We start from the raw sequence: 115343 nt of genomic DNA, 5'->3' as shown, positions 1-115343 counted from the left end.
GCCGCGAGACCGCGGCCCCGAAGTAGGGCTGGGTACGCTGGTCGCCCGCGAGCTGCGGTCGCTGGTCCAGGTCCGGGTGTTCGTCGCCCTCGCCACCACGGTGCTGTTCGAGACCGCCCTGTTCAGCGTGTACGCCTACGTCCAGCCGCTGCTCACCGAGGCCAGCGGTTTCAGCGTGCATCAGGTGCCGATCGTGCTGTTCCTGTTCGGCGTCGGGTTGTTCGTCGGCAACACCATCGGTGGCCGGCTGGCGCAGTGGAACGCCATGAAGAACGTCATCGGCAGTCTGATCGCGATGATCGTCATGATGCTGGTGCTGCGGGCCGTCGTGCAGCACGGGATCGCGGCGGCCGCCGCGGTCACCGTTCTGGGGGTGTGCGCGTTCTCGATGACCGCCGCGCTCAGCTCGCGCGTGATCGGTTTCGCGGCCGGGGCGCCGACCCTCGCCGTCGCAATCGTCATGTCCGCCTTCAATATCGGCAACGCGATCGGCCCGGCGATCGGCGGCGTCGTCATCGCGCACTCGGAGATCACCGATGTGATCTGGGTCGGCGTGATCGTCGCATCGCTCGCGCTGGTCACCGCGTTCGTGTCCGTCGCGATCGAACGCAGGCCGGAGTATGCGCCGGCGCCGTGACGACCGACGGCGCCGGTGGCCGAGGCCGCCGGCGCCGGGCCGGCTACTTCGAGGCCGCCGTCGCGCGGCGGGCGGCGACGGCGCCGCGCACCTCGTCCGCGATCAGGTCGTCGATCATCGCGACCGCCACCTCGGCGCCCATCGCGGCGGCGCCGATCAGCTGCTTGGACGGGTCCGCGACATTGCCGGCGGCCCAGATCCCCGGCACCGCGGTCCGGCCGGTGGCGTCGGTGGCGATGTAGTCGCCGATCCCGCTCGGGTGCGCGGTCGGGGTCAGGCCGAGCGAGGCGAGCAGGCCGCCGCGCGCGGAGAACCGCGGACCGCACACGAGCGCCTGCAATTCAACGGTCGCACCGGTGGCCAATTGGACGCCGGTCAACCGATCATCGGTGATCTGCAACCCGGTCACCTCCCCGGGGATGATCTCGACATCGCGCGCGGTCAGCTCTTCCACCTCGGTATCGCTCAGCGCGGGCCCGGTGTGCGGCAGGAAGCGAAGCCGTGGCGACCACTGCCGGAACAGCGTGGCCTGGTGCATGGACATCGGGGTGGTGGACAGCACGCCGATGATCTGATCGCGCACCTCCCAGCCGTGACAGAAGGGGCAGTGCAACACATCTCGCCCCCATCGTTCGGCGAGTCCGGGCAGCTCGGGCAGATCATCGGTGAGACCGGTCGCGACGAGCAGCCTGCGTCCGCGCAGGGTCGCGGAATCGGCGATCTCCACGCTGACCACCCCGTCCGCCGCCGACACCCCCGTCGCCTCGCCGGGCACGAACTCGACACCGTACTGCTCCAGCTCCGCACGCCCCGCCGCCAGCAACTCCCCCGGCGGCATCCCGTCCCGGCTCAAGAACCCGTGCATATGCGCGGCGGTGGCGTTGCGCGGCCGGCCGCTGTCCACGACGACGACCGAATATCGCGCCCGGGCGAGCATCAGAGCGGCGCTCGAGCCCGCCGCGCCCCCGCCGACGATCACTACATCGCAGTGATATCCGGATTCTCGGATGGTCACTCCAGCCTCCTGTAGTAAGATAGGTATACAAGATGATAGCATTCGCCAGCTGATCGAGTATCAGCAGCACTCCACCATCCGGTTCGAATATACGGCGGTAACGCGATGCCCAGTGCACTTAGAACAAATAAACTCCGCAGGTTTTTCGGCGCATTAGACGTCGACCAGGACGGCGTCATGGACCAGCTCGACGTCACCGCGCTGGCCCAGATGTGGTGCGACACATACGAACTCCCACCACTGTCGGCGGAGTGGAGCAGAATTCATCGCCAGGCCAACCGGATGTTCCGGGATATGCCCGGGTCGGTGGATGCCGACGGGACAAAAAAGGTAAACGTCGAGGAATGGGTGGAGTGGGGCGATCATCCGGAATTCCCGGAATTCGTCGAAACCGCCGCCATACCGTTCAGTATGGCCGTGTTCGATGCCGCCGACAAAGACCGGGACGGAAAAATTACCGCGCCGGAAATGATGGCGGCCCAGATCAAAGGCGGAATGTCCGAACAGGAAACGAACAAAGCCTTCGCCCTGTTGGACGCCGACGGCGATGGATTTGTCACCACGGACGAATACGTGCTGGCCTCCCGGGAATTCTGGCTCAGCGACGACCCGGCCGCGCGTGGAAATCACATCGCCGGCGAACTCTGACCGCTAGGCCGTCTGGACGCGCCGACGATGCACCGTCATCGGCAGCGCGTCCACCGGCATGGTGACCGCGGGTTTCGGCCGGGGCTGATGTCCCGGCACGGACACCAGTCGCCAGCGCGCGGCGATCGTCGCGAGCACGATGATCAATTCGGCCCAGGAGAACGTCTCCCCGATACAGCCGTGAACACCGGCCCCGAACGGCATGAACGCGTTGCGCTGGGTCGCGGTCAGTCGCTCGGGTAGCCAGCGGTCCGGATCGAATCGCTCCGGCTCGGGGAAGATCTCCGGATTGTGCATGAGCGCGTAGAAGCTATAGAGAACCGCCTCGTCCGCCGGTATGTGGTAGCCGCCCAGTTCGGTGTCCTGGGTTGTCTGCCTGGTCTGGAAAAATCCCTGCGTGCGCAGGCGCAGCGTTTCGGTGAGCACCCGGCGGGTGTATTCCAGTTGGCCGACCGCCTCGAATTCGGCCGCCCCGCCGGCCAGCACCCGGTCCACCTCCGCGTGCAACTGCCGCTCGACCTCCGGATGGGTGGCGATCTCGTGGAACGCCCACGCCAGGGTATTGCTGATCGTGTTGCTGCCCGCGATGAAGAAGGTGAGCACCTCGTCGTGGATCTGCTGATCGCTCATGCTCGGTTCACCGTCGTCGTCGCGCGCGAACAGCATCATCGACAACAGATCGCCGCGATCGACCCCGTCGGACCGATACTGCCGGATCGTTTCGTGGATGGTCCGGCGCAGATAGCTCTCCGACTCCCGGTAGCGCCGATTGGCCGCGGTCGGCAGCTTGGTCAGCAGGCCGGTGGTGTCGGTCATTCGCCGGAACAGCCCGCCGAGCACGGTCCCGGTGGCGTCCATGAACCGGCGCTGATCCAGCGAGGTGCCCGGCGCGAAGATCACCTGGGTCACGTTGGCCAGGGCGAGCTCGTCCATCACCCGCTCGACCCGCATGGTCTCACCGTCAGACCAGGCCTCGGCCGTCCGCACGGCCAATCCGCTGATCAGCGAGCAATAGTGGACGATCCGGTTGCGGTGGAACGCGGGCTGGAGCAGCCGGCGCTGGCGCCGGTGGAACGCGCCGTCGGAGATCCCGAGCCCGTTGCCGAACATCACCCGGAAACGTTCGGTGATCGGGCCGCCCCTGGCGAAGATCTCGGGTGTGCGCATGATCTGGCGCATCAGGTCGGCGTCGTTGACCACGTACATCGGCCGGCGGCCGAGCCGGATCACGGTCACCGGATCGCCGGACTGCAAGGAGAGCAACAGATCGCCGGGACTTCGCTTCATCTCGAGCCCGTGGCCGAGCAGCGGCTTACCGCCGGGTGTGAGCGCAGGCTGCCGGGAAATAGTGGTCATCGGTTCGCCGCCTTCTGCATCGGGCCGCGGGGGCTAGTCATCGCCGTGCGCGGTTTTGGCGGCGGCCGGCACGGTGGCGAGCGCCGTGCCGGTCTCCAGCAGTGCCTTCATATTGCGCATGAGTCCGGGCCAGCCGCCGCTGCCCTCGAGCTGGCCGCTGATCGCCCGGTACATGACGCTGCCCGGTTCGAAGCCGTCGTGGATCACCAGCAGCCGGACCTTGCCGTCGCCCTCGGGTTGGAGGTCGAAGGTGACCTTGGTTCGCGGTTCCTTGACATACTCGGCGAATTCCTCGTCGGTCCAGCCGAAGAGCATGGCGTGCGCGGGTTGCAGCAGATGCCAGCTGTAGGTGAGCAGCCGGGGCGGGTCCGCGGCCAGCACCACCTGACCCAGATCCTGGAATTCCTCCCCCGGCATGTTCTGCCATTTCACCGGTGACCCCACTCGCCAATCGGATTGCATGGCGACGCCGAACCAATATCGGCGAGTGAATTCCGGCTCGGTCAGTGCTGCCCACAGCTGTTCGGGTGTCGTCGCGATGCGGGTGGTGTAGGTGAATTGCATCTTGCTCATCCTTCTGCACTTCGATACTGCTCTATGACGAATTCATTGCGGCACCCGCATCGCGACGTCACGAACTACCCGTTCAACTCACCTACGAGTTATCGATCGGGCGGCTAGACGTTCGGCGGATGCTCGTCCTGTACCAGCCCGAGGGTGATGTCGTGTTCGAGGGCCGCCTTCAAACCGCTGATGAAGAAGGCGAATCCGGCCGTGGAATCCCGGACGGCATCGACCTGGGCTTGGAGGTCGCCGCTGTATCCATTCTCCGTTATTTGCAGGTATGTCGCGTCGTTTTCATACGGAGTCAGCGAGAATTCTACGGTGGTCGGGTGATCGGGATCGTAATTGTCCCAGGTGAATTGGATCTTGCTGTCGGCGTCGACCTTTTCCACCTTGGCCGTGCGTGACGCGCCGTACATTTCCCATTCCCAGGTGAGTTCGGCGCCCTCGACCATGCGGCCGCTGCTCTTCGTGTACCAGAACCTGGTCGTGATCGCCGGGTCGGCCAGGGCCTCGAACACGTCGTGCGGTGGGCGGCGGATCAACATGCGGACGTCCACCGAGGGCGGTTGGATCGGCTGCGACGCAACCATAGTGTCTCCTGTTCACTGATGAGATTCGGTAAAGCTTTCGATAGTAGTTCGGAGCCACAATAACGGTGGATGGGTGTCGCCGTGGGTCATTCGAGCATGTCAACGACCCTTTCCATCGAGCCACAGGTTGGTCGGATCGCCGTTGAGCACCGGGTACGGCAGCCAGTTCCGCACGGTCGTGGCATGGAACCAGTACTGGTGCGCGAAGAGAACGGGCACCACCGCGGCATCCAGCAGCACCTCGGCCTCCATCCGGCGAAACAGCTCGCCGGCCCTGGTCTCGTCCGCCGAGGTGAGCGCGGCGCCGAGCAACTCGTTGACCTTCTCGTTGCGATACCGGCCGAAGTTCGAGCCCCAGTCGCCGTCCTCGACCACACCCCGGCTGTCGAACAGCGGTTGCAGATAGGTTCTGGCGTTGTTGCCGTACCAGTCCGGTTCCCAGCCGGTGAGCGCGATGTCCCAGCTCGGTCGCGAGTCCGCGGCGGAGAAGTAGTCGGAGAAGAGTTCGTTGATCGAAACCCCTACCAGCTCAACGCGAATACCTGCCCGCGCCAGTGCAACCTCGACCGCCTCGGCGGTCTCCGGATGGATGTCGCGGTCGCGGAAGACCAGCCGCAGCGTGAGCCCATCCGGGTAGCCGGCGTCGGCGAGTAGCTGTCTGGCCAGTTCCGGATCGCCGCGGCCGCCGTCGGTGCGGTACGGGCGGAATTCCCGGTGCGCGGTGCACAGCGGAGGCAGGATCTGGTCGGCGATGTCGTTGAGCCGCGGACCACCCCAGACGGTCGAGACCGCGGCCTTGTCCACCGCGTACTGCAACGCGACCCGGACCTGCCTGCTGGCCATGACGGGACGCTCGAAGTTGATCAGGATGTAGGGACTGAACAATCCGGCGGGACAAACCTCGAGCCGTGAATCATGGGTGCGCAGCAGCGCGGGGAGCTCCTCGGTGAGCGGTTGGATGTCCCACAGCATGTCGGCCTCGCCGGTGGCGACCAATTCGTGGGCCACCCGCTCGGAGATTCCCTCACGGACGACGATGGAGTCCACATGGGCGGCGCGCAGCGGATCGGACTTCGGTTCCCAGGCGGGGTTGCGCTCGAGCACGATCCGTTCTCCGGGAACGTAATTCGTCACCCGGTAGGGGCCGTTCGAGGCAAGCGCGCGGTTGAACTCCGGACTTCCGGGGACGAAATCGAGGTACTCGATCGGTGCGGGCGTGGCGAACGGCAGGGCGAGCATGTTCAAGAAGTCCGAGGCCGGATGCCGGGTGGTGAACCGGATCTCGCGGTCTCCCACCGCCCGCACACCGCGAATCTCCGTGCGCTCGAGCCGATCCGCGACGTCGTCGCGGGCCGTGCCCGCCACCGCGTTCCGGAATTCGATCATGCCGTCGATCGTGCTCAGGTAGTAGGCCAGACCGGGACTGCTGGCGAGCGGGTGGGCCAGGCGCTTGATCCCGCGGACGATATCGGCGGCGACCAGCGGGCGGATGCCCGACGGGGTGTTCCACCGCAGCCCTTCGGCGAGGGTGAACCGGTAGTGCGTGCCGTCCGCGCTGATCCCGCCGTTCGCCACGGTCGGCACCTCGATCGCCAGGTCGGGGACGATCTTTCCGGCCTCCTCGCGATTGCGGCTCGCGACGCAGCCGACCAGCTGCCGGGTGTAGCCACGGATGATGCCGCGGGTAGCCGTGTGATACGCCAGCGCGGGGTCGAGATAGTCGACGTCGCCGGCCCCGACCAGGGTGAGCGTCCCGCCGCGCCGGGGCGCTCGATCCTCGGCAGAGCTCGCGCGAATCGTCGATTCCCACACTGCGACACCGCCTTTCCGTATCCCGCCCCAAAGTATACTTCTATTACATATAGTGATCTAGAGGATCTTTCGGGACGGTCCGAACCAGGAGGTCAGAGCAATGAGCGGTGATCAACCCCGGTACGGCGGTACCTTGCGCCTGTACGGACCCGGAAGCATGGACCACGTCGATCCGGCGAGCTCCTACTACATGCTGTCCGGGCAGATCATCAGGCTGTTCACCCGTCAGTTGTTCACCTATCGGCCGGTCGCGCACCTGCACGACTGGAACCAGGTGACGCCGGTGCCCGATATCGCGCTCGAGCTCCCCACGGTGGACAACGGCGGCCTCAGCCCCGACCACCTGACCTACACCGTGCACCTGCGCCCAGATGTCCTGTGGGACACCACTCCGCCGCGCGCGGTGACCGCGCACGACTTCGTTCGCGGGTTCAAGCGAATGTGCAACCCGGTGCTGCGGGCCGGCGCGATCCATTACTACACCAGCACCATCAAAGGGGTGGCCGAGTACTGTGACGACTACGCCGCCGCTGTGCCCCAACGGAATCCGACGGCCGCCGAGCTGGCCGAGTTCCAGAACTCCCGCGACATCCCGGGGATCACCGCGCTCGACGACCGGACCCTGGTGTTCGAGCTGACCCGGCCCGCGCTCGACTTCATCCACATCATCTCGATGATGTTCGCGTCACCGGCCCCGGCGGAATACGACACCTTCGTCCCCGACAGCCCCGAATTCCGGGTGAACGTGCGGTCGCTCGGGCCGTACCGGCTCACCCACTACAACCACGGCGTGGAACTGCGGATGGCCCGTAACCCGGTGTGGCAGCAGGAAACCGACCCGGTACGGCACCAGTACCTCGACGGTGTCGAGGTGATCATGGAGAAGGCGACTCCGGAAGAGGTCGGGCAGCGGATCCGGGCCGGTCACGCGGACCTGTCCTGGGCGTCCCCGGTCACCGAGGCCTACGCGGAGAACCCCACCGATCCGGGCAACAACCTCGGCTACGCGTTGAATCCCTATCTCGTATTCAACACGGTCAGCCCGAATGCCGGCGGCGCCATGGGCAAACCCGAAGTACGCCAGGCGATCTCCTTCGCGGTCAACAAGGCGGCGATGGTCGACATCTTCGACAAGCTGAGCGTCGGCACGGTGATGTGGCCGGCCCGCTCGGCCATTCCGCCGGGAAATTACGGCTACGAGGACTTCGATCTCTATCCGTCCCCGGGCGATCGCGGCGATCCGGAGCGGGCGCGGGCACTGCTCGCCGCCGCAGGCTATCCGGAGGGGCTTACGCTGACGATCGTGCATCGCGACGTGGACGCGAACCCCGAGGTCGCCGAGGCACTGACCACCGATCTCGCGAAGATCGGCATCACCCTCCGTTCAGTTGCGCTCGGGCACACCGACTTCTACCCCTTCCTCCGGGACCCGGCGAACGCCAGGGCCGGCGCGTGGGACATCTCGACACCCGCGTGGACGCCGGACTGGTTCGGCAACAACGGGCGCGCCTTCCTGCAACCGATGTTGCAGACCAACGAGATTCGCGGCACCGGCAACTACGGGTGCTACAGCAATCCCGCGGTCGACCGGATGATCGACGAGGCGCTCTCGGCGACCGACCCGGACCACGCGCACGCGGCGTGGCACGCGGTGGATCTGCAAGTGATGCGGGACGCGGCGATCGTGCCGATCCTGGTGCACGCGCCGACCATCCCGCATATCAAGGGCGCCCGGGTGCGCAACGCGATCGCGATGCCCACCATCGATCGCTGGTTCGACCTGTCCAACCTCTGGCTCGATACCGCCGAATGAGCGTCCCCGGCAACGACATCCCGGTCGACGAGCCGGTAGTCCGCGAGTACCTGCTGCTGGGGTTGCGCCTGGGCAAGTTGATCGACGGTTTCGTGGACTGCTGGTTCGGCGATCCGCGGCTCTCGGCGCAGGTGGACGCGGAGCCGCCCGCCGATCCGGCGGATTTGGTTCGGCACGCGGCCCGGCTGCGCGCCGAACTCGCTGACTCCGGCCTGTCCTGCGCGCGGCAGCGCTATCTGTCCGCGCAACTCACCGCGCTGGAATGTGTGGGAAAACGGCTGTCCGGCACGGACATCCCGTTCCTGGCCGAGATCCGCCAGTATTTCGGCGTCGACATCGCCCTGGGCGACCCCGAGGACTACGCGAACGTGCACGAGGCGATCGCCGAGCTCCTGCCGGGGAGCGGCGGCATGCGGGAACGGCTCGACGCGTACTACGAGCGCAACCGGATCCCACCGGACCGCTTGCAGCACGCCGTTCAGGCCGTGTCCGACGAACTGCGCGGGCTGACCCGTGACCTGTTCGGTCTGCCGGCCGGCGAGCGCATCGATTACGAAGTGGTACACGGCAAACCGTGGAACGCCTTCAATCGATACCTGGGCGGCTTTCGTTCGAAGGTCGTGCTCAACGACGAGGCCGGGCGGGCGATCGGCGCCCTGCCGACCCTCGTGACCCACGAATCGTATCCGGGCCACCACACCGATCACTGCCTCAAGGAGGCCGGGCTCGTGCTCGAGCACGGGCACACCGAGCAGCTCATCTCGCTGGTGAACACCCCGCAGTGCCTGATCTCGGAGGGTGCGGCCGAACACGCGCTCACGGCCGTCCTCGGCCCCGGGTGGGGCGAATGGACGGCGACAATCCTTGCCGCAGAAGGAATCCACGGCGACGGCGAGCTGGTCGAGCGGGTGCTCACGCTGGTCCGGCGGCTGCTGCCCGCGCGCCAGGACGCGGCGATCATGTTGCACGATCGGGGCGCCGACGTCGAGGACGTCACCGGCTATCTCCAACGGTGGCTACTGCTTCCGCGCGACCGGGCCCAGCACATGGTGAGCTTCCTGACCGATCCGCTCTGGCGGGCATACACGGTCACCTACATCGAGGGAGCCCGGCTGACCGGCGCGTGGCTGGCCGCCGGTCCGGCGAATCAGACTGTCGCCGAGCGGTATTCGACTCTGCTCCGCAACCCGCTGCTGCCCGGCGACCTGCAGCGCGATCTGGACGCCGCAGGGGCTATTGCGTACTGATGCCGGGCACCATGATCGCCCGCAGTTGCAGGGTGGTGTGGTCGCAGTACCAGATCCGGCTGCCGTCCCAGGTCAGTCCGGTGGGGTTGCCGGCGACATGGTACGAGGCGACCTCGCGGCGGGTCTCCAGGCTGACCAGGTTGATCATGGCGCCGTGGTAGTCGGCGTAGGCGAGATAGTTGTCGGAGACGGTGACTCCGGATGGCCGGGCGCGCACGGGAATGGTGTCGATCAGCTGCAGCCCGCCGACCGTGCGCAGATCGATCACCTTCCGGTCCTCGTAACCGAGCCACATCCCGTGTTGAGCGGCCTCGAGTCCGGAAAGGTGTTCACCCCGGCGGGGATTCGGCAGCTCGGCGACCGTGTCGGCCGTCGCCGGATCGATCACGCGCAATTCGCGGTCCTCGCCGACGACTTGGATCAGGTGGCCACCCATTGTGGTCAGGTCCGATCGCACTGCCGCGCAGGGGATTCGGTGCTCGACCGCGCCGGTCGCCGGGTCGATCGCGATGATCTGGTTGAGCACGCCCTCGGAGAACCAGAGCAGATCGCCCGACCAGGTCAGGCCGCACAGCTTCAACGCGCGGACCGGGATATCACGTACGGTGCCAACGGAAATCGGCATCACCCCTCCCCTCCTCGAACGATCGTGCAATCCAGCCGCCACTCGGTGACCACCCGGGAGCGGGCGGAGCCGGACGGGCGGTGCACCGTCGCGTGGACGGCGTCGCCGGCGGTCACCGGCGTGTGACGCAGCGGCCAGATCCACACCGCCCAGTTACAGCCTTGGTATGAAGGAAAATTCGACAGCGAGACGCCGTCGATGAGATCGGCGGTGAAGAATCCCATGACGGCGTGCAGGTTTCCGGGCCGGACGAGGGGCAGGCGCACGCGGTCCGCGATCGGCACGGGGTCGCTGAGCAGCCGCGGCTCTCGCTGGAAGAAGTGCAGTTGGGCGCGCGGTTCGGCGAAGTCCTGCACGGCGTCGAGCCGGAAGCCGTGGAAGTCCTGCCCCCACATTCCCCAGCCTTCGTCGTCGAACTCGATCGCGGCCAGCGTGGTGGTCAGCTGCCGCGGGATGATCCGGCCGTTCGGCCGCAGGTTCTTGCGCGCGACGCTGTCCAGCACCCGCATCATGTTCTCTTCCGGGCCGAGATTGCCCATCATCTCCGAGACGATGACGTCGGCCTTGCGCGGTAGCCGGACCGCGCGCGCGTCACCCTGGATGAGGGTGAGCTGTTCTTTCAGGTCGTTGGTCGCGATGATGCGTTCGGCGACCGCCGCCATGTCCGGGTCCGCCTCGATCGCGTACACATGCGCCGCACCGTGTTTCAGCGCGAGCAGCGACAGCGCCAAGGTGCCGGCGCCGACGTCGATCACGATCGAGCCGGGCTCGACGGCCTGCGCGAGCGCCTGATCGTAGGCATTCATCCGCGGCCGGTCGGAGAGCATCACCTGGTGCATGAGCAGGATCAACGGATCCACGATGCCTCCCGCCGGTCGTGGGTGCTGGTCCCTCCCGTAGGGCGCGGTGAGGGACCAGCAGGTGCCGAACTATCGCTATCGATAACTCTAGGAAACCCACCCGAGCGGCCGGCGTCAAGCGACGACCGCTCGGGAGAGCCCCACTTACACGTTGACGGCCGCGTGCTCGCCGACAAACGAATCACGCATGACCAGGTTGATGCCCGTCAGCCTGGCCTTGACCTCGTCCGCCGTGGTGACCAGCGCGGTGTCCGTGCCGTTCATCTGGAGTTCGGTCCCGGTGGCCTCCATGCTGCCCAGCTTGCCGAACACGTGCACCGGGTTCGTCGCGTAGAGCGTCACGTCGGGCGTGACCAGCTCGAACTCGGTGTCGATGTGCAGTTCGCTCGGGTAGCGGATGCGGCTCAGGCTGTCTTCGGTGCCTTCGCCCAGGGTGCCACCGGACGGCCGCGGGAAGCTCACTCGGAGCATCACGCGCCCGCCGAGTTCGGCGCAGTGGCCCGAGATCGCGATCCGCGAAATCTGGGCCAGCACACCGGTTCCCTCGTCGTGCTTCTCCGGTCCGAACAGCAGGATCTCCGTGCCTGCCGCATTCTTGTAGTCACCGGCCAGATCGACGGTCACCTCCTTGCCGCCCACCTCCAGCTTGGCCTGGCCCTCCAACGAGACCTGCATGATCATCGAGGGATCGACCAGCATGGAGATGCAGGGCCCGGCGCTGGGCATGAAGAACATGCTCGGCGTGATGCCCACCGGCTCGTTGTCGTCGTTTGCGGGGTACCAGGCCTCGGGCAGGGTGGTGCCCCGGACCACGTTGGGCCCCACGATGACATCGAACGGACCGTCACCGCGCGGCTTGCCGAGGTACGGGCCGGTCAGTGGCTTCTTGAACGGCGGAATATGGTCGACGACACCGTAGATGTCGATCACGTTGCGATGCGCCAGGCGCAGCGTGCTGGACTCCAGGATGCCGAACCGGCGAATGTTGAACTCCGCGGGGAAGTTCTTGCCGGGCGTGATCTGCCGGACGTGACCCGTGTTGGGCAGGAACGGGTTGGACAGCACCTGGATGCGGTCGTTCAACTCGTAGCTGAAGCCCTTGATGCCGACCTCGGGTGCTGAGATCAGCTCGGTCTGGAACTCCGCGTAACCCTTTTCGTCGACGCGGTGCTCGAATCCCGGCATGGGCCACTTGTTCAGTTGGACGAAACCGGAGAGGTTGATGGTCTCCTTTCGTGCCGCATAGTAATCCTCACCGAAGGCGACGGTCGCGGCAGCAAGGATGTGCGGGCGGATCGGCTTCGGTTCTAGGTTCAGTGATTCATACGTCTCTTTGATGGCGCTCAATCCAGACACCTCCAGCGTCTGCGGTACTAGTGGGAACGATATCGTTAACTATATGTTTTTGAACCAATCTAGGTCAATGATACGAGCACTATCAAAAGGGCAAATCATCAAGATTTAATTGGCGGCCGACGTCGAATTCAGTCGATAAACAACGCGCTTATGCCGCGCAACACGTTTCGTGTTGCGCGGCGGATTCCAGCGAAATCAGGTCAGCGCTACTTCGGGCTTTTCCTTGTCGTCGTCGGCCTTGGTGAGTTTGGTTTTGCCGGTGAAGGTGAACTTGGCGTCTTCGCCGGTGCCTTCGCCGTCCCAGCCTTCGACGTCGACGAACACGGTCTGGCCGGGTCCGATCTCGCCGAACAGGATCTTCTCCGAGAGCTGGTCCTCGATCTCACGCTGGATCGTGCGCCGCAACGGACGCGCGCCCAGCACCGGGTCGAAGCCGCGCTTGGCCAGCAGGGCCTTGCCCTGCTCGGACAGCTCCATCGACATGTCCTTGTTCTTCAACTGCACACCGACCCGGCCGATCATCAGATCGACCATCTGCACGATCTGCTCGGTGGTGAGCTGATGGAACACGATGACATCGTCGATACGGTTGAGGAACTCGGGCCGGAAATGCTTCTTCAGCTCGTCGTTGACCTTGAGCTTCATCCGCTCGTAGTTCGAGCCCTGAATGTTGGACTGGGAGAAGCCCAACCCGACCGCCTTGGAAATATCCGAGGTGCCCAGGTTCGAGGTGAAGATCAGCACCGTGTTCTTGAAATCGACCGTCCGGCCCTGACCATCGGTCAACCGGCCGTCCTCGAGGACCTGCAACAGGGTGTTGTAGATCTCCTGATGGGCCTTTTCGATCTCGTCGAACAACACCACCGAGAACGGCTTACGCCGCACCTTCTCGGTGAGCTGACCGCCCTCCTCATACCCGACGTACCCGGGAGGGGCACCGAAGAGCCGCGACGCGGTGAACCGGTCATGGAACTCACCCATGTCGATCTGGATGAGCGCGTCATCATCACCGAACAAGAAATTCGCCAGCGACTTCGCCAGCTCGGTCTTACCCACACCGGACGGACCGGCGAAGATGAACGACCCCGACGGACGCTTCGGATCCTTCAACCCCGCACGCGTGCGGCGGATCGCCTTGGAGACCGCCTTGACGGCATCTTCCTGGCCGATGATCCGCTTGTGCAGCTCATCCTCCATCCGCAGCAGACGGGTGGTCTCCTCCTCGGTCAGCTTGAACACCGGGATACCGGTCCAGTTCGCCAGCACCTCCGCGATCTGCTCGTCATCGACCTCGGCCACCACATCCAGATCACCGGAACGCCACTGCTTCTCCCGCTCGGCACGCTTGGCGACGAGCTGCTTTTCCTTGTCCCGCAACCGCGCCGCCTTCTCGAAGTCCTGCGCGTCAATCGCGGACTCCTTCTCCCGGCGCGCATCAGCGATCTTGTCATCGAATTCGCGCAGGTCCGGCGGGGCGGTCATGCGACGGATCCGCATCCGCGCACCCGCCTCATCGATCAAATCGATCGCCTTGTCCGGCAAGAACCGGTCGTTGATGTAGCGGTCGGCCAGCGTCGCCGCGGCCACCAGCGCGCCGTCGGTGATGGAAACCCGATGGTGCGCCTCGTAGCGGTCGCGCAGACCCTTCAAAATGTTGATGGTGTGCTCGACCGTCGGCTCACCGACCTGCACCGGCTGGAACCGGCGCTCCAACGCCGCATCCTTCTCGATGTACTTACGGTACTCATCCAGCGTGGTCGCACCGATGGTCTGCAACTCACCCCGGGCCAGCTTCGGCTTCAGGATCGAGGCCGCGTCGATCGCACCCTCGGCAGCACCCGCACCGACGAGCGTGTGCAGCTCGTCGATGAACAGAATGATGTCACCACGAGTGTTGATCTCCTTGAGGACCTTCTTCAGGCGCTCTTCGAAATCACCGCGGTAACGGCTGCCCGCGACCAACGAACCCAGATCCAGGGTGTAGAGCTGCTTGTCCTTCAGCGTCTCGGGCACCTCACCATTGACGATCGCCTGAGCCAGACCCTCCACCACCGCGGTCTTACCCACACCGGGCTCACCGATCAGCACCGGATTGTTCTTGGTCCGCCGGCTCAGCACCTGCATCACCCGCTCGATCTCCTTCGAGCGCCCGATCACCGGATCCAACTTGCCCTCGAGCGCGGCCTGGGTCAGGTTACGGCCGAACTGATCGAGCACCAGCGAGGTCGACGGCGTACCCGCCTCACCACGCGAACCGGAGCCCTCGACCGGCTCCTTGCCCTGATACCCCGACAACAACTGGATCACCTGCTGACGCACCCGGTTGAGGTCAGCACCCAGTTTGACGAGCACCTGCGCGGCCACACCCTCACCCTCACGGATGAGACCCAGCAGAATATGCTCGGTACCGATGTAGTTGTGGCCGAGCTGCAACGCCTCCCGCAGACTCAGCTCCAAAACCTTCTTCGCCCGCGGCGTGAACGGAATATGCCCCGACGGAGCCTGCTGACCCTGACCGATGATCTCCTCGACCTGACTCCGCACCCCCTCCAACGAAATCCCGAGCGACTCCAGCGACTTCGCCGCGACACCCTCACCCTCATGAATCAGCCCCAGCAGGATGTGCTCGGTACCGATGTAGTTGTGGTTGAGCATCCGGGCCTCTTCCTGGGCCAGGACAACGACACGCCTCGCGCGGTCGGTGAACCTCTCGAACATCGGCGCTCCTCACCACCCGGTGCAGATAGATATATAAATATACAGTAATCATGTACCCCGGAGAAGCAACCCCTACTTCGGGGTAGGCCGTGTCTCCCTTGAGCTGTTGGCGCAGCTGTTCTACCTTGAGCGGCGGCACGGTTACTATCCGAAACCAAAGGAGATGAACCCGTCATGGGCGAAGTGGAGGCCACGGCGATGGAACCGATGTGGCCCAAAGGTGCCAGCGCGGAGTACATCGCGGCCCGGATCGAACTGGCCAAGGCGGAGCGCACGCTACGCGACCAGATCGAAGAGGTCGCCGCCGCCCGCCGGCGCGTACCTGCCGGACTCGTCCTGGACGACTACTCCTTCGCCGAAGGCCCCGCCGACCTCGGCCGACCGGAACCGACCCGCACCACCAAACTGCGAGACCTGTTCGGGCAGCACGACACCCTGGTCGTCTACCACCTGATGTTCCATCCGGACGAGGACGAAGCCTGCCCGATGTGCTCGATGTGGGTCGACGGCTTCCAGGGCGTAGCCCACCACCTGGCCCAGCGCACCAGCTTCGCCGTAATCGCCAAGGCGCCCTTGCCGAAACTGCGAGCGTGGGCGGTGCGCCGCGGCTGGGACGGCCTGCGCATCCTCTCCAGCCACGGCACCACCTTCAACGCCGACCTCAACGCCGAACGCGCCAACGGCGAGCAGCGCCCGATGATCAGCGTCTTCACCCCCGACGGCGACCGCGTCCGGCACCACTACACCCTCCCGGCCAACTTCCTCGACGACGCCCAACGCGGCATCGATCAACTCTCCCCGGTCTGGAACATCCTCGACCTGCTCCCCGCCGGCCGCGGCGACTGGTACGCCGAAAACCACTACGCCGGCCGCGCCCGCCACCCCTGACCCACCCGAACCCATTGCGGCGCAAGGGGGCTGGGCAGACGGTGAACCACAGACGCGCCGCGAACGTATTACAGGGGAACCACGGGAGGAACCATGAACCGAACCATCGCGGGCACCCTACTCGCCGCCGCGATCGCAACCGGAATCCCGCTCGCCGCAGGACCGGCCACCGCCGACAACGGGGTAATCCACATGGAGGCAAAGCCCGCCGCAACAGCATCGGCACCCGGCGGCACAGCCACACCCGCCGCAACCGCGATCGAGTACGGGCTGGCGGCGAAGTCCGGCACTCCGGCGCAGCGCTGAGCGTCACCGCCCGCCGTCGAGTCAGTTGTTGTGCGTGGCATCGAGGTCGATACGGATGGTGTCGGCGCGGGGAACGATGAACACGCGGTCGCGGCGGGCTTCCCATTTCTGCGGAATCAGGATGTACGCGTCGGCGGTCTGATCGAGTAGCCGCAGACCCGCGTAGTAGTAGCGATACTTCTCGCCTGGGATGTCGACGGGCGTGGCCTCGACGTCGGGGCCGAGAAGCCCGAGCCCCTCGACGCTCCACACGACCGTCGAGGGCACGTTGGGAAATCTGTTCTCCGCCAGGTTCCGTGCGTCGTCGAGACCCTTCTCGGCGGCGAAGTTGCCGACGATCCAGATCGCGCCGGCCAGCCCGAGCGTGAACAGCGCGATCATGACCACGACCGCGGACGACTGTGGCGATTCCCGGCGCCGCGGCCGCAACCGTCCGCGCTGAGGCTGCCGAGTTCGCCACAGGTCCGGCCGATCCGAGCGCAGCGTCGTGGCGTAGCCGAGCAGGATGCTGCCGGCGACGATCGAACCAGGCATCAGGTAGTTGTTCAGCGGGAACCACGGCGGCACCCCGAACACCCGGATGAGCGGCGCCACCGCGAGCAGCACCACCCCCGAGCCCGACATCAGCACGTACCAGATCCGCAGGGCGCGAAGCTCATTGTGCGTCCGGCGGGCGATCATCATCGGAACATGGCGGGCCGCGAGCAACACCAGCAAGCCCACCATCCCCAAGATGACCGGCCAGAAGGTCGGTGCCATCGACCGCCTGACGAAATCGCTCACCGAGTAGCCGAGCGTCTTCGAATCGATCCCGAAATAGCCGTACCAGGCGCTCGCGTACACCGCCCCGAAGTAGTACAGGACTGGAACCAATACGGCGGCCTGCGATGCCAACGCCCCGGCAATCATCACCGCCGACCGCAACGGTGACGTCTCGGGTTGCCTCGCGACGCTCAACGGCCCCCGCTCGGCTTTATCTCACTCGACGGCGCCAAAGGACGGGGCGCTGCCGAAGGGTCCGTGGTGGGCAGCGGAGGATCGGTGGACACGACCCCGGGTATCGGTATCGGTCTCGGCGACGTCGGTGTCACCGGCTCCGTCGAGACGACAACCGGATTCGACGATGTCACCAGTGGCGGCGTCGAAATGATCAACTTCTGTTTCGTCGTCGCCGGTGTCAGCGGCGACACCCCGGGCGACGGCGTCACCGACGCTTGGTCGGACGCAACGACGACCGATGACGTCGAGGGCGCCCGCGGTGTAGACGATCTGTCCTGATCAGCCGATTCACTGCCGCACGCCGCCCACACCGACGCCCCCAGCACCACCACGCCCAATACAACTGGGCCAGAACGGTTCCGCACGTGCCCCCCTCGAAGTTGCCTGTGCCAAAACAATGCTGACACAAGCACCCCCGGCGCACACTCCCCCAAACGCATGACAAGGGCGCGAGTACGTCCGGCGAACTCGGCGACGCTCCCTGATCGGCGTATCGACCTGACGTCGGCGATCAGTGATTCGGCAGACGGTTTGACCGCCTACGGAACCGGGCGAGATCCGGGGCGGCCGCTCAGAGTCGCGCGGCTGCCGCGATCATCAGGGCGCGTGATCGTTCCGGTGTTTCGGCTTGCACCGCAACCTGATCCATCACGTCGCGGTAGACCTCGAGGTCGTCGCTGCGGTCCAGGTAGAAGGCACTGGTCAGTTGCTCGAGGTAGACGATGTCGGGGAGTTCCTGTTCGGCGAAGCGGAGCAGGGTGAACGAGCTGCCCGCGGCCGCGTGGACGCCTGCGGAGAAGGGCAGCACCTGGATTGTCACTCCTTGCTTGTGCGAGACCTTTACCAGGTGCTCGATCTGCTCGCGCAGTACCTTCCGGCCGCCGATCGGCCGGTGCAGCACGGCCTCGTCCAGCACCGCCCACAATCTAGGCCCGTCCGGCAGGTCGAGGATCTCCTGGCGCTTCGCGCGCAGCTCCACCCGGCGCGCCGCCTCGGCGTTCTGCTGACTGACCTCGATCACCGCGTGGGTGTAGTCCTCGGTTTGCAGCAGACCCGGAACCAGTTGTCCCTCAAAGGTTCTGATCGACTGGGCGGCGCCCTCGAGGCCGAGATAGGTCTCGAACCAGGGTGGCAGCAGATCGCTGTAGCGGTGCCACCAGCCGGGCTGATTCGCCTTGCGCGCCAAGTCCAGGAACATCTCGCGCTCGTCCGGATCGGTGACGCCGTAGAGCGTCAGCAGATCCCGGATATCGCGATCCTTGTAACCGGTCCGGCCGAGTTCGAGCCTGCTGATCTTGGCGTGCGAACCACGGATGTGATTGCCGGCCGCGACCGGCGTGATGCCTTTGGCTTCGCGCAGCTTGCGCAGTTGACCACCGATTGCGATCCGCAGCGCGGTCGGACCGCGCTCGGCGACCCGCGCGTCGATCCCGGTGATCCGGACCGGTTCCGCGACCATGACCTCTACCCCGCTTCTCGACGACTAGCAGCGGTATCGCGCCCATTTCCGTCTCGCACCACACCGCGTCGGTTAGATGATATCCTGCGCTCCGCAAACCGACCCGCGGTTTGATTCCGCGGCGCGTCACCGCGCCGCGACGACCCCTCATCCTTGGTGATCCCAGAGGACTTCGCTATATTCGCGAGTGCAACTGGTTCGCCGGAGGCGGAGTCGAGGAGCCCCTGATCCGCGCGATGGCGTCGAATCGGTCTCGCGCGTCAGCGTGTGGCCGGTGAGAGGAACTCGGTGAAACTCCGGGACCGCACCCGAGCTCGGGTCGGTGCCCATGAGCCCGCAGACCTGCCGATTGTGCCGGGTACACCGTATCCGGCGGTCGTCGCCTCGTGGATCGAGCGCGACGCCGAGCAGACCCGGGCACGGGATCGATGCTTCATGGGGCTCCTCGGTGTCGACTCGTTATCGGCGGCGGCCACTGGCCGCTGACCTGGAGTTCATCCATGCATTCCATCCCCGGACGTGACCGTTCGAATCACGGGCTCCCTACTCACCTCACACCGGCAGTCTCCGGCGTCCCGTCGGTCGTCGACAGCCTGCGCATCCATTCGGGGGCGCGGGTGCCGTTCTCGGTGGAGTTCAATCCGCCGCGCGACACCGCCGGCGAGGCTCGGCTCTGGCGCACGGTGCGGGAGTTCGAGCGCATGCATCCGGCGTTCGTCTCGATGACCTACGGCGCGGGTGGTTCGACCAAGGACCGCACCGCCCGGATCACCGGACAGCTAGCTCAGCAGACCACGTTGCTGCCGGTCGCGCACCTGACGGCGGTCGGGCACAGCATCGCCGAGTTGCGCGCGCTGGTCGGCTCCTACGCCGACTGCGGCATCCGCAACATTCTGGTATTGCGCGGTGACCCGCCCGGCGATCCGCTCGGCGAATGGCACAGGCACCCCGAGGGGGTCGAGTACGCCGAGGAATTGGTGCGCATCGTGCGGGATCTCGGCGACTTCAACGTCGGCGTCGCGTCGTTCCCGCAGGGGCACCATCAGTCCCCCGACCTGCCCACCGATGCGCAGTTCCTGGCCGCGAAACTCCGTGCCGGAGCGGACTATTCGATCACCCAGATGTTCTTCGAGGTGGATCACTATCTGCGCCTTCGCGATCGCGTCGCCGCCGCCGACGCCGAGCAAGGCGCGAAACCGATCATCCCGGAACTGATGCCCATCACCTCCCTGCGCACCATCGCGCGCGCCGAGGAACTCAGCGGCCGCGCCTTGCCCGAGTCGATCATGCGGCGGCTGCGCGCCGCGGCGGGCACCGGCGCCGAGGAGAACCGCGCCGCAGTGCGTGCGGCCGGCATCGAGATCGCCACCGAGATGGCCCAGCGCCTCATCGACGAGGGGGCGCCGTGCCTGCATTTCATCACGCTCAATTTCGCCAAGGCGACCACCGAGGTGCTCACCAACCTCGGTTACGAGGTCACCGCCGCGCCGCTCAGCGCCTGATGCCGCGGCCGGGCGGTGGCCTCGCTCGGTCGAGTCGCCGCTGATGTTCGATCACCCGCGTGGGTTGCTCGCGTGGGTGATCGAACGGGGCCGGCATACGTGTTCAGACAGCCAGCAACAACTTGCCGGTGTTCGCACCGGTGAACAGCATCTCGAGGGTCGTGCCGAATCGCTCGACTCCGCCCTCGACGACATGCTCGCGCGGCTTGATCTTGCCCTCGGCCAGCCATTTCGAGATCTGCGCGATGGCTTCTCCGTAGCGGTCCGCGTAGTCGAACACGACGAACCCCGTCATGGACGCCCGGAACACCAGCAACGACATGTAGCGGGACGGTCCCGGCGGTGGCTTGGCCGCGTTGTACGACGCGATCGCGCCGCTGATGACGATCCGGGCGCCCCGGCGCAGGTTGGCCAGCGCGGCATCGAGTATCTCCCCGCCGACATTGTCGAAGAAGACATCGACACCGCCGGGCGCGAGTTCGCGCAGCCGCCGCAGCACATTCTCGCTGCGGTAATCGATCGCCAGGTCGAAACCGAACTCCTCGGTCAGCATCCGGCACTTCTCCGGACCACCCGCGATGCCGATCACCGTGGCGCCCAACGCCTTTGCGATCTGCCCGGCGACACTGCCCACCGCGCCGGCCGCCGCGGAGATCAGCACAGTATCCCCCGCCTGTACCTTCCCGATCTCGATCAGGCCGAAATACGCTGTCATGCCGGTGATTCCGAGCGCACCGAGCCAGGTTGCCGCCGACGCGACCTCGAGATCGACCCGCTCCACGCCGCTGCCGTCGCTGATCGCGTACTCGGTGACACCGAAGGTCCCACTGACCGTCTCGCCCACCGCGAAATCAGGATGGTTGGACTCGACCACGGTGCCGATATCCATCGACCGCATGACCTCGCCGATCCCGACCGGCGGCAGATACGACCGCACATCGTTGAGCCAGCCGCGCATCGCCGGATCGATGGAGATCAACTCCACCTTCACCAGGATCTCGCCCGCCCCCACTTCCGGCAGCTCCTCGGTAACCACATCCCACGTCTCCGCATCAGGCAGCCCCTGCGGCCGCTTCGCCAGCCGCACCTGTCGGGTCGTCGTCACAAACGCTCCTTCGCCGAACGGAAATGAAGCCCACTGTAGTGGTCCCCACCCCGACGATTCGGCCGCGCTGCTCAGTGAGAATTCGGGCCGCTACGACGCGCCTGCGCCCCGACGAGCTCCTCCGCCTCCGCCTCGGACTGCGCGGCGGGCGCCGAGCCCCACATGTGCTTGCCGTTGGGTTCTTGGAGGAAATAGACCGATACCGCGCCGATTATGCCGGCGATGATCAGGTAGTAGGCGGGCCAGTTCAGGTCGCCGGTCAACCCTACGAGTGCGCCGACCACCACCGACGTGGTGCCGGCGAACAGTGACACCGCGACGTTGAACGCCACCGACAGGCCCGCGCCGCGCACCTTCGTCGGGAACAGCGACGGCAAGGTGGACGGCATCGTCGCGCTGAAACAGATCAGCGTCAGTCCCATCATCAGCAGGCCGACGAAGACGGCGAACGCGTTGTCCGTCCGGACCAGCAGCACCATCGGGAACGCCAGCAGGATCAGCCCCGCGATACCGGTCCAGATGATCGGTTTGCGGCCGACCCGATCGGAGATCAGGCCGATCACCGGAATGGTCAGCAGCGCAACGACCATCACCGCGATCTGCAACCACTGCGAGGTCGACGAGGACACCCCGCCGCCGGTCGCGTCGGGCACCGTCGAGGTGACGTAGGTCGGCATGTAGGAGGTCAGCATGTAGTTCGGGACGTTCCAGACCACCACCAGCCCCATGCAGACCAGCACGTAGGGCCACAGCTTCGCCAGGATTTTGGCCTCGTCGCCGGTCCGGTTCGACTTCTCGCGCTCCTCGGATTCCTTTTCCAGTGCGGCGAAGGCCGGGGTGTCGGCCAAACGCATCCGCAGATAGACACCGACGACACCGAGCGGCAGCGCGACGAAGAACGGCAACCGCCAGCCCCACGCCAGCAACTGGTCGTGGCTGAGGGTGGCGTCGGCGAGCGTGACCACCAGCGCGCCGAGCAGATATCCGGTGAAGGTGCCGAATTCCAGCCAGCTGCCGAGGAATCCGCGCCGCCGGTCCGGCGCGTACTCGGCGATGAAGGTCATCGCGTTGCCGTATTCGCCGCCGGTGGAGAAGCCCTGCAGCAACCGCGCGCACAGCAGCAGCATCGGCGCCCAGATGCCGATCGCGTTCTGGTCCGGGATGCAGCCGATGGCGAAGGTGCCCAGCGCCATCAGGATCATCGTGGTGGCCAGCACCTGGTTGCGGCCGATGCGGTCGGCCAGCGGACCGAAGAACATCCCGCCGAACGGCCGGACCAGGAACGCCACCGCGAACAGGCCGAAGGTGGCGATGGTGCCCGCGGTGTCACCCAGATGGGCGAAGAACACCTCCTTGATGGTCGGCTCGAAGTAGGCGTAGACGCCGAAGTCGTACCACTCGGTGATGTTGCCGATGCTCGCCGCACCGATCGCACGCCGAATGATCGGCGGATCGGTGACGACGATGTCATCGAGCGACCAACGCCTGGGACGCTCACGCGGAGTCAGCACAGCCACTACCTCAGGCTAAGGCGACAGCAGACCGATCCACCGGCGACGCACCGGTCTCATCCGACAGCGCGCAGCCAGTCTTCGAATGTCATTCCGGATCCCGCTGAGCGGCACCGGGCCGAGCCGGGTCGTCCCCACGACCCGCACCGAGGATTCCCGCCTGGTACCGACAGTACGCCGGCGAACAGCTGACCGCCTGAGGTCAGTCCGGGCGGGTCGTCATGTGGGTCTGCATCTGCCCGAGAATGCTCTGCAAACTGCGGCGGCGCGCCGGGCTCAAGGCATCCAGCGCCGCGCGGACGCCGTGCATCTCTTCGCGGACCTGCCGGGCGATCGCGATGCCCTCGGTTGTGGCGACCACCTTCTTGACTCGGCGATCGGTCTGGTCGACGTGCCGTTCGACCAGACCTCGCTGCTCCAGTCGATCGATGAGCAAGGTGATGTTCGATGCGTCACACGACAAGGCCTCCGCCAGTTCCCGCATTGCTCGCGGTTCGGCCAGTAGGCCGAGCAGTTTGGCTTGGCTGTAAGTCAGACCCAAACCCTGGGCCGCGGCGAGGAAGTCCTGCTGATAGACGCGGCAGAACTCGGTGACGGTCGCCATGACGTCGAGCGCGGTCGGCGAGGCGGACGGCGAGGAGTGCGGCACCTCGCAACGGTAGGCCGAATGCTTGACGAACTCAAGCTTCACGCCGCACGCCCGCCCGTCGTAATGCTTGACAGAATCAAGCACCTGCGGTTGTACTGTCGGTGAGTCGCTTGAGTTGCTCAACTATTTCCGCGCTAGAGCTCCCCCTACCGAAGCCGACCATGGCGCCGTCATCGGCGCCGACCTTGGAGACGATATGACCTCGGCAGTAGACACCACTCGGATCCGGCGATTGCTGGATCGGCCGTTCACGGTCGGCGATCTGACCGTGTCGAACCGGATCGCGATGGCGCCGATGACGCGGAACATGTCGCCGGACGGAGTTCCGGGCGCCGACGTCGCCGAGTACTACGCCCGCCGGGCGGCCAACAACGTCGGCCTCATCGTCACCGAGGGCACCTACATCAACCGGGCCGCGGCCGGCGCTTACCCCAACGTGCCGCACTTCTACGGTGAGCAGTCCCTCGCCGGCTGGGCGCACGTGGCCGAGCAGGTGCACCGCGCCGGCGGCCGGATCATTCCGCAGCTGTGGCACACCGGGTCGGCCCGGACGGCGACCGAGCCGCCCGCCGAAAGCCCGTCCGGCGTGGGGCTCGACGGCGGGCCGGCCGGAAATGCCATGAGCCAGCACGATATCGACGGCACGGTCGCCGCGTTCGCCGAGGCCGCGGCGGCAGCGGAGCGCCTGGGCTTCGACGGTGTCGAATTGCATGGCGCACACGGTTATCTGATCGACAGCTTCCTGTGGAGCGGCACCAACCAGCGCACCGACGGCTATGGCGGCGACCCCGCGTCGCGGGCCCGGTTCGCCGCGGAAATCGTCGGGGCCGTGCGCGCCGCGGTCTCTCCCGGTTTCCCCGTGTTCTTCCGGCTCTCCCAGTGGAAGTCCGGGAACTACCAGGCGAAGATCGCGGAGAGCGCGGGCGAGCTCGAGCAGATCCTGGCACCGCTGGTCGACGCGGGCGTCGACGCCTTCCATGCCTCCACCCGCCGATACTGGCTGCCCGAATTCGACGGCAGCGACCTCAATCTCGCCGGTTGGGTCAAGAAACTCAGCGGCAAGGCGACCGTGACCGTCGGCTCGGTCGGGCTCGATCAGGAGTTCGTCGGCGCCGCGGGCTGGCAGAAGCAGGCCGAGGTGGCCGGCATCGATCAGCTGCTCGATCGCCTCGAACGCGACGAGTTCGACCTGGTCGCCGTCGGCCGCGCCCTGCTCGCCAACCCCGACTGGGCGACCAAGGTGCTCCAGGGTCGCCTCGACGAGGCCATCGCCTTCGACCGCGGCGTGCTGAAGTCCCTCAACTGAGACCCGAGCCTCGGCTCAATGACGTTCTCCCGCAGCGTCGCCCAGCAGGAACCGGCCGATCTCGGCCGGAGTCTGCGGGCCGACGTCCGCCGGAGTGAGGGTCAGGATCTCGCGTCGAAAGTTCCGGATCTCGAAGGTACTGTCGGGCGTCGCCGCCGACAGCAGCCCGATCCCGCGCTCCAGCATCGATCGGCGATAGACCTTGAACTTCTTCTCTTGCAGCGACGTTCGACCACCGAGGTCAGCGAAGCCGTTCGCACTGCGCAGATCGAACTTCAGGTCGATGACCGGGTAGGGCTCCCGATCCCAGCTGGTCGAGGGCATCGCGTCGCGCCCCTGCAGTCTTGCCTCGACCAGTGTTTCGGTGTCCTGGTCACCGATCTCGCAGTCGAAAATCGGAGTGGCCCCAGCCATCCGGCCGCCGTACCGGTTGCCGCACAGCGAAGGAGCACGCAACAGCACGTGATCGAATCGGCCGATCGGCGCGGGCAGCTTGTGATGGGACCGGCCGTCGAAGGCGAGTTCTGTTCGTGGGCAGACGAAGTCGAGGAGGGCCGACATGGTTCGAAGATCGTGGCCGGGTTGTTTGACCACGAATTGCAGTCCGCGGCGCTCGTCCGCGCTCAGCACAAGGTACTCGTAGAAGGGTCCCGGCCCACCCCGGAAGTCGAAGAATTTCGCGAACACCCCCGCGCGACCGTCCACGGCCGCATAGCCCGCCCAGTAGGCATCCCAAGCGCCCGCGTACCGCTTGTCCTCATGCACCCGCATCACGTCGAGCAGTGGGGCGTCGGCCATCTCGTCGGCCTCGACCAGCACCGGCGGCGTCACCTCGACGTATCCCTGGCGCTGTTTCTCCCCGATCTTCCTCGCCACATGCCGCTCGGCATGCGCCAGGTCGTCGAGCGTCATGCTCGACCCCTGAGTCCTGCCGTCCACCTGTCCCCAGGACATATGACAGCGGATTCCGTCACGGCGGATCCGCCAGAACCGCACCGCGCCATCGTCGTTCTTCTCGAAATATCGCACCTCGGACACGCCCACATCTTGCTTGATCTCGAGCTGATCGAACCCTTCGTCACCCGCTGATGCCGGCTCCGGAAGCGTCGTGGGATGTCGACCGGATCCAAGGGTGGATCCGGAATCGACTGACCGACACGACGGACAGCTGAGTCGATGTACTGAAAATCGGCTGCCGCCTGCTCGACTCGGCATGTCCGACGGTCCCGCTTGCCGGGACACGAGACGGGCCGCCGTACCTCGTTTTACTCCGGCACCGCCGATCTCGGTTGCGCCAGAACGGTTTTCACCGGGACGGCGACGAAGCCGCCGCCGACTACCACGATTCGATCGGCTTTTCGGTTCCAGTACAGGGCCGAGTAGCGGGTGCGGTCGTCGAACATTTCGGGTGGTAGGGGGATGTGGGTGCCATGGTCTGGGAAGTAGAGGGCGCCGACGTCGCCCTCGTCGTTGTCGCCGAACTTCAACAGCAGTCCGCCGTCCGTGCCCGGACGCACGGCCATCACGTTGGTCCATGCTTCGACGTGCCGGAGCGGTGCACCGCCTCGGTGGATCTCGTGTAACCGGCGATTCGACAGGTAGAAGAATCCGTCGTCGCCCGCCGGCGCCGAGGTGAATCCGACGAACGAGCGCTGCGCGCCCATCTCGAAGGCTCGAACGCAGCCGGTGCCCGCCGGGTCGAGTTCGTAACCGTTTCCGTCCCAGATCAATACGGTGCTGTCGTCCGCGAGCCGGGCGGCACCGGTCAGCGGGAGTGCGGCGTCGCCGAGCGAGCTCTTCACCACGGCCGCATCCGAGATGCCCGGAATCTGTTCCCACGCACCGGATTCCGCGAGCCACAGCGGGCCGGGCAGCGGGTCACCGATATTCATGCCGCCGAACCTCAGCAGGTGGGTCTTGACTTCGTGCAACACCACGGGCCGTTCGCCGAGGAAGTAGCACTCGTGCGCGTAGAGGTCGGCCGCGCCCGGCCCTTTGGCAGGCAGTACTCGTGGGGCATCGTCCGAGCCGTCCACCAGGATCGGTCCGAACACCCGCGGACGAGCCTGCGTGTCGGTGGTGGACTGCGCGAGCCACCCGCCGGTGGACGACCGTGCCGCACCCACCCAGAATTCGTTGCGCTGCAACGCCAAACGCGGCGGCCAGGCCTCGAGATCCCACAGTTCCACCCGCGGTGCCCGGCCGTCGCTGTGTGACAACAGGAATCCGTCGACGATGTTATCGAGCACGCTCGCGATCGGCGAGGCCGGCGCGGTCTCCACCTCGGCGGCCGGAGTTCCGTCGTTGCCCAGGTATTGCGCCCACATCAGCTCCGGATCTCCCGGGAACTCACCGGCCGCGGGCACCGCGAGATCGGTTGCCTCCCAATACCCCAGCTTGCGGTCGACCGCCGCCCGCAGGGTCGCCACGATCCCCCGGTACTTCCGCTGCTCGCCCTTCGGCATCGGTTCGAGCTGCTCGTGCAGCCACTCCAGCACCTCCGCGACGTGGTCCGCGGGCACATACAGACCCGTCGAGTAATTCCCACTGAACCACCCCGACGAGAACTGTCCACCCAATTGCGGATGCGCCGCAACGACTTCGGCGAAGAGCAGGTCCGGCGCGTACTGCGCCTTCGGCACGAACACCGCGTCCGGGAACACCCGCCCTGCTTCGAACGCAAGGCTCAGCGCCAGTCCCCGCTCGTACCGGTACGGCAGCATCGAAGCGCTGAACATGATCGCCGCGACGGACACCGCCTCCGCCGCGGCCCGCCCATCCGCGCCGAGCAGCAGCTCCCGCACCTGCCGCCACACCTCTTCGGCCCCCGGATGCACCCGATCCAATGCCGTGGCCTCGGCCGAACTGCCGAGCAACCGGGGCACGAACTGCTCCCGAATCGCGCCCTCGTCCACCAGATGCAATGTGCAGTCGTATCCCATAATCCTCCGCCTCGTCCTACGCCCCCACATGCAACCACGAGCCCAACAGCCACGCGAGGCCCCGATCCCTGGGTCAAGATCACCGCACCGCACCGCACCGCACCGCACCGCACCGCACCGCACCGCACCGCACCGCACCGCACCGCACCGACGATGGGACCGCGGGTCAGTGCGCTCGCGCCACCAGAGCGGCGAGCATTCGTTCGGTCTTGGTCTCGCCGGTCGCGACCGATAGACCGTGGCGGCGCACGGTGGCCTCGAATCCGAGTTGCTGTACTACAGCTCGCCTTTCCAGCTCGGCGCTTGACTCCTGGTGCCCGGCGGTGACTCTGAGCGACAACTCGAGCAACTCGAGATCGGCGATACACCACCGTTCGACATCGACCTCCAGGTCCCCTAGGCGCACCTTGGTCCATTTCGTCGACGCGATCGGACCCATCGCCGAGAGGTGATCGACCGCGACGCCGGGAGGCGTGCAGCTCACCAGGAACTGACGCTGCGCGGAGTCCAGGGCGGCGGTGACGTCGGTCCCGAGCAGCGCGGCATCGCGTAGTGATCCGGGCGGCCGCTCGCCCACGGCCGAGGCGGACAACACCCGCCGCTCACCACACCAGTCGCTCTCGATGCGGTACTCCAGGGCCGCATCGGTGAACGGCGTGGCCCACCTGCCCGCCAATTGCGAACGGCGACATGGCCGTAACTTCACGGTCAGGTCGTCGCGCGCACCGCTGCGCAACCGGATGACGATCCGGCTCGACAGCAACGCCGACGCCTTGCCGGAACGGTCACCGCGCGACTCGGCGAACCAGATACGGCGTTCGGTAGCGGGATGCCCCGAACACCGCAGCCGGGTCAGCGCGTCCGCGACGTCGCCGGCGAGATTGACCTTGATCTCGATCGGAGTGATCACACCAGTGCCCTTTCGTGGTGCCCGCCCCGAGTACCTCCCCGCGCTCGCGACACCATCGAAGACAGCGTTGGCCCACCCGTCGCCGGCCCGCGTGCGTAATTCGCTACTCGATTACCTCGAAGACGACATCCGGTAGCACCTGGGGAGGCGGGGCGCGCGGGGATCCACGGGTCTTACAGCCAGGAACAGGCGGGGGAAAGCGTCGTTGCCGAATGTGTGCCCCTGCCCTACCCGGCCCCCGATCCACTCGCGAAATCCGAGTAGCAGCATCAGCGGCCCGCACGCGACGGCCGGGTTTGAAGTAGCCGACTACGCAAGACGGGCACCCCCGTCCGCCCAAAGACTGTGCATCCGATCCGATCTCGGACGAGCCGCACGCTCGCGCCCGCCACTGGGAGGTCCTTTGATAGTCAGGGCACAACCGGCGACACCGTCGCCGGAGTCCACATCGCCGGCCCGCCGAAGGCCCCCTGCGATCCGCTTGCTGGTCCGAGTCGCCGAGACGATCGACCGCGCCGTCGGCTGGCCGAGATTGCCCACGCCGCTGGGATTGGCCGTCCTGGTCGGGCTGCGGAGCCGGCTGCGCTCGGAGAACCTCTTCGACACCGGACCCCATCCGGCCGGACCACTCCCCGCCGACCCGGCCCGCGTCGGCGAACAGCTTCGCGCGCGAACGATCGACGGAACCTACAACTCCCTCGATGATCCGCGAGTCGGCTCGGTCGGCTGCCGGTTCGGCCGCAACGTCCCCTTGCGCTGCACCTACCCGGAGGATTCGGCCCGCATCCTCGCGCCCAACCCGCGGCTGATCAGTCAGCAACTGCTGACCCGCGACCGTTTCCAGCCCGCCACCACGTTGAATCTCCTGGCGGCGGCGTGGATCCAGTTCGAGGTGCACGATTGGTTCAGCCACGACGACGCCGACAGCGAGCCGTGGTCGGTTCCGCTGGACGATCGCGATCCCTGGCCGGCCCGGCCGATGACGATTCCCCGCACCGCCGCGGTGGCCAGCCCCACTCCCGGCGGACCCCCGACCTACCCGACCGCGGACACCCACTGGTGGGACGCCTCTCAAATCTACGGCAGCACAGCGAAATTCGCGGCCGCACTGCGGACCGGCGACCAAGGGCGACTCGAGATCGACGAGCTGGGGCTGCCGCCGCTCGGTGTGGAAGGCCTGCTGGAGCTGTCCAGTGCGGCGGCCAACGCCTGGGTCGGACTCGCGCTGCTGCACTCGCTGTTCATGGCCGAGCACAATGCGATCTGCGCGCATCTGGCCCGCCGTTACCCGCACATGACCGACGACAACCTTTACGACACGGCACGTTTGGTGAATTCGGCGTTGATCGCCAAGATCCACACCATCGACTGGACGCCGGCGATCATCGCCCACCCGACCACCGTTGCCGCCATGCGCGCCAACTGGTTCGGCGTTCTCGGTGAGCGAGTACAGCGCAGGTTCGGCCGGCTCAGCGGCAACGAAGTGTTGTGCGGCATACCGGGATCCACCGTCGAGGACAGCGGGATACCGTTTTCGCTCACCGAGGAATTCGTCGCCGTGTATCGGATGCATCCGCTCATACCCGACAATCTCGTGGTTCGCAGCCTCGCGGACGACAGCGTCCGCGCCGAGCACCCCTTCCCTGATCTTGGGGTCGCCCACATCCGCGAGCGGCTCGCCGAGACCCCGATGGACGAGTTGTTCTACTCGTTCGGTCGCGCCCACCCCGGTGCGCTGACCCTGCACAACTATCCGCGTCATCTGCAGAACCTGACCCGCCCCGGGCACCCGCTGCTCGACCTCGCGACCGTGGATATTCTGCGGGTCCGCGAACGTGGAGTGCCACGCTACAACGAGTTTCGCCGGCAACTGCGGTTGCGACCCGCCGCCTCCTTCGAGGAGTTGACCGATAACCCCCAGTGGGCGCGTGAGCTCGAGCAGGTCTACGGCGAGGTCGAACAGGTCGACCTCATGGTCGGCCTCTACGCCGAACCCAAACCACCCGGATTCGGCTTCAGCGACACCGCATTCCGGCTGTTCGTCCTGATGGCGTCCCGGCGGCTGTCCAGTGATCGGTTCTTCACCACCGACTTCCGGCCCGAGGTCTACACCGAGGCGGGCATGGCGTGGGTCCAGGACAACACCATGCGCAGCGTTCTGCTGCGGCACTTCCCCACTCTGGCACCCGCTCTCGACGGTGTCGCCAACCCGTTCGCTCCGTGGCGGAGCGTCGATTCGCCGAGCAGGCAAAGGAAACGATCGCGATGACCGATGTGGCAACGCCGCGCACGACCGCACAGAAGTACCTTCGTTACCGGGACGACCTCGAGCAACCGCGTCCCGACGAAGAACAGATCATCGACAAGATCATCACGGTGCTCCGCGGCAACAACGAACGCGCCTATCGCAAATACAAACACGGATTGCGCGACGCGCACGCCAAAGGCCACGGCATCCTGCGCGGCGAACTGACCGTGCCCCCGGGCCTGCCGCCAGAACTCGCGCAGGGCCTTTTCGCCACTCCCGCTTCGTATCCCGTCATCGCACGCCTGTCGAGCACCTCGGGGGTGATCCGCAGTGACCAGCTGCGCGGCGTGCGCGGCCTGGGCATCAAGGTGCTCGGTGTCCAGGGGGCACGGGCGCTACCCGGCGACGAGGCCACCACTCAGGACTTCATCATGGTCACCCACCGCGAATTCCTGTTCGCGGACGCCCGCGCGTATCTTCGCCGGGGCATGCCGATCGCTTGGGTGCTGGCCCGGCTGCCCGACCCTGTCCTCCAGACGGGCAGCGCCATCCTTTCCGCACTCGACAAGCACGTGTTGCGGCGTATCGGACGTCCCCTCCCGCCGAACCTGGCCGTATTCGTCCGGCCCAACACCCACATTCTGGGGGAAACGTTCTATTCGTCGGCGCCGCTGCGCTTCGGCGACTACGTCGCCAAGCTCCTCTACACTCCGGTGTCGCCGGAAGTCACCGCCCTGCGCGGCGTGCCGGTGAGCCGCGACGCGGGCAGCAACGCCCACCACGACATGGTCATCGACTTCTTCGCCGAGCACAGCGCCGAATACGAGCTGCGCGTGCAACTGTGCACCGATACCGAGACGATGCCCATCGAGGACGCGACCGTCGCCTGGCCCGAAGCGGCCTCGCCGCACCGGACCGTCGCAACCATCCGGTTCGATATCCAGGATCCCGATACCCCCGAGCGGCGCGCGTTCGGCGACGACGTCGTGTCGTTCAACTCCTGGCGAGGGCTGCTGGCCCATCGGCCGATGGGATCGATCAACCGGCTCAAACAGCGGGTGTACGAGGCGTCCAGCAACTACCGTCACGGCGTCAACCACGTCCTCCGGCTCGAACCGACCGCGGACCAACTTCCGCGATGACCTCCGCGCCGCACATCCACCCGCGTCCACCGCCCGGACCGGTCGACCACCCGCGCGTCGACGCGGAACGACCCCCGGGAGAAACACATCGCGGCGCCGGGTCGCGGTCTCTACACTTATCGCTCATGGGGGATCGCTGGCAGCTGCTCGATCGTCCCGACAAATTCGAGGCGGTCCGCACGGCATTGACGAGCACCGACACCGGTGGTGTCGTGCTCGTCGGTGCCGCGGGCATCGGCAAGACGACGCTCGCCAGGATCGTCACGTCGGCGCTGAACGTCCCGGTTCGGTGGGCCGCCTGTACCGAATCGTCGCAGGCCATTCCGCTGGGCGTCTTCGCGCCCTGGATCGCGCCCTCGGCTTCGCGCGACCCCATCGCACTGCTGTCGTCGGCCCGGGAAAACCTTCTCGCCCAACAGGACACCGTCATCGGCGTGGACGACGCGTACCTGCTGGACAATCTGTCCGCGACGCTGCTGCACCAGATCGCCGTCGACCGCAGTGCCCATATCGTGGCCACCGTTCGGACCGGGGAGCCCGTGCCCGATGCTGTCACGTCCCTGTGGAAGGACGGCTACCTGGAACGCATCGAGTTGACCGCGCTGACCAAAGAGCAGTGCGTCGGCCTGGTCGAGACCGTCCTGAGCGGAACTTTGGAGGGACTCAGCGCCGACGTCATGTGGGAATCCTCGGGCGGTAACCCGCTGTTCCTGCGCAACATGATCGAGGGCGCGGTCGAGGCGGGCACGCTGACCGAAGTCAACGGCGTCTGGCAACTACGCGGTCCGACCGCCGTCCCCGCCGGGCTCGTCGCACTGCTCGGTGAGCGGCTCGCCCGCGCGGGCGAGCCGGTCCTGGACGCGTTGAAAACGCTGGCCATCTACGAACCACTCGACCTCGACATCCTCACCGACCTCGTGGGCGCGGACGCCGTCGACGCCGCCGAGATCGCCGGCCTGATCCGCATCAGCCACGACGGCTGGCCGAGCAACGCTCGGTTCAGCCATCCGCTCCTCGGTGAAGTCGTCCGCCGCCAGATCGGCACGGCCGCGGCCCGCAAGCTGCGGGGGCGCATCGTCGAGATGTTGCGCGAGCGGAGTCTCGGCACCGCCGCCGACCGGATCCGGTTGGCGCAGTTGTGCGTCGACAGCAACCAGCCGATCGACACCGAACTGTTGGTCACGGCCGCGAAAGACGCTGTCGCGCTGTCCAATCTGCCGTTGGGTGAACGACTCGCGCGCGCCGCCAACGACCGCGGCGGCGGGCTGGCGGCGGCCGAACTGCTCTCCCGCGCCCTGCTGTGGCAGGGACGGCCGCTCGAGGCCGAGGAGATCCTGGCCGGCTTCGACCCCGACCAACTCGATCAACTCCAGCTCGTCCAGTGGGGCATTCCCCGCGCCAGCCTGTTGTTCTGGTCGCTGCGCGATGCCGACCGCGCCCGCAAACTGATGGACCTGCTCGGCGCCCGGGTCGAGCATCCCGCACTGCGCCTGGTCCTCGATGCGGTGAACGCCGCCATGGCGGTGCACGAGGGCCATCTCGCCGACGGCATCGAGGCCGCCGAACGTGTGCTCGCCGACCCGAACTCCCCCGGGCACGCCGTCGACTTCGCCGCGTTCGCCGCGGGACTGGCGATGCCGGTGGCCGGGCGTGGCGCCGACTACGCGCCGATCGCCGCCCGAAGCCGAGCCCAGCGCAAAGCCAGCGACGGCATGATTCGCGCGATGGTCCGCTACTGCGATGTGCTGGCGCTGACCATCATCGGCGAATTCGACCTCGCCGAGCAGCGCGCCACCGAAAGCTCCGAATTCTCTTCCGCGGGACAGTTCGCCGGCTGGGCGATCGCCAAGATAGCCGTCGGCGTCGTCTCCACCTACCGCGGCCGGTACCGCGAGGCGATCGCCGCGTTCGAGCAAGCACTGGCGGCGCTCGACGCCGAGGCCGCCCTACCGTGGCAGCTACCGGCACGGCTGCTGCTCGTCCGCGCCTACGCGTCGGTCGGCGACGCGCAACAGGCCGAGCGGGTCCTGCTCGAGGCGGAGGAACACACCGGGCCGCACATGGCACTGCACGAACCGCAGCGCATGATCGCCCGCGCCTGGCTGGCGGCCGCGACCCACAACCAGCACTCCGCGGTCGAACTGGCCCGCAAGGCCGCCGAAATGGCCCACAGCACAGGGCAATACGCGCTGGAGGCGGAAGCCCTGCACTATGCCGTCCGATTCGGCGACCGCACGCTGGCCGCGCGGCTGCACACGCTGGCCGGCCGCGTACAAGGTCCCGTGGCCGGGATCTACGCCCGCCACGCCGCCGCCTTCGGCCACTCCGACGTCAACGCGCTGGCCGCGGTCAGTGTCGAGTTCGAAACCGCCGGATTGTTGCCTGCCGCAGCCGATTCCGCCGCACAGCGGGTCCCCATGCACGACCGAGCGGCACAGCGCCTGCTGAGTGCGCAAGCCGCGGCGCGCGCCCTCGAACTGGCCGCCCGGTGCGACGGGGCGGTCACCCCGGCCATCGTGTCCGCCGCCCAGCCCTTGCCGATCACCGCACGCGAACGAGAGATCACCGCGCTCATCGCGCGCGGACTGTCCAATCGCGAGATCGCCGAGCGGCTAAGCGTCTCGGTGCGCACCGTCGAGGGCCACATCTACCGGGCCTGCTTCAAACTCGGCGCCGCCGACCGCGACCAACTCGCCTCCATGATCTGGCGGGACGACAACCGCTAGGCCGCACGTCTCGCCGGGCAAAAGCCTTGGCGCACACCGGTCGGCGAAACCGTTCAGGGGTTGACAAAGCACCGTCGGCACGTCACCTTTGTCCGATGGTAACGTTACCAGAGCCGGAAGGTGACGCTTCGGCGCCGGGTGAGCGGCGTCGGTGGCCGACGATGGCGGATGTGGCGCGGCGCTCCGGCGCCTCGCTGATGACCGTGTCGCGGGTGGTGAACGGTGAACCCGGCGTTCGGGAGGAAACCGCGCAGCGGGTCCGGTCGGCCATCGACGAGCTGGGCTTCCGGCGTAACGACGGGGCGCGAATTCTCCGGCAGGGCAACGCAACCGCGAGTATCGGCCTGGTCATGGAGGACCTGACCGGTCCTCTCTACAGCACCGTCATGGCCGCCGTCGAGCAGGTGGCCCGGGAACGGGACTACCTGTTGCTGGCCGGATCGGCGCAGGGCGATTCCGCGCGCGCCGCGAAACTCACGAGCGCGTTCCTCGCCCGCCGGGTGGACGGGCTGATCGTCGCGGCCAGTCTGGCCGGTGAGGTGGCGCTGGAAGCCGAGCTGGCACCGGAAACCAAGTGCGTCTTCGTCGATCGGCCGAGTTCGAGTGCGAAGTTCGATTCGGTGGTGTCCGACAACGAAGGCGGCGTGCGGCTGGCCGTGGCGCATCTGGTCGCGGCGGGCCATCGCAGGATCGGTTATCTCGGCGACGACGAGCGGTTCTGGACGGCAGGCCGTCGCCGCGACGGCTTTCTCGCGGCGATCCGCGAGCACGGTCTGGACGCGACGAACCTCGTCGGCATGGGTTTGCACGAACCGAGCAGTCAAGCCGAGATCTGGCAGCGGTGGGCCGGGGGGCCCGATCCGGTCACGGCCGTGGTCACCGGAAACAACCGGGCGACGCTGGCGCTCATCCGGCATCTGCGCACCGCTCCCGAATTGTCGGTCGCCTACGTCGGATTCGACGAATTCGACCTTGCCGATCTGCTGAGCCCCGCCGTCACCACGGTCGCCCAGGACGCCGAGCGCATGGGGGTGCGGGCGGCCGAAATGCTGTTCGACCGCATCGGCGGGCTGACCGACGGCCCGCGTCAGGTCGTCGTCCCGGCTCGGCTGATCGTCCGGGAGTCGGGACACCTCAGGCGATGAGTCACCCGGCCGGGCAGCCGATTTCGCACATTTCTCGTCGAACACAGATCAAAGGAGATTCCGTGACCCACCCGAAGGCGCGCCTGCGCCGCTACTCACCCCTGGTCGTGCTGGCCGGCGTTCTGCTGGCCACCGGCTGCCACACCGGCGAGTCCACCGCGGGCTCGGCCGGCGGCGACTCGGCGATCCCGGACAACGCCGCGATCGTGCACGCCGTGCAGAGCGATCCGGCGCTGGCCGGCGAGGTGCCCGCGGCGATCAAGGGCAAGGGCACGCTGTCGGTCGGCTCGAATGTGCAGTCGCCGCCGAACAACTTCTATGGCGCGGATGGCAAGAAGGCCGTCGGGTTCGAGGTCGACCTCATCACGGCCGCCGCGAAGAAGCTCGGTCTCGACGTCGCCTACAGCGACATGTCCTTCGATTCGCTGATCACCGGTCTGCAAACCGGACGCATCGACGCGACCATCGCGGGCATGAACGACACGAAGGAACGCCAGCAGAAGATCGACTTCGTGGACTACTTCACCTCGGGCATCACCATGATGGTGGCCAAGGGCAACCCCGAGAAGATCCGCACCGTGGATGACCTGTGCGGCAAGGCCATCGCGGTGGTGACCGGCACCAGCCAGCAGGAGTTCGCCCAGTCGCAGAGCGCGAAATGTACGGCGGCGGGCAAGCCGGCCCTCACCGTCACCGACACCAGCAGCGACGCGCAGAACCAGCAGCAGTTGCGGTCCGGCCGAATCGCGGTGATCCTCAACGACCTACCGTCCGCGGCGTATATCTCCCGCACGGCCGGCGACGGAAAGTTCTTCGAGACGGTCGATCAGGCACCCATCAACGGCGGTCCGTACGGGATCGGTCTGGCCAAGGAGAACAAGGCGCTGACCCAGGCACTGCGGAAAGCATTGCAATCCCTCGTCGATGACGGGACCTACACCAAGATCCTCACCGCCTGGCAGATCGGCTCGGGTGCGCTGCAGCAGGTAACCGTCAATGCAGGCTGACATTTCCGCGAACCGCGACCAGGAGCCCGCAGTCGCCCTCCTGCCCAAGGTCCCGCTGCGGCACTGGGGCCGATGGATATCCGGGGTGCTCATCCTGGTGTTGCTCGGCGCGCTCGGATACGCGATGTCGCAAGGCGAGATCGACTACGCGTCCATACCCGCGCTGCTGACCGAGCCCGTCATCCTGGAGGGCCTGGTCAATACGATTCTCCTGGCCGTCGTCGCGCAGGCGGGGGCAATCGTGCTCGGCGTGGTGATCGCGCTGCTGCGGGCCTCCCGCAATCCGGTCGCACGCTGGTTCGCCGGCGGCTACATCTGGCTGTTCCGCGGCTTGCCCGTCCTGCTGCAGATCCTGCTCTGGTTCAATCTCGCGTTCATCTTTCCGCGGATCACGATCCTGATCCCGTTCGTCGACGTCACCGTGCTCGACCAGTCGGCGAATGTGCTGATGACGGTATTCGTCGCCGCACTGCTCGGCCTCGGGCTGAACGAAAGCGCCTACATGGCCGAGATCGTGCGCGCCGGACTGAACAGCGTGGACAAGGGCCAGATCGAGGCCGCCCAGTCGATCGGCATGCCGCCGGCCACGGTGCTGCGGCGGGTGATTCTGCCGCAGGCGATGCGCGTGATCATCCCGCCGACCGGCAACGACTTCATCAACATGCTCAAGGGGACCTCGATGGCGTCGGTCATCGGCTACCTGGAGTTGATCAAGGCGGCCCAGAACCTGACCTCGCACAGCCTGAATCCGATGGAGACGCTGTTCACCGTCGCGATCTGGTACATGGTCGTGGTCAGCGTGGCCGGCGTCGGCCAGTACTTCCTCGAACGCCGGTACTCGGCGTCGGACCGATCGAACGGAAACCGGACACCGTGGCGGCGGATCGGGCGATCCCTCGGCACCCCACCGATGGTCAGGACCACCGCATGAGCGAAAGAACAACGGGCACAGCCGGATTGCCGGGAAATCAGGAGGATCCCGACGTTCTGGTCAGGGCCGTGTCGGTGCGCAAGCGGTACGGCGACGTCGAGGTGCTGAAGGGTATCGATCTCGTCGTCCGTCGAGGTCAGGTCGTTGTGCTGCTCGGTCCGTCCGGCGCGGGCAAGAGCACGTTCCTGCGCTGCGTCAACCATCTGGAGTCGATGGATTCCGGGGAGATCTGGGTCGATGGCGACCCGATCGGGTTCCGGCTGCGCGGCGGCCGGCTGCACGAGCTACGCGAGCGCGAGATCGCCAAGCAACGGGCCCAGATCGCCATGGTGTTCCAGCGGTTCAACCTGTTCCCGAATCGCACGGCGCTGGAGAACGTGATCGAGGGACCGGTCAGGGTCAAGGGCACGCCGCCGGCGCAGGCGCGGCAGCAGGGGAAGGACCTGCTCGACCGCGTGGGGCTCGCCGACAAAGTCGATGAGTATCCCGGCCGGCTCTCCGGCGGACAGCAGCAGCGAGTGGCGATCGCCAGGGCATTGGCCATGCGGCCCAAGCTGATCCTGTTCGACGAGCCGACCAGCGCGCTCGATCCGGAACTGGTCGGCGAGGTGCTCAGCGTGATGACCGAACTCGCCAGGGCGGGCATGACCATGATCGTGGTGACCCATGAGATGTCCTTCGCGCGGGAGGTGGCCGACCAGGTGGTTTTCATCGACCAGGGGGTCGTCGTCGAGATGGGCCCGCCGGAGCAGGTGATCGGCAATCCGGCGCACAGCCGTACCCGCCAATTCCTGGCGCGGGTGCACCAGTGACCGATCCGCAGGTCGCGTACCTGGCCCAATTCCGCGAGACCGCCGGCTATCTCGATTTCGCGCGGTACGGTCCCCCGTCGCAGGCCGTGGTCGCCGCGAGCGCCGCGGCGATGCGATCCGGTGCGACGGCGGGCCCGGACACGGTCGATGATCTGATGGGCGCGACCGATCGAGCGGTCCGTGCCGCGGCGCGGCTGTCCGGCTTCGCGACTTCGTCGGTGGTGCTGGTGCCGAACACCTCGACCGGGCTGTTCCAGGCGGCGTTCGCCATCCCGCCCGGGCTCGCGACCGGCGAGGTTCTGTTGAGCGGCAACGACTTTCCGGCGAACCATTATCCCTGGGCGCGCGCCGCCCAGGCCGGTCGGTTCCGGCTGCGGGTGATCGCTCCGCCCGGCGGGCGGATGTCGCCGGAGGTGGTCCGGGCAGAATTGCGGCCCGATACCACGGCGGTGTCGATCAGCGCGGTCGACTTCGCCACCGGCTATCGGGCCGACCTCGCCGGTATCCGGGAGGTCATCGGCGAGCGGCTGCTGATCGTCGACGGCATCCAGGGGTTCGGGGTGACCACCCAACCGTGGCAGGTGTGCGACATTCTCGTGGTCGGTGGACAGAAATGGCTGCGCGCCGGGTGGGGCACCGGATTTCTCGCGCTGTCGGATCGAGCACTGGAACGAGTCGATCCGCTGTTGTCGGGGTGGACCGGTGCCGTAGATCCCACTCGCTATGACGGGCTGATCCACCCGCAGGCGCACGGCGCCGCGCGATTCTCCCTCACCAATCTCAGCCCGGTCGATCATGCCGCCTTCGCCGCCGCGCTCGAGCTGGTCGAATCCGTCGGTCCGGCCTGGATCGAACATCGCGTCGGCGAACGTCTCGGCGCGCTGCACGAGGCGCTACTCCCCTTCGATCCGCTGATCCGCTCCGCGGTCGGCCCCGAACATCGTTCCGGGATCCTGTCTTTCGCGCTCCCCGATCACCAACCGGCACAACTCGGCAAGCGTCTGGCGGCCGCGGGTGTCACCGCCACCGTGCACGCCGAGGCCGTGCGTCTGTCCGTCCACGCGACTACCACCGACGCCGCTATCGACGCGGTCACCACCACGATCCGGGAGTCACGTCGGCAGAGGACGTGGTGACGGCATCGGCGATCACCTGCTCGGCTCGGCGCCGCCCTCACTTCCTGGGGCACGGCCCCGCGTCAACACTTCGACCGAAGGTGCTCGGAGCAGGGAGTTTCGGGCGACGTCATGGCGAACCGTGTTGATCAGCAGCCGATTACCCTGATCCTTGCCGACGCAGGACGTAACGGCCAACGGCGCACCTCGATGTGCTGCTTGCATACCGAATGGTGGCGGCTCGAAACTGGAGGGGATCTCATGCGGATCACATCACTGCTGGTCGCCGGGTGCGCGGCGGGCGTCGTCATCGCCGCCGGCGGTTGCGACTCGAATTCGGCGCCCGGACCGGCGCCCACCCGAACCCCGCTGCCCTCAGCGCAAACCGAGCCGTCCACGCAGCCGGGGCGCACGAGTGAGACCGGCGTGCCCGAGGCGACCGGCGCGCCCAACGTCCCCGGCGTGCCCGGCCCCGGTGTACCCGATCCCGGCGTGCCCGCGACCAAAACCGCTGTCGCGGATCCGGCGCCGCCCGCCGATGCCGCGCCGCCCGCCGATGCCGCACCGGCGAAGTGCGTGACCGCCCAACTCCGCCTGGACAAGGGAGTCGGCGGCCAGGTGGGCGGGACCTGGTTCCTGAGATTCATCAACTCCAGCTCGCGAACCTGTGTCCTGCAAGGATTCCCGGGCGTCTCGCAAACCAACGGCCCCACCGGTGAACCGGTCGGCGAGCCCGCCACCCGGGACCAGGGCCCGCAGGCGCCGAAACCGGCCCCGGTCACGCTCGCACCGGGCGGTGCGGCGCAATTCGAGTTCATCTCCTATCCCAAGCAGATCAACGAGTGCGCGGCCCTGCGCACCGACACCCTGCGCGTCTACCCGCCCGACAACACCGAATCCCTCTGGCTGCCCTGGGACAACCTGATCTGCCCCAGCCCTCAGCACATGCTCGTCGTCCGGGCGATCACACCGCTGTAGGCGTGCTTCCCGGTCCGTCCTCGAACCCCGAACCGGCCGCTGTGCCGCCGGCGCGAGGTGGCTAGACCACGGACTGATGGAACTGCCAGGCGTCGGCGACGATGTCGGTCAGGTCGGGGCGTTGGGGTTTCCAGCCGAGCTCGCGGTGTGCTTTTTCGCTGGACGCGATGGATACGGCGGGGTCGCCGGGGCGGCGGGCTTCGACGCGGACCGGGAAGTCGACGCCGGTGACGGCGCGGACGGTGTCGAGCACCTGCCGGTTCGAATGTCCTTGCCCGTTACCGAGATTGAAGATGTCGCGGCGGCCGGGCGTGACGGCGTCGAGGGCGAGCAGGTGCGCTGCGGCGAGATCGGCGACATGGATGTAGTCGCGGATGCAGGTGCCGTCGGGGGTCGGATAGTCGGTGCCGAAGAGGGTGAAGGTGTCGCGTTGCCCGCCTGCGGCCTGGAGCAGGATCGGTATCAGGTGCGATTCCGGATCGTGACGCTCACCCAGGTGGGCCCCACTGCTCGCGCGGACGGCGCCGGCGGCGTTGAAGTAGCGCAGGGTGGCCGCACCGAGCGTGGCCGAGGCGCCGCAGGCACCGGCGATGAGCTGGTCGACGGTGGCTTTGGTTGCGGCGTAAGGGTTCCGGGGGCGGACCTCGGCGTTCTCGTCGAACGCGGTGGTGCCGTCGCCGGTGTACATCGAACCGGTGCTGGAGAAGATCAGCCGCGGCACATCGGCGGCCCGGATCGCGCGCAGCAGCGCGAGGGAACCTTCGATGTTGTTGTGCCAGTACTTGTCCGGGTCGCTCACCGACTCGGCGACCTCGATGCTGGCGGCGAAGTGCAACACCCCGTCGAACCGGGCGGCCGGGGTCAGAACGTCGGCGACCTGATGCACCGACATCTCGTGGAACCGCGCGCCGGGGGGCAGATTGCCGGCGAAACCGGTGGACAGGTTGTCCAGGATTTCGACCTCGTGTCCGGCTTCGACAAGCTGGTGGGCCACAACCGAGCCGATATAACCGGCGCCGCCGGTAACAAGCACCTTCACTGTGGTCGAATCCTCCTGGAGTGCGGTCCGAACGATGGCTGACCGACATCCTCTCACCGATCATTCGACAGTGTCGCGACGCCGATTTCCGCGCCGTCGGGTTCGACAACCTCGACTCCCACAGCCGGCACCCGAGCCGAGACCAGGGCGGTTCGGCCTTGCTGAACGACGGGCATCCGGCCGAATTCGAGCCGCCGTGCCCCCTGAACCTTGGCTATGGACGGGCACCACCTGTCCGTTATGATGGCGAAACCAGTGCGTACGAGGTCGGGTGGGGAGTTCTATAGGTGCGGCATTCACCAAGTTCGACCGAGTATCGAACCCCCATGCCCACAGCTGCGAGCGCCCGCGGGTTGCTGCGCCGACGCCCTGTTTCCGTGTTCCGTCGTAGAAGGACCAGCCGATGGCAGACCCCAGCGAATTCGACCGCCTGACCAAGGCCGCCAAGGACAACTACATCCGGCTGGAACCGCAGGCCGCACAGGACTGCGCCAAGATGTGCGGTCAGATGATCACCGAGCTCGACAAGGCGATCAACGATGCCGACCACCTCGCCACCGTTCAGGGCTTCGGCACCAACCTGCAGAACGCGACAGACCTCGCCAAGCGCTACAACGACCGGGCGAACAACGGCGACTCCTCGCTGAAGTACGCGCTGACGAAGCACCGCGAGGTGGTCAACGACATGCTGGAGACCTTCATCGCGGCCGGCCACGCGTACCTGAAAAATGAGCACGCCACCACGGCCGAGATTTCCACCTACGATTCGGCAGTGGCCGCCTTCCGGCCGAAGAAGCCGTAGGATTCCAGCTGTCCATGGAGGTAGCCAATGGGTGACTCGCCACCGCCGAGGAAGCCGAAGTCGTACAACCTGAACGAGTTCAAGCCGAAGGACGGGAACGTACCCAAGAGTACGGTGCTGGGCACCGACGACAAGGTCGGGACCGAGACCGGCGAGATCGCTTGGGAGACATACGGCAAAGACCTGGAAACCCTCGTCGCCTATCGTGATTCGATCAACTCCACGTCGGTGCGTGGGATGGCGACGAACTGGCGCAATCACGGCAACGCGCTGCAAGCGCTCGCCGGCAAATTCTCGAACGAGGTCAAGGCGAAGATCCACGATTCGTGGGATTCCGGTGGCGGTCGCAGCGCGTCGGCGGCGGTACAGCGCTACGCCGATCAACTCTCGGTCCTGCCCACGGTCATCAACGCGGTCGCGCACAGTCTGGACTATTCGGCGGAAGTCCTGGACAACACGCGAAACAACATTCCGGACGCCAAGGGCAACCTGGTCAACGGGCAGTCGATCATCAAAACCTCCGGCGATTACGAGACCGACCAGACGCGCGCGCAGATGAAGCAGTTGCTCACCCAGCGCGCCAACGACGTCATGAACCAGATCTTCGTTCCCGGCGGGAAATCCGCGGATGGGTCCATGCCGACCTTCCCGCTCCCCCAGCCGGTGACGACCGGGCTCCCGGACCCGCGGTCGCCGCACCAGACCCCCGGCCCACCCGGACCTCCTGGGCCGCCCGGACCGCCCGGACTGCAGAAGAGCCAGCTCCAGGACCAGAAGCTCCAGGCACAAGCGGAAAAGCAGCGCCAAGAGGCCGAGGCGCAGCGCAAGGCTCTAGAGGAGCAGATGGCGAAGGCGCGCGCGGACCAGGAGCTGCGCGCCCAGCAACAGCAGAAGCAGGCGCAGCAACAGGCCGCTCAGCAGGCTCAGCAACAGGCGGCTCAGCAGGTCGCACAGCAGGCGCAGCAGATCGGCCAGCAGCTCGCGCAGGCCGCCCAGCAGATGGGCTCGCAACTGGCCAGTGCGGCACAGCAGGCCGCGCAGCAGGCCGGCCTGGCCGGCCTGCCCGGCATCCCGAGCCTGAAGGACCTGGAGGAGCAGGCGAAGAAGGCGATGGGAACCGCCGCGTCCAAGGGCGCGGGCCCCGGTCCCGGTGGCGCACCGAAAACCACCGGTGTCAATCAGAATTTGGACAAAGCGTCCAAGTTGTTCCCGCGCGCCGAGGCGACGACGACCAGCGCCGCGACCGGCGCGCGGGCCGGCCTCGCGTCGAGCGCGGGAATGGGCATGGGTCCCGGCCCCGGCCCCGGCGCCCAGGGTCAGCAGAAGGAGCACAAGCGAGCCGACTACCTCGATTCGACCGAGCACATCGAAGAGGCGATCGGTGAGGCTCCGGTGACGTCCAAGCCGGTCGTCGAGCGATGACCGTATACCGGGGACGGCTGACGTCGCTCGAACTGGTGGTGCTGTGGGAGCTGATGTCGGACGACGTCCTGCCGTTCCCGCTGACGCACTGGCCGACCCACCAGTACGAGGACGACTACTACCAGGCGAAAAAGGAGACCGCGGAACGGCTGCTGGCGATTCTTCCGGAGGACTCGCAACAGCTGTGGGAGGCCGTCGTCAAACCGGACATCGTCATCTGGGCGGCGGGTGAGGCGCCCGACGACGAGACGGACATGTCCGCGGTGACGCGCGTTGTCGGCCTGCGACGCGAAGGCTTCGCGGTGGTCCTGGTCCAGGAGCCCGGCGAGACCATCGAGCGCGGTGGTGACATCCACGTCTACGAAACCGATGTCCCCGGGCTGGCGAAGGCGGTAATCGACCAGCTGCCGAAGGTCGACGCCGGGCGGCGGGGCGAAATCCCGATCCTCTCGGAGAAGCCGGACGGCCTGGACTACAGCTACGGCTCCTCGCAGGTGCTCGAGGCGGCCGAGTCGCCGGAACAGCGCTCCGACCAGTGGCGCAACGCGCGCACGACCCAGCTCGGCGAGCTGAAGATCGAGCCGGGCAGCGGGGTGCACTGGATCCAAGACCGCCGCGGCTACCTGCTGCGCTGGCGCGACCTCGCCGATGACGGCCGCTACGTCATCGAGCCCAAACCGAATCCGATCGCGGTACCGGTGGACGGCAGCGCGTTCGAGCGACTCGTCAACCAGCGAGTCGTCGAACTGGTCCGCCGGATCCGGGAGAACCGGCCCACCGAACGCGAATTCCGAGTCGTCTGACCATGGTCGCCGCCGCCGCAGAAATACTGTGATGCTGGACGAGATGGCCCGTGACACTCTCGATTTCGTGCTCGAGACGCAGTTCTACGAGCACCGCCTGCCCGGCCTCGGCGCGGTCGTCGAAGTGGGCGATCAGCGGTGGGAGCTCGCGCTTGGTGTCTCGGATCTGAGCACCGGCGAATCGTTCCGGATCGGCGACCACTATCGCATCGGCTGCGTCACGAAGTCGTTCACCGCGACGGCCGTTCTCCAGCAGATCGACCGGGGGCGGCTCGGTTTCGACGACACGCTCGAATCGTTCGTCCCGGGAATTCCGAACGGTGAGCGCATCACGATCGAGCAGCTCCTCAATATGTCCTCCGGTGTCGCCAACTTCGTCGGCCTGCCGGATTGGCTGCCGACCCGCGACGAGCTGTCCTTCGACACTCCGGACGCGGACTGGCCGCAAGCGCGCAAGGTCGACCTGATGCGAAGCGGCCCTGCGGCTTTCGAGCCGGGGACGAAGGCCGACTACTGCGACAGCAACTACATCCTGCTCGGTCTCGTGCTCGAACGGGTGACCGGAGAACGCGCCGCCGACGTGCTCAATGACCAGGTCGTCGCCGCGCTGCCCGGTCTGACCAGCACCGAATTCCCCTCGGTCGCAAAGCTTCCGGAACCGCGTCCGACGATCTACACGCGCATGCCCGACGGCCGCACGCTGCGCGAGCTCGGCGACATGAACCCCAATGTCCTGTGGACCACCGGTGGGATGATCTCCACGGTCGACGACCTCCTGATCTGGGTGCGCGAGCTCGCCGATGGCACGCTGCTGTCCGCGGCGTCGCAGCGTGCGCGCTTGACGCCGATACAGCTGGACCGCCGCCGCGCCTTTCATCGATACGGGCTCGGGGTGCAGCGGCTCGGCGCGCTGCTCGGCCACAACAGCATCATGCCCGGTTCGTCGTGCGCGGTGTACCGCTATCCCGCCGAGGACGCGTCGATCGCGGTCGTCACCAACATGTCCGCGAACGTGGACGCGATCAGCATGGAGATCGCCCTCGAGCTGACGCGGGCGCTGTATCCGAGATTCGTCGATGGCTGAGCCGGTCCGCCCGGCGGCCGAGCCGATCGCGATCGTCGGCATCGGGTGCCGCTTTCCGGGCGGCATCGCCTCGCCGGCCGATCTCTGGCACTTCGCCACCGCGGGCCGCAGTGCCACTTCGGCATTCCCGACCGACCGGGGCTGGGATCGGAGCAGGCTGCCGGCCTCGCTCACCTCCCGGCACGGCAACTTCCTGGACGCGGCGGGCGCGTTCGACGCGGGGCTGTTCGGCATCGGCCCGAGCGAGGCGCTGGCGATGGAACCACAGCAGCGGCTGCTGCTCGAAACATCGTGGGAAGCCTTGGAACGCGGCGGCATCGATCCGTTATCGCTCGCCGGCTCCGAAACCGGGGTCTATTTCGGCGTCGCCGCGCTGGAATACGGCGGCCGGGTCGCCGCCGACGGCATGGGTTTGGGGGGCCACCTCACCACCGGCACCGCGCCCGCCGTCGCATCCGGGCGGGTCGCGTACACCCTCGGGCTGGCGGGTCCGGCGATCAGCGTGGACACCGCCTGCTCCTCCTCGCTGGTCGCGATCCACCTCGCGGCCCAGGGCTTGCGGGCCGGTGACTGCACGCTCGCGCTGGCCGGTGGCGCGACGGTGCTGAGCTCACCGAGCGCCATCATCGAGCTGGCCGAACTCGGCGCGCTCGCCGAAGACGGCCGGTGCAAGCCGTTCTCGGCCGCGGCCGACGGCTTCGGGATCGGCGAAGGCGTGGGCGTCCTGGTCCTGGAACGACTCTCCGACGCTCGCCGGCACGATCACCCGGTGCTCGCGCTGCTGCGCGGATCGGCGATCAATCAGGACGGCGCGTCGAGCGGACTGACGGTACCGAGCGGCCCCGCGCAGGAACGGGTCATCCGCAAGGCGCTCGCCGACGCGGGGCTCACACCCGCCGACATCGATGTCGTGGAGGCGCACGGCACCGGAACGACGGTCGGCGACCCGATCGAGGCCACCGCACTGATCGCGACCTACGGCGAAACCCGCACGGCCGCAATGCCGCTGCTGATCGGGTCGGTGAAGTCGAACATCGGTCACGCGCAGACCGCGGCGGGCGTCGCCGGGGTGATCAAGATGGTCGAGGCCATGCGGCAGGGGACGATTCCGCCGACGCTGCAGGTCGATCGGCTGACCAGCGCGGTCGACTGGTCGAGCGGAGCGGTGCGGGTCGTCGCCGAGCCGACCGCGTGGCCGGTGAACTCCCCGATCCGGCGCGCGGGTGTCTCGGCGTTCGGCATCAGCGGCACCAACGCCCACGTGATCCTCGAACAGGCGCCGCGCGGTCCCGCGCCGGCGATGCGGCCCGGACCACCCGCCGTGGTCCCGCTCGCGCTGTCGGCGCAGACCGGAAAGGCGTTGGCGGAGCAGGCGTCCCGGCTGCTGACCGTGCTGGACCAGGAGCCGGTGGATCTCGCGTGGTCGCTGGCCACCGGCCGGGCAAGCCTCGCCTGCCGGGCCGTCGTCGTCGGCGCTGACCGCGACGAACTGCGCGCGGGCCTGACCGCGCTGGCCGAGGGCCGAGCCGCCGAGAACGTCGTTATCCCCGGCCGACCCGGCGGGGGCACGGTGTTCGTGTTCCCCGGCCAAGGGTCGCAGTGGGTGGGGATGGCGACCGAATTGCTGGACACCGCACCGGCATTCGCCGAACATATCGACGAATGCGCCGCCGTGTTCGCGGACCTGGTCGACTGGTCGCTGCTCGACGTGCTGCGGCACCGGCCGGGCGCGCCCGGCCTCGATCGGGTCGATGTGGTGCAGCCGGTCCTGTTCGCCGTGATGACCTCGCTGGCCCGCCTGTGGCGGTCGGTCGGCGTCGAACCTGCCGCGGTCGTCGGTCATTCGCAGGGCGAGATCGCGGCCGCCTACGTCGCCGGGGTGCTGCCGCTGGCCGACGCCGCACGCGTCGTCGTCGCCCGCAGCCGCGCGCTCGTCGCCATCGCCGGCCGGGGCGGGATGGTGTCGATTCCGCGCCCGCTCGACGAGGTCGGCATACTGCTCGAAAAGTGGCCCGGCCGACTGAGTGTCGCGGCATTCAACGGACCGCGCGCGACCGTGGTGTCCGGCGAGGCGGCCGCGATCACGGAACTGATCGCGCACGGCGAGGCCAACGACCTCGGCATCAAACGGATTCCCGTGGACTACGCCGCGCACTCGGACCAGGTCGATGCGATCGGCGCCGAGTTGCGGTCGGCCCTCGCCGGAATTGGAACGGCCGCCGGGCACCAGGCGTCGGTGCCGTTCTTCTCGACGGTCACCGGCGGCCTGCTCGAGCCGGCCGCGATCGACGCCGCATACTGGTTCGAAAACCTCAGGCGGCCGGTGCGATTCGAGGCGGCGGTGCGCGCCGCCTACGAACACGGGTACCGCGATTTCGTCGAGGTGAGCCCACACCCGGTGCTGACCGTGGGCATCGAGGAAACGCTCGACACCGGCGAGGTGACGGTGGTCGAGACCGTGCGGCGCGACCAGGGCGGCCTGCGCCGCTTCCTTCGCGCCGCGGCGCACGTTGTTCCCTCGTGGCGGACTTATCTCGAAGCGCTGCGACCACGACGAGTCGATCTGCCGGTATATCCGTTCCAGCACAACCGATTCTGGCTCGCGCCCGACGCGGGCGGAGCCGGTGCCGTGCACCCGTTCATCGACGCGGTGGTCGAACATCTGGAGTCGGGCGAAGTGACGTTCGCCGGCGAGGTATCCGTCGACCGCCAGCCCTGGCTCGCGGACCACACCATCGCCGGAACGGTCCTGTTCCCCGGCGTCGCGATGGTCGAGCTCGTCCTGTCGATCGGCGCGCGGGTCGGCTGTCCCCGGCTGTCCGAACTCGTTCTGCACGCGCCGCTCGTCGTCGCCGAAAGCGCTGCGGCGCAGCTGCAAACCATCGTCGGTCCGGCCGAATCCTCGGGCTGGCGGCCGGTCCGGTGCTATACGCGCACCGACGATTCGGCGCGCTGGACGTTGCACGCCGCCGGTGCCGTGTCCACCCGCCCGCGCTCGGCCTCGCCTGCCGCCGCACCGGCGTGGCCGCCGAAAGACGCCGCACCGGTCGACATTGCCGATTTCTACGATCGATGCGCGGCCCGCGGCTACGAATACGGCCCAGCGTTGCGCGGGCTCCGTGCCGCGTGGGTGCGGGATGCGGAGTTCTTCGCCGAGGTCGCCGTGCCGCTCCCGTCCGGCACGGCGGGCTTCGGTCTGCATCCGGCACTGCTCGATGCCGCGCTGCACATGCTGATCGAGCCGCTTGCCACCCGCGAAACCGGAAGGGTGACAGTGCCTTTCGCCTGGGACGGGGTCGAGCTGTACGCGGTGGGCGCGACCGCGCTGCGGGCGCACGTGGCGATGCAGGCCGACGAGCGCGCCACGGTGACCCTGTTCGATACCGCCGGGTCCGTGGTCGCCGCCATCGACACGCTCGCGTTCCGGTCGATCGATCGACGGCAGTTGGCGAATGCTCCGGTGTACGCCATCGATTGGGCCCCGGTCCAGGTTCCGGAATCACGATCGGAACGAATCGGCCAGTCTCCCAATATATTACGATGCCGAGCGGTGCCGGTGACCGACGGCGATCTCCCCCGGGCGGTGCACGCGCGGCTGGCCGCGATCCTCGATCAGATCCAGCGGTGGCTGGCCCGCGACGACGACAGCGCGCTGGTCGTCGTCACCTGCCGGGCGGTCGCGGTGCACAGCGGCGAGGACGTGGAAGATCTCGTGCACGCATCGGTCTGGGGGCTGTTGCGGGCGGCACAGAACGAGCACCCGGGGCGAATCGCGCTCGTGGACGTCGACGATTGGGTACACCGCCGCGCGGCGATCGCGGCGGCGCTGGCCGGCGACGAACCGCAGCTCGCGTACCGACGCGGAAACATCTACGCCCCCAGGCTGGTTCGCGCCGACGTCGACATGATCGACGAACCCGAGGTGCTCGAGGCCGGGCCCTGGCAGCTGCGGACCGCCGGTACCGGCACGCTCCAGTCGGCCAATCTGCGGCTGGAGGCACCGGCCGAGCCGGATCGGGCGCTGCGGGCCGGTGAGGTCCGGATCGCGGTGCGCGCCAGCGGGCTGAACTTCCGCGACGTCGTGATCGCGCTCGGGATGTACGACGAGGCCCGGGCCGGCGTGCACGCCGAAATCGGCGCCGACGGAGCCGGTGTCGTGGTCGAGGTCGCCGACGACGTGACGACGCTCGCGCCGGGCGACCGGGTGATGGGGCTACTCGGTCCGATCGCGTCGGCCGCGGTCGTCGATCACCGGCTGGTGGTTCCGATTCCGGCGGGCATGTCGTTCGCCGAAGCCGCCGGCACACCCGCCGTGTTCCTCACCGCCTACCTCGCCCTGCGTGACCTGGCGCGACTGGCCCCGGGCGAGCGGCTGCTGGTGCATGCGGCGACCGGCGGTGTCGGCCTCGCCGCGATCGCGCTGGCCCGGCATTGGGGCGCGGAAGTCTTCGTCACGGCCAGCCCCGGCAAGCAGCACGAGCTGCGGGCGCGCGGATTCGACGACGACCACATCGGCGACTCGCGCACGCTCGAGTTCGAGCAGGTGTTCCTCGCGACCACCGCCGGCGCCGGCGTGGACGTCGTACTCGACTCGCTCGCAGGTGATTTCGTCGATGCCTCGCTGCGCTTGCTCCCCCGCGGCGGCCGGTTCATCGAGCTGGGAAAGACCGATATCCGTGCCGTGGCCGCCGTTGCGGCGGATCACCCGGGCGTGGCATACCAGGCCTTCGATGTGCTCGACGTCGGCACCGGCCGAATCCAGCAGGCGCTCGCCGACATCGCGGCGATGTTCGAGTCCGGCGTATTGCGGCCGTTGCCGGTGAGCCGCTGGGACATTCGCCGGGCGCCGGAAGCGCTGCGCTACCTCGGTCACGCGCGCCACGTCGGCAAACTGGCGCTCACGATCCCCGCCGAACGGCCGCCGGCGGGCACCGTCCTGATCACCGGTGGCACCGGCGCCATCGGCGCGCTGCTCGCGCGGCATCTGGTCAGCCGCCACGGTGTCCGAAACCTGGTGCTGCTCAGCCGCCGTGGTCTCGAGGCCCCTGGCGCGGCCCAACTGCACCGCGAGCTCAGCGCGCTCGGCGCGAGCGTTCACATCGTGACATGCGATGTCGCGCAGCGTGATTCGTTACGTGCGGCGATCGCGCGCATCGACCCGCCGTTGACCGGCGTGATCCACGCGGCCGGCGTCCTCGACGACGCGGTGATCGACACGATGACCCCGCAGCACCTCGAGACCGTGCTCCGGCCGAAGGTCGACGCCGCCTGGAATCTGCACGAGGCGACCTCGGCGTCGGAGCTGTCGATGTTCGTCTTGTGCTCCTCGATCGCGGGCAGCATCGGCCCTGCCGGTCAGGCGAACTATGCCGCGGCCAACTCATTCCTCGACGCGCTCGCGGCGCACCGGTGCCAGCTCGGCTTGCCCGCGGTCTCGCTCGGCTTCGGCTTCTGGGCCGCCGCCACCGGCATGACCGGGCATCTGCGCGAGCAGGATCGGACTCGCGTGACCCGGGGCGGGCTCGTCGCGATGTCCTCGGCCGAGGCCCTCGACCTGTTCGACGAGGCGATCGGGCTCGGCCGCCCCTTCGTCCTGCCCGCACGGCTGAACATCGCCGCCATGCGGTCGGGTGAGATCATGCCCGCGCTGGCCCGCGGCCTAGTGCGGGCGGCACCTCGAGCGGGCGCCACGCCGGGCGCACCCACCCTCGGCCGCCTCGCCGGACTCGATCCCGCCCACCGCCGCGAGCAGATCCTCGCGCTCGTCCGCTCCACCGCCGCCGCGGTACTCGGCTACGACGGCCCCGCCGCCATCGGCATCGACCAGTCCTTCAAAGACCTCGGTTTCGACTCCCTCGGTGCCGTCGAGTTCCGCAACCGCCTCCGCGCCGCCCTCGGCATCTCCCTGCCGACCACCATCGTGTTCGAATACCCTACCGCCGCAACGTTGACCGATCACCTCGACACGGCACTGGAGTGATCAGCGAATCACAAGAGGTTGGCGGCGTGGGTGGCGAGCCACATGGTGTGTTCGCGGCTGATGGCTTCCTCGGCGTCGGCTACGGCCTGTGGCCATTCTGCCTCCGTGACGTCGGTCAGGCGGCCCACCTGTAGCGCCAATTCGTTGGCGGCGGTGGCGTAGGCGGTGGTGAGGGCCGAGTATTGCTTGAGGCCGATCCAGGCGGCGCCGGCGGCGATGCACGCGGCGACGATGCCGGAGATATCCAACTCCCAGATATCGAAGGCACGCGCGCCGGCCAGCACCAGCCCGATGACCTCGGCGGCGACGAGAAACGCCTGCCAGATCAGCGTTTTCCGCTTCGCGGCCTCGGCCTTGCGCACGTACCACCGATGCTGGTCCTTGGTGCGGCCCTCGATGTAGGCGGTCTTGCGCTCGCTGAACGGAGCGTTGCGCAGCGTCGTCATCGCGTCGGTAACGTCGGGAATGTCGGCCCCGATCGCTATGCGGCTGCCGACCTTCTCCACGATCCCCGCCAACCTGGCACGCAGCTCGGCGCGGGCGGCCTCGGCGCCGAGACCGAGGAAGAAGGGGTCCGCGCCGACGGCGTACCGCCACGCCAGGGTCTTGGCCGACTCGGCCAGCGCGCGTCCAGAGTACCAATCCTGTTCCGGCCGTTGGCTGATCAGGATGACCTCCGCGATCAACGCGGCCGCGAAGCCGGCCAGCGCCACCATGGCCCACACATTGACCGTGCCGGTGGACCAGCTGAACGCGCCGCCCATCGCCGCGGCGACGGAACCGCCCAGCCGGATGATGTTCACCCGCAGGGTCAAGGCCTGGCCGCGCAGCGACGCGGCGTCCGCGCTGCGCCAGAACCCCGGCAATTCGTCATCGCTCAACCCGCTCATGCCGGCTCCTCACGCTTCCGCACGGTGCGCTGGGTCCGTGCATTCAAGTGCTGCCTCTGGTCCGTATCTCGTGTCGGCCCGGTTCGTCGCCGGAACGGGAGCCCGTTCGCGATAGGCTGGCGACCCGCGGCCATTCGTTCGGGTAAGGAAGGCATATGGCTGGACCCGAGGCGATCCGTGTCGATGCCACCACGGATCTCGCCGAAACCTTCGCGGCACAAGGCATTCCGCGCGGCCGCCCGGTGCTCGTCGTGGTCGGCGGCGCGGCGGGGATGGGCGACGAAGCCGCTTCGGCATCGATCACGCTGCTGATGACCCGGCTTGTGCCCGTGCTGGATCGGTGCGGGGCCGTGGTCGTGGACGGCGGGACCGACGCGGGCGTCATGCGACTGATGGGCGAGGTGCGCACCCGGACGCGGGCGAGCTTCCCCCTGATCGGTGTCGCCGCCGCAGGCACCGTTTGCCTGCCGGGAACCGAGCCGGTAGCCGGTACGGCCGCTGTAGAAGAGTCCCATACCCACCTGATCCTCGTCCCCGGCTGCGAGTGGGGTGACGAATCGCCGTGGCTCACCCTTGCCGCACAGGTGATCTCGGCCGAGCGCCGGTCGGTGACGCTGCTGATCAACGGCGGTGCCATCACCCTGCGCGACGCGCGCAACAGCTTGTCCGCCGGCCACCCGGTAGTAGTCCTGAACGGTTCGGGTCGCACAGCCGACGAGATCGCGCGGGCACGCACCGGCGGCACCGCGTCCGCCCCCGCCGCCGAGATCGCGAATTCCCCACTCACCCACATCATCCCACTGACCGACTATGACGCGATAACCGATGTGGTCGAACGCCTGCTCACGGCTCCGGCCGGTTGATCGGCGGCGCGCGGAACCGATAGCGGCACAGGGTATCCCGGCCGATCGTGGTCGAGTTGCCCGCTGCCGCCCGATCAATTGCCGTGCCTGCCACACAGGGGTGCCGAGTACGCCGTGCAGAGCTGACCGACCAGCAGGGGCACCGTAATCGGAACCTCGATCCCCACCTTGGCCGCGGCGTCGTCCTTCCGATACACCAGGATGGTCAGGAATCCGTCCGACTCGGTGACCGAGATATGGTGCGGGAGATCGGGTGCGAGAAGGTCCGGATGCCCGGTGACCAACCGGCGGCCGGTGGCGGTGTCGAAGATCTCGAACCCCGCGTCGCCGGCTACCACCACCGCCAGCGTGCCCTTGTCGGCGAGGGCGATTCCGACCGGGTTCCGCAGGGTCATCGGCACGGTCGACACCTGCTGCCAGCCGTCGCCGTCGGCTCGGAAGATCCGCAGCAGCCCTTCGCCGTCGGCGATGCCCGCGATCGTCGTGCCGGCGGTGAAGACGTGTGCGCCCGGCCTGCTGAGGTCGTCCGGCGCAGGCCTGGTTCGCACCCCGGTGCCCACGGTGCTCCAATCGGTGATCTGTAGGCGATCCTTCTCGTCGCGCCACAGGATTTGCCCACCGCGCTCGGTGATGCCGTAATCCACGATGCGATTCGGCGCCAGCGCGTCGATCAGTCTGCCGGTGTGGCAGTCGATCACCCCGCGCCCGGTGTCGGCAACCAGAAGTGCCTGTGTCGCAGCCTGTTTGGAGGTCTGGAAGCCAGGGTTGGGGACGTATCCGACGGGGGTGGCGGCGCACACGATGTCCGCTTCGCCGGCCAGGCCCGCCTCAGTGACGAAGACCGCGCGGGAACCGGGTTTGCGGTTGACGGAAAGGACTTCCAGACCGGCCGGGTGTACGGCGAGCACCCGCTCCGGCACAGCGCCGCGCCAGCGTCGCACCGAACCGTCCCGCAGCACGGTGGCCACGTCGCCGCCGAGGACGATCCGGCGCTCGCCGAGCGCGGTCGACACCTCGGCATTCGGCATTTGCCTTGCTCCCCAAGGCCGGTTGGCCTCGCCGCCGGTGGTCAACACCTCGATGGGCAGGTCGGCCTGGATCACCGCGATCTTCGTTTCCGTGGCGCCGATCGCGACGGCATCGAAGGCCGGGTTCTTCCTCAGGGTGAGATTGCTGTCCATGAAATGGTATTTGGGCTTGAAGCGGATACCGCCCGATGCTGTTGCGACGCCGCAGGTAGGTCCGGTCCCGATAAAACCTTCGACCTTGGTCGCCAGGCCGGCGGAGACCGTCCAGACGGTCGACGGCTTGCTGTCGTCTCGGAGATAGATCTTGTCCCGGTTGGCGCAGGCGCCGACCACCGCCGTCTGCCCGGTCTCGGCCGCAGCCATGCTCCACCCGGCATGCAATACGCGCCAGGTGTCCCGCGGTAGAAACTTCACCAGCGACGGATCGGCGCGTTGGCCTGGCGCCCATGCCATGAAGGCCGCGTCGCGATACACGACGACGAAACCGTCCGTGACGGATTCGATCTCGGTGGCGTGATTGAACTTGTCGAGGCGGCCGTCGCTGGCGACCTGCCCCGAGACCGTGGATCCGGTCATACGTACGGTACCGTCGGCAGTCACTTCCGCGAGTGCGCCGGTGAGGCCTTCGAGGGTGAGCTCCGGGGCCGAGTCGACGGCCTCCTGACTCGCGGAAGTCTCAGTGAGACTATAGCTTTCGCCCTGCGGACGCCCCAGCACCCATCGCCGTTGATCGGCGCGCACGGCGAAGCCACCCGCGTTGTCCAGGATGTCGGCGGTGCTGGCCGGTTGGTTGCTCACCGGGAGCACGCCGCCCGCTCGCAGGGCCGCGATGCCACCGGGTCCGGCGACGATCGCGACCGGGGCGTCCTGCCGGACCGCGATGCTCGACATGCCTGCCAGCTCGGTGACGGCGCCGGCGTGGTTCAGGAAGTACGACGTGCCTTGTCGCCCAGAGCTTTCCCGGGTGACGATGGCCAGCCCGCCGCCGAACGCATGCACTGTGCAACGGGATGATCGCTGCCAGTCGGCGGCCAGTTTGCGCACCTCATTGGTGGCGGTGCCGATCACCACCGGGCCGGCGTCCGAACAGCCTGCCACCCAGCGCGGGGCGACGGCGGCCACCGCGCTGAGCGCCGGAATGCTCACCCTGATGCCGAACTGCCGGCGTCCGGTCTCCAGGTCCCACCCGACGAGATAGGACTCGGGCCGATCGGCGGCATGCCCCCAGGCAAACAGCTGCGCGTCGTCGATCGAGAAGGCGACGCCCGTGCCCGGATAGCCCGCGTCGCCGCGGGGGAATTCGAAGGCGTGCTCGAGCACGGAGGTGGAATCAGCCACGGCTAGCAGGGCGGCCCGCACACTTGCGCTCGACGACGCGTCGGCCGCCTCCACCCCGAGGCGAATGCCGAGCGCCGCGGAATCCTCGGTGGCGAGCAGCGCCTGGGCGGCATTGGCCTCGGCTCTGGCCTGCACGGCTTCCCGGTCGGCGCGGACCCGGTTGGCTTCGGAACTACGCCAATTGAACAACGCCACCACGCCGGCGACGAGCGACAGCACGAGCAGGATGGACAGCGCGGAGAGGACCATCCGGGTGCGCCGCTGCCGCTGCTGCTGGAAGTCGGCCTCGGCGAGGAGCAGATCCTCGGGCCGGATGCCCGCGATCGGGGCGTAGAGTCCCACCAGGGCGGTCTCATCGGTTCCGGTGAGCGACGTCCGCAGCTCCAGCCATTTCCGCTCGGTGTCGAACAGGTCGGCGAGTGCGGCGGGCAGGGCCTCCGGCTCGGCGAACTTGCCGTCGGCCCAGGTCAGATTCACGGATTCGTCATGTCGGACAAGGTAGAGCCTCGACTTGTCCCCACCGTGGCCGAGCCAGTGCTCGATCTCGATATTCACCCACGGCGACTCGTTCGTGCCCGCGCCGAGCAGCACGATGAGCGAACGTGAATGTTCCAACGCCCGTTTGATCTCCGCGTCGAGTTCGCCGGCGACGAGCGATTGCGTGTCGAGGAACAGGGAGATCACGCCGCCGTCGGTCCGATGCCGCTTGGACAGTGCGATCAGGGCACGCTGTAGTTGGCGAGCGGCTTTGGCCGATACCGCGGATCGATAGGAAATGAAGGCGTCGTATCCGGGCTGATGCTCCCCCGGCGCCCGTTGATCGTCATTCAGCACGTCAGACTTCCCGCCGTCGCCGCGAGAATTCCGGCGTTCGTTGCCAATTCGGTGTTCGCCCCGCCGGATTTACCGATTACGGCGCGCTTGTTGTCGAGGCCTGAATAGCCGATCAGATCGGTACAGGTGGGTCCGATCACCCTGGTCGCCCGGATGGGATCCGCGGGAGTATCGATGAAAGACTGACTTTCGACTTGATAGCGCCTCGTCCAGGAGCGTGGTGCGGGATCACAGTCCTCGTTGGGCCGCAGCGAATGCACCTGGCCGGTCACCACGACTTCGCCCGCCACCCAGCGGAGGTCTTCGGCGAAGAACCACGGTTCGCTCAGTGATCCGGTGGCCACCATGTGTTCGAGTGGCCGGTCCGGATAGGTGTCCAGCTCACGCATCTGCCGTAGATCGATCACCCGCAGGTTCGCGGTCGTCCGGCAGGCCCCACCCGATCCGCCGGAGGCCATGGCCAGGTATCGGGCGTCCGGCGACACGGCGTACCCGATTTTCTGCCCATCGATCAGCACGTACTCCCGTTGTTCGCCGGTCCAGCCATATTCCGCGACGATCTCCGGGCCGTGCCGAGCGCCGCCGGAGCGGGATATGTAGCTCACATATACCGCGTCCTTGGTCGCGGCCACGACCGCAGGCGGTCGCACGTCGTCGGCATTGCGCACACCGAGCCACCGTTCATTGACTCGTTGCGCCGGTGCGGAGCGGACCTCGCGCAGGGTGGCGTCGAACTCGACGATGTCGAAACCGTCGCCTGCCCGGTAGTTCGTGCGCGCGGTGAACACCGTGTCGCCGACAACGGCCACGCCACGGCAGCCGGCGCATGGTGCGGTGGCCTGCTCACCCGCGGCGGTGACGATGCCGATGGTGCTGCTCGAAACCACCACCGCCGTATTCGCATCCCGCCAAGCGGCGGACGTACCGTTCCAACTAGCGGCCTCCGTGCGAAACGCCCCGAGCCGGCGCGTGGTCTTACCATCGGTCAGGCTCAGCCCACCCGTGCTCGACAAAATCGCGAACCCTTGGCCCGCACCCGGTTCCGGACCGCCGGGATGCTCGGCGCCGCACGCCGATATCAGCACCGCTGCGGTGAGCATGGCCAGCAATGCCCAGAGGCGGTCGCGAGTGCTCGTGGAAAATGTCAACGAATCCTGCACACGCGTCCCTTCGCGATCTGCTCGACATTTCCATCGATTCAAACACAGAAGATGCGGGCCTGTAACTAATTCGTTTGGAGTACAGCGCATTCCGGACACCACTTCTTCGTGCGGCCGAATCGGCTGTGGCACAGCATGTCTGGTAGTGCATCGGCCTGCCACCAAACGGGCGGGCGGAGATCGGCCGCCGACCCGCGACGGAGGTTTCGCGTTCCTCAGGTGAACCACCACTTGCCGCCGATGCGCACGAAGCTCTGCGGTGCGGTCGCGGTCCCCGTCGAACGCAGAAATGTAGACCGTCGCCGCACGGCCGGAGACGGACACGGCAACGCTTTCCGGACCGGAGAAATCTCGGCCTTCGTTCTTGCGTCGCATCGCATCCACCCACGTCTCGCGATCAATACTCTGGCGCAACGTCTTCGAGAACTGGGTGTCGAAAATCTCAGGATAGGCGCCGATTTGAACATTCGAATACATCGCCGCGCGCGCCGCTCTTATCGCGTCGACGTCTCCAGCAATCGAACGACGACTCCGCCTCAGTCCAGCTATCAAGAACCTGAGGTTGTCGACGAGCGAAGGTCGCGTAGCTGGGCCAGCGTCCGGATCGAAAGTCACCAGCAAATTCTCTACGTCGATTCCAGGCGAAAATGCCGACGTGGCCGGTGCGCTCAGGCGCAGGTCCGGCCGCGGTGGTTGCGTCCCAATCGAAGTCGCCGGACTCCTTGTCCCACTGCACGATTCCGTCGGTGACCGCGATGAGAAAGGTGCTTCGTTCCCGGTGCTGCTGCCAGAATTCGATTTCTTCGCCGACCCACGGCGATTTCGCCGCGCGCGGAGAGGCGAGCAGGAGAAAGTAGCGCGAGCGGTCGAGAGCGTTTCGGATTTCCCGGCCCAGATCGTCGGCCGCGGCCAGGTCCGTCTGATCCCGGAAGACGCGCAGCGCGCGCGGTCGATACCAAGGCCGGGCAAGTCTTTCCAGCGCCCGCTGCAGACCGGGCGAGAGCTCGCCGTCGGCGGCATGACTGTACGAGATGAACACGTCGATATCGTCAGCGGACACTCGCACTCCCTCGGTAGTGCTGCCCGCACAATATAATTCATCGCCCGCTCCCGTGGCCCGAATTCGAAGTCGTTGGACCGCAACGGGTTCTCGGGCCGCGCGGAGGTCAGCCGGTTTCGACCATTTCCCGCACCGCGCGGAATTCCGCGGCGAGGGCGTCGAGTGTGTAATGGGCGTTGAGTCCGCTGGGGTTGGGCAGCACCCAGATCGCGCTGTCACCGATCCGCTCGGGCTGGGGGCCGACGGTGGTGCGCGGACGGCCGAAAGCCGTGCGGTAGGCGCCGATACCGAGTACGGCCAGGACCCGAGGCCGGTACTGCTCGACCCGCTCGACCAGGGCGCGTCCGCCTGCGCGCAGTTCGTCGGCGGTCAGCTCCTCGGCCTTGGCGGTCGTGCGCGCGGCCACGTTGGTGATCCCCAAGCCCAGACCTAGCAGTTCTCCCTGTTCGTCCGGCCGCAGTTGGCGGGGCGTGAAGCCGGACCGGTGCAAGGCAGGCCAGAACCGGTTCCCCGGACGAGCGAAGTGAAGTCCGGTGGCCCCGGACCACAGGCCCGGGTTGATTCCGCAGAACAGCACCCGCAGGCCGGGCCCGATCACATCGGGAACTGTCTTGCCCTGCGCGGCGGCGAGATCCGCGGGCGACGGCCGAGCTGACGAAGCAGAAACCATCCCCGCAGTCTGCCCGGGGCCGCACAGCGGGGCCGGAGGGACCCGGCTTCCGCGCGGGATGGACGAAGTCGCCACAGTCAGGACTGGGGCTGCGGTCCCGGCTGAAATCCGAAGACGAACGAGATTACCGAATGCTCAGACTGGAATCCCGTCCGGCACTGATGGCCGGACGGGGATTTCGTACCCGGCGAGTACAGCGGCCAGCGCGGCCGGCCGGGCGGCGAACGGTGCGTGGCCGCCGGGCAGGGTGTGCACGGTGAACGGGTGGTCCGGCATGGCCGCGTCGGCTTCGGCGATCATCAGGTCTTGCATGGCGGGGGTCGCCGCGCGGTCGTCCGCGCAGCGGATGAACACGCGCGGGATGCTTCCCCACCGTTCGCGGGTCAGGGTGATCGGGGTCGTCGGGATGGATACCGGGAGATCGGGGCTCAGGGCGTGGCGCCAGCGATCGAATTCCCGGACGGGGACATCGTGGTAGTAGGTCTGCCGTAGCTCCTCGACGTAGGCGGGGTCGGGCGAGATCGGGTTGATCCGGAACGCGCCGATCTGCCCGGGATCACCCAGGATCAGGCCGCCGCCCAGGGCGGTGGCGGTCTGTTCCGGGGCGGCCAGATAGTCGGCGAAGCGCGGACGGCCCGCGGGCACGAATGCCGACAGGTACACCAGCGCGTCGACCAGTTCGGGTGCCTGCTCCGCGGCCGCGGACGCCGGTCCGCCGCCCGCGCTGTGCGCGACCAGCACGACCCGGCGATACCGGCGAACCGTGCGCAGCGCCGCCACGATATCGGCGGCGCACTCCGCCGCGGACAGGCCCGCGAGTTCCGACGCGGCCGAGCTCAGGCGGGACTGCCCGGAGTCGAGGTAGGTGTCGGGTATGGGCGCGGCAAAGCCGTGCCCGGGCAGGTCCAGGGCGAGACTGGTCGCGCCCAGTTCGGCCAGTCCGCGTTGCGTGGCCGCCCACTGCCAGGAGGCATGCCACGCGCCGTGCACGAGGACGAAGATCGTATCCATCGGACCAGTCCACCGTTCGGCCGGAGCATTATCCACCGGCATATCTCACAAGCCAGTGCGTGATACCCCAGGGATATCATCGACCCGGTGGAAGCACGCCATCTGCGCTACGCCATCGCCCTGGCCGAACATCAGCATTTCGGGCGGGCCGCCAACGCCGTCGGCATCGCGCAGCCACCACTGTCCAAACAGATCGCCGCGCTCGAGCGGGAGGTCGGGGCGCGACTGTTCGACCGCACCGCACGCGGGGTGTTTCCGACCGCGGCCGGGGAGGCGTTTCTGGCGCGGGCGCGCCGATCGCTGGCCGAAATGGCCGGGGCCGCAGCCGATGCCGGGCGGGCGGAGCGGGGCGAGATCGGCGAGTTGCGCATCGGCTTCATCGGCTCGGCGTTGCTCGAGCTGCTGCCTGCGGTGTTGAACGCGTTCGTCGCCGATCATCCGGACGTGCGCCTCGGCCTGCATGAAATGTCCACCAGCGCCAGTACTTCCGCGCTGATCGCGGGCGAGCTGGACGTGAGCATCGGGCGCGGTGCCCCGCGCGGCGCGGGTGCGGAGCGGCTGACCTCGGTCACGGTCGGCCGGGACGATCTGGTGGCCGTGGTCGGTGCCGCGCATCCCTTCGCCGGACAGCGGTCGGTCGGTATCGAGCAGTTGCGTGACGCGCAGTTGATCGTCGCCCCGTGGGACGCCGAGCCGGCCACGATGTCCAGGCTGCGGCCGCTGCTGGAACCGGGCACCGACGCCGCCGGGCGGGTGATCGAGGCCAGGGACGTGCACACGATCATCGGGCTGGCCGCGTGCGGGGTCGGGGTGGGCATGGGGCCGAGCTGTATGCGGGCGGTCGCCAGGGCGGGCGTGTGGTTCTGCGCCGTCACTCCGCGAATTCCGTTGCCGGAGTTGGTGTTGTCGTACCGGAAAACCGGCACTTCGCCGGTACTGCGGGAATTCCTGGACACCGTGCGCAGCCTCGGTCCGGCGGGGGCGAATTCCCGATTCGCTTGACCGATGTCCATTTCCCGACGTAGTTTTGAGCCTACCGGATCCCGAGCCGCTGGAAAGGGGGCGAAGTCGGATGTCGACCATCTCTGACCTGCGTCGCCTCGCCCACCGGACCGCGTGGGTTCCCGGTCGCGTAGCCCACGGCTGCTGAGCGACCCCTTCGCCGCGGGTCCGACCGTGACCCGGCACATTCCGATCTCGTCATCATCGCAGCGCGTCCACGCGCGCTGATCCGCGCACCGGTTTTCCGGGCAGCGCTATCGAATTAGAAGGCTGTGGAAATGGCAAGTTGGGCAAGCACATCGACCGATCACCGAAATGATGATGTGTCATGGTAGCGGCGCGAATCACCGTCAATGGAAAGGCGGTACCGATTTCCCCGGCGGCACCGCACACGACGGTCCTGGATTTCCTCCGGGACAGAGGTCTCACCGGAACGAAAGAAGGCTGCGCCGAGGGTGAATGCGGCGCTTGTTCGATCATGGTCGCCCGCCCGGGCATCCATCAACCCACCGACTGGGTCGCGATCAACTCGTGTCTGGTCCCGGCGGCCGCGCTCGACGGCCAGGAGATCGTCACCGCCGAAGGTCTCGCGGTCGCGGGCACACCGGTCACGCCCGCCGCACTGCATCCGGTGCAGCAGGAGATGGCCGTGCGGGGTGGATCGCAATGTGGTTACTGCACACCGGGTTTCATCTGCAGCATGGCCTCCGAGTACTACCGCCCGGACCGTTGCGCCGCCCCGGATCCGGCAGGCGCCGAGCCGGATACGGCCGAGCACGGCCCCAACGGATTCGACCTGCACGCGCTGAGCGGAAACCTGTGCCGCTGCACCGGATATCGCCCGATCCGCGACGCGGCGTATGCCGTCGGCGCGCCGGACGCGGACGACCCGCTCGCCCGACGCCGCGCGCAGTCCCCGCCCGAGCCGGTGGCCACCGACTACGCCGGCGGCGGCCGCACCTTCCGGCGACCGGCGACCCTGCTCGAAGCAGCGCGGCTGTTGCGCGAGCAACCCGGCGCGATGCTCGTCGCGGGGTGCACCGACTGGGGTGTGGAGGTGAATATCCGTGCGCGGCGGGCGGATTACGTGATCGCGATCGATCGACTCCCCGAATTGCGCGAACTGCGCGTGGAGCCGGAGCGCATCGAGATCGGGGCGGCCCTGTCGCTCACCGAGATCGAACGGCGGCTCGACGGCCGGGTACCGCTGCTCTCGGAGTTGTTCCCGCAGTTCGCCTCCCGGCTCATCCGCAACGGAGCGACGCTGGGCGGCAATCTCGGTACCGGCTCACCCATCGGCGACAGCCCGCCCGTGCTGCTCGCGCTCGGCGCCTCGCTGGTGCTCGCCGACGCCGACGGTGAGCGGGAGGTCGACCTCGCCGACTACTTCACCGGGTATCGGCGCAGCGTGCGCCGGCCGGATGAGGTGATCCGCGCCGTGCGCATCCCGGTGCCGCTGGCGCCGGTGGTGGCATTCCACAAGATTGCCAAGCGGCGCTTCGACGACATCTCCAGCGTGGCAGTGGCTTTCGCGTTGGACATCGAGAACGGGACGGTTCGGGCCGCGCGGATCGGCCTCGGTGGCGTGGCGGCAACCCCGATCCGGGCCGGCGCCACCGAGGCCGCGCTCACCGGACGGCCCTGGTCGGCGGAGACCATCGAAACCGCCGCCCGGATACTGCGCGACGAGGGCACACCGCTGGCCGATCACCGCGCCAGCGCCGAATACCGCTCCGCCATGCTCGGCCAGAGCCTGCGAAAGCTGTACGCACACACCATCAGTGAGGTCGAGTCATGAGTCAGCTGGCCCAGCGACCGGAGAATCCCGTCGTCGGCGTCCCGATGCCGCACGAGAGCGCGGCCCTGCACGTCACCGGCGCCGCGCTGTACACCGACGACCTGGTGCACCGCACCAAGGACGCGCTGCACGCCTACCCGGTGCAGGTCATGCACGCACACGGCCGGATCACCGCGCTGCACACCGAGCCCGCCCTGTCCGTACCCGGGGTGGTGCGGGTGCTCACGGCCGCCGATGTGCCGGGCGTCAACGATGCCGGGATGAAACACGACGAGCCGCTGTTCCCGGACACCGTCATGTTCTACGGGCACGCGGTGTGCTGGGTACTCGGCGAGACGCTGGAGGCCGCCAGGCTGGGCGCGGCCGCCGTCGTGGTGGAATTGGACGAACAACCGGCGCTGATCACGCTGGCCGAGGCCATCGCGGCCGAGAGTTTTCACGGGGCCAGGCCCACCATGCACTGCGGTGACGTGGACGCCGGTTTCGCCGAGTCGGCGCACGTGTTCAGCGGTGAATTCCAGTTCGGCGATCAGGAGCATTTCTATCTGGAGACGCACGCCGCGCTGGCCCACGTCGACGAGGGCGGGCAGGTGTTCGTCCAGAGCAGCACCCAGCATCCGTCCGAGACCCAGGAAATCGTCGCGCACGTGCTCGGCCTGCACAGCCACGCGGTCACCGTGCAGTGCCTGCGGATGGGTGGCGGCTTCGGCGGCAAGGAGATGCAGCCGCACGGTTTCGCGGCGATCGCCGCGCTCGGCGCCGTCCACACCGGACGCCCGGTTCGCCTGCGGCTCAACCGGACTCAGGATATGACCATGTCCGGCAAGCGGCACGGATTCCATGCCGAGTGGCGGGTCGGGTTCGATGCCGACGGGCGGCTGCTGGCGCTGGCGGCGACCCTGACCGCGGACGGCGGCTGGAGTCTGGACCTGTCCGAGCCGGTCCTGGCCCGCGCCCTGTGTCACATCGACAACGTCTACTGGATCCCCAACGCGCGGATCGCCGGTCGCATCGCGAAGACCAACAAGGTGTCCAACACCGCGTTTCGCGGTTTCGGCGGCCCACAGGGCATGCTCGTCATCGAGGACATCCTGGGCCGGTGCGCACCCCTGCTCGGCCTGGATCCGGCCGAGTTGCGCGAGCGCAACTTCTACCGGCCGGGCCAGCACACGCCTTACGGGCAGGAAGTCCTTGGCGCCGAACGCATTTCGAGGACCTGGCGGGAGGTGCACGAGCAGGGCGACCTCGCCCGGCGCCGACAGGAGATCGCGGAATTCAACGCGGCCCACCCGCACACCAAGCGCGCCTTGGCGGTCACCGGGGTCAAGTTCGGCATCTCGTTCAACCTCACCGCCTTCAACCAGGGCGGCGCCCTGGTACTGATCTACAAGGACGGGTCGGTGCTGATCAATCACGGTGGCACCGAGATGGGCCAGGGGCTGCACACCAAGATGCTCCAGGTCGCCGCGACCACGCTGGGCATACCGCTGCACAAGGTGCGCCTGGCGCCGACCCGGACCGACAAGGTGCCCAACACCTCGGCTACCGCGGCCAGCGCCGGCGCCGATCTCAACGGCGCCGCGGTGAAGAATGCCTGCGAACAACTGCGGGCGCGGTTGGTGCAGGTGGCCGCAGGGCAGCTGGGCGCCGACGCGGCGGATGTCCGCATCGCCGCGGGCATCGCGCGGTCGCTCGGCAGTGACCGGGAGTTGGACTGGGATGCCTTGGTCGGCATGGCATACCGGCAGCGAGTCCAATTGTCGGCGGCCGGTTTCTATCGCACCGAAGGACTGCACTGGGATGCGCAGGCCTTTCGGGGCACGCCGTTCAAATACTTCGCCTACGGCGCCGCGGCGTGCGAGGTCGAGGTAGACGGCTTCACCGGCGCCTACCGGATCCGGCGGGTGGACATCGTGCACGATGTCGGCGACAGTCTCTCGCCGCTGATCGACATCGGCCAGGTCGAGGGCGGATTCGTGCAGGGCGCGGGCTGGCTGACCCTGGAGGACGCGCGGTGGGACACCGGCGACGGTCCCGGCCGCGGCCGGCTGCTGACCCAGGCGGCCAGCACCTACAAACTGCCGAGCTTCTCGGAAATGCCCGAGGTGTTCAATGTGACGCTGCTGGAGAACGCCACCGAGGCGGGCGCGGTGTACGGGTCGAAGGCGGTGGGCGAGCCACCGCTGATGCTGGCGTTCTCGGTGCGCGAGGCGCTGCGGGCGGCCGCCGCGGCGTTCGGCCCCGCCGGGGCCGGCGTGCGGCTCGGCGCCCCGGCCACCCCCGAGGCGGTGTACTGGGCGATCGAAGCGGCGCGGGCAGGCGGCTCCCCCACCCCGGACACGGGCGGGATCCACACCGACGCAAGCACTTTGAGCAGTGTCTGACTCGACCTGGGTGCGCGCGGTCGCGCGGTTGCGGGCCCGCCGCGAACCCGGCGGGCTGGTGACCGTCGCCGCCGTGCGCGGTCACGCGCCCCGCCGGGCCGGCGCCAAACTCGTGGTGGGACAGACCGAGACCTGGGGATCGATCGGCGGCGGCAATATCGAGGCCGTCGCCATCGATCGGGTCCGCGAGCTGATCGAGACGGCCGACCCGGAGCCGGAGCTGATGGAATTCGCGCTGACCGACAAGGTCACCAACCGCCACGGCGTGCAGTGCTGCGGCGGCGCGGTCACCGTGCTGCTCGAACCGCTGCCGGTCGGGCCCGCGGTGGCCATCTTCGGCGTCGGCCACGTCGGGCTGGAGCTGGCCCGGATCCTGGCCCGGCACGACCTCGACCTGCATCTGATCGACACGCGCGCCGACGTGCTCACCGAGGAACGACTCGGCGCGCTCGCGGACGCGGTGGCTCAGATACACGTGCACCACACGCCGCTGCTGCCGGAGGAGGTGCTCGCGCAGCTGCCGCCGGGCACCCACATCCTGATCATGACCCACGATCACGCCGAGGACGCCGCGCTGTGCGACGCCGCCTTGCGCACAACCGATCTCGGCTCGATCGGGTTGATCGGCTCGGCCGCGAAATGGGCGCGGTTCCGGCAACGCCTGGCCACCGAGGGCGGTCACGACGCCGCCGCCATCGACCGGATCAAGACTCCGATCGGACTTTCCGAGCTCACCGGAAAGGAACCGGCCACGATCGCGGTGGGCGTCGCGGCCGACCTGCTCCGGACCTTCGAGCAGTCCCGCCGCTAGCGGCACAGACGCCGAGGACCCGACCGGCAGATACTGGTCGGGTCCGTAATCGGTTCGGCGGCAGCGGAATCCGGTGAACACCTGCCGCCTGGGCGAATCGTGGTCAGCTCACCAGGCAGGAACGCAGACCGCGGGTGAGTTCGTCCCGGTCGAGGTCACGGCCGATGAAAACGACCTTGCCGGTACGGTTTTCGCCCGGCCACGGCGCCGACGGCCGGATCTCGAACGAGGTGTGGATGCCTTGCAGAACGAATCGGCGCGTGTCGTCCTCGACCGCGAACAGTCCTTTCATCCGGTACACGTCGGCGCCCCGTTCGGCCAGATGGGCGGCGAGCCAGGACTCCAGCGCGCGATGATCGACCCGGCCGTCGAGTTCGACCCCGACCGAGGTCAGGTCCGGATCGTGCTGATGGGTGTCCTCGTCGAGCCAGTGCGGATCGCCGGCCATGGTGCGGGTCAGGTCGAACGCGCCGATGCCGAGCACGTCGGCGAGCTCGACCGCGGCGTACTCGGACGTGATGATGTCCGCGGTCGCGTTGATCGCCCGCATCGAATCCTGCACCGCCCGAACGGTTTCGGCATCGACCAGGTCGATCTTGTTGATCACGATCCGGTCCGCGAAGGCGATCTGATCGACCACCTGGGACCCCACACCGTGCTGGTCGACCTCGGCGAGATGCGCCCGCACATGCTTGGCGTCCACCAACGTCACGATGGCGTCGAGGGCGAAGTGCCGCGCGACCTCCTCGTCCACGAAGAAGGTCTGGGCCACCGGGTTGGGATCGGCGAGCCCGCTGGTCTCGATGAGGACGCGATCGAAGCGATCACTGCGGGTCAGCAGGGACCGCAGGATGTCGATCAGGTCGGTCCGCGCGGTGCAGCACAGGCAGCAGCCGTTGCTCATCTCGATGATCTTCTCGTCCGCGTTCAGCACGAGATCGTTGTCGATCGGTATCTCGCCGAACTCGTTCTCGATCACCGCGATTCGGTGGCCGTGGTTCGCGGTCAGGATGTGATTGACCAGGGTGGTCTTTCCCGAACCGAGAAACCCGGTCAGGACGGTCACCGGGATTTTGGCGTGGTCAGGCATGTTTTCCTCCGGTTGGTGTGCTCGGTTCGAGGATCTGTCGCGCGTGGGCCAGCGCGTCGGCCGAGATTTCGATCCGCCGGCCGTCGAAGCCGGGGCCGCGCGTCGCGTCGAGCCCCATGCGGGACGTGGTTCCGTCGTTGGTCGAGGACGGATCCAGGGGCGACCCGGGAAGTCCGTCGGCGGTCAGGATGTCGCGGTGCGGCTGAAAATGGGTGGCCAGCGCCCACAGCACCGCCGCGTCGTCGGTGATATCGATGTCGCTGTCCACGGCGACAACGGTTTTGACGTACGGGTCCCAGCCGAGCAGCCCCAGCATCACCTGCCGCGCCTGCCCCGGCCTGCGTTGCCGCAGCGCCACATAGCAGTGGAAATGGGTTCCCGACGTCGGATAGTGCACGGCGGTCACATCGGGGAACCGCGTCTTGAGCTTCTCCGCCATCTCCGACTCCCGCGGAATCCGGGCCAGATTGAGATGCTCGGCGGTGTTGCCGCCCTCCACGTCGAACAGGATCGGCTCCCGTCGCCGCAGCACCGAGGTGACCCGAATCAGGTTGTTGGTGGACCGATTCGAGGAGTAGCCGGAGAACTCGCCGAACGGACCCTCTTCGGCGTAGGCGGCGGCATCGATGGTGCCCTCCAGCACGAAGTCCGACCAGGCCGGAACCTCGATGCCGTGCTCGGGCGTCGGCACCACCTCCAGCGGCTCGCCCAGCAGACCGCCCGCGATCGCGCGTTCGTCCACCTCGTAACCGACCCGGGCGGAGGCGGCCAGCATGAACAGCGGATGCCCGCCGATCACCATGGCGACCGGCATCGGCAGATTCCGTTCGGCGTACCGCCCGAGAATGCGCCACAGGTCACCCCGCGAATGCAGGCTGGTCGCCAATTCGGTGGGCGAGTGGACCATCGAGCGGTGATAGCTCAGATTGCCGATGCCGGTATCGGGATCGGCCGCGACGATGATGCCGCTGGTGATGTACGGCGCCCGATCCGAGGCGAAGTGCCGCAGCATCGGCACCGTGGCGAGGTCGACCTCCGCGCCGGTGTGCACGACCTCGAGGATCGGTCCGGAATCGACGCGCCGCGGTGTCAGCGGTCGCGCGGCGCGCGCCGCGAACTCCTCGTGCAGGCGTTCCGGCCCGACCCCGAGCAACCGCGCGATCCGGCGCCGGGCGGCGAACACATTGCTCACCACGGGAACCGAGACGCCATTCACCTTGCGGCACAACAGCATGTCCTCTCGTCCCCGGGCGGCGAGTTCGTAGATCAAGCCGGTGACGCCCTGATCCGCGGAGACCGCGTCGTCGACGGTCAGCACATCGTCGGGATGGGCCGCGAGGTACTCGGCGAGGAAGGCGTGCGGGTCCTGCCGCTGCGACAGTTCGGGATACGTCATCGGACCATCCCTCCGGTCAGCTCGGTCCTGGCACCGGCGCCTCGCCAGCGGGGCGACAAATCGTGGGCGATGCCGAATTGGTCGAGGATCTTGCCGCTCACGTGCGCGAGCAGGTCCTCGATGGCTGCCGGGCGGGGATAGAACGCGGGCACCGGCGGCAACACGATCGCACCTGCCTCGGTGACCGCCGTCATGTTCCGCAGATGCACGAGGCTCAGCGGTGTCTCGCGGGTGACCAGCACCAGGCGGCGACGCTCCTTGAGGCAGACGTCGGCCGCGCGGGTGAGCAGGTCATCCGAATAGCCGTGCGCGATACCGGCCAGTGTCTTCATCGAGCAGGGGACCACGACCATGCCCATGGTGAGAAAGGATCCGGAGGCGATGCTCGCCGCGATGTCCCCGCGCTGGTGGTAGACGTCCGCGAGTCCGGCGAGATCGTCGGCGCGCAGGTCGGCCTCGAGCTCGAGGGTGCGATGCGCCGCACGCGAGACCACCAGGTGGGTCTGCACGGTGCGCAATCGCGCGAGGGCGGTGAGCAGATGGACGGCGAGGTGCGGCGCGCTGGCACCGGTGACCCCGATGATGAGTCGCGGCCGGTCGGGCGGGTCCGCGGCGTAGTCGTTGGGCATGACGATCCTTTTCGGGGAGGGGTAGCTCTGAAATCGCATGTGCGCCGGGCTAATCGGCGGCCGTCCACGCGTCGCCGGGATCACGGCGCCGCGCGCGGAAGACGAGGTTCAGCACCACCGCGAGGACGGTGCCGGTGGCGACGCCGCTGTGGAAGACCACCTCGGCCGTGGTCGGCAGGTGCTGATAGAAGCGCGGCGCGTACGCGGGGATCAAGCCGATGCCCAGCGCCAGCATGACGATCAGCGCATTGCCGGACCGGTCGAAATCCACCCGCGCCAGGATCTGGATGCCGGAGACGGTCAGCGCGCCGAAGGTGAGCACCGCGGCGGCCCCGATCACCGGCTCCGGGATCGCGGCCGCCACCCGGCCGACGGGCTGAACGATGCCGAGCACCAACAGGATCACGCCGACGATCGCCACCGGGTATCGGCTGCGGACCTTGGTCAGCGCGATGAGACCGATGTTCTGCCCGAAGGTGGTGTAGACGAAGCCATTGAACATCCCGCTCAACGCCGTCATCAGGCCGTCGACGCGCAGCAGCCGGGCGATGTCGTCCGGCCCGGCCGGCTTGCCCACCACCTCGCCGACCGCCAGTCCCTGCCCGGCGCCCTCGACCATGAGCACGAAGACGATGACGAGAAACAGCAGAATCGACGGGACATGGAACTGCAAGGCGCCGAAGTGCATCGGTCTCATCAGGCCGACGATCGGCCCGGCGCCGATGTGCGCGAGGCTGCCGATGCCGGTCGACCAGCCGACGATCGCCCCGAGCACCAGCGCCAACAGGATGGCAAGCTGCCCGATCAGACCACGGAACAGCCGCCGGAACACCACCATCGCGGCCAGGGTGAAACCGGCGAGCGCGAGATGGCTGAGCCTGCCGTACCCGGGATCGCCCGGATCCGAGCCCGCGATGAGCCGGACACCGACCGGGATGAGCGTCAGGCCGATCAGCACGATGACGGTGCCGGTCACCACCGCGGGAAACAGCCGCAACAGCCTGCTGAAGTACGGCGCGACCAGCACCCAGATCACCCCGGCGACCAGCAGCGAACCATAGACGGTCGGCAGTCCCCTGCTCTGTCCGATCAGCACCATCGGCACGATGCCGCTGGACGCCGCACCGACCACCAATGGCATCCGGATGCCGAATTTCCACAGTCCGAGCGCTTGGAGCAAAGTGCCGATGCCGGCCAGGACGAGGTCGGTGCTGACCAGGCCGGCGAGCTCCGCCGCGGACAGGCCGAGGGTCGTGCCGACCACGATGGGGACCACGATCACCCCCGCGTACATGACCAGCGCGTGCTGCCAGGCCAGCAGCAGCATGTGCGCGAAGGGCAGCCGCTCGTCGACCGAGCCGGGCTCGGTTGCCCGCGGTGCTCGGCGCGATTGTTCTTCTGTCATAACGCTTCTCGCCGCGTCGAGGGAACTCCGGCCGGATGCTCAGCGGGCTCGGCCGGATTGTCGGCGGGCTCGGCTGGATGCTCGGCGGCCGCTTCCGGCTCACCCTCACCGGGCTCGGCTCGCGGGATTCCGTTGAGCAGCAGATTCAGCAGGAAGGCCGAAATACCGCCTGCGGCAATACCACTGGTGAGCACGGTCTGTAGCGGACCGGGCAGCTGGGTGTAGAAATCGGGATTCCCTACCGGCATGAGGCCGAAGCCGAAGGCTATGGCCACGATCAGATGGTTGCGCGGTTGACTGAAATCCGCCGCCATCATGAACTTGATGCCGATCGCGCCCACGGTGCCGAACATGACGACCCCGATGCCGCCGAGCACCGGTCCGGGCAGCGACGCGACAACCGCCCCGAGTTTGGGCATCAGGCCGATGATCACCAGGATCACACCCGCTACGGCCACGACATAACGGCTCATGACCCGGGTGATACTGACCAGCCCGACGTTCCCGCCGAAGGTGACGAAGGTGAAACTGCTGAACACACCGGCGATCGCCGTACCGACCCCGTCCGCGCGCAGCGCGCGGGCGATATCGGCAGGCCCGACCTCGCGGCCGACCACCACGCCGGTGGCCAGCGTGTCCCCCGTCGACTCGACCATGTTGACCACCTGTACGACCAGCATCGGGAGCACGGCGGCGAGCACGAAGGTCGGTGTGCCGAACGAAAACGGCTGTACGACACCGAATATCGGCGCCGACCCGGTGGCGGAGAAGTCGGTCAGCCCGAGCGGCCACGCCACCAGCGTCCCGGCGATCAGCGCGATGAGGATGGCGAAGCGGCCGATGGCCGGCCGGGTGGCTCGCTCGAGCACCACCACCAGCACGATGGTGCCGAGGGCGAGCAGCAATCGTTTGGCGCCACCGGGATCGGCCGCCGTCGCGGATCCGGCGATCAGCGTGGCCGCCTTCGGCACCAGGGAGAAGCCGATGATGGCGATGGTCGTGCCGGTCACGATGGGCGGGAAGTACCGGGTCAGCTTGGCGAACCAGGGTGCGATCACCCAGGTGAGCACCCCGACCACGATGGTGGCGCCGAATACCGCGGGCAAGCCCGCGCTGGTGCCCACGATGATGGCCGGGGCGATGCCGGTGAAGGTGGAACCCATGACGATGGGCAGCTTCACGCCGACATTGAACAGGCCGAGGGTCTGCAACAGCGTGGCCAGGCCGCTGACGAACACGTTGGCGGTGACCAGGGTGGTGATCTGGGCCGGAGACAGGCCGATGCCCAAGCCGATGACCAGCGGGAGCGTGACCATGCCGGAATAGGCGACGATCACGTGCTGCACGGCGAGCGGGATCAGATGGCGGATCGGCGGGACCGAATCGACCGGGTCCCTCGGTGCTGCCGGGAGACTACGGGTGAAGAATTTCATAACTGCTCCTGGCCTCACGACGCGGTGAGACAAGTAGTCGAGAAATGGGCCGTGGCCCAAGGGGGTCGATCAGTTCGACCAGGGCATGCGCAATGCCGTCATGTCCGCGCGGGCGATCAGCCGTTCGGCGCGGAACTGCGCTTGGGCGACGGCCGCCGCCTCGTCGACGAGCAGGCACCGACCCTGGTGGTAGACGATCTGGCCGCCGACGATCGTCGTCTCGACATCCGAGCCGCGCGCGGAGTAGACCAGGGTGCTCACCGCGCGGTGCACCGGACGCAGGTGCGGCCGGTCGAGATCCACGACGATGATGTCGGCGAGCCGGCCCGGCTCGAGCACGCCGGCATCGATACCGGCGTATTCCGCGCCCGCGCGGGTGGCGAGGACGAGCGCGTCCTCGGCGCGGGCCGCGGTCGGGTCCAGGGTGGCCAACCGCTGCGCGAAGATGGTCAGCTTCATCGCCTCGAACAGGTCCTGCCGGTGCCCGCAGCTGGGCCCGTCGCTGCCGAGAGCCACTGTGGCGCCGTGCTTTCGGAGTTCACGCAGCCGCATGGTGCCGGACGCGAGATAGGCGTTCGAGGAAGGATTGTGGGCGATGCCCGCCCCACCCAGACCGGCCTGTTCGATCTCGTGGTCGTCGAGCCAGATGCCGTGGGCCAGGGTCGCCCGGTGGTCGAGCAGACCTGCCTCGGCCAGCCATTGCACCGGCCGCACGCCGTACTCGTCGACGTAACTTATTGGGTCGCTACTACTTTCACAACAATGGGTGTGCCAGCGCGTGTCGAACTCCGCCGCCAGCTCGGCACAGCCGCGCACCAGATCCTGCTCCACATACGTGAGATTCAATGGCGCGGGCCATATCTCGACCTTCGAGCCGCGCGGGCGATGCTGCATGGCGTCCCGCGTGATCGCGAGTTCGTCGGCGGTGCTGAACCGGAACAGCCCGGCCGGCTGACCACGCCGGGCGGCGATCGCGGTGCGATCACCGAGCGCGCCGCGGGCGACCGCACCGCGCAGGCCGGCCGCTTCGATCACGTCGGCGATCGCCAGCGTGGTGGCCAGATCGCTTGGTGCGTAATGGTTGTCGATCACCGTGGTGGTGCCGGCACGCAGCGCCTCGACCGCGCCGAGGCGGGCCGCGGCGACCGCGTCCTCGTGCGTCATCGCGATCGAATAGGGCCACATGAACTCACACAGCCAGGGCACGATCGACATTCCCTCGCCCAGCCCGCGGGCCAGGGCCTGGGCCAGATGATTGTGGCCGTCGACCAGGCCGGGCAGCACGGCACGGCCGCCGCAGTCGAGCACGGTGTCCGCCCGCCAGTCGGCGAGTTCGGCGGCGGTGCCCACCGCGACGATCCGGGAGCCGGAAACCGCTACCGTGCCGTTTTCGTGCACGGTGCGGGAATCGTCGACGGTGATCACCGTGCCACCGGTGAGCAAAAGGTCGCAGCGTTTGAGGGATGGAGGTGCCATGGCCGCCTCTGCCTTTCCCGGGCGGCTGAGCCGCCGTAAATCCGTTGGCGAAGGGAGCTGACTCCCGGCCAGGGCACAGCCCTGGCGATCGCCGAACGGTTTAACCCAGGATCGGGAGGTCACCGGCAGTGCGATTCGGTCCGCTAGGACCGGCGCAGATACATGTAAACGCCGCGATGCTTCCGTTGTCAACCCCCGGATTATGCTGAGGCTTCCGCCGAAGCGCGAAATGATAACCCATCTGAGCTGCGTAAATACGGAATCAGAGCGATCGATAATTACATGCAATCTGTTGACACGTCGGTAGGGCTGTGCTGAACTCGGTGCCATCGAGTCGGCGTCGGGCCGGCTCGCCGCCGCGTCGACAGAGCGGCCCGTAGGTGCGGTGATTCGCGGCCGGGGATCTCATCCCGACCTGATCAAGGAGAGCCACGATGATCATCGATACGCACGTCCATCCGACAAATCTCGTCGACGAGGCATGGCGTCATACCGGTGAACCATTCACCGGTGAACGCACGCTCGAAATGATGGACGGCCCGTTGTGGATCAATGGCAAGCCGCGCCGGGTGGACATCAGTTGCATCATGCCGCCGCCGGGTAATACCGCCTGGCGGGAGGGCAATCGCAGCGGCCGCGAGGGCATTCGCGATTACCAGGCCTATATCACGTCGCTGGTGCAGAAATATCCGGATCGGTTCGTCGGAAACTTCATCTACAACCCGCGCTTCGGGCCCGAGAACGGGGCCGCCGAATTGGCGTTCCATGTTCAGGAACACGGCTACAAGATGATGAAGCTCCATGCGAACATGCACTCGTACCGCCCGGACCGGGCGCTGGACTGGCTGCGTCCCGCGCTGCGGGTCTGCGCCGACCTCGGCGTGACGGTGCTGATCCACACCGGCGACGGTCCCTATTCCATTCCCACCCAGTTCTATCCGATCATCCGGGAATTCCCGAGCGTGAACTTCATCCTCGGGCATTTCGGCATCCAGACCGGCGGCGTCTACTGTTTCGAGGCCTTCTGGATGATCCAGGACTCGACGAATGTCATCGGCGAATCCGGCTGGTTGCTCCAATCGCGAATCGTCGAGTTCGCGAAGGAGATGAAGAAGAGCAAGATGGTCTTCGGCACCGACTCGCCACCGAACGAACCGGGAATGTGGGCGCGCGAACTGGAGGTCCTGTGCCATGAGCCGCCACAGGGACTGAACTTGTCCGAGGACGACCTGGAAGGTTATCTGGGCAACAATATGGCGAAACTGCTCGGGCTGGCCCCGACACCGCCGCCCAAGGACAAGGCCGAGGCGGAGGCATACCTGCGCGGTGAGGTCACGCAGGCGTCGGCGACCAATTCGCACGCCGATCACTACAGCGGCTACACCCCCTCGGCCTGGGCCGAGGAAGCGGTGCTGGATTCGGCGAAGTAGCCGTTAGCGAGGGGTCTCGATGGGGTGCGCGCGACGGCGGGCGCGCCCCTCGGGGCCCGGCGCGGTCTCGTCGCCGACGAGCAGCGAGAAGTTCCGCCGACGCGGTGTGCCGCCGGACATGCCGTCCCTGGTCGTCGCCTGCGACAGTCGCACCCGGAGCCGGGAAATATGGCGCCGCGCAACGGTTTCCGCGCAATCCGGATCGCCGGCCGCCATCGCGTCGACGATGTGGGTGTGTTCGTCGAGCGCGAGCCGGGGGGCGTCCTTGCTCCGCCACAGCGAATGCAGCGCAAGGTGCGACCGCCCGGCGATCGGCTCCAGCGCGGCCGTCAGGTGGGCGTTCGCGGCGATCTCGCGGAGGGTGCGGTGGAACCGGATATCCAGTTCGATATGGGCGGCGTTGTCCGCGCCGCTGCCGAGCACGTGTTCGTGCTCGGCCAGGATCTGCCGCAGCGTGGACAGGCCGTCGGCATCGAGGTTCTCGGTCGCCAGCCGCGCGGACAGGCCCTCCAGCGATTCGCGCACCACATACAGTTTCCGCAGGTCAGCGATGTCGACCTTGCTCACCTCGGCGCCGCGGCGGGAGACGTGATTCGCCAGGCCCTCATAGATCAGGCGTTGCACCGCCTCACGCACCGGCGTGCGGCTGACCTCGAGCTGCCGGGCGAGCTCGGGCACGCTCAGCGCCGTGCCCGGCGTCAGTTGATTGCGCAGGATCGCCGCCTTCAGGGCCTCGTACGTACGGTCGGTGAGAAGTTCTCCGGACGCGCGGTTCTCCTGAACGGGCGACTCGGGCATGACGGCACGCCTCCTTCATGGACAAGTGCCGTAATATTACATGCAACTCGGTCGGCGGCCGCCGAGGCACCCGCCGGACCATGCGGGGCACCGCCCCGAAGCCTTGGCAGCGAGCGATCCGCCCGTGTAGCATTCGTTCGATCTCCGGTCGGGGATGTGCCGATCGCCTTGGCGGACAAGACGATTGGGTGGGAATGGGCCGGTCGAATCGGTCAGCCCCCGACGTTTCCACGCGTCGCACATCAAGGAGTCAGCTCATGAACAGCACCGGCCCGACCCGATCACTCGACGCCCGGTGGTCCCGATGACCGCCATGGTGCGCGCCGCCCGTACGCACGAGGGAAAGGGCGTGGGCAGCAGCGCATTACGACCGGACGGTGCACTCAAGGTGACCGGCGAATTCGCGTACTCGTCCGACCTGTGGATGGACGGCATGGTCTGGGCCACCACGGTACGCAGTCCGCATGCCGCGGCACGCATCCGATCGATCGACGTGAGCAAGGCGCTGGCGGTGGCCGGTGTGCACGCGGTGCTGACCCATTCGGACGTCCCCGGCGCGAAGACCTACGGCATGAAGGTCGCCGACCAGCCCGTGCTCGCCATCGATGAGGTTCGATACCAGGGCGAGCCGGTGGCGCTGGTGGCCGCGGATGATCCCGAAACCGCCAGGCAGGCAGCCAAATTGGTGGTGGTCGACTACGACCTGCGGGAACCGGTCACCGATGCCGAACGGGCCCTCGACCCGCAGACCCGGATCATTCACGATGGTTCGAACCTGGTGCGGCACGTCAAGATCCGGCACGGCGACATGGCGGTCGCGCGCGCCCGGGCAGAGGTCGTGGTCGTCGGCGACTACGAGGTGGGCATGCAGGACCAGGCCTTCCTCGGTCCCGAATCGGGCCTTGCCGTTCCGGCAGACGACGGCGGCGTGGATCTGTATGTCTCCTCGCAATGGCTGCACAAGGATCTCGAACAGCTCGCGCCCTGCCTCGCGCTGCCGCCGGACAAGGTCCGGCTGACCATGGCGGGGGTGGGCGGCGCGTTCGGCGGCCGCGAGGACCTGTCGGTGCACGTGCACGCCTGCATGCTGGCACTGCACCTGGGCAAGCCGGTGAAAATGGTCTACAACCGCTACGAATCCTTCTTCGGCCACGTCCATCGGCATCCGGCGAAGATGCGCTACGAGCACGGCGCCACCAGGGACGGCAAGCTCGTCTACGTCAAGGCCCGGCTGGTGCTCGACGGCGGCGCCTACACCTCGACGTCCCCGGTGGTGATCGCGAACGCGTCGTACTTCGTGGCGGGGGCGTACGCGGTCGAACACGCGGAGATCGACGGGCTGGCCGTCTACAGCAACAACCCGCCGTGCGGGGCGATGCGCGGTTTCGGCGCGGTGCAGTCGGCTTACGGTTGCGAATCCAATATGGACAAGCTGGCCCGCGAGCTCGGGATGGATCCACTCGAACTGCGGCTGAAGAACGCGATGACCACCGGCACGGTGTTGCCGACCGGTCAGGCGGTCGACGGGCCGGCCCCGGTCCGGGAACTGCTCGAAGCACTGCGCGACCGGCCGCTACCCGCGGCCGACCGGGGCCACGACTTCCGTACGCTGCCAGGCGGTGTCGGCAACACCACCCATGGCGAAGGCCTGCGCCGGGGAGTCGGCTACGCGGTCGGGGTGAAGGCGATCGGTTACTCCGGCGGCGTGGACGATATCTCCACGGCCAGGGTGATCCTGTCCGTCACGGCCGGCGAACCGGTGGTGTCGATCCACACCGCCGCGGCTGAATGCGGGCAAGGCATCACGACGGTGCAGTCCCAGATCGCGACCACCGAGCTCGGGGTCACCCGGGTGGTGGTGCTGCCCGCCGACACCCAGATCGGTGACGCCGGTTCGGCTTCGGCGTCCCGGATGACCTGGATGTCGAGCGGGGCCGTGCAAGGTGCGTGCAGGCAGCTCGCTTCGGAGCTCGTGCGCCGGGCCGCGGCGGCGACCGGCCGCAGCGCCGCCGCGCTTACCTTGCGGGACAACGTGATCGCGGACGTCACCACCGGCGAACCGGTGGTCTCGATCGCCGACATGATCGGATCGGACACCCTGGAACGGGTCCACGAGTATCACCACCGGCCGACCCAGGGCATCGACCCGGAACGCGGACAGGGCAACGCGCACATCGCATTCGCGTTCTGCGCGCATCGCGCCGTGGTGGATGTCGATGTCGAGCTCGGGCTGGTGCGCGTCGTCGAACTCGCGGTCGCCCAAGACGTGGGCAAAGCGATGAATCCCCTGGCCGTCGAGGGCCAGATCGAGGGCGGCAGCGCGCAGGGCCTCGGGTTGGCGCTGATGGAGGAGATCCTGGTGGATCACCAAGGGAGGGTGCGCAATCCGTCGTTCACCGACTACCTGATCCCGACCATTGCCGACGTGCCGCCGATGCCGATCACGCTGTTCGAGTTCGCGCACCCGGACTCCCCCTACGGCCTCAACGGCGTGGGCGAGCCGCCGACGCTGTCCGCCACGCCCGCCATCCTGAACGCGTTGCGGAATGCCACCGGACTGGATCTGGCTCGGATTCCGGTGCGGCCCAGCGACATCGCGCTCGATCCGCTGATGGCGTCCTGACCGGTGGGCGGCGACGAGTGGAGGCTTGTCGCCGCTACCGCAGGGCGAGCGCGAGAAAGAAACCGGCGCGGTCCTCGAGGCGGGACAGGTCTCGACCGGTCAGTTGCTCGATGCGCTGGATGCGGCTGCGCAACGTGTTGACGTGGATGTGCAGCAGCTCGGCGCATCGGGTCCAGGCGCCGGAGACCTCGAGGAACTGCTCGAGCGTATGGACGAGGTCGGCCCGGTGCACCCGATCGTAGGTCTGTAGCGGGTGCAGCAGGCGGGTCTGGAGCGTCAGGCGTACGTCCGCGGGAACGCTGGCCAGCAGCAGGGTCCTGGCGGCCAGGTCGTCGTGGCCGACGACGCTGCCGGGCCCGCCACGCTCGGCGGCCACCCGGCACGCGGAGCGGGCCTGGTCGACCGCCTCTCCCAGCCCCGTCCGGTCGGCGACGCCGCTGACGCCGACCGCGAGCCGGCTGCCGTGCAGGCCGGGCGCCAATGCCGCGACGGTTCGCGCGATGTCGCGTACGGCGTCGGGGTGGGCGGGAAGTACTGCGATCGCCACACCGTCCACCACCGCGACCGCCGGCCCGCCGGCGTGCAGGATTTCGCGCAGCAGCGCGCGTAATTCGTTCGGTCGCAACGTATCCGCGTCTATCGACGCAGCCACGGCGCGATAGCCCGCGGCCGACCCGAGGCCGGTCAGTTCCAGTCGCGTCAGAATTTCCGGCGGTTCGGCTCCGGAGACGATCCGTTCGAGGAGTTCCTGCGCGAGCCGCATCTCGGCGCGCTGCTCGTCATCGGCGCGGGCGTGTTCCAGTGCGACGACAGCGGCCAGATCCGCGACCAGCGCACGCTGTTCGCCGGGCCATTCGGTGCAGTCGGCCTCGAAGATCAGCAGCCAATCCCCCGCCCGCGCGACGCGCTGCTCGTCGACCGCGAAGACGGTGCACGGCGGGTCGGCCTCGCGCAGCACCACCGGCAGATTCCTGGCCGAAAGAAAGGCATCGATCGCCGTGGCGGGCGGCGGCGGCGAGCCGGCCACCAGGCGGCCGGTCGACGACATCACCCAGCAGCGCAGGCCGAAGTCGCGTTCGATCGAATCGATCACCGGGCCGAGCCCGTCGCCGGCCGCCAACTCGCGGTTGCGCCGCAGCGCCGCACACAGATCCGCGGCACGGCCGGTCGCGAACATGCGGTTTATGTACTCGGTGACGACCGCGAAGCCGACGGTCACCGGCACCTGGAACAGCGGCACACGGTGGCGCCGGCATGCCTCGACCACGTCCTGCGGCACACCCCCGTAGCGGGCCTGGCCCGCGACCAGGCCCGCGACTCCCGCACCGGCCAGCGCGGACACGAAGGAATCGCTGTCGGCAGGATCCCGCCGCCAATGCAGTCCGGTGAGCACCAGCTCACCACCGGAGAGGTAGCGAGCGGGATCGAGCATGTCCGTCGTGACCACCCAGCGCACGAAGCGGTCCTGCTCCTGCTCGCCGACCAGCAGCTCGAGACCGAGGTCGGTCATGGTGAGCAGGGATCGCAGTCGCACAGTGATCAACGTTACCGGCGTCAATTCGAAACTGCCCCATATATTTTCGGTTCGGGTATGCGCCTACGCGGCTCGGCCGGCCACTAGACCTTGACACGATCCGATTTCGGCGAGTAGAACTTAGTTCGTTGCAACGAACTAAGTTCGTTCCGCTGATGTGGAGGTGTGTAATGCGGGTTTCCGTGATCGGGGCCGGTCTGGGCGGTCTGGCTCTCGCGCAGGGTTTGCGTGGCGCCGGGATCGAAGCGCAGGTGTTCGAACGGGATCCGGGGATCGTGGCGCGGTTTCAGGGTTATCGACTGGTGCTGAACGAGATCGGTTTCCAGGCGGTGCGCGATTGCCTGCCGGACCGCTGGCATGCGCTGCTGGATGAGATCGTCATGGATGCCTCGGCCGAGCAGCTGGTCCTGGATCCGCAGCTCGACGAGATCGGCAGGCTCGGTGCGGGCCGGACCGGCATCGTGGTCGATCGCCAGGTGCTGCGGCAGCTGCTGCTGACCGGACTCACCGTGCACACCGACGCGGCGCTCACCGGCTACGACGTCCTGGCCGACGGCACTGTCGAAGCCCGGTTCGCCCACCGCGACCCGGCCACCGCCGACCTGCTGGTCGGTGCGGACGGCGTGACCTCCGCGGTCCGCGGCGTGCTGTCACCGCAGACCGTCCCGACCGACACCGGTGTCCGGTTCGTCATCGGCCGTACGCCGTTGACCGAGCAGTTCGCGGGCCTGTCCAAGGCCTACGGCTCGAAGATCGCCGGTGACGGCGTCAGTCTGCTGCTCGGTGCGATGCGGTTCCGCACCCCGCCGAAGCAGGCCGCCGAACAGCTGGCCCCCGAGGTCGTGCTGCCCGATATCGGCGACTACGTGCGGTGGGCGATGATCTTGCCGCCGCACGGTTCGCTCGAGGATCTGAACGCGCAAGACGCTGTGCTGTCCCGGATGCGGGGTTGGCATCCGCTGCTGCGTGCGCTGATCGAGCAAGCCGACCCGGACAACAGCACGCTGCTGTCCATTCGCGTGGTCGAACCCGGAAAGCGTTGGGCGCCAGGCCCGGTCACGCTGCTCGGCGACGCGATCCACGCCACCTCCCCGACCGGCGGCAACGGCGCGAACACCGCGCTGCGCGATGCCGACCTGCTGCGCCGCAGCCTGATCGAGGCCGACCGGGGCCGCCGCGACCTGCGCACCGCGGTAGACGACTACGAGCGGCAGATGTTCGTCTACGGCGCCGAGGCCGTGCGGAGCAGCCTCGACAAACTCCCGGCCTTCGCCCCTACGGCACAATTGTCCTGACGCCGCCGCCCGGCCGAGGTCGGTCCCACGTCAGACCGCGCGGCTGGGCATTCGACCGGCTCGCGGGCATTCACGGGCGGCCAAGCTGTCGAAGGTCCACTCCGTACGATCGAAGGTGTGGGCTCGTGCGGGAAGAGGACGCGCTGTCGCCGAAGGCCGCGCATACTGCGTGAATCGCCGACGGGACTCCCGTGCGCGGACTGTGCGGGGATGCGATGGGTGGTCAGCGGACGAGGCGGAAGAATCCGCGGACCTGCTCGACCAGCGATTCCGGCTGTTCAAGCGCGGCGAAGTGGCCACCATGCGGCAGTTCCTCGAACCAGCGCAGGTCGGTGAACCGCAGTTCGGCCTCGCGCCGCGACGGGCGGGTTATGTCGCGCGGATAGACCGACAGCCCGCACGGCGCGGTGACCTTGTCGCGGAAGTTGGCGAAGCTTTCCCAATACAGGCGCGCCGACGAGGTCGCCGAGGCCGTGAACCAATAGACCGAGATCTCATCGAGGATCTGCTGCCGTGACACCGCGTTTTCCGGGTGGCCGTTGTGGTCGGTCCAGGCCCAGAACTTCTCGGCGATCCACGCGGCCTGACCCGCCGGAGAGTCGGTGAGGCCGTAGCCCAGCGTCTGCGGCCGCGTCGACTGGATCGCCGAGTACCCCCGGCCGGTGCGCCGGAACTGCTTCTCGGCCTCGAGGTTCGCCAGCTCCGCAGGCGTCGGGTCATCGAACACGCCCGCCGCCACCGACCCCAGGTTCAGATGCACCCCGGCGACCCGGTCGGGCGCCACCTCGCCCAGCGCACCGGACACCGCCGAACCCCAGTCACCACCCTGTGCGCCGTACCGCTGGTAACCCAGCGAAACCATCAACTTGTCCCAGGCACGCGCGATGCGAGTGACGCCCCACCCCGTCGTCGACGGCTTGTCGCTCCAGCCGTACCCGGGCAACGACGGCGCGACCACGTGGAACGCGTCCGCCGGGTCCCCACCGTGCGCGCGCGGGTCGGTCAGGGGGCCGAGGACCTCGAGGAACTCGAGCACCGAACCCGGCCACCCGTGGGTGAGCACCAGCGGGAACGCGTCCGGCTCCGGCGAGCGGACGTGCATGAAATGGATGCCGAGCCCGTCGATCGTGTCGCGGTACTGCGGGAACACGTTGAGCCGCGCGGCGAACCCGAAGTCGTAGTCCTCGGCCCAACTGCGGCACAGCTCCTGCGCATACGCCAGCGGCAGCCCCTGTGACCAATCCTCTACCGGCTCAGGCTCGGGCCACCGCGTGCGCCGTAACCGTTCACGCAGTTCCGCGATCTCGGCTTCGGTGATACTGACCTCGAACGGCTCGGCGGTCATACGGACTCTCTTCCTCGCTGGTTATCGGATCGGATGCAGGTCAGGGTGCAGCCGTCAGCCAGCACGCAAGTGTGAACCATCATGTCCGCCCAGGCGCGTGGTCAGGTTCGGCCAGCACCCGAATCTGCGCGCACCGGGCCAGTGTCGCGGCCTACCGGAGCCGGCAAAGCCCACGTTGAGTCGTTGTTTCGGTGTCTGGTGCGCGGGTATCTCGCGGCGATGACCATGGATCCCGACCCGGCGCGTACACCGGACCTCGAACCCGGCGGCGGTGTGCGGCCCGGCTCCACTCCCCCGGATACCCCGCAGACCTCGGGTCTCTCGGCACCGGAGCCCCGCACCCGTAATCACTTCCCGCCCACCGGAATTGCCGCGATCATCGCCGTGATCGTGTTGGTGATCGTGTTCCTCACCGTGGCCGTGGGGATCTTGCTGTAACCGGCTTGCTCACGAGCATCCTTCCAAGGTGGCTGTCGCGAGTTCGTTGATCACGTCCGCGACATCACCACGGGCGCGCAGCGCCAGGGTCTGGCGGCGGGCGCCGTTGCCCCGGCGCAGTACCGAGTCGATGGTCTCGTCGACAAAGCTGCGCGCGCCGAGTTCGTCCAGCGCGGCCTCGGTATGCCGGCGCAGTCCGGCTATCAACGCTCGAACGGGAGCGACGCGGCGAGTGACCGGGTCCAGTCCGTTTCCGTCGAGTCCGGAACGGGCGGCATTCCAGTACGCGGCGCGCAGGACTTCGGCCGGCACCTGGGGCGCCCGCTCCCCCTTCTCGATCGATTCGAGCGCGGTCATCGCCGCGGCTTGGACCAACGTCGCCAGCAGAGCGGATTCCGCGATCGTCGCGGGCACATCGCTCACCCGGACCTCGACGGTCGGGAACGAGTCGGAGGGACGGATGTCCCAATACACCATCTTCCGATCGAGGATGTTGCCGCTCGAGAGCAACATCTCGACCATGGCCTCGTAGTCGTCCAGCGAATCGAAGTACGGCGGCGGGCCGGCACTGGGCCAACGCCGCCACAGAATGCTTCGCCAACTGGCGTAACCGGTTTCGGCGCCGTGATAGATCGACGAGTTCGCGGTCAGCGCCAAGCAGACCGGCAGCCACGGCCGCAGATGGTTGCTGACTTGCACGGCGACTTCCCGATCGGGGACCCCGACGTGGACGTGGCAGCCGGACAACCCCTGTTCGCTGGCGAGCATGCCGAATTCGCGGGCGATGCGCTGGTATCGCGGGGTGTCGGTCACCGGGAACCGCTCGGGAACCGTCGGCGGGATCGCCACCGCGAGCAGGCGCGCGTCGTTTCGCTCCGCGCAGACCGCGACATCGCGGCGCAGTTGTGCCAGTTCCTTGAGCAGGGCCGCGGTGTCGCTGTGCACGTCGGTGCTGGTTTCGACTTGGCAGCTGGTCAGTTCCAGCTGTAAGTCGACGCCACCCTCTTCGGCTGTCTGCGCGACCTCGGCGTTCTTGGGGACCGGAGCCCCTGTCACCGGATCGACCAGCAAGAATTCTTCTTCGACACCGACCGTCACCGAGGTTGCCATGGCAGGAAGATGCCCCAGGATCGACCCGGCAAACAGCGGCACCGCCCAGCTGTTTACGCCGCGGATCGGTCGCGGAGGACGGCGGTCAGTAGCGCCGCGGCCGCGGCGATGACGGCGGTGGCGGTGAACACGGCGCCGTAGGCGTGGGCGAGCTGGGATGGCGGGGGTTGAACGCCGGAGTCGCCGGCTGTAGTGGCGATGGCGAGTAGGCCGGCGAGTCCGAGCGCGCCGCCGATCTGTCGGGTGGTGTTGATCAGTCCGCCGGCCAGCCCGGTGTCCGCGGCGGGGACGCCGGCCGTGGCGCGCGCGGTGAGCAGGACGAACGCGACGCCGAGTCCGGCGCCGACGAGTAACGACGGGGCGGCGATGCCGGTCAGGAATCGACTGTCCACGGAAGTGCGCGCAAGCCAGGCCAGCCCGGCCGCGAGCAGAGCCAGGGCAGTAACCAGCAGGGCACGAATGTTGAGCTGCCGAGCCAGTTTCGGCGTGATCGTGGAGGCGGCCGTGATCATGATCGCCAGCGGCAGCTGGGTGAGGCCGGCTTCGATCGGTGTGTAGCCGAGCACCTTCTGCTGGTAGAGCGGGAGGAAGAAGAACAGTCCCAGCCACACCGCGCCGAGCAGGGTCATGACGATGTTCGCGGCCAGCACCCCGCCGATGCGCAGGATCGCGGGCGCGACGAGTGGCTGCGCCAGCCGCCGCTGTGATCCGGCGAAGACGACGAGCAGCAAGACCGCCGCGATCAGCGGGGCGATGACGCGGGGCGCGGTCCAGCCGTATTGTCCGCCGACCGAGAGCGCGTAGGTGAGTGCGGCGAGGCCACCCGTCACCGAGACCGCGCCCCACAGGTCGATTCGGCCGCCCGCCGGCAGGTCGGCGGGCACCAGCGCTATCGTGGCGGCCAGCACCGCGACGGCTACCGGTGCGCCGACGAAAAACACCGCGCGCCAACCGAATACGCCGGTCAACAGGCCGCCTGACAGCACACCGGCGACGCCGCCGATGCCCGATACCGCGCCCCACACCCCGATGGCCCGCGCGCGGCCCGCGCCCGCGGGAAACAGGGTCAGCACCAAGGCGAGCGCGGTCGGCGCGAGCAGTGCCGCGCCCACGCCCTGCCCGACTCTGGCGACGAGCAGGACCGCGGCGGTGGGGGCGAGCCCCGCCGCGATCGACGTGGCCGCGAAAATCGCTGTGCCGGTGAGGAATACCCGCCGTCGCCCGAGTACGTCGCCGAGTCGGCCGCCCAGGAGCAGCAGGGCCCCGAAGGCGAGCACATAGCCGTTGACCACCCAGGAGAGCCCGACGGGTGACAGTTCGAGCCCGCGCCCGATGTCGGGCAGGGCAACATTGACGATCGAGGTGGTCAGCACGACCAGGAACTGCGCGGTGGCCAGGACGGTGAGCCCGATCCAGGCCCGGGCCGGCGAAGTGGCGGCGCGGGTGACGGGGACGGGCTGGGGTCGGGAGTTCATCGGATTCAGTCCGCGATCCAGGATCCGTGGATACCGCCGGGCACGTGCCGGGGCAGTTCGACGGCCGCGAGCGGCGGCGCGGTGACGTCGCCGGCGTCGAGGACGAGCAATTCCGAGGCCTGGCCGGCGCGGTCGCCGACGAGCACCAGCAGGTAACCGTCGTCTTCGCCCGTGGCGTCGGCGGCCGGGACGAAAACGGCTTCGCCGGGGATCCGGCCCGCACCGGTCGGGGCCAGCAGGCGCGCGCCGGTGTCGTTGTCGTACTTGACGATTCCGACGCCGTCGTATCCGGAGCCGGGGTAGGCCACCGCGTAGCTGTAGCGGTTGCGGCGCCCGAGGTAGTCGTGATTGATGGTCGGGAATTCGGTGACCAGCGAGTCCATCATTTCCTCGCGTGCGGCGCTCTGCCCGGGTTCGAGGACCCAGCGGTATTGCAGAGCCCCGGCGACCGGGTCGGTCGGGTATCCGGGCGCGCCGACCCACCACTTCCACGAGGTCTCCCAGGCCGAGCGGTCCAGCCTGGGCCCTTCCACGATGACCCGCCCCGCCGCGTCCTCGTAGGCGTTCGAAACATGCAGCATCGCACCGGGTTCCACGTCGAACCACTGCACCGGACCCGGGCTGGTGCGGGGCAGAATACCCATGCGCGGCTGGTAGGCGTCATCCCACCGGTAAGGGATGCCGGAGGTTTCGGCGAGGTTGAAGGTCACCGACAGGTCCAGCCACACCGCGTAGTGCTCGGTGATCGCGAAGTCGTGCATCAGCGACGGGCCCGCCCCCTCGACGACCTGCTGGTGGCGGATGTCGCCATCGGCGGAGGCGATGTAGTAGATCAGGTGCGGCGCGACCGGGGAGTAGGCGAAGAAATGCAGCTCACCGGTGACCGGGTCCACCTTCGGGTGCGCGGTCATCGCGGTTTTCAGCTTGCCGCCGAAGTCGTAGGCGCCGACCGTATCCAGCTCCGGAGTCACCTCGAACGGCAGGTTCGACTCCTGCAGTGCCAGGATGCGGCCGGCGTGCTCGATGATGTGGGTGCCCGCCACGCTGGCGGTCAAGTCGATGCTGCCGTCCGCGCGGATATAGGGCGCGCCGTCGAGGGCGGGCGTCTTCACCCAGCGGTTGCGATACCACTCGGCCTGACCGTCACGCAGCCGCAGGCCGTGGATCATGCCCGCGCCTTTGAACCAATGTTTCGGTGTGTCACCGGGTTTCGGGTTGTGGCCGTTGCGGAAGTAGCGGCCGTTCAGTTCGGCGGGGATGGTCCCGCGCACCGGCAGGCTGTGCGCGGTCAGCTCGTCCGGCACCGGCTGGTAGTGACCGGTGAGGTAGGGCTTGGCAAGGGTGGTGTCGCTGTTCATCGGGGTTACCTCGTGATTCATTCGAGCGGCCGGGGGCGCGTTCCGGGAACGCACCCCCGCCAAGGGTTTTCGTCGTAGGTGCGCCGAGTTATCCGGCAGTGCCCTCGATGTGCGCCTTCAACAGTTCCAGTCCGGGCTGGACCTGTGCCGGGTCTTCGACCGGGTGCGGGCCGGGCGGTTCGGTGTCGGGGATCAGCCGTTGGAACAGCCGGCAGAACAGAGTGGTTCCGTCGCCGAGATCGAAGGTGGTGAAGGTGGCGATGGCGTGCATCGCCGAGACCGGGACGTCGTCGTCGAGTACGTCGCGGCCGACCACCGTCCACAGCTTGCCGGGAACCCGCGCCACCACGGTGTATTCCTTCGGCTTCTCGTTCAATTCCGGAAAGATGTACTCCATCAGCACATCTCCGAGTTCGGCCGGGACGTCCTCGATGCCGCGCCGCACCTCGGTTCCCGACGCGAACGGCAGCCACTTCGGCAGATTCGACCAGGTCGTCGCCCAGTCGTAGACGACCTGCGCGGGGCGTTCGACGACGATGTGGTTCTCTACGAACCGGATATTCAGGTTGTCCGGGATCTGAGGCACGTACAGGTCAGTCATGATCTCTCCTTTTGGGTCGGGCGCGGAACTCCCGGGTCTGGGCGTTCCGGTCGGGGTGCGGGGCGCTATCCGGCGTGGTGTGCGCCGGTCATCAGCGCGGCGAGGTCTTCGGGGTGCAGGAACGACGGAGGTGGCGGCGGGCCCCAGCTGAACAGGCCCTGGGCGCCGGTGAAGACCTCCGGGGTCCAGAGTTGGTCGTCGACGATCGAGTCCATGTCGGAGTAGTACTCGGAGAAGTTGCCCGCGGGATCCTTGAGATACCAGAAGAAATTCGAGCCCGCGTGGTGGCGTCCGAGGCCCCAGACGTGCCGCTGCGGGTTGCCCTCGAGCATGGCGGTGGCGCCGCGTCCGACATCGTCGATGTCGTCGAGCTGCCACGAGGTGTGGTGCAGGAAGTTGACCGGCGCGTTGAGCACCAGCACGTTGTGGTGGTCGGTGGAACAGCGCAGGAACGCGCCCTCACCCTCGATTTCGTCGGAGAGCTTGAATCCGAGGCCGTCGACGAAGAAGCGGCGTGTGGCCGCGTAGTCCACCGAGCCGAGGACCGCGTGGCCGAGCTTGCGCGGGCGGATCGGATCCTCGCGCAGCACACCGGGTGCGCGGGTACCGCTGCGTTCGATGCGGCCGGGCCCGTTGTAGGGGGTCGCCGGTGTGGCGGGTTGCGTGACGCGGTTCGAGATCCGCACCACGGCACGGAAACCGGCGACCGGTTCCGTGCCGGCGACCGCGTCGGCGGTGCGCTCCACCGGCAAGCCGAGCTTGCGCAGGCGGGCGGCCACCGCGTCGAGATCGTCGAAATCGTCGGCGCCGATGACGATTTCGGCCAGCCGCCGGGAGGGTGCGCGAATGAGCCGGAGTTGGTCGCCGCCGTCGCGAGTGGCCAGCCAGCCGTCCGGTCGGGGCGTGAGCCCGAATTCGGTGTAGTAGTCGCGGGTCACGGCCGGCTCGGGTACGCCGATGGTGACCGACGACAGTCGGTGCAATGCCATTGTGTCTCCAGGTAATTCGGGACGCTCAGTGACCGGCGACCAGCAGGTGCCGCATCTCGCCGACGCCGCGCACGTAACTGACCAGTTCGTCGCCGGGGGCGAGATACCGCTGCGGGGTGCGGCCGAACCCGACCCCGGCGGGGGTGCCGGTGAAGATGACGTCGCCGGGCAGCAGCGGCGTGATCGCCGACAGCCGGGCGATCAGCTCGGGCACCGGGAAGACCATGTCGGAGGTCCGGCCCTTCTGCATCTGCTCGCCGTTGATCAGGCAGCCCAGTTCCAGATCATCCGGGTCGTCGAACTCGTCCGGGGTGACCAGTACCGGTCCCATCGGACCGAAGCCCGGAAAGGACTTGCCCATGCTGAACTGGGGCGCCGGGCCGACCCGCTGCCGGACCCGCTCCGAAATATCTTGTCCCACGGTAACTCCCGCGACATAGCGCCACGCGTCCGCGGCGGCCACGCGGTGCGCCCGGCGGCCGAGCACCACGACCAGCTCCACCTCCCAGTCCACCTTGCCCGGCACCAGTGCGATCGTTCCGTACGGATCGGCCAGCGCGGTCACGAATTTGGTGAACACGGCCGGCTCCTCGGGCGCCGGCAGCGACGACTCCGCGGCATGCTCGGCGTAGTTGAGGCCGACGGCGAACAGCTGCCGAGGAGCCGGGGCCGGGTTGCCGAATTCCGTTGTGGGGACGTCGGACAGCGGTGTACCTACCTCGGTGACGGTCGTGCAGAACTCGAGCAGCTCGTCCCAGCGCTCGTAGGCGTCCTGGATGCCCGGGCCGAACCTTCCGCCGCTGGCGCGGGCGAGGTCGACGACGGCATCGGACGCGGTGATCAGCGACAGCCGATTCGAGATGACGGCGAAACGCATGGCGTGGACTCCTTAGCACATGGTGAACGGGTGTATGAGTGCCAGGAAAATCCTCGAACAGCGCTGCTCAGCAAGGGTTTCCAGCTCTCGTACGGACGATCCGCAACACTTTCGAAAGTATTCGCAAACTTTCGAAAGTGCAATAGACATTCGTAAACTGCTAGAGTGTTCACATGGCGAAGAGCGGCGGGACGACCCGCACCGACGGCATCCACCAGGCGTTGCGGGCCGACATCCTCGGCGGCCGGCTGGTGCCGGGCGAACGGCTGAAGTTCCCGGACCTGGCCGATCGCTACCAGGTGAGCGTCGGAGCCACCCGCGAGGTGCTGACCCGGCTGGTCGCCGAGGGCCTGGTGGTGGCGAAGCCGCATCAGGGCTTCCACGTCCGGCCGCTGTCCCATCGCGACCTGGCCGAGCTGACGCAGGCGCGGGCGGAGATCGAATCCCTGGTCCTGCGGCTGTCCGTGCTGGACGGCGACATGCGCTGGGAGGGCGATGCCGTTGCGGCCCACCACCTTCTGGAACGCGCGCCATACCTGGACCCGGCGGACCCGGATCGCCTGACCGACGAATGGTCGCAAGCCCACGCCGCCTTTCACCACGCCCTGCTGGCAGGTTGCGCCAACCAGCGACTGCTCGACACGGCGCGATCGTTGCGCCAGGAGGCCGAGCTGTATCGGCAGTGGTCGGTATCCCTGGGTAATGAACCCGGCCGCGACGTCGCCGCAGAACACCGAGCCCTGCTCGACGCCGTACTCGCCCGCGACGCGAGCCACGCACAGCAACTCCTGCGCGACCACATCACCCACACCACCCAAGTACTGATCAGCTGCGCTTCCGACCACCCGAATCAGTAATCGGGGCAAGACATCTCGCCCGACCGGTGCCTCTGCGCCGCAATGAGCGAGAGCGTCGGGACAACGGGCCATCCTCAAGTCTTGCATAGTTAATATTAACATTGCAACACTCTAGCTGCCGAACCATGCCGAGTGCGCTGACGCGGCGGTTTTGCCACCTACCCCTCCGAGCGTTGTGCGGTTAATATTAACTAGACAAGATTCTGGTACGCTCACACCATGGATGATGGGCTGGGCGACTTGTTGCATCGCGTAGTGCTTTTGCTCGGGGAGGCGACCCAGCGGCGGGTGGACGGCTCGGGCAGGTTGAGTTACAGCCAGATGCGGCTGCTCGGCGTGGCGGACGAGAGCGGGCCGATGACCCAGCACCAACTGGCACAGGCGCTTTCGGTGTCCGACCCGGCGATCAGCCGGGCCTTGCGCCCGCTGCAAGCAGCCGGACTCATCCGGGTCGATCCCGACCCCGAGCACGGACGCCGACGACTGGTCAGCACCACCGACGCCGGCCGCGCCGCCTTCCACACCAGCGGTAAGCCGCTCCAGGACGAACTGCGCGATGCTCTGCTCGCCGCCGGCTTCCCGTACGCGCGGTACCTGCGCGACACCGTTACGCTGGCCGAACTCCTCGAGCCGACCCGCTAGCATCCAGGGACGGGTGGATTGAAAGCGGGCCGGGCCGAAGGCTATTCGGGGCTATCGTGCGCGGTCGTCCATCTTGTCCATCGTGTCCGCGGCGTCGCGCATCCCCTTGGCGAACTTGCCCGCTGAATCCACCATGTTGTCACCGCCGGCGAGCAGGTTCGTCTCGGAAGTGCCGTAGCCCTTTCCGCCTTTCACGAACTTGTCGCCGTAGTCATCGCGGCCCCACGGAAATCCCTGCGCCTGAATGATATTCCGCAAGTTCGCGATGATTTCCTTTGTCTCCGTGCCGACCTCGTCCATCTGCCCCGCCGCTTGCCGCAAACGCGCGGTGTCCACTTGAATACGACGTTCTGCCGCCATGCCGATCTCCTGATTCTCCGATCCGAACTCAGTACCGATCCTCGGGACGCCCGTCCTCCCAGTGCGATTCGATGCGCTGCAGCAGGTGCTCGATATCCCGGTGGATCCGATAGACCAACTGCTGCCTGCTGGTCGCGACGGCGACGGGCGAATCGTCCAGCGACATCACGTATCGCCCGTCGTCGACCACGTCCCGCCACAGCAACGTCGTCTCGTGCATTCCGCGCGGGCCGAACTTCGATCGGCCCTGCGCGACCGTGATCACTCCGGTCAGATCGGCACGCTGCTCGAAGAACCGCTGGGTCCGATACACCGGCCGGGACTCGACGTCGTCCCACACCGAGTTGGTACCCCAGGTCGGCGCGATGTGCTCGGCCGGGTCGGTCACGATCGGAATATCCGGCAGCCGACCGGCTTCCACGTCCGGCATCGCCTGTACCACTGCGACGGCCAGTGCCCGCGGATCGCATTCGGTCACGACGACCATCGGCGAATCGAAGGTGAGTTCGCCGGGTACCTGTTCGAAGACGAACGCCAGCGCACCCGCCCGCGCGACATGCACACGGAGCACCTTGTCCCGGTTGGATCTTTCCCGCTCGTCCCAACTCTGCAGCAGCACATACAGTTCGGGGGCGCGCAGCACATGGACCATGCCCGCGAACGAGCTGTCCAGCCTGGGCTGCAACTCCTCCCATACCAGGCGCTTTCGTCGCTCCAAGTCGTTGACCATCACCTCCTCGTCGCTCTGGAACAGCAGCGGCCGCGGCAACGAGCCGGCGCGATAGTGCTCGCACAGCACGAGAAATTCGAGCGAGGTGAACTTCCACTGCAGCGTCACGGCTCGATCACCGGTCGCACCCGCTTGATGTCCGGCCCGAGACCCTCATCCAGGTGCGTCTCCGAGTCGAGATACTTGGGCCGCTTGTATTCTCCGCCCGCGCCCTGCGCGCCGCCGGGCCCCGGACCGGGCCCCATCGGCATGCCGGACTGCGAACCCGGCCGGACCATCTGATGCTGGGACTGGGCCGCGACTTCGGTCTGCATCGCCGCCCGCGGGAACAACTTCGATGCTTCGAACGGTGCGGTCTGGGCCGCGAGCTGCGAGTGCGGCGCACCGCCACCGCCACCGCCTGGAATGCCCGCGCCGGCGCTGCGCACAGCGGCCGCGAGATCCTTCGCGAACGGGCTGTCGACCGGCAATGCCGTGTGCTGCAATTCGCCGAGGCCGGGAATGCCGAGTGCCCCGGTATTCGCCAGACCGGCCAGCATTTCGGTGCCGCTCTTGACGACGTCGCCGATCGTCTTGGTGAACCCGTTGATTCCGTCAGTCAGCAGCTTGATCAGATCGGCGCCGCCCGGTGTCTGGGCCATGGTCTGGCCCAGTGCGCGCATTGTTTCCGGGCTCAGGTTCCGCAGGATCTCCGGGTCGACATTCTTCAGCACGTCCGGGCCGAGGTTCTTCAGCCCTTCCGGCGTCAGGCCGCCGAGGATGTCCGAGCCGAGCTTCTTCAGCTGGTCCGGGCTCAGCCCCTGCAACAGGTCGGAGGTGAGCTTCTGCAAACCCTCCGGGGTCATGTTCTTCAGCAGTTCCGGTGGCATAGAAAAGAACAGCCCGAACTACAAAGCCGGCTATCAAGACCCCAACAACCAGTGACCGTCGCCATGAGCCGGGCCCGCGCCACGCCCTGCATCTGTTCCGTCATCGCTTCCAGCATCATCGCGGCATCGGCCCGCAGCCGTTCATTCACCACCAGCAGCCTCCGGCTCGTCGATCGAAATCACTGCGACTGGGACTTTTCGTTCTCCTCGAAAACCTTCGCACCGTCTCGCATATTCTTCGCATTTTGCCCGGCAACTTCGGCGAGCTGAATCAGCGACTTGAAATAATTGTCCCGGCCGACTTTGTATCCCTTGGGTCCGTCGGCGAATTTTTTGCCGAACTTGTCGTTTCCCCAGGCTTCGCCCTGGGCTTCGGTCGACTGGACGAGCGTCTCGTGGATTTTCCCGAGCTGTTCGGCGACCTCATCGAAACCGGTTGCCGCCTGGCGGAGTCCGTCGGGATTTATTTGATGGGCTGATTCATTGCGCTTCTTTATCTTCCGAACGGCATTGTCACCAGCATCCGACAAGTGCGCACGGCCGACTGATACGCTTCTTGCCGTAGAAAACATGTCGGCGGATACCCGCCGCGGGGCGACAGGAGAAGACATCGGATGAGGCCGACATCAGCTACACCCTGTCGAGAGTGTTGCGCGCGGACGCCCGACCCGCTGCGCGCCCTGGGCCGCCACTCCCGGACATCCGCCGGAGGCCGAACCTGCACAGTTCATTGATCCCTGCGATCCTGGCGCATCCACGTCAGCCACCTCTTTGAGCTGATCGTGAATAAAATGACATGACTGAGAGTAAATCAGACCCTATGGCAGACGTCAATCGCTCGCAGCGCACCTACTCCTCCCCGGTGCGCGAGGAGGCTGCGCGCCGCACTCGGGACATCGTGGTGCGGGCCGCGATGCAGGTGTTCACCGAACGCGGATACGCCGGCGCCACCATCGATCAGATCGCCACCTACGCCGGGGTCTCCCGCCCCACCGTGTTCGCCGCGGGCAACAAGGCCCAACTGTTCGCGCTCGCCCGGCAATACCAAGGCAACGACGGTGACGGCACCGAGGCCGGTTCGACGATGGCGGAGATTCTCACGATCGACGACCCTCGGCGCCTGCTCGAACAGTTCGCCGCCCACACGGCCGCGACCATGCAGCGCGTGGGGCCGTTGCAGGTAGTGCTCGAGCAGGCCGCCGGCACCGATCCCGAACTGGCGGAACTGTTGAAATCGACGCAGCAGCAACTGCTGGAGACGGCCGGTAGCGTCGTGGCCGCGGTCGCGGCGAAAGGATCGCTGCGCCACGGAATCTCGCCTGACGCCGCGACCGACGTGCTCTGGTTACTACTCCAGTACACGAACTACCACCGCCTGGTAGCCGAACGCGGCTGGAGCCACGCGGATTTCGAGCGCTGGCACGCCACGGCGATGATCGCCAGCCTGCTCGAGCCCGGCCACCGATAACCCCGTGCCCCTAGGCGGGCGTCCACGGACGCCGACCGGCGATCAGCGCGGCTTCCGCTCCATGCATGGTCAGTACCGCGCCCTGGACATAGGCCGCCCGCGGCGAGACCAGGAACCGGATCACCTCCGCTACCTCACCCGGGTCGTCGGCACCTCCCGAATGCCGCTCCTCCTGGCCTCCCGGCCGCGGACGGAGCAGGTCACCGGGGTCCACGAAATTGACCCGCACACCCCGCGGCCCGTACTCGACCGACCACACCCGGGTAAGCCGCACCAATGCCGCCTGCGCCGCCTGCACCTGACCATCGTCCGAAGTCCCCACCCGCGCACCGACATTCACGATCGCCCCCGCCCCACGCGCCGCCATCAGCGGCGCGAACGCACCGGTCAGCAACAAGGGCACCCGCACGTTCAGGTTGAACACCACATCGAACACATCCTCGGCCGACCCGTAATCGACCTCCCCGGCATTGTTGACCAGCACTCCCACCGGAGCATGTCCGAGCGATCCGCCCACCTCGCCGATCACCCCACGCACAACCACCGGGTCACCGAGATCGGCCGCCAAGCCCACGGCCCGTCCACCGGACCACTCGATCAAGCTGCGGGTCTCCTCCACACCGGCGCCATCAGCACCGCACACCACCACCGAATAGCCGTCCTCGGCCAGCCGCAACGCGACCGCACGCCCCAACCCACCCGACGCACCGGCAACCACCGCCCACCCGCCCGGCCCACGACCATCCCGCACGGAGGCTTCACTCATTCGCCGTACTCCTTCTCGCTTCAGCCCCCCGGGTGGTCGGATCGCAGGACCTACTGCGGGGCAAACCGCGAATGGCTGTACCGGCACGCCGAATTCGTCTCCGAAGCAAGCTGGTTCCCCAATGGGTTAACTAGGAATACGCTGATTTGACCAGCAGTCAAACAGACTACTCGGTCGCCGTCAAACGAGCCGACCCAGGCCGCCTGCGGTCGGCTGGAGCAGGGCAGGCAATGGACCCGATCGCATTGCCCGCCAGACGGTTTCGCCGGATCGAACACCCAAGGACGACCCAGCCGGGGACCGGTCCGCCTACGTACTGCCGCCATGGTGCGCGCTACTGCCGTCGAAACTTCCGGTAGGCGCCGCCCGCCCACGCGACGCCCGCTCAGCTGGCGTCGCTGGTATCGTCGGCGAGCACCCGGTGCGCATTGCGATACGCGTCGAGCGCTTCGACCCGCCGCCCCCCGCGGTGGAACGCGACCATGAGCAGTTCGTGCCAACGCTCGCTGTGCGGTTCGGCCGCGACGAGCGTTTGCGATTCCATGATGGCTGCCGAATGCCGGCCGAGATCCAGCGCGACCAAGATCGCCGCTTCCCCTAGATCCGAACGCAACCTGACCAGGCGGTTGCGTTCCTGGCTGGCCCATGGTCCGGGCAAACCGACCAAGGGGTCGCCCCGCCACAGGCTCTTTGCGGTTCCCAGCTTTATCTCCGCCTGGGCCGCCGCCCCCGATCGGCGGTCGGCTTCGGCGTCGGCGATGAGTGCCTCGACCTCCACGACATCGAACTTCACCGGCAGGCACAGCCGATACCCGCCCCGGGTCGAACCGAGCCACTCGAACCCGGCGCCCGGTCCGCCGTACGCATCGAATTCTCTGCGCAGAGCGGATATGTGGTTGCGCAGCACACTGATCGCCGACATCGGCTGTTCGTCGGACCAGATTCGCTCGGCCAGCTGCGTCGTCGTCAGTGTGCGCCCGTGTTCGGTCGCGAGTATCGCCAGCACGGCCAGCATCTGCGGCGCGGCGATTTCCAGGGGCTGGTCGTCCAGCCACGCCTCTACCGGACCCAGCAACGACAACCGCAGTTCCGTTTGCCTCGTCCGACGAATACCCGAGTTCCGCAATGCTGACAACTGGTCCCTCACATTCGCACATCGAGGCCGTTCATGGCCTCTGCGATGCCGACACGGTCCGTGCCGGCTCCGTTCAAGTTGACCAAAAGCTAATTAATTTGACTGCAAGTCAATCAGAATATCGCAGGCGACGTCAATCGCCGCGAGGCTTGCCCGGCGCGCACCGATCCGGTGATGCGCCCATCCCGTCATTCCTGGCCTTACGCCGGCGCCGACAGGCAGCCAAGGCGTTCCGCCATACCTGCGACTCCGGTCATGGCCAGCAGGGCGGCCTGAATACCGGCGGCGCGCGGGGAGACGAGGAACCGGATGGCCTCCGCGATCCCGACCGGCCCGCCACCGCCGGGCGGCACGCTGTGCGGGCATCCCGGATCCAGTTCCGCTCGCCGCGCTCGAACCGCAGTGGACGCGTGGCCGAGATCCACGAAATTGACCCGCACACCGTCCGGCCCGTACTCCGCCGCCCACACCTTGGTCAGCATGATCAACGCCGCCTTCGCGGCCTGCACCTGACCACCATCCCCCGCCAGGGCACCGAACCCGCCCACATTGACGATCGCACCCCTGCCACGCTCGACCATGAGTGGCGCGAACGCACCCGTCAAGACCAACGGCGCCTTGACATTCCGGTTGAACACCAGGTCGAAGAGGTCCCCGGTCGACCCGTAATCCGCCTCGCCCGCATTGTTGACCAACACCTCCACCGGAGCACCCGCCACCACCCCGGCCGTTTCCGTGATCAGCCGTCGCACCGCCGCGATATCACCCAGGTCGACCACGAGATCCACGGCCCGCCCGCCGGTCCACTCGATCAATTTGCGAGTCTCTTCCGCACCGGCACCATCGCGGCCGCACACCACGATCGAATACCCGTCTTCGGCGAGGCGCAACGCCGTCTCCCGCCCGACGCCACCCGTCGCACCGGCGACCACCGCCCACGCCCCGCGCCCCCGGCCATCCCCCGCGATGTCTTCACTCATCTGATGCCATCTCTTTCTTGCTGCAACTCCATGGTGGTTCCGAGCGCCGACGGTCACGGCAGCCGGCTTGCGGCGAGGACGACCGATCGGGCCTATAGCGCGCGAGGCGGGGCGGCGTGGGTGAGGCGTTCGGCGGTGGACAGTCGTCGCCCTGGGTAGGCGAGAACGGTCATGACCGCGAGCCGAGTGCGTCGACGCGCGCAATCAACGTCCAGATCAACGGTTTTGGGGCCTGGGTGAGGTACGCCTTGTCGTTCATACCCGAAGTCTTGCATAGTTAATATTAACCAAGCAAGACTTACTTTTTCGCGGCGTATACCTTCAGCGGTCCCGGCCAGCGCCACCTTTCAGGATTGTCTTCAATCATGTTTTCAATTATGTTTTCAATCATGAAGGTGAGCAAAGACGCTGTCAACAGCGACGTCGAGCCGGCGGGAACCGACCGCCGAGTGGCCACATCGGCGCGCCCGGCGAGCCGCACCACGGCGAAAGTCTTGGACGCTATCCGCAGCGCCATCCTCAACGGCGAGCTCTCCCCAGGAGAACAGCTCCGGCAACAGATCTGGGCAGACCGGTGTGGCGTCAGCCGCCCGCCGGTCCGCGAAGCCCTCGAGATACTGAGCAACGAGGGGCTGCTCACGCACGAGCTGAACCAGGGCTACTTCGTCGCGAAGTTCAGCAACGACGAGGTGGAGCAGCTCTACACGATGCGTGACCTACTGGAGTCCGAGGCGCTCCGCACGCTCGAGTGGCCGACCGCGGATGTACTGGCCGAGCTGTCCGCGCACGTCGACCGGATCGAGGCCGAGGCGCTGGCCGGGCGGCCCGACCTCGCCCGGGGTGCGATGGCCGACCTCTACCTGTCCATCTACCGCCTGTGTCACCGCACGCTCCTCATTGCCGAAATCGAACGACTCTGGGCGCGCACGGCCTCCTATCGCGCACACAACTACGACATACTGGCCGCACCACAGGAGTCGACAGTCCAGTTCCGCCTGATAGTCGACGCCCTGGCCGCACAGGACCGCCGGCGGCTCACCGAACTGCTCCAACGCCCGGTCGTGACCATCCTGGCTCGCGCGCGGGCGGCTGCCTCGCGCACTGCGGCCTCCGGCGGTTAGACCATTGCGCGACAGCCGGATTCGCGGTTGACTCCGTCCCGGCACGAGCGCGCCTCCCAGCCGGCCGGCACGGCGATCCCGCATGGGCACTTCGATCACCATATTGGCCTTACTAGTAGTAAGCTCATTTCGTCGACGGACAGGCGGCGGACGGCAGCCGTTGCCGACCGGCGGCACGGACCGGATATCGATGGTGGAGAACATCTTTCAAGCGGAACGGCCATGCAAGGTTCAGCCGAAGCCTGAGTCTTGCGTAGTTAATATTAACCATGCAAGACTTGAGGCATGAACAGCATGACTTACCTCGCCCAGACCTCATCCCCCCTGATCTGGCCACTGATCGCGGTCGTCGGCGCACTCGTCGCGACCCGGAACAGTCCTTCTCGCGCAGCCGCACTGGAGACCTGGCAGCGTTGGTGGGCCGTGGTCGCGCTCGGGTTGGGCAGTTTATGGATGACGATCTCGTTCCTGACGGTTCCGGAGGTGATGGCGACCGCGATCGGGTTCGACCCGAGTCAGTTCCAGTTCGAGATCGCGTTCGCCAACCTCGGACTGGCGGTCATGGGTTTCCGCGCCGTCTCGGCCTCGGCACGTGAGCGGATCACGATCGGGCTGGGTGCCGGAATGTTCTTGTGGGGCGCGCTGATCGGCCACGTCTATCAGTGGTTCGCGCACGGCGATCACGCTCCCGGCAACACCGGTGGAGTCCTGGTGTGCGATCTGCTGTTCCCCGCGGTCATGATCGTCCTCGCCTACCGCGCCCGGCGACTGGCCGCACAGCAGTCCGAGGCCTCAACATTGTTGTCCGGCAACACGAGTGGCTCGCCGTACGCAGCCGGGAGCAGGCAGGCATGAACACCGCGATCGTGGTCGGCGGCGGCATCGGAGGGTTGAGCGCGGCCCTCGGCCTCGAGCGCGCGGGCTGGCGGGTGACGGTGCTGGAACGAGCGCAGCAGTTCCGCCCGGTCGGCGCCGGGTTGATGCTGGCCCCCAACGCGGTGCGGGCGCTGAACTGGCTGGGACTGGCCGAGGAGCTCCGGGCGATGGCGGCCGCGCAGGGCGCCACAGGAATCCGGACCGCGTCGGGAACGTGGCTGTTGCGCGGCGATGTCACCGAGGTCGTCCGCCGGTTCGGTGTGCCCGGATACATGCTGCACCGGGCCGACGCGCACGCCATGCTGATCGGGGCGCTGCGGCGCACCAACCTGTGCACCGGCCACCAGGTCACCGAGGTGGATCCCGACGCCGGTGCGGTGACGTTCCGGCGCCCCACCGGCGAAACCGCAACGCTCGCCGCAGAACTCGTCGTCGTCGCGGACGGCCTCGCCAGTCCGATACGGGCCCAGCTGTTTCCGGACCATCCGGGACCGGCCTACGCCGGGTACCTCGCCTGGCGCGGCGTGGTCCCCGCCGAGGCCGCCGCCGGCGTCGAAGTAGGCCGCTCGTTGGTCGAGAGCTGGGGGCGGGGCCGGAGATTCGGCGTCATGCCGCTCACCGATGGACGGGTCTACTGGTACGCCACGCTGTCGGCCCAGCCGAACTCCCACGCCCACGCGAACATCGAGACGGTCGCGCGACTCTTCCGCGGCTGGCACGACCCAATCCCCCGCCTGATCGCCGCCACTCCCCTGAAATCACTACTGCGACACGACATCTACTCCCTGGAAACACCGCTGCCCAGCTATGCCGCCGGCCGGGTCATCCTGCTCGGTGACGCCGCGCACGCGATCACCCCCGACCTCGGGCAGGGCGCGGCGCAGGCACTGGAGGACGCCGCGACGCTGAACGCGCTCGCCACCACCGAGTCCACCGTGGAATCCGTGATAGCCGGCTACGACCTGGCGCGGCGTGGCCGGACCCAGCGACTGGCGCAGGCTTCGGCCTCGGCCGGAAGGGTTGCGCAATGGCGCAATCCGCTGAAGGTCGCGTTCCGCAACGCCCTCGTGTGGCTGACGCCGCGCTCGGTGTACCTGAATTCGCTGCGCGAAACCTTCTCCTGGACACCCGAAACCAACTTCCCGGCAAGTGACCCGGTGGCGGCTTCGGCGCCGGGCCACTGATGCGCGCGGTCCGGCGATCGCCGAGCAGACCGGCTCGGTCACCCTCCTCGACCTCGCCGATTTCACCCCGGCACTGACCCGCCGAACCCTGCACCAACTCGATCGGGCCCTGGCCGAAAACTGAACCGTCTCCACCACGCACTGTGAGGTATTCCGTTGACAGACACCGTCATACCGGCGACCCAGGCGACCACCGGCACCCCCGGGATCGTGCCCGGCCGGTGGCGCAAACTCGCCCTCGTCGTCGCTCCGCTCTGGGCCGACAACAACGAGTCCAGCGTGCTCAGCACCCTGGCCCCGGTCATCGTTGCGGCGGTCGCGGCGCCGGCGGGCGCGGTCGGCTACCTGACCTCCATCGGAAAGTTCATCAGCATCGTCTTCGGACCGCTGTGGGCGTGGGTGGCGCGCCGGACCAATCGCAAGACCGCCTTCGCCGTGGCCTCCGGTCTCGCCGGAATCGCCACCGCCGCAACCGGTCTCGCGCAGAACTACATTCAGCTCATCGTCTTGTACGGGGTCTCGGCCGCGTTCATCGCCGCGGCACTGCCGATCGCCAGCGAAATCACCGCCGACCTGTTCGACGACGCCGCCCGCGGCCGCGCCAACGGCTACACCTGGGGCGCGATCTCGCTGCTCGGCTCGGTACTCGGGCCGCTGATCGGGCAGCTGTCCCGCGTACCGGACGGCTGGCGCTACGGCTTCTTCGCCTGGGGCGCGGTTACCGTGCTCACCGCCGTGCTGCTGGCCGTGTTCTTCACCGATCCCGCCGTCGGCGCCAGCGAAATCGCCGCGCCGCCAACAGAGGCCGAGGACAGCCGGATCACCTGGACCAAGGTGCGGCAGATGCTCCGGATCCCCACCTTCGTGCTGATGCTGATCCAGCGACTCATCTCCGGTCACCTGCTGATCATGAGCTTCGGCATCGTATTCCTCGTCCACACATACGGTTTCACCACCGCCGTCGCGTCCATCGTCACCCTGCCGTTCGGCATCGGCTATCTGCTCGGCACTTTCGGCGGCAGCCTGGCCACCGACTTCTTGCAGAGCAGGCTCCCCAGGATCGGACGCGTCATCGTCCTGCAGTTCGCTCAATTCGGCTTCGGGGTCGTCGCCGTGGTGGGCACCCAGCACGACTGGGGCGGCATCGAGGTCTTCGCCGGCTTCTGGGCGGTGCTCGGCTTCATGCAGGGCCTCAATCCCGGGGTGAACCGGCCCATCGTGGCGGCCGTCGTCCCACCCGAAATGCGCGGCGCCGCCTTCGCGCTCCTGCTGTCGGTGTTCGAGGCACTCGCCTACGCGGTGTTCAACCTCGCCGCCGGACTGCTCACCGACGTGATCGGCCTACGCGGCGTAATGCTCTGGATCCCAGGCATTCTCATGCTCATCAACGCCGCCTTCTGCACCATTCTCTATCGCACCTACCCCCGCGACGCCGAACGGCAACGCGCCCTGGTGATCGCACAGGCCCGGCCCGCGGCGGCCGGATGAACCCCGCCCGGCACCCGATCGAACAGGCCCGCCTGCGCGGCGGGAGCTTCGCGATGGGCGATCCTCCGCACCGCCGCCACCCCGTGAGCCGACCGCCTACTCCGGCACCATACTTCCCTGCTGGACCATCCATCGGTTGGCCGACAGTTAGTTTCAGGAGGCGAACTGCGCCACACCACTTCGAAGGACACCCATCCGGAATCGTCGCAGTTTCGAATAGCTACAGACAGCGATCCGGATCCACTGACTGGTCGAGTGGTTGGCATCTCGGTCGGCTCACACGGTTTCGAACCCAGGAAGACAGCCCCAGGAACGGAGCGAATCACATGCCAGGACTGACGCATTCGGTACGCGTGCCTTCTGCCGCGCTCCTCACGGCAGCCGCCGCCCTGGCCGCTGTGCTGGCAGCTGGACCTGCCACAGCCGCACCTGCCACCAAGGAGCAACAGGAGCTCGTCGAGATGCTCATGCCAATTGAACACGAGTGCCTCAAGGTAATCGAAACTATTGCGAAAGACGAAATTGCGGAGCGCAAAGATGCGTTCACGCGCTGCACCAAGGAAAAGATCTTCGGCGAGGACAGTGGATTCGAAGAAAAGCAACAAGACAAAATCGCAGCGCGGCAATCCAAGTGCGTGAACAAGACCTGGGACAACGAAGAAGATCCCTCGCATCACCCGGGTATGTTCGCTCAGTGCCTGGCTGGACTCTAGACCTCTCGAACCCGAGTGGCCCCGCCTGGATATTCGGCGATGCTCGTAGTTCTGGCAGTTTTCCAGCATCGCGATGACGGCGTCGACACCTTCGGATACGGCTGTCGGCCGCCATCAAACCGTACAGGAACTCCGACCTCAGTCGCTGCGGCCATTATGGCCCATACGGTCCAGAACCAGTATCGTGAGAGGATGCCCCGGCCTCGTGAGTTCGATGAAGATCGCGTGGTCCTCGCGATCCGCGACGAGTTCTGGGACAAGGGCTACGCGGCGACGTCGATGGACGACCTGCTGCGCGTGAGCGGACTGGGCAAAGGCAGCCTTTACGGGGCTTTCGGGGACAAACGCAGTCTGTTCCTGCGGGTGCTGCGCGCCTACGACGACGCGAACCTACTGATGCTGCACGAGCGTCTGGCGTCCGCCGCGCGCGGGATCGACGTGGTCCACGAGTTCATGCTCGGCCCTACCGGCGACCCGACCGGAGCCACCGCCCGTCGAGGGTGCCTGCTGGCCAACAGCAACGCCGAACTCGCCACCTGCACTCCCGACGTGGCCGCCGAGGCCCGCCGCACCTACGACGCAATCGCCACCATCCTCACTTCCGCGCTGGAGCGCGCGCAGCGCGAAGGCGACCTCGACCCCGATGCCGACCCCGCCGAGATTGCCCGCGCAGTCCTCGCTGCCCAGCTCGGCGTCATCGCGCTCGGCCGCACCGGCATGGACGTCGACGCGCTGACCACGATGGCCCAGTCCGCCCTGGCCCGATTGCTGCCCGTACCAACGCAGTAGCCACCGGCTGATCCGTACGCCGAGGCCGAAACGACGAGCCGTACCCGCAGCTCGGCCACGCCGGGCACGCCGAATTCTCTCGATACCGAAGAGATATTGACTATCCGGTCCAGAACAGGAAAGGTTATGGACCGGATAGTCAATAACATGGAGGGAGGCGGCATGGCCGTCTTGGCAGACAAGGTCGCCGTGGTCACCGGCGCCAGCACCGGCATCGGGTTCGCGACCGCACGCGCGTTCCGCGGCGAGGGCGCCACAGTATTCATCACCGGTCGCCGCAAGGACGCGCTCGACGCCGCGGTCGCCGAGCTCGGACCCGACGTCACCGGCGTGGTCTGCGACGCCTCGGTCCCCGCAGAACTCGACGCGCTCTACACCACCGTGCACGACCAAGCCGGCCTCATCGACGTGCTCGTAGCGAACGCCGGCGTCGGCGCCGCGGCGCCGTTCGGCGAGGTGACCGAGGATCTGATCGACTCGGTGTTCGCCACCAACGTCAAAGGAACCATCTTCACCCTGCAACAGGCGCTGCCATTCCTCGGCCCGAACGCTTCGGTGATCCTGACCGGTTCGACCGCCGCGACACGGCCCAACCAGGGACTCGAGGTCTACGCAGCGTCGAAGGCCGCGGTCCGCAACCTCGCCCGCGGCTGGGCACTCAGCGCACGCGCGCACGGCTTCCGGGTCAACGTCGTCTCCCCCGGCGGCACCCGCACCCCCGGCCTACTCGAACTGGTCCCGCCCGAGATGCTCGAACAGGCCGAAGGCGCCGTCCCTCTCGGCCGCCTTGCCGAACCCGAGGAGATCGCCGCCGTGACGACATTCCTCGCCTCGGACGCATCGAGTTACGTCAACGGCGCCGAATTCTTCGCCGACGGCGGATACGCGCAGGTCTGAACCCCTGGGCGTCGAAGCTGCCCCGGCGCGCGACGGCGCACGTGATCGGGGTCACGAGTCCCCGGCACCCCGAGTCAGCCCGCCCGACAGATCACGTCGTGTTCGGGCATGGCGCCCTCCGCCAGGTAGCCGGTAACCACTTGGGACGCACAAGGATTGGCGCCGAGAACATAGGCCCCGTGCCCACTCCCGTCGACAGTGACCAACCGAGACCGCTGACCGAACTTTTCGTCGAGCAGCTCCCCGCCGCGCAGCGGGGTGACCGGGTCGCGCCGGTTCTGCACGATCAGCACATCGGCCGGGCCGGTGTCGTCGATCCGCACCGGCGGCTCGGACGGCCCGAGCTTCCAGAAGGCGCAGGGCATGACGTTCGCGGCGGCCGCGCCGAAGAGCGGGTACCGTTCCCGGTCCTCGGCGACGGCACGGTGGTAGGTCTGAATGTCCTCGGGCCATTCGACATCGTTGCAGGTAACGGCCAGAAAGACCGACCAGGCATTATCGTTCGGCGAAGGCGCGCCGGTGCCCGGCGGCCGCCCGCCCGCAGGCCCGGGATGCCCGGTTTCGAGCAGCGATTTCCAGGTCTCGGCCGCCGACGTGTACAACGCCGGGCGATAGAGCGTGAAGAAGGTGCCGAACCGGAACAGACCGCCGTCCATCCCGTCCACCGGATTCGCGTCGAGTCGCTCGGCGAGGGTGAGGTACGTCCGCCGTACCTCTTCCGCTGTACGACCCAGACCGTAGGTGTCGTGGCGGGCGGCAGCCCATTCAGCGAAATCGGGGAACGTCTCTTCCATTCCGAGGCCGTACAGGCGCATTCCGTCGTGGTCGAGGTAGGTGTCGCCGATATTGCTGTCGAGCACGACGCGATCGGCCCGCTCCGGGAATATCGAGGCGTAGGCGGCGCCAAGCGCGGTGCCGTAGGAGTAACCGAGGAAGCTGGCTTTGTCCTCACCCAGCGCCGCTCGGATTCGGTCCAGGTCACGGGCCATATTCGCGGTCGAGATGTACCGCAATCGACCCTCGTGGTCGTTGGCCGCGCATTGCTCGGCGACCCCCTGGGCGACCGTGGCCCGCTCGGTGACTGCCGCGTCGTTCACCGCATACGGCGAGATATTGCCGAAATACGTTTGATCATCGGTGAACCCGCAACTCACCGGTGCCGAATGCCCGACCCCGCGGGTATCTATACCGATCACGTCATAGCTGTCCAGCACATCGGCAGGCAGCCCGTGCGCAGCCAGGAATTTGGGCTGGTCCAGTCCCGGACCACCCGGACCACCGGGGTTGAGCAGCAACACCCCACGCCGCTTGTCCGGATTCTTACTCGCGAGCCGGGAGATCATGATCTCGATCCGCGCGCCCTCGGGCTCGCGGTAATCCAAAGGCACTGGCACAGTGGCGCATTGCAGCTGGGACGGCCCGGCCGCGGGATCTTCGACCCCCTCCGGACACGTGCCCCACGACACCCGCGCCGGCGAGCTTTCGTCCGGTTCTGCGGCCAGGACCAGCGTCCCGACCAATGCTCCGGCGAGACCGAGCACGGCCAGCAGGCTCAGGCTCCGTTTTGCGTTCATGCGCTCCTGCTCTCCGACGAAATGGCGCCGGCCACGAGCAAGCCGTCCGCAGCGGCCTCGTGCTCCGGCTGATACCTGAACGAGTCTGTCGAGCCCATCCCGCCCGCACATCGCTCCGGCGGCGGCAATCGTGTTCGACGAAAGTCGAAGCGGCGATTAGACCGGGGTCGAGCCCACCTCAGCCGCTGGGCTGCTGCTCGAGTCCGGCCGGTGTCGCGATAATGACCGGGTGGACACCGACAGCGCCGTACGACTCCGGGTATGGCAAGAGAGCTGGCGGCTGGCGGCGGCCGCTGTGCTCGGCGTGGCGTTCTGGTTCTCCCTCGCCACGGCGCTGCCGGAAGGCTGCACGGCCGATACGTGTTCTTGGTTCGTCACCGGTGATCCGCTGATCGCACTGGGCTGCCTGGCGGTGCTGCTGTGGCGGCGGCGGTTTCCGTTCCTCGTCGCCCTGGTGGTCGTGATCGCTGCGGCCGCTTCGGCGCTCGCCACCGGCGCCGCACTGCTGGCGCTGTGTTCGCTGTCCACTCGCCGCCGTCCGGTCGAGATCGCAGTGGTGGTCGTGGCCTACGTGACCGCGGCGCAGTTCAGCGAAAACCTCTACCCGATCACCGCGCCACCCGCCCCTACCTGGCTACAGCTCGCGCTGCTGGTATCGAGCGCGGGGATCGCGGTGGCAACCGGCGTAGCCATCGACGCCCGTCGCGCCGAACTGCGATCGCTGCGGGACCGCGCCGAGAGCACAGAACGCGAGCAAGCTGCCCGGGCAGCGCAGGCACAGGCCACCGAACGCAACCGGATCGCCCGCGAAATGCACGACGTGCTCGCGCACCGGATCTCGCTGGTCGCCATGCAAGCCGGCGTCCTGGACCACCGCGCGGACCTCTCGGACGCGGACCAGCGCACGCTGATCCGCGGGATCGCCGACGGCTCCCGCCAAGCGCTGGAAGAACTCCGCGATGTCCTCGGCGTCCTGCGCGCCGATCCCGACCGCCCCGAACCGCCGCAACCCACCCTGGACCGGATCTCGGATCTGGTGTCCGAGGCGCGGTCGGCGGGACTGGACGTCACACTCGCGACCACGGTGACCGCTACTCCACCAGAGACCCTGGGACGGACCGGTTTCCGGGTAGTTCAGGAAGGGCTCACCAACGCCGCGAAACATGCCCCGGCCGCGGCGGTCCACATCACCGTGGACGGGACGCCCGGCAGCGAACTGCGCGTCAGCGTCCGCAATTCGGCGGCCGCCGCCGTCGCCCGGCCACCGGCCTCCGGCTTCGGGCTCCTCGGCCTCGCCGAACGAATTACGCTCGTCGGCGGGACACTCGACCACCACCGCACGGCCGACAACGGCTACCTTCTCGCCGCGCGACTCCCCTGGCTGGACCACGATCGCGAGAAAACAACATGACTGCACAGGACATGGTGCGCGTCGTCATCGTCGACGACGACCAGCTCGTGCGGATGGCGCTGCGACTCGTCATCGATGGCGAGCCGGATCTGACCGTCGTCGCGGAGGCCGCCGACGGGGACACCGCGATCCAGGTTGTGGACGAGGAGCGCCCAGACGTCGTGCTGATGGATGTGCGGATGCCCGGCCGCGACGGCGTCGACACCACCCGGTACCTCCGCTCCCTACCCGCCGCGCCGGCGGTTCTCATGCTGACCACCTTCGACTCCGACGACCTGGTACTCGCTGCTCTACGCGCCGGAGCCCTAGGCTTCGTGCTCAAGGACACCCCGCCCGCCCGGATCGCCGACGCGGTACGCACCGTCGCGACCGGCCACCCCGTGCTGTCCCCCACGGTCACCGCGCGGGTGATCGCGGCGGCCACCGGGCCGGATTCCGCCGCCGCCCGCAGCGCCCCCCGCGACGCCGCGCGAAAACGCCTGGCCGCCTTGTCCGAACGCGAAATCGATACCGCGCGAGCCATCGCGGACGGACTGGGCAACCCCGAGATCGCGGCCCGATTGCGGATCACCGTCGCCACCGTCAAGGCACACACCAGCAATCTGTTCACCAAGCTGGGTGTCGAAAATCGAGTACAGATCGCGTTATTGGTCCGCGACGCAGAACGATAACCGAGGCCGATGGTGGCCATTCTTCAGTGTCGAACTGGCCGGCCACCAATGCTTCTGAAACGCCCGCGTTTTCCGAGGAGGGGCGTCTCGCTTTCGAGTCGGAGTGGCTCGGGGGTGTTGGCGGCGTCCCGGGCGTGGCGGTGACGTCTCGGAAGTGGCGGTGGCGTCCCGGGCGTGGCAGTGGCGGCTCGGACGTGGCAGTGGCGTCTTGGACGAGGCGGTGTGCAAGCGGCTGTGATGCTGGCGTGGATGGCTGTTTCGGAGTGTCGAGATGGGACATGTCGTGGCGGGCAGGTGATCTGGCTATGGCCGTCAGGGCGCTCGAGGCGCATCCTGTGAAGTGCGCGCGGTGAGCGAGCGTGGTGGGTTCTGGCCGGGGCGGAGGATCAAATGGAAGGTGCGCCGAGCAGAACGGCGATGTTCGCGGCCGTGTCACGTGGGTTGTTCCGCCTGGAGACGGCGTCGCCGTGGGTGCTGGATGATCCGCTGGCCTTGGTGCTTGTCGGCCCGGTCTGGCAGCAGCTGCGCGATCGGTTCGATCCGCTGTTCCCCGACCCGGTCCGTCGCCAATCGCGCGCGGCGGTCTGCACCCGCAGCCGGTATGTCGAGGATCGGTTGATTGCCGGCACCTTCACGCAGTACGTGATCCTCGGCGCGGGGCTCGACTCGTTCGCGTGGCGACGGCCGGATCTGCTCGGCTCACTGACGCTGTTCGAGGTCGATCACCCTGCCTCCCAGGCCTGGAAGTCCGAGCGGGTGCGGGAGCTCGGTCTGCCGCTCGGTGACTCGCAGGTGTTCGTGCCGACCGACTTCGAGGCCGGATCGGTTCGGGATGCACTGGCCGCGGCCGGGTTCGACTGGGCCCAGCCAACGATGTTCTGCTGGACGGGCGTCGCCCCCTATCTGACGGCACCGGCAATCGAGGCGACGCTGCACACGATCGCGGCGGCCGCTCCCGGGTCTGAGGTGGTGTTCTCCTACCGGGCCGAAGACTCTGCCCTCGATGACGCGGCGACGGAATTCGCCCGTATCTACACGCCGATCGCGGCCGCTGTCGGCGAGCCTCTTCAGCCTGGCTGGCCGGTGTCGGAGATCGAGCGGTTGATCAGCCGGTGCGGTCTGAAGGTCGTCGACCATCCCACCCGTGCAGACCTCCAGCACAGGTACTTCGCCGGCCGCACCGATGGCCTACGGCCCTACACCTTCGAAACCCTGATAGCCGCACGGGTCACTTGAACGTGGCAGCGCGGCCAGAACCTCCGAACTCCTCATCAATACGGCGGCACTTCGTCTCGGCCTCGGCAACGGCTAACGAGTGCCGCTGGTCAACCACTCGCGGACCTCGCTCAGCGCGGTCCCGGAACTGTCGGCGTCGATGCTCGCGGCAAGATCCGCGATCGTGAAGCTCGCGAGCGCCGTCCGCCACGCGGCGTCGGCGGCGTCCATGGCCCGATGCACCGCGCAGCGCGTGCGGCAACTCTTCGCCGGTAGGCCGAGCGGCCCGTTCCGCCGAATCTCGGTGCAGCGGAAGGCCGATTCGGCACCGTCGACCGCCTCCACCACCTGCGCCATGGTGATGCTCGCCGCCGGTCGAGTGAGCACATAGCCCCCGGCGGGGCCCGGCACCGAGCGCACGATGCCCGCACGCGAGAGCGCCTGAAGATGTTTGGCCAGATAGGCCGTCGGCACACCGTGCAATTCCGCCAACCGCGCGGCCGGGACGGGCTCGGTGGCCTGCCCGAGCGAAACGCAGCAGTGCATGGCCCATTCGACCCCCGTGGACATCTTCATACCGACAGCATATCTCGGATAGAAGATATCCGAGATCATGCTATAACTTGGACATTAGTTGTCCGAGATTAAGGTTCGTCATGACTACCCTTCGGGATCCCGCTCACCCCGCGAAAGACCGTGCGGCACTGCCCCTCGCAGCGCTGGCGTTGTTCGTCGCGGCGGCCAATCTACGTCCCGCCATCGCGGCGGTATCCCCGCTCGCCGACCGGATCCGTATCGATCTCGGCCTGTCCGCGACCGGGATCGCCCTGCTCACCACCGTTCCCACGCTCGCGATGGGCCTGTGCGCACCGCTGGCCGCCGCGGCCGGACGGCGCTGGGGCTTGCAACACGGCGTGCTGACCGGCCTGGGAGTAGTCGGGATCGCCACCGCCGCACGCGGTTTCGGCGATACCGCTGGCCTCCAACTCAGCTGCGCGGCCGTGGTCGGCGCGGGCATCGCGATCGCGCAGACACTGCTCCCCGCCGTGGTGAAGTCCCGCTTCGCCGACCGTGCGGGTCTGGTCACCGGAATCTATACCGCCGGTCTGGGATTGGGCGGCGCGGTCGCCGCGGGCGTCAGCGCGCCGCTCGCGGACGCGCTGAATTCCTGGCCCGGCGCGCTGGCGTCGTGGAGCGTACTCGCCTTCGCCGGAGCCATCCTGTGGACGGTCGCGCGCTCGGCGCTGGCCCTGGATACCGTGTCCGGGCCCCAGGGTCCCGCGACCACCGGCCTGCCGTGGCGCAGCGGGACCGCGTGGCTGATCACACTGCTGGCTGCCGGAAACTCCGCGCTCTACTATTGCGAATTGGCTTGGCTCGCACCGCTTCTACACGACAGCGGCTATCCGGATTCCACCGCGGGCCTGCTGCTCACCGCGCTGATCTCGATCCAGGTCCTCGCCATGCTCGCGGTGCCCGCCCTGCTCGGCGAACGCCGCGACCAGCGGTTGGGCCTCGTCCTCACCGTCATGCTGACCGCCCTCGGATTCGCCGGACTGGCGCTCGGCCCTGGCACGGCCACCTGGCTCTGGATCATCGCTCTCGGCATCGGCCACGGCGGCCTGTTCACCTTGGTACTGACAGTCCCGGTGTCGATGAGCCGCACGGTCACCGAAGCCGGCCAGTACAGCGCGATGGCGTTCTTTCTCGGATACGCGGCAGCGGCGGCGGCGCCGATCCTCGTCGGCGTCCTGCGCGACGGCACCGGCGACTTCCGCCTGGCCTTCTCGCTACTCGCCGCGGGGACCATCCTGCTGCTCATCCCGGTTGCCGGAATGGTCCGTCGCGACTGAGGCGACGTCATCGAGGCCGTTGCGGCGAATATTGTGTGCCGCAACGGGTCAACCAGCACACCGCAGACCCGGTCGATGCGCCTGGATGGAGTCAACCGAGCTCGGGGCGGTCCCAGAGGTCCGCCATGGTGACCGCTTCGGGCAAAGTCCAAGTCGCCGCGTCATGAGCAAGCAACTCTTCCCACGATGGTGCACCAGCTGCCGCGCGGGCCGCGGCATCGGAGCGGACTTTCAGCGCGAGCATGCCCACCCGCACGAGAACAGGAATGTTGAGATGTCTAGCGGCGACTGCGTTTTCACCGGCAATCGCCGCTGCGGTGGTCTTCGACAAGCTGATCGCGCCGGCCGCGGCATGCGCGGCGAGCAGCATCTCCGTGCGTTTGGCGGCTGCGGACGTCGCCAACCGTGGAGTACCCGTGGAACGATAGGCGCCGAGGTGCGTGTGCGTTCGGAGGACGACCTCGGTCGCGAGCATCCCGAGACCCGGCGTCAACATTCCGGAGCGAAGATTCAACCCGTCACCGGAATTCGTTCCGGCGTAAGCGTCATTGGCAAACTTCCGCAAATCAGCGTTCGGCATCTCGCCGAGAAGTGTCCAACCCGGCAGCGGCAAGTTCATCGGGGTGACAAAATCTGCCGCCCAGTGCTTCAACAGAAGCGCGACTGCCAGATGCCGCTCTGGTGCTCGCGCGAACGGTAGACCGGAGCGTGTGGTCGCAACCTTTTCGAACATTCGCCGTCCGTCTTCCCACCACGTACCTTCGAAGGTTCCTGTGCGAATCTGGTTGAGGGCGTTGAAGAACCGGCCGATGTCATGTCCGGCGGACCGAACGCGATGTGCCGGACCGCCGAATTTCGGGCCGGTGTAATCGATGGGCAGCCGGGCGGTCTCCCGCTCCCACCGGCGTAGCAGGTCGGTCTTTTTCAACACGGACAGCCCGCTCAGCACTGCAGTGTCCACCTGGCTGTCGTAGAGGTTTCCGAGTGCGCCGATAAGCCCGGAGAAACCCACGACGACCAAGTCGCCACGTTCCCACGGAACCCTTTGGGCCGCCCGCCACCCATCGAGCTGGCGTAGCGCGATCGGGTCGAGAATGTCGGCGATGTCGGACTCGCCCCATCCCTCGACTGCACAACGCTGCCGGTGGTGGGCCGTGAGGTCGGAATAGGTGAGGCCAGCAGAGGTGCTCACGATGCGCTGTGTCGCCGCGTGGTCGATCGGCTTGTCCGAAAGCGCCGCCGCGGCGATCATTTCGATGTCTGCGACGTCGCGCGTGAGTGCGCCCAAGTTGCCGACGTAGTCCTCATCGATCGGCGAGACCTGGTCGCTGGAGTTATCGCCAGGGGCGCTCACGCAGCTTCCTCGAGGTCATCAGCGAGGACAGAGACACCCTGCGCAAGAGTCTCGACGGCCTTCTTCTCCCCCTCGACTTCCTCGAGTTCGGCCAGCAAGGCCTGGAGTTCAGCATTCTCGGGCCCGGTGACACGCTCCTTCAGCCGGTCAGCGACGCTCCGGAAGCGGGCAACGCGGTCTTCGGCCACCTGGCGTCGATCCCGCTCCGCGTTCAACTCCGCCTGCTTCGTCTCGAGTTGCGCACGAAGGGTTTCGATGCGCTCGGCGAGGGTCACGACGGTCTTACCCAGGTTTGTCACGCGCTCGCGGAGACTGACGATGACGGCCTTTGCCGCCTCTTCGTTGCCGTCGACATCGCGCAGCACGAGCTGAGTCACGACGTGGAGTCGGATGGCGTCGGCGGCGATACGAGCTGCTGTGAACCCGGCAGCCTTTCCCGCGAGCGTGGCTGCCCCGACTCCCGCAGCACCGCTGAAGCCGGTGATGATCGCGGCGCCACCGGCCATGCCTAGACCACCGGCAGCGATCGAACCGCCGCCGATCGCGGCCAACCCCGCCGAAGTAGCCACCGCGCCCGAATAGCCGAGCACAAGCGTTCCGTACGCTCCGGCGATTGCCGGCGCGGCGAGGCCGCCGGTCAGCACGCCGAGTCCGAGGCCGGCACCGGCGAGCAGTGCGTATTTGGTCCAGTTGCTTGCCTTCGAGAGCTTTTTGATCGCGTCCTTATATGCGGTCTCTACAGCAGCGAGGTCTTCGGGATGGAGTTGATCCATCGCTCGATGGGCGGCCGCGAGAGCTTCAGCGCGGACAGCCTTTTCCCATCTGCCCTCCACCCACGGCTCGAACCCATACAGATCGATCAGCAGAAGCAGTGCCCGTGACCGTCTCGCCACGACCGAGGAGATCTGTGGCCCAGCGGATTCGAGTGCCTCGAGATTCGGCGACTCACCATCGGCAGCGATCTGGTGGACGACGTCTGCAACAGCAGGCGACCAGTCTTCCGGGTCGCGTTGCACAATGGCCGCAACAGCGTTGTCGCGAAAGGAATTACGGATTTCACGCTTGGATGCAAGGTGCTTGCCCTTCGATGCGGCGATGTCGCGCTGCATCATTCGGTACTGCCACGCCGTGAGGATGAAGTCCTCATCGGGCGAGAGCACGAGCTTCTTCTGTACCTGCACCGCGTCCATCCGCGTGACACTAGCGACAGAGCCCGACGCGCACAGGCAGATCCGAACGAACGTAGGACGAGACACGGCGAGGATGCCCGGTGTTACGGAACGAACAGGTACTACCTCACGCATCACTCCGGTTAGGAGTCTGAACAGACATGCCCGCACGGACGCCATGCGTAACCCGATCCGGCGAGGCAATCCATCCTCGTGGACCCGCTTGATGACTGGCTCTCAACCCTTTTCGGCAGTGAGCATCGAAACCAGACCATCGCGATCCTGCTGGATGCGCAGGGAGCCGACCACACCGACACCGTTCGCGCGCGACTCCGTTGCCCAACACGACCAGGGCTGGGGCGTGCTCGATTCGGCACAGACCCCGAACGGTTGCTGGGCACACTATTCGACGATCGCCGCGGTCGCCGATGATGGACGGCGCCTGTTCGGACTCAGCCCGGGCCAAGCGATCGAGTTCGAGTGGGAGGCCGTCAGTAACGCGGCCTCGGTCATTTGCCTCCCACCGTGGCAGCTCCCGGATCTATTCGCGGTGGTACGCGGCCAAGCGAGGATCCAGCCCTCGGCCGGCGCCGTTGGATCCAACGCACGAATCGAACTCCTCAGTTCTCGCGTGACGGAATGTACGCGGTGCCGATCTTGAAGACGCCGTCGATCGTGGAACCGCGGATTTCGGCGTTCTGGCTGTTGATCAGCAGAGCAAGCACACTCGGCCCCAGCTGCCCATCCTCGATGATCACCCCGAGCCGGTGAACCTCGCCGGATCAGGCTTCATCGTGCCGGTGAAAAACCGGATCGCGACCGTCTTCGATCGACGCCACCGTATCGGGAGCGGTCGATGTCCATCCGCCATCTCGTTCGAACACACCGAGCCCATGCGGAGTGAGTTCCTCGGGCCCCGTGCCGGGAGCAGGCCCGGAGTCTCGGACAAAGTCGGCCACCAACCTGGGGGTCGGTCCGTCGACGGTGGGCTGTTCGAGATCGCCGAGCACGTCTG

At 67.5% G+C, this 115343-nt stretch carries 98 protein-coding genes and 1 riboswitch (1 of these 99 cut by a window edge); of the genes, 47 read left to right on the top strand and 51 right to left on the bottom strand.

What is annotated here, in order from left to right; translation table 11 throughout:
* On the top strand, positions 1-637 hold the 3' portion of the coding sequence (locus tag ACFYO1_RS12265; RefSeq protein ID WP_387229826.1) for an MFS transporter. Its footprint begins 620 nt before the window's first position; the window shows 637 of its 1257 coding nt (coding positions 621-1257); the start codon falls outside the window, past its left edge; it ends in the stop codon at positions 635-637.
* Between the two features lie 43 nt (positions 638-680).
* Here ACFYO1_RS12265 and ACFYO1_RS12260 read toward each other — a convergent pair whose 3' ends face one another.
* Positions 681-1652 (bottom strand): NAD(P)/FAD-dependent oxidoreductase, encoded by a 972-nt coding sequence (locus ACFYO1_RS12260; RefSeq protein WP_387229824.1) that lies wholly within the window; start codon positions 1650-1652, stop codon positions 681-683.
* Positions 1653-1829: 177 nt separating this feature from the next.
* Between ACFYO1_RS12260 and ACFYO1_RS12255 the strand changes: the two genes are divergently transcribed.
* Positions 1830-2300 (top strand): EF-hand domain-containing protein, encoded by a 471-nt coding sequence (locus ACFYO1_RS12255; protein WP_387229822.1) that lies wholly within the window; start codon positions 1830-1832, stop codon positions 2298-2300.
* 3 nt (positions 2301-2303) lie between these two features.
* Here ACFYO1_RS12255 and ACFYO1_RS12250 read toward each other — a convergent pair whose 3' ends face one another.
* The 4 genes from ACFYO1_RS12250 to ACFYO1_RS12235 all read right to left on the bottom strand — a co-directional run bounded on the left by ACFYO1_RS12250 (position 2304) and on the right by ACFYO1_RS12235 (position 6625).
* The gene (locus ACFYO1_RS12250; protein WP_387229820.1) at positions 2304-3656 is read right to left on the bottom strand and encodes a cytochrome P450; all 1353 of its coding nucleotides are present in this window, start codon (positions 3654-3656) and stop codon (positions 2304-2306) included.
* Between the two features lie 33 nt (positions 3657-3689).
* Complete coding sequence (locus ACFYO1_RS12245) at positions 3690-4229, bottom strand: SRPBCC family protein (protein ID WP_387229818.1); 540 nt, start codon at positions 4227-4229, stop codon at positions 3690-3692.
* A 104-nt stretch (positions 4230-4333) separates the two neighbouring features.
* The gene (locus ACFYO1_RS12240) at positions 4334-4813 is read right to left on the bottom strand and encodes an SRPBCC family protein (RefSeq protein WP_387229816.1); all 480 of its coding nucleotides are present in this window, start codon (positions 4811-4813) and stop codon (positions 4334-4336) included.
* Between the two features lie 99 nt (positions 4814-4912).
* The gene (locus ACFYO1_RS12235; protein ID WP_387229814.1) at positions 4913-6625 is read right to left on the bottom strand and encodes an ABC transporter substrate-binding protein; all 1713 of its coding nucleotides are present in this window, start codon (positions 6623-6625) and stop codon (positions 4913-4915) included.
* Positions 6626-6725: 100 nt separating this feature from the next.
* On the opposite strand from ACFYO1_RS12235, the gene ACFYO1_RS12230 reads away from it, so the two are divergent.
* The gene (locus tag ACFYO1_RS12230; protein ID WP_387229812.1) at positions 6726-8438 is read left to right on the top strand and encodes an ABC transporter substrate-binding protein; all 1713 of its coding nucleotides are present in this window, start codon (positions 6726-6728) and stop codon (positions 8436-8438) included.
* The gene (locus tag ACFYO1_RS12225; protein ID WP_387229810.1) at positions 8435-9685 is read left to right on the top strand and encodes a DUF885 domain-containing protein; all 1251 of its coding nucleotides are present in this window, start codon (positions 8435-8437) and stop codon (positions 9683-9685) included. Before ACFYO1_RS12230 ends, ACFYO1_RS12225 begins: the two co-directional genes overlap by 4 nt.
* On the opposite strand, the gene ACFYO1_RS12220 is transcribed toward ACFYO1_RS12225, so the two are convergent.
* The 4 genes from ACFYO1_RS12220 to ACFYO1_RS12205 all read right to left on the bottom strand — a co-directional run bounded on the left by ACFYO1_RS12220 (position 9672) and on the right by ACFYO1_RS12205 (position 15244).
* Complete coding sequence (locus ACFYO1_RS12220; protein ID WP_387229808.1) at positions 9672-10310, bottom strand: hypothetical protein; 639 nt, start codon at positions 10308-10310, stop codon at positions 9672-9674. The genes ACFYO1_RS12225 and ACFYO1_RS12220 overlap by 14 nt on opposite strands.
* Positions 10310-11170, bottom strand: a complete 861-nt coding sequence (locus ACFYO1_RS12215) for a methyltransferase domain-containing protein (protein ID WP_387229806.1) — start codon at positions 11168-11170, stop codon at positions 10310-10312. The genes ACFYO1_RS12220 and ACFYO1_RS12215 overlap by 1 nt, the downstream gene beginning before the upstream one ends.
* A 144-nt stretch (positions 11171-11314) precedes the next feature.
* Positions 11315-12526: a DUF6004 family protein gene (locus ACFYO1_RS12210; RefSeq protein ID WP_378725323.1), complete on the bottom strand. Its 1212-nt coding sequence runs from the start codon at positions 12524-12526 to the stop codon at positions 11315-11317.
* Between the two features lie 195 nt (positions 12527-12721).
* On the bottom strand, positions 12722-15244 hold the full coding sequence (locus ACFYO1_RS12205) for an ATP-dependent Clp protease ATP-binding subunit (protein ID WP_387229803.1): 2523 nt from the start codon (positions 15242-15244) through the stop codon (positions 12722-12724).
* Positions 15245-15418: 174 nt separating this feature from the next.
* Between ACFYO1_RS12205 and ACFYO1_RS12200 the strand changes: the two genes are divergently transcribed.
* Complete coding sequence (locus ACFYO1_RS12200; RefSeq protein ID WP_387229802.1) at positions 15419-16132, top strand: DUF899 family protein; 714 nt, start codon at positions 15419-15421, stop codon at positions 16130-16132.
* A gap of 93 nt (positions 16133-16225) precedes the next feature.
* Positions 16226-16438: a hypothetical protein gene (locus ACFYO1_RS12195; RefSeq protein ID WP_387229800.1), complete on the top strand. Its 213-nt coding sequence runs from the start codon at positions 16226-16228 to the stop codon at positions 16436-16438.
* Between the two features lie 21 nt (positions 16439-16459).
* On the opposite strand, the gene ACFYO1_RS12190 is transcribed toward ACFYO1_RS12195, so the two are convergent.
* Entirely contained in the window at positions 16460-17332 is an 873-nt protein-coding gene (locus tag ACFYO1_RS12190) for a hypothetical protein (RefSeq protein WP_387229798.1), read from the bottom strand.
* 147 nt (positions 17333-17479) lie between these two features.
* Between ACFYO1_RS12190 and ACFYO1_RS12185 the strand changes: the two genes are divergently transcribed.
* Positions 17480-17716 carry a hypothetical protein gene (locus ACFYO1_RS12185; protein ID WP_387229796.1) on the top strand — a complete coding sequence of 79 codons (237 nt, stop codon included), beginning with the start codon at positions 17480-17482 and terminating at the stop codon, positions 17714-17716.
* Between the two features lie 292 nt (positions 17717-18008).
* Here ACFYO1_RS12185 and ACFYO1_RS12180 read toward each other — a convergent pair whose 3' ends face one another.
* Positions 18009-18896, bottom strand: coding sequence for a helix-turn-helix domain-containing protein (locus tag ACFYO1_RS12180; RefSeq protein WP_387229794.1), 888 nt, complete (start codon positions 18894-18896; stop codon positions 18009-18011).
* A gap of 231 nt (positions 18897-19127) precedes the next feature.
* Positions 19128-19261, top strand: a riboswitch (cobalamin riboswitch).
* Between the two features lie 135 nt (positions 19262-19396).
* Between ACFYO1_RS12180 and ACFYO1_RS12175 the strand changes: the two genes are divergently transcribed.
* Positions 19397-20398, top strand: a complete 1002-nt coding sequence (locus tag ACFYO1_RS12175; RefSeq protein WP_387229792.1) for a methylenetetrahydrofolate reductase — start codon at positions 19397-19399, stop codon at positions 20396-20398.
* A 103-nt stretch (positions 20399-20501) separates the two neighbouring features.
* Here ACFYO1_RS12175 and ACFYO1_RS12170 read toward each other — a convergent pair whose 3' ends face one another.
* From ACFYO1_RS12170 to ACFYO1_RS12160, 3 genes are all read right to left on the bottom strand, one after another.
* A complete protein-coding gene (locus ACFYO1_RS12170; RefSeq protein WP_387229790.1) occupies positions 20502-21503 on the bottom strand; it encodes an NADP-dependent oxidoreductase in 1002 nt (333 codons plus the stop codon).
* Positions 21504-21574: 71 nt separating this feature from the next.
* Entirely contained in the window at positions 21575-23020 is a 1446-nt protein-coding gene (locus ACFYO1_RS12165) for an MFS transporter (protein ID WP_387229788.1), read from the bottom strand.
* A gap of 196 nt (positions 23021-23216) precedes the next feature.
* Positions 23217-23705, bottom strand: a complete 489-nt coding sequence (locus ACFYO1_RS12160; RefSeq protein ID WP_387229786.1) for a MarR family winged helix-turn-helix transcriptional regulator — start codon at positions 23703-23705, stop codon at positions 23217-23219.
* Between the two features lie 154 nt (positions 23706-23859).
* Between ACFYO1_RS12160 and ACFYO1_RS12155 the strand changes: the two genes are divergently transcribed.
* Entirely contained in the window at positions 23860-24969 is a 1110-nt protein-coding gene (locus tag ACFYO1_RS12155; RefSeq protein WP_387229784.1) for an NADH:flavin oxidoreductase, read from the top strand.
* Between the two features lie 15 nt (positions 24970-24984).
* Here the strand turns inward: ACFYO1_RS12155 and ACFYO1_RS12150 are convergent, their stop codons facing one another.
* The 3 genes from ACFYO1_RS12150 to ACFYO1_RS12140 form a co-directional block, all read right to left on the bottom strand.
* Positions 24985-26007: a WGR domain-containing protein gene (locus tag ACFYO1_RS12150; protein WP_387229782.1), complete on the bottom strand. Its 1023-nt coding sequence runs from the start codon at positions 26005-26007 to the stop codon at positions 24985-24987.
* Positions 26008-26234: 227 nt separating this feature from the next.
* Positions 26235-27911: a hypothetical protein gene (locus tag ACFYO1_RS12145; RefSeq protein WP_387229780.1), complete on the bottom strand. Its 1677-nt coding sequence runs from the start codon at positions 27909-27911 to the stop codon at positions 26235-26237.
* Positions 27912-28077: 166 nt separating this feature from the next.
* A complete protein-coding gene (locus tag ACFYO1_RS12140; RefSeq protein ID WP_387229779.1) occupies positions 28078-28821 on the bottom strand; it encodes a hypothetical protein in 744 nt (247 codons plus the stop codon).
* Positions 28822-29326: 505 nt separating this feature from the next.
* Between ACFYO1_RS12140 and ACFYO1_RS12135 the strand changes: the two genes are divergently transcribed.
* From ACFYO1_RS12135 to ACFYO1_RS12095, 9 genes are all read left to right on the top strand, one after another.
* Positions 29327-31090: a peroxidase family protein gene (locus ACFYO1_RS12135; RefSeq protein WP_387231848.1), complete on the top strand. Its 1764-nt coding sequence runs from the start codon at positions 29327-29329 to the stop codon at positions 31088-31090.
* Positions 31087-32211: a catalase family protein gene (locus tag ACFYO1_RS12130; protein WP_387229777.1), complete on the top strand. Its 1125-nt coding sequence runs from the start codon at positions 31087-31089 to the stop codon at positions 32209-32211. Before ACFYO1_RS12135 ends, ACFYO1_RS12130 begins: the two co-directional genes overlap by 4 nt.
* 125 nt (positions 32212-32336) lie before the next feature.
* A complete protein-coding gene (locus ACFYO1_RS12125; protein WP_387229775.1) occupies positions 32337-34937 on the top strand; it encodes a LuxR C-terminal-related transcriptional regulator in 2601 nt (866 codons plus the stop codon).
* Between the two features lie 161 nt (positions 34938-35098).
* Positions 35099-36082: a LacI family DNA-binding transcriptional regulator gene (locus tag ACFYO1_RS12120; RefSeq protein ID WP_387229773.1), complete on the top strand. Its 984-nt coding sequence runs from the start codon at positions 35099-35101 to the stop codon at positions 36080-36082.
* A gap of 62 nt (positions 36083-36144) precedes the next feature.
* Positions 36145-37089, top strand: a complete 945-nt coding sequence (locus tag ACFYO1_RS12115) for an ABC transporter substrate-binding protein (RefSeq protein ID WP_387229771.1) — start codon at positions 36145-36147, stop codon at positions 37087-37089.
* Positions 37079-38020: an amino acid ABC transporter permease gene (locus ACFYO1_RS12110; protein WP_387229769.1), complete on the top strand. Its 942-nt coding sequence runs from the start codon at positions 37079-37081 to the stop codon at positions 38018-38020. The genes ACFYO1_RS12115 and ACFYO1_RS12110 overlap by 11 nt, the downstream gene beginning before the upstream one ends.
* Positions 38017-38832 carry an amino acid ABC transporter ATP-binding protein gene (locus tag ACFYO1_RS12105; RefSeq protein ID WP_387229767.1) on the top strand — a complete coding sequence of 272 codons (816 nt, stop codon included), beginning with the start codon at positions 38017-38019 and terminating at the stop codon, positions 38830-38832. The genes ACFYO1_RS12110 and ACFYO1_RS12105 overlap by 4 nt, the downstream gene beginning before the upstream one ends.
* Positions 38829-39968, top strand: coding sequence for an aminotransferase class V-fold PLP-dependent enzyme (locus ACFYO1_RS12100; RefSeq protein WP_387229764.1), 1140 nt, complete (start codon positions 38829-38831; stop codon positions 39966-39968). Before ACFYO1_RS12105 ends, ACFYO1_RS12100 begins: the two co-directional genes overlap by 4 nt.
* A gap of 240 nt (positions 39969-40208) precedes the next feature.
* The gene (locus ACFYO1_RS12095; protein ID WP_387229762.1) at positions 40209-40925 is read left to right on the top strand and encodes a DUF4232 domain-containing protein; all 717 of its coding nucleotides are present in this window, start codon (positions 40209-40211) and stop codon (positions 40923-40925) included.
* 61 nt (positions 40926-40986) lie between these two features.
* On the opposite strand, the gene galE is transcribed toward ACFYO1_RS12095, so the two are convergent.
* Positions 40987-41964, bottom strand: coding sequence for a UDP-glucose 4-epimerase GalE (gene galE, locus ACFYO1_RS12090; protein WP_387229760.1), 978 nt, complete (start codon positions 41962-41964; stop codon positions 40987-40989).
* A 403-nt stretch (positions 41965-42367) separates the two neighbouring features.
* Here galE and ACFYO1_RS12085 point away from each other — a divergent pair, with 403 nt between their 5' ends.
* From ACFYO1_RS12085 to ACFYO1_RS12065, 5 genes are read left to right on the top strand one after another with little or no spacing between them, the layout of a single operon-like run.
* Positions 42368-42766, top strand: a complete 399-nt coding sequence (locus ACFYO1_RS12085; protein WP_387229759.1) for a hypothetical protein — start codon at positions 42368-42370, stop codon at positions 42764-42766.
* A 27-nt stretch (positions 42767-42793) separates the two neighbouring features.
* Positions 42794-44188, top strand: coding sequence for a hypothetical protein (locus ACFYO1_RS12080; RefSeq protein ID WP_387229757.1), 1395 nt, complete (start codon positions 42794-42796; stop codon positions 44186-44188).
* Positions 44185-44991 carry an ESX secretion-associated protein EspG gene (locus tag ACFYO1_RS12075; RefSeq protein WP_387229755.1) on the top strand — a complete coding sequence of 269 codons (807 nt, stop codon included), beginning with the start codon at positions 44185-44187 and terminating at the stop codon, positions 44989-44991. Before ACFYO1_RS12080 ends, ACFYO1_RS12075 begins: the two co-directional genes overlap by 4 nt.
* 43 nt (positions 44992-45034) lie before the next feature.
* The gene (locus ACFYO1_RS12070) at positions 45035-46075 is read left to right on the top strand and encodes a serine hydrolase domain-containing protein (protein WP_387229753.1); all 1041 of its coding nucleotides are present in this window, start codon (positions 45035-45037) and stop codon (positions 46073-46075) included.
* Complete coding sequence (locus ACFYO1_RS12065) at positions 46068-52055, top strand: type I polyketide synthase (RefSeq protein WP_387229751.1); 5988 nt, start codon at positions 46068-46070, stop codon at positions 52053-52055. Before ACFYO1_RS12070 ends, ACFYO1_RS12065 begins: the two co-directional genes overlap by 8 nt.
* 8 nt (positions 52056-52063) lie before the next feature.
* Here the strand turns inward: ACFYO1_RS12065 and ACFYO1_RS12060 are convergent, their stop codons facing one another.
* A complete protein-coding gene (locus ACFYO1_RS12060) occupies positions 52064-52945 on the bottom strand; it encodes a DUF4231 domain-containing protein (protein ID WP_387229749.1) in 882 nt (293 codons plus the stop codon).
* Positions 52946-53100: 155 nt separating this feature from the next.
* Here ACFYO1_RS12060 and ACFYO1_RS12055 point away from each other — a divergent pair, with 155 nt between their 5' ends.
* The gene (locus ACFYO1_RS12055; protein ID WP_387229747.1) at positions 53101-53808 is read left to right on the top strand and encodes a hypothetical protein; all 708 of its coding nucleotides are present in this window, start codon (positions 53101-53103) and stop codon (positions 53806-53808) included.
* A 74-nt stretch (positions 53809-53882) separates the two neighbouring features.
* Here the strand turns inward: ACFYO1_RS12055 and ACFYO1_RS12050 are convergent, their stop codons facing one another.
* The 5 genes from ACFYO1_RS12050 to ACFYO1_RS12030 all read right to left on the bottom strand — a co-directional run bounded on the left by ACFYO1_RS12050 (position 53883) and on the right by ACFYO1_RS12030 (position 60909).
* Complete coding sequence (locus tag ACFYO1_RS12050) at positions 53883-57008, bottom strand: toll/interleukin-1 receptor domain-containing protein (RefSeq protein ID WP_387229746.1); 3126 nt, start codon at positions 57006-57008, stop codon at positions 53883-53885.
* Complete coding sequence (locus ACFYO1_RS12045; protein WP_387229744.1) at positions 57002-58156, bottom strand: hypothetical protein; 1155 nt, start codon at positions 58154-58156, stop codon at positions 57002-57004. Before ACFYO1_RS12045 ends, ACFYO1_RS12050 begins: the two co-directional genes overlap by 7 nt.
* A gap of 454 nt (positions 58157-58610) precedes the next feature.
* On the bottom strand, positions 58611-59228 hold the full coding sequence (locus tag ACFYO1_RS12040; protein WP_387229742.1) for a TIR domain-containing protein: 618 nt from the start codon (positions 59226-59228) through the stop codon (positions 58611-58613).
* A gap of 106 nt (positions 59229-59334) precedes the next feature.
* Positions 59335-59898 carry a G/U mismatch-specific DNA glycosylase gene (gene mug / locus ACFYO1_RS12035; protein ID WP_387229740.1) on the bottom strand — a complete coding sequence of 188 codons (564 nt, stop codon included), beginning with the start codon at positions 59896-59898 and terminating at the stop codon, positions 59335-59337.
* 135 nt (positions 59899-60033) lie between these two features.
* A complete protein-coding gene (locus ACFYO1_RS12030) occupies positions 60034-60909 on the bottom strand; it encodes an alpha/beta fold hydrolase (protein WP_387229738.1) in 876 nt (291 codons plus the stop codon).
* An 87-nt stretch (positions 60910-60996) separates the two neighbouring features.
* Here ACFYO1_RS12030 and ACFYO1_RS12025 point away from each other — a divergent pair, with 87 nt between their 5' ends.
* The 4 genes from ACFYO1_RS12025 (at position 60997) to xdhC (ending at position 66904) form a co-directional block, all read left to right on the top strand.
* Entirely contained in the window at positions 60997-61911 is a 915-nt protein-coding gene (locus ACFYO1_RS12025; protein WP_387229737.1) for a LysR family transcriptional regulator, read from the top strand.
* Between the two features lie 328 nt (positions 61912-62239).
* Entirely contained in the window at positions 62240-63709 is a 1470-nt protein-coding gene (locus tag ACFYO1_RS12020; RefSeq protein WP_387229735.1) for a xanthine dehydrogenase small subunit, read from the top strand.
* Positions 63706-66093 (top strand): xanthine dehydrogenase molybdopterin binding subunit, encoded by a 2388-nt coding sequence (gene xdhB / locus ACFYO1_RS12015; protein WP_387229733.1) that lies wholly within the window; start codon positions 63706-63708, stop codon positions 66091-66093. The genes ACFYO1_RS12020 and xdhB overlap by 4 nt, the downstream gene beginning before the upstream one ends.
* Entirely contained in the window at positions 66086-66904 is an 819-nt protein-coding gene (gene xdhC, locus ACFYO1_RS12010; protein ID WP_387229731.1) for a xanthine dehydrogenase accessory protein XdhC, read from the top strand. Before xdhB ends, xdhC begins: the two co-directional genes overlap by 8 nt.
* A 103-nt stretch (positions 66905-67007) precedes the next feature.
* On the opposite strand, the gene ACFYO1_RS12005 is transcribed toward xdhC, so the two are convergent.
* The 6 genes from ACFYO1_RS12005 to ACFYO1_RS11980 form a co-directional block, all read right to left on the bottom strand.
* A complete protein-coding gene (locus ACFYO1_RS12005; RefSeq protein ID WP_387229729.1) occupies positions 67008-67994 on the bottom strand; it encodes a CobW family GTP-binding protein in 987 nt (328 codons plus the stop codon).
* On the bottom strand, positions 67987-69390 hold the full coding sequence (locus ACFYO1_RS12000) for a UbiD family decarboxylase (RefSeq protein ID WP_387229727.1): 1404 nt from the start codon (positions 69388-69390) through the stop codon (positions 67987-67989). The genes ACFYO1_RS12005 and ACFYO1_RS12000 overlap by 8 nt, the downstream gene beginning before the upstream one ends.
* Positions 69387-70019 carry a UbiX family flavin prenyltransferase gene (locus tag ACFYO1_RS11995; protein WP_387229725.1) on the bottom strand — a complete coding sequence of 211 codons (633 nt, stop codon included), beginning with the start codon at positions 70017-70019 and terminating at the stop codon, positions 69387-69389. Before ACFYO1_RS11995 ends, ACFYO1_RS12000 begins: the two co-directional genes overlap by 4 nt.
* A 49-nt stretch (positions 70020-70068) precedes the next feature.
* Positions 70069-71424 (bottom strand): uracil-xanthine permease family protein, encoded by a 1356-nt coding sequence (locus tag ACFYO1_RS11990; protein ID WP_387229723.1) that lies wholly within the window; start codon positions 71422-71424, stop codon positions 70069-70071.
* On the bottom strand, positions 71421-72857 hold the full coding sequence (locus ACFYO1_RS11985) for a uracil-xanthine permease family protein (RefSeq protein WP_387229721.1): 1437 nt from the start codon (positions 72855-72857) through the stop codon (positions 71421-71423). Before ACFYO1_RS11985 ends, ACFYO1_RS11990 begins: the two co-directional genes overlap by 4 nt.
* 69 nt (positions 72858-72926) lie before the next feature.
* Complete coding sequence (locus ACFYO1_RS11980; RefSeq protein ID WP_387229719.1) at positions 72927-74333, bottom strand: amidohydrolase family protein; 1407 nt, start codon at positions 74331-74333, stop codon at positions 72927-72929.
* Between the two features lie 434 nt (positions 74334-74767).
* Here ACFYO1_RS11980 and ACFYO1_RS11975 point away from each other — a divergent pair, with 434 nt between their 5' ends.
* Complete coding sequence (locus tag ACFYO1_RS11975; RefSeq protein ID WP_387229717.1) at positions 74768-75763, top strand: amidohydrolase family protein; 996 nt, start codon at positions 74768-74770, stop codon at positions 75761-75763.
* 3 nt (positions 75764-75766) lie between these two features.
* Here ACFYO1_RS11975 and ACFYO1_RS11970 read toward each other — a convergent pair whose 3' ends face one another.
* Positions 75767-76561 carry a GntR family transcriptional regulator gene (locus tag ACFYO1_RS11970; RefSeq protein ID WP_387229715.1) on the bottom strand — a complete coding sequence of 265 codons (795 nt, stop codon included), beginning with the start codon at positions 76559-76561 and terminating at the stop codon, positions 75767-75769.
* Positions 76562-76865: 304 nt separating this feature from the next.
* On the opposite strand from ACFYO1_RS11970, the gene pucD reads away from it, so the two are divergent.
* Positions 76866-79184 (top strand): xanthine dehydrogenase subunit D, encoded by a 2319-nt coding sequence (gene pucD / locus ACFYO1_RS11965; RefSeq protein ID WP_387229713.1) that lies wholly within the window; start codon positions 76866-76868, stop codon positions 79182-79184.
* A 34-nt stretch (positions 79185-79218) separates the two neighbouring features.
* On the opposite strand, the gene ACFYO1_RS11960 is transcribed toward pucD, so the two are convergent.
* On the bottom strand, positions 79219-80718 hold the full coding sequence (locus tag ACFYO1_RS11960; RefSeq protein WP_387229711.1) for a PucR family transcriptional regulator: 1500 nt from the start codon (positions 80716-80718) through the stop codon (positions 79219-79221).
* Positions 80719-80888: 170 nt separating this feature from the next.
* On the opposite strand from ACFYO1_RS11960, the gene ACFYO1_RS11955 reads away from it, so the two are divergent.
* A complete protein-coding gene (locus ACFYO1_RS11955; RefSeq protein ID WP_387229709.1) occupies positions 80889-82013 on the top strand; it encodes an FAD-dependent oxidoreductase in 1125 nt (374 codons plus the stop codon).
* A gap of 223 nt (positions 82014-82236) precedes the next feature.
* On the opposite strand, the gene ACFYO1_RS11950 is transcribed toward ACFYO1_RS11955, so the two are convergent.
* Positions 82237-83358 carry an epoxide hydrolase family protein gene (locus tag ACFYO1_RS11950; RefSeq protein ID WP_387229707.1) on the bottom strand — a complete coding sequence of 374 codons (1122 nt, stop codon included), beginning with the start codon at positions 83356-83358 and terminating at the stop codon, positions 82237-82239.
* Positions 83359-83577: 219 nt separating this feature from the next.
* Here ACFYO1_RS11950 and ACFYO1_RS11945 point away from each other — a divergent pair, with 219 nt between their 5' ends.
* Positions 83578-83796, top strand: a complete 219-nt coding sequence (locus ACFYO1_RS11945) for a DUF6480 family protein (protein ID WP_387229705.1) — start codon at positions 83578-83580, stop codon at positions 83794-83796.
* A gap of 9 nt (positions 83797-83805) precedes the next feature.
* On the opposite strand, the gene ACFYO1_RS11940 is transcribed toward ACFYO1_RS11945, so the two are convergent.
* From ACFYO1_RS11940 to ACFYO1_RS11915, 6 genes are all read right to left on the bottom strand, one after another.
* Entirely contained in the window at positions 83806-84906 is a 1101-nt protein-coding gene (locus tag ACFYO1_RS11940; RefSeq protein ID WP_387229703.1) for a glutamate--cysteine ligase, read from the bottom strand.
* 53 nt (positions 84907-84959) lie between these two features.
* Positions 84960-86381, bottom strand: a complete 1422-nt coding sequence (locus ACFYO1_RS11935) for an MFS transporter (RefSeq protein WP_387229701.1) — start codon at positions 86379-86381, stop codon at positions 84960-84962.
* 5 nt (positions 86382-86386) lie between these two features.
* Complete coding sequence (locus tag ACFYO1_RS11930; RefSeq protein WP_387229699.1) at positions 86387-87739, bottom strand: carotenoid oxygenase family protein; 1353 nt, start codon at positions 87737-87739, stop codon at positions 86387-86389.
* Between the two features lie 88 nt (positions 87740-87827).
* Positions 87828-88340 (bottom strand): SRPBCC family protein, encoded by a 513-nt coding sequence (locus ACFYO1_RS11925; RefSeq protein WP_387229697.1) that lies wholly within the window; start codon positions 88338-88340, stop codon positions 87828-87830.
* A gap of 65 nt (positions 88341-88405) precedes the next feature.
* Positions 88406-89329 carry a VOC family protein gene (locus ACFYO1_RS11920; RefSeq protein ID WP_387229695.1) on the bottom strand — a complete coding sequence of 308 codons (924 nt, stop codon included), beginning with the start codon at positions 89327-89329 and terminating at the stop codon, positions 88406-88408.
* A 25-nt stretch (positions 89330-89354) separates the two neighbouring features.
* Positions 89355-90206, bottom strand: a complete 852-nt coding sequence (locus ACFYO1_RS11915) for a fumarylacetoacetate hydrolase family protein (RefSeq protein WP_387229693.1) — start codon at positions 90204-90206, stop codon at positions 89355-89357.
* A gap of 173 nt (positions 90207-90379) precedes the next feature.
* Between ACFYO1_RS11915 and ACFYO1_RS11910 the strand changes: the two genes are divergently transcribed.
* Both ACFYO1_RS11910 and ACFYO1_RS11905 read left to right on the top strand, forming a co-directional pair.
* Positions 90380-91063 (top strand): GntR family transcriptional regulator, encoded by a 684-nt coding sequence (locus ACFYO1_RS11910; protein WP_387229691.1) that lies wholly within the window; start codon positions 90380-90382, stop codon positions 91061-91063.
* Between the two features lie 219 nt (positions 91064-91282).
* Positions 91283-91705 (top strand): MarR family winged helix-turn-helix transcriptional regulator, encoded by a 423-nt coding sequence (locus tag ACFYO1_RS11905; protein ID WP_387229689.1) that lies wholly within the window; start codon positions 91283-91285, stop codon positions 91703-91705.
* Between the two features lie 51 nt (positions 91706-91756).
* Here the strand turns inward: ACFYO1_RS11905 and ACFYO1_RS11900 are convergent, their stop codons facing one another.
* From ACFYO1_RS11900 to ACFYO1_RS11885, 4 genes are all read right to left on the bottom strand, one after another.
* Entirely contained in the window at positions 91757-92065 is a 309-nt protein-coding gene (locus tag ACFYO1_RS11900; protein ID WP_387229688.1) for a hypothetical protein, read from the bottom strand.
* Positions 92066-92093: 28 nt separating this feature from the next.
* Positions 92094-92903, bottom strand: coding sequence for an ESX secretion-associated protein EspG (locus ACFYO1_RS11895; protein ID WP_387229686.1), 810 nt, complete (start codon positions 92901-92903; stop codon positions 92094-92096).
* Positions 92900-93664: a hypothetical protein gene (locus ACFYO1_RS11890; RefSeq protein WP_387229684.1), complete on the bottom strand. Its 765-nt coding sequence runs from the start codon at positions 93662-93664 to the stop codon at positions 92900-92902. Before ACFYO1_RS11890 ends, ACFYO1_RS11895 begins: the two co-directional genes overlap by 4 nt.
* A 179-nt stretch (positions 93665-93843) precedes the next feature.
* On the bottom strand, positions 93844-94275 hold the full coding sequence (locus ACFYO1_RS11885; RefSeq protein WP_387229682.1) for a hypothetical protein: 432 nt from the start codon (positions 94273-94275) through the stop codon (positions 93844-93846).
* Positions 94276-94484: 209 nt separating this feature from the next.
* Here ACFYO1_RS11885 and ACFYO1_RS11880 point away from each other — a divergent pair, with 209 nt between their 5' ends.
* Positions 94485-95132: a TetR/AcrR family transcriptional regulator gene (locus ACFYO1_RS11880; protein ID WP_387229680.1), complete on the top strand. Its 648-nt coding sequence runs from the start codon at positions 94485-94487 to the stop codon at positions 95130-95132.
* Positions 95133-95142: 10 nt separating this feature from the next.
* On the opposite strand, the gene ACFYO1_RS11875 is transcribed toward ACFYO1_RS11880, so the two are convergent.
* From ACFYO1_RS11875 to ACFYO1_RS11865, 3 genes are all read right to left on the bottom strand, one after another.
* Positions 95143-95898 (bottom strand): SDR family NAD(P)-dependent oxidoreductase, encoded by a 756-nt coding sequence (locus tag ACFYO1_RS11875; RefSeq protein ID WP_387229678.1) that lies wholly within the window; start codon positions 95896-95898, stop codon positions 95143-95145.
* A 385-nt stretch (positions 95899-96283) separates the two neighbouring features.
* The gene (locus ACFYO1_RS11870; protein ID WP_387229676.1) at positions 96284-96979 is read right to left on the bottom strand and encodes a BTAD domain-containing putative transcriptional regulator; all 696 of its coding nucleotides are present in this window, start codon (positions 96977-96979) and stop codon (positions 96284-96286) included.
* A 254-nt stretch (positions 96980-97233) separates the two neighbouring features.
* Positions 97234-98013, bottom strand: a complete 780-nt coding sequence (locus ACFYO1_RS11865; RefSeq protein ID WP_387229674.1) for an SDR family NAD(P)-dependent oxidoreductase — start codon at positions 98011-98013, stop codon at positions 97234-97236.
* Positions 98014-98402: 389 nt separating this feature from the next.
* Here ACFYO1_RS11865 and ACFYO1_RS11860 point away from each other — a divergent pair, with 389 nt between their 5' ends.
* The 8 genes from ACFYO1_RS11860 to ACFYO1_RS11825 all read left to right on the top strand — a co-directional run bounded on the left by ACFYO1_RS11860 (position 98403) and on the right by ACFYO1_RS11825 (position 105081).
* Positions 98403-99134 (top strand): GntR family transcriptional regulator, encoded by a 732-nt coding sequence (locus tag ACFYO1_RS11860; RefSeq protein WP_387229672.1) that lies wholly within the window; start codon positions 98403-98405, stop codon positions 99132-99134.
* 285 nt (positions 99135-99419) lie between these two features.
* Entirely contained in the window at positions 99420-99989 is a 570-nt protein-coding gene (locus tag ACFYO1_RS11855) for a DUF6790 family protein (protein ID WP_387229670.1), read from the top strand.
* On the top strand, positions 99986-101194 hold the full coding sequence (locus ACFYO1_RS11850; protein ID WP_387229668.1) for an FAD-dependent monooxygenase: 1209 nt from the start codon (positions 99986-99988) through the stop codon (positions 101192-101194). The genes ACFYO1_RS11855 and ACFYO1_RS11850 overlap by 4 nt, the downstream gene beginning before the upstream one ends.
* Positions 101160-101318, top strand: a complete 159-nt coding sequence (locus tag ACFYO1_RS11845) for a hypothetical protein (RefSeq protein ID WP_387229667.1) — start codon at positions 101160-101162, stop codon at positions 101316-101318. Before ACFYO1_RS11850 ends, ACFYO1_RS11845 begins: the two co-directional genes overlap by 35 nt.
* A gap of 32 nt (positions 101319-101350) precedes the next feature.
* Positions 101351-102682 (top strand): MFS transporter, encoded by a 1332-nt coding sequence (locus ACFYO1_RS11840; protein ID WP_387229665.1) that lies wholly within the window; start codon positions 101351-101353, stop codon positions 102680-102682.
* A gap of 326 nt (positions 102683-103008) precedes the next feature.
* Positions 103009-103395 (top strand): hypothetical protein, encoded by a 387-nt coding sequence (locus ACFYO1_RS11835; protein ID WP_387229664.1) that lies wholly within the window; start codon positions 103009-103011, stop codon positions 103393-103395.
* A 192-nt stretch (positions 103396-103587) separates the two neighbouring features.
* Positions 103588-104184 (top strand): TetR/AcrR family transcriptional regulator, encoded by a 597-nt coding sequence (locus tag ACFYO1_RS11830; RefSeq protein ID WP_387229662.1) that lies wholly within the window; start codon positions 103588-103590, stop codon positions 104182-104184.
* 162 nt (positions 104185-104346) lie between these two features.
* Entirely contained in the window at positions 104347-105081 is a 735-nt protein-coding gene (locus ACFYO1_RS11825) for an SDR family NAD(P)-dependent oxidoreductase (RefSeq protein WP_387229660.1), read from the top strand.
* Positions 105082-105155: 74 nt separating this feature from the next.
* Here the strand turns inward: ACFYO1_RS11825 and ACFYO1_RS11820 are convergent, their stop codons facing one another.
* Positions 105156-106655: an alpha/beta hydrolase gene (locus ACFYO1_RS11820; RefSeq protein WP_387229658.1), complete on the bottom strand. Its 1500-nt coding sequence runs from the start codon at positions 106653-106655 to the stop codon at positions 105156-105158.
* Between the two features lie 229 nt (positions 106656-106884).
* Here ACFYO1_RS11820 and ACFYO1_RS11815 point away from each other — a divergent pair, with 229 nt between their 5' ends.
* From ACFYO1_RS11815 to ACFYO1_RS11805, 3 genes are all read left to right on the top strand, one after another.
* The gene (locus ACFYO1_RS11815; protein ID WP_387229656.1) at positions 106885-108066 is read left to right on the top strand and encodes a sensor histidine kinase; all 1182 of its coding nucleotides are present in this window, start codon (positions 106885-106887) and stop codon (positions 108064-108066) included.
* Entirely contained in the window at positions 108063-108737 is a 675-nt protein-coding gene (locus tag ACFYO1_RS11810) for a response regulator (RefSeq protein ID WP_387229654.1), read from the top strand. The genes ACFYO1_RS11815 and ACFYO1_RS11810 overlap by 4 nt, the downstream gene beginning before the upstream one ends.
* A 390-nt stretch (positions 108738-109127) precedes the next feature.
* Positions 109128-109973 carry a class I SAM-dependent methyltransferase gene (locus ACFYO1_RS11805; protein ID WP_387229652.1) on the top strand — a complete coding sequence of 282 codons (846 nt, stop codon included), beginning with the start codon at positions 109128-109130 and terminating at the stop codon, positions 109971-109973.
* Positions 109974-110045: 72 nt separating this feature from the next.
* Here ACFYO1_RS11805 and ACFYO1_RS11800 read toward each other — a convergent pair whose 3' ends face one another.
* The gene (locus ACFYO1_RS11800) at positions 110046-110528 is read right to left on the bottom strand and encodes an RrF2 family transcriptional regulator (RefSeq protein WP_387229650.1); all 483 of its coding nucleotides are present in this window, start codon (positions 110526-110528) and stop codon (positions 110046-110048) included.
* A gap of 80 nt (positions 110529-110608) precedes the next feature.
* On the opposite strand from ACFYO1_RS11800, the gene ACFYO1_RS11795 reads away from it, so the two are divergent.
* Positions 110609-111805 carry a CynX/NimT family MFS transporter gene (locus ACFYO1_RS11795; RefSeq protein WP_387229649.1) on the top strand — a complete coding sequence of 399 codons (1197 nt, stop codon included), beginning with the start codon at positions 110609-110611 and terminating at the stop codon, positions 111803-111805.
* A 91-nt stretch (positions 111806-111896) separates the two neighbouring features.
* On the opposite strand, the gene ACFYO1_RS11790 is transcribed toward ACFYO1_RS11795, so the two are convergent.
* The 3 genes from ACFYO1_RS11790 to ACFYO1_RS11780 all read right to left on the bottom strand — a co-directional run bounded on the left by ACFYO1_RS11790 (position 111897) and on the right by ACFYO1_RS11780 (position 115086).
* Positions 111897-113159, bottom strand: coding sequence for a hypothetical protein (locus tag ACFYO1_RS11790; protein WP_387229647.1), 1263 nt, complete (start codon positions 113157-113159; stop codon positions 111897-111899).
* Positions 113156-114349 (bottom strand): hypothetical protein, encoded by a 1194-nt coding sequence (locus tag ACFYO1_RS11785; protein WP_387229646.1) that lies wholly within the window; start codon positions 114347-114349, stop codon positions 113156-113158. The genes ACFYO1_RS11790 and ACFYO1_RS11785 overlap by 4 nt, the downstream gene beginning before the upstream one ends.
* A 599-nt stretch (positions 114350-114948) precedes the next feature.
* On the bottom strand, positions 114949-115086 hold the full coding sequence (locus ACFYO1_RS11780; protein WP_387229644.1) for a hypothetical protein: 138 nt from the start codon (positions 115084-115086) through the stop codon (positions 114949-114951).
* Positions 115087-115343 lie beyond the last annotated feature (257 nt).

This window comes from Nocardia sp. NPDC006044, from assembly GCF_042871115.1.
Lineage (GTDB): Bacteria > Actinomycetota > Actinomycetes > Mycobacteriales > Mycobacteriaceae > Nocardia.
This window is presented reverse-complemented; position numbering and strand designations above follow the sequence as displayed.

Bases quoted from the DNA above. Each gene is read 5' to 3' on its own strand.
- ACFYO1_RS12245 (WP_387229818.1), bottom strand. From the start codon at position 4,229: ATGAGCAAGATGCAATTCACCTACACCACCCGCATCGCGACGACACCC.
- ACFYO1_RS11935 (WP_387229701.1), bottom strand. From the start codon at position 86,381: ATGAACTCCCGACCCCAGCCCGTCCCCGTCACCCGCGCCGCCACTTCG.
- ACFYO1_RS11950 (WP_387229707.1), bottom strand. From the start codon at position 83,358: ATGACCGCCGAGCCGTTCGAGGTCAGTATCACCGAAGCCGAGATCGCG.
- ACFYO1_RS12095 (WP_387229762.1), top strand. From the start codon at position 40,209: ATGCGGATCACATCACTGCTGGTCGCCGGGTGCGCGGCGGGCGTCGTC.
- ACFYO1_RS12205 (WP_387229803.1), bottom strand. From the start codon at position 15,244: ATGTTCGAGAGGTTCACCGACCGCGCGAGGCGTGTCGTTGTCCTGGCC.
- ACFYO1_RS11970 (WP_387229715.1), bottom strand. From the start codon at position 76,561: ATGCCCGAGTCGCCCGTTCAGGAGAACCGCGCGTCCGGAGAACTTCTC.
- ACFYO1_RS12120 (WP_387229773.1), top strand. From the start codon at position 35,099: ATGGCGGATGTGGCGCGGCGCTCCGGCGCCTCGCTGATGACCGTGTCG.
- ACFYO1_RS12075 (WP_387229755.1), top strand. From the start codon at position 44,185: ATGACCGTATACCGGGGACGGCTGACGTCGCTCGAACTGGTGGTGCTG.
- ACFYO1_RS12080 (WP_387229757.1), top strand. From the start codon at position 42,794: ATGGGTGACTCGCCACCGCCGAGGAAGCCGAAGTCGTACAACCTGAAC.
- ACFYO1_RS11855 (WP_387229670.1), top strand. From the start codon at position 99,420: ATGAACAGCATGACTTACCTCGCCCAGACCTCATCCCCCCTGATCTGG.
- ACFYO1_RS12030 (WP_387229738.1), bottom strand. From the start codon at position 60,909: ATGGATACGATCTTCGTCCTCGTGCACGGCGCGTGGCATGCCTCCTGG.
- ACFYO1_RS11890 (WP_387229684.1), bottom strand. From the start codon at position 93,664: ATGCCACCGGAACTGCTGAAGAACATGACCCCGGAGGGTTTGCAGAAG.
- ACFYO1_RS11920 (WP_387229695.1), bottom strand. From the start codon at position 89,329: ATGGCATTGCACCGACTGTCGTCGGTCACCATCGGCGTACCCGAGCCG.
- ACFYO1_RS12200 (WP_387229802.1), top strand. From the start codon at position 15,419: ATGGGCGAAGTGGAGGCCACGGCGATGGAACCGATGTGGCCCAAAGGT.
- ACFYO1_RS12240 (WP_387229816.1), bottom strand. From the start codon at position 4,813: ATGGTTGCGTCGCAGCCGATCCAACCGCCCTCGGTGGACGTCCGCATG.
- ACFYO1_RS12110 (WP_387229769.1), top strand. From the start codon at position 37,079: ATGCAGGCTGACATTTCCGCGAACCGCGACCAGGAGCCCGCAGTCGCC.
- ACFYO1_RS11915 (WP_387229693.1), bottom strand. From the start codon at position 90,206: ATGCGTTTCGCCGTCATCTCGAATCGGCTGTCGCTGATCACCGCGTCC.
- ACFYO1_RS12020 (WP_387229735.1), top strand. From the start codon at position 62,240: ATGGTAGCGGCGCGAATCACCGTCAATGGAAAGGCGGTACCGATTTCC.
- mug (WP_387229740.1), bottom strand. From the start codon at position 59,898: ATGGTTTCTGCTTCGTCAGCTCGGCCGTCGCCCGCGGATCTCGCCGCC.
- ACFYO1_RS11860 (WP_387229672.1), top strand. From the start codon at position 98,403: ATGAAGGTGAGCAAAGACGCTGTCAACAGCGACGTCGAGCCGGCGGGA.
- ACFYO1_RS12105 (WP_387229767.1), top strand. From the start codon at position 38,017: ATGAGCGAAAGAACAACGGGCACAGCCGGATTGCCGGGAAATCAGGAG.
- ACFYO1_RS12175 (WP_387229792.1), top strand. From the start codon at position 19,397: ATGCATTCCATCCCCGGACGTGACCGTTCGAATCACGGGCTCCCTACT.
- pucD (WP_387229713.1), top strand. From the start codon at position 76,866: ATGACCGCCATGGTGCGCGCCGCCCGTACGCACGAGGGAAAGGGCGTG.
- ACFYO1_RS11940 (WP_387229703.1), bottom strand. From the start codon at position 84,906: ATGGCAACCTCGGTGACGGTCGGTGTCGAAGAAGAATTCTTGCTGGTC.
- ACFYO1_RS12250 (WP_387229820.1), bottom strand. From the start codon at position 3,656: ATGACCACTATTTCCCGGCAGCCTGCGCTCACACCCGGCGGTAAGCCG.
- ACFYO1_RS12005 (WP_387229729.1), bottom strand. From the start codon at position 67,994: ATGCCTGACCACGCCAAAATCCCGGTGACCGTCCTGACCGGGTTTCTC.
- ACFYO1_RS11885 (WP_387229682.1), bottom strand. From the start codon at position 94,275: ATGTCTTCTCCTGTCGCCCCGCGGCGGGTATCCGCCGACATGTTTTCT.
- ACFYO1_RS12060 (WP_387229749.1), bottom strand. From the start codon at position 52,945: ATGAGCGGGTTGAGCGATGACGAATTGCCGGGGTTCTGGCGCAGCGCG.
- xdhB (WP_387229733.1), top strand. From the start codon at position 63,706: ATGAGTCAGCTGGCCCAGCGACCGGAGAATCCCGTCGTCGGCGTCCCG.
- ACFYO1_RS11995 (WP_387229725.1), bottom strand. From the start codon at position 70,019: ATGCCCAACGACTACGCCGCGGACCCGCCCGACCGGCCGCGACTCATC.
- ACFYO1_RS11835 (WP_387229664.1), top strand. From the start codon at position 103,009: ATGCCAGGACTGACGCATTCGGTACGCGTGCCTTCTGCCGCGCTCCTC.
- ACFYO1_RS12130 (WP_387229777.1), top strand. From the start codon at position 31,087: ATGACCGATGTGGCAACGCCGCGCACGACCGCACAGAAGTACCTTCGT.
- ACFYO1_RS11880 (WP_387229680.1), top strand. From the start codon at position 94,485: ATGGCAGACGTCAATCGCTCGCAGCGCACCTACTCCTCCCCGGTGCGC.
- ACFYO1_RS12145 (WP_387229780.1), bottom strand. From the start codon at position 27,911: ATGGGATACGACTGCACATTGCATCTGGTGGACGAGGGCGCGATTCGG.
- ACFYO1_RS11955 (WP_387229709.1), top strand. From the start codon at position 80,889: ATGCGGGTTTCCGTGATCGGGGCCGGTCTGGGCGGTCTGGCTCTCGCG.
- ACFYO1_RS11785 (WP_387229646.1), bottom strand. From the start codon at position 114,349: ATGGACGCGGTGCAGGTACAGAAGAAGCTCGTGCTCTCGCCCGATGAG.
- ACFYO1_RS11850 (WP_387229668.1), top strand. From the start codon at position 99,986: ATGAACACCGCGATCGTGGTCGGCGGCGGCATCGGAGGGTTGAGCGCG.
- ACFYO1_RS11820 (WP_387229658.1), bottom strand. From the start codon at position 106,655: ATGAACGCAAAACGGAGCCTGAGCCTGCTGGCCGTGCTCGGTCTCGCC.
- ACFYO1_RS11975 (WP_387229717.1), top strand. From the start codon at position 74,768: ATGATCATCGATACGCACGTCCATCCGACAAATCTCGTCGACGAGGCA.
- ACFYO1_RS11925 (WP_387229697.1), bottom strand. From the start codon at position 88,340: ATGACTGACCTGTACGTGCCTCAGATCCCGGACAACCTGAATATCCGG.
- ACFYO1_RS11900 (WP_387229688.1), bottom strand. From the start codon at position 92,065: ATGGCGGCAGAACGTCGTATTCAAGTGGACACCGCGCGTTTGCGGCAA.
- ACFYO1_RS11930 (WP_387229699.1), bottom strand. From the start codon at position 87,739: ATGAACAGCGACACCACCCTTGCCAAGCCCTACCTCACCGGTCACTAC.
- ACFYO1_RS12000 (WP_387229727.1), bottom strand. From the start codon at position 69,390: ATGACGTATCCCGAACTGTCGCAGCGGCAGGACCCGCACGCCTTCCTC.
- ACFYO1_RS11990 (WP_387229723.1), bottom strand. From the start codon at position 71,424: ATGACAGAAGAACAATCGCGCCGAGCACCGCGGGCAACCGAGCCCGGC.
- ACFYO1_RS12230 (WP_387229812.1), top strand. From the start codon at position 6,726: ATGAGCGGTGATCAACCCCGGTACGGCGGTACCTTGCGCCTGTACGGA.
- ACFYO1_RS11830 (WP_387229662.1), top strand. From the start codon at position 103,588: ATGCCCCGGCCTCGTGAGTTCGATGAAGATCGCGTGGTCCTCGCGATC.
- ACFYO1_RS11865 (WP_387229674.1), bottom strand. From the start codon at position 98,013: ATGAGTGAAGACATCGCGGGGGATGGCCGGGGGCGCGGGGCGTGGGCG.
- ACFYO1_RS12195 (WP_387229800.1), top strand. From the start codon at position 16,226: ATGAACCGAACCATCGCGGGCACCCTACTCGCCGCCGCGATCGCAACC.
- ACFYO1_RS12255 (WP_387229822.1), top strand. From the start codon at position 1,830: ATGGACCAGCTCGACGTCACCGCGCTGGCCCAGATGTGGTGCGACACA.
- ACFYO1_RS11985 (WP_387229721.1), bottom strand. From the start codon at position 72,857: ATGAAATTCTTCACCCGTAGTCTCCCGGCAGCACCGAGGGACCCGGTC.
- ACFYO1_RS11825 (WP_387229660.1), top strand. From the start codon at position 104,347: ATGGCCGTCTTGGCAGACAAGGTCGCCGTGGTCACCGGCGCCAGCACC.
- ACFYO1_RS12180 (WP_387229794.1), bottom strand. From the start codon at position 18,896: ATGGTCGCGGAACCGGTCCGGATCACCGGGATCGACGCGCGGGTCGCC.
- ACFYO1_RS12125 (WP_387229775.1), top strand. From the start codon at position 32,337: ATGGGGGATCGCTGGCAGCTGCTCGATCGTCCCGACAAATTCGAGGCG.
- ACFYO1_RS11800 (WP_387229650.1), bottom strand. From the start codon at position 110,528: ATGAAGATGTCCACGGGGGTCGAATGGGCCATGCACTGCTGCGTTTCG.
- ACFYO1_RS12085 (WP_387229759.1), top strand. From the start codon at position 42,368: ATGGCAGACCCCAGCGAATTCGACCGCCTGACCAAGGCCGCCAAGGAC.
- ACFYO1_RS12225 (WP_387229810.1), top strand. From the start codon at position 8,435: ATGAGCGTCCCCGGCAACGACATCCCGGTCGACGAGCCGGTAGTCCGC.
- ACFYO1_RS11875 (WP_387229678.1), bottom strand. From the start codon at position 95,898: ATGAGTGAAGCCTCCGTGCGGGATGGTCGTGGGCCGGGCGGGTGGGCG.
- ACFYO1_RS11910 (WP_387229691.1), top strand. From the start codon at position 90,380: ATGGCGAAGAGCGGCGGGACGACCCGCACCGACGGCATCCACCAGGCG.
- ACFYO1_RS11795 (WP_387229649.1), top strand. From the start codon at position 110,609: ATGACTACCCTTCGGGATCCCGCTCACCCCGCGAAAGACCGTGCGGCA.
- ACFYO1_RS11945 (WP_387229705.1), top strand. From the start codon at position 83,578: ATGACCATGGATCCCGACCCGGCGCGTACACCGGACCTCGAACCCGGC.
- ACFYO1_RS12070 (WP_387229753.1), top strand. From the start codon at position 45,035: ATGGCCCGTGACACTCTCGATTTCGTGCTCGAGACGCAGTTCTACGAG.
- ACFYO1_RS12055 (WP_387229747.1), top strand. From the start codon at position 53,101: ATGGCTGGACCCGAGGCGATCCGTGTCGATGCCACCACGGATCTCGCC.
- ACFYO1_RS12220 (WP_387229808.1), bottom strand. From the start codon at position 10,310: ATGCCGATTTCCGTTGGCACCGTACGTGATATCCCGGTCCGCGCGTTG.
- ACFYO1_RS12155 (WP_387229784.1), top strand. From the start codon at position 23,860: ATGACCTCGGCAGTAGACACCACTCGGATCCGGCGATTGCTGGATCGG.
- ACFYO1_RS11905 (WP_387229689.1), top strand. From the start codon at position 91,283: ATGGATGATGGGCTGGGCGACTTGTTGCATCGCGTAGTGCTTTTGCTC.
- ACFYO1_RS11805 (WP_387229652.1), top strand. From the start codon at position 109,128: ATGGAAGGTGCGCCGAGCAGAACGGCGATGTTCGCGGCCGTGTCACGT.
- ACFYO1_RS11810 (WP_387229654.1), top strand. From the start codon at position 108,063: ATGACTGCACAGGACATGGTGCGCGTCGTCATCGTCGACGACGACCAG.
- ACFYO1_RS11980 (WP_387229719.1), bottom strand. From the start codon at position 74,333: ATGGCACCTCCATCCCTCAAACGCTGCGACCTTTTGCTCACCGGTGGC.
- ACFYO1_RS12065 (WP_387229751.1), top strand. From the start codon at position 46,068: ATGGCTGAGCCGGTCCGCCCGGCGGCCGAGCCGATCGCGATCGTCGGC.